At 59.3% G+C, this 113559-nt stretch carries 103 protein-coding genes, 2 rRNA genes and 3 pseudogenes (1 of these 108 only partly in view); 41 read left to right on the top strand and 67 right to left on the bottom strand.

Annotated features, from left to right (window positions below):
- Together ACQ4WR_RS19730 and ACQ4WR_RS19725 are read left to right on the top strand one after the other, a co-directional pair.
- On the top strand, window positions 1-890 hold the 3' portion of the coding sequence (locus tag ACQ4WR_RS19730; protein ID WP_102297334.1) for an ABC transporter ATP-binding protein. Its footprint begins 4 nt before the window's first position; the window shows 890 of its 894 coding nt (coding positions 5-894); the start codon falls outside the window, past its left edge; the stop codon is at window positions 888-890.
- A 10-nt stretch (window positions 891-900) separates the two neighbouring features.
- Window positions 901-4479, top strand: coding sequence for an ABC transporter permease/M1 family aminopeptidase (locus ACQ4WR_RS19725; RefSeq protein ID WP_436489392.1), 3579 nt, complete (start codon window positions 901-903; stop codon window positions 4477-4479).
- A gap of 63 nt (window positions 4480-4542) precedes the next feature.
- Here ACQ4WR_RS19725 and ACQ4WR_RS19720 read toward each other — a convergent pair whose 3' ends face one another.
- From ACQ4WR_RS19720 to ACQ4WR_RS19700, 5 genes are all read right to left on the bottom strand, one after another.
- Window positions 4543-4917, bottom strand: coding sequence for a hypothetical protein (locus tag ACQ4WR_RS19720; RefSeq protein WP_436489390.1), 375 nt, complete (start codon window positions 4915-4917; stop codon window positions 4543-4545).
- A 196-nt stretch (window positions 4918-5113) separates the two neighbouring features.
- Window positions 5114-6577, bottom strand: a complete 1464-nt coding sequence (locus ACQ4WR_RS19715) for a catalase (RefSeq protein WP_436489388.1) — start codon at window positions 6575-6577, stop codon at window positions 5114-5116.
- A 93-nt stretch (window positions 6578-6670) separates the two neighbouring features.
- On the bottom strand, window positions 6671-7327 hold the full coding sequence (locus ACQ4WR_RS19710) for a DsbA family protein (protein ID WP_436489386.1): 657 nt from the start codon (window positions 7325-7327) through the stop codon (window positions 6671-6673).
- A 17-nt stretch (window positions 7328-7344) separates the two neighbouring features.
- Window positions 7345-8214 carry an MBL fold metallo-hydrolase gene (locus ACQ4WR_RS19705; protein ID WP_436489384.1) on the bottom strand — a complete coding sequence of 290 codons (870 nt, stop codon included), beginning with the start codon at window positions 8212-8214 and terminating at the stop codon, window positions 7345-7347.
- An 88-nt stretch (window positions 8215-8302) separates the two neighbouring features.
- Window positions 8303-8440, bottom strand: a complete 138-nt coding sequence (locus ACQ4WR_RS19700; RefSeq protein WP_436489382.1) for a hypothetical protein — start codon at window positions 8438-8440, stop codon at window positions 8303-8305.
- Between the two features lie 995 nt (window positions 8441-9435).
- Between ACQ4WR_RS19700 and ACQ4WR_RS19695 the strand changes: the two genes are divergently transcribed.
- The 4 genes from ACQ4WR_RS19695 (at window position 9436) to pcaC (ending at window position 13633) form a co-directional block, all read left to right on the top strand.
- Window positions 9436-10887, top strand: a complete 1452-nt coding sequence (locus ACQ4WR_RS19695; protein ID WP_436489380.1) for an alkaline phosphatase — start codon at window positions 9436-9438, stop codon at window positions 10885-10887.
- A gap of 29 nt (window positions 10888-10916) precedes the next feature.
- Window positions 10917-12329: an alkaline phosphatase gene (locus tag ACQ4WR_RS19690; RefSeq protein ID WP_436489378.1), complete on the top strand. Its 1413-nt coding sequence runs from the start codon at window positions 10917-10919 to the stop codon at window positions 12327-12329.
- 78 nt (window positions 12330-12407) lie between these two features.
- On the top strand, window positions 12408-13136 hold the full coding sequence (locus ACQ4WR_RS19685) for a hypothetical protein (protein WP_102297583.1): 729 nt from the start codon (window positions 12408-12410) through the stop codon (window positions 13134-13136).
- 98 nt (window positions 13137-13234) lie between these two features.
- The gene (pcaC, locus tag ACQ4WR_RS19680) at window positions 13235-13633 is read left to right on the top strand and encodes a 4-carboxymuconolactone decarboxylase (protein WP_436489376.1); all 399 of its coding nucleotides are present in this window, start codon (window positions 13235-13237) and stop codon (window positions 13631-13633) included.
- 78 nt (window positions 13634-13711) lie between these two features.
- On the opposite strand, the gene ACQ4WR_RS19675 is transcribed toward pcaC, so the two are convergent.
- The 3 genes from ACQ4WR_RS19675 to dprA form a co-directional block, all read right to left on the bottom strand.
- Complete coding sequence (locus tag ACQ4WR_RS19675; RefSeq protein WP_436489374.1) at window positions 13712-16381, bottom strand: DNA topoisomerase III; 2670 nt, start codon at window positions 16379-16381, stop codon at window positions 13712-13714.
- Window positions 16382-16679: 298 nt separating this feature from the next.
- Complete coding sequence (locus ACQ4WR_RS19670) at window positions 16680-17144, bottom strand: Smg family protein (RefSeq protein WP_034749287.1); 465 nt, start codon at window positions 17142-17144, stop codon at window positions 16680-16682.
- A gap of 94 nt (window positions 17145-17238) precedes the next feature.
- Window positions 17239-18354 (bottom strand): DNA-processing protein DprA, encoded by a 1116-nt coding sequence (gene dprA, locus ACQ4WR_RS19665; RefSeq protein WP_436489372.1) that lies wholly within the window; start codon window positions 18352-18354, stop codon window positions 17239-17241.
- A gap of 313 nt (window positions 18355-18667) precedes the next feature.
- Here dprA and def point away from each other — a divergent pair, with 313 nt between their 5' ends.
- The 3 genes from def to ACQ4WR_RS19650 all read left to right on the top strand — a co-directional run bounded on the left by def (window position 18668) and on the right by ACQ4WR_RS19650 (window position 21206).
- Window positions 18668-19210, top strand: coding sequence for a peptide deformylase (gene def, locus ACQ4WR_RS19660; protein WP_436489370.1), 543 nt, complete (start codon window positions 18668-18670; stop codon window positions 19208-19210).
- A 94-nt stretch (window positions 19211-19304) separates the two neighbouring features.
- Window positions 19305-20261, top strand: coding sequence for a methionyl-tRNA formyltransferase (gene fmt / locus ACQ4WR_RS19655; RefSeq protein ID WP_102297572.1), 957 nt, complete (start codon window positions 19305-19307; stop codon window positions 20259-20261).
- A gap of 42 nt (window positions 20262-20303) precedes the next feature.
- Window positions 20304-21206, top strand: coding sequence for a LysR family transcriptional regulator (locus tag ACQ4WR_RS19650; RefSeq protein ID WP_436489367.1), 903 nt, complete (start codon window positions 20304-20306; stop codon window positions 21204-21206).
- Here the strand turns inward: ACQ4WR_RS19650 and ACQ4WR_RS19645 are convergent, their stop codons facing one another.
- Together ACQ4WR_RS19645 and ACQ4WR_RS19640 are read right to left on the bottom strand one after the other, a co-directional pair.
- On the bottom strand, window positions 21207-21614 hold the full coding sequence (locus tag ACQ4WR_RS19645) for a tautomerase family protein (protein ID WP_436489365.1): 408 nt from the start codon (window positions 21612-21614) through the stop codon (window positions 21207-21209). It lies immediately after the preceding gene.
- A 163-nt stretch (window positions 21615-21777) separates the two neighbouring features.
- Window positions 21778-24255 (bottom strand): IPT/TIG domain-containing protein, encoded by a 2478-nt coding sequence (locus tag ACQ4WR_RS19640; RefSeq protein WP_436489363.1) that lies wholly within the window; start codon window positions 24253-24255, stop codon window positions 21778-21780.
- 642 nt (window positions 24256-24897) lie between these two features.
- Between ACQ4WR_RS19640 and metH the strand changes: the two genes are divergently transcribed.
- Both metH and ACQ4WR_RS19630 read left to right on the top strand, forming a co-directional pair.
- Window positions 24898-28692, top strand: a complete 3795-nt coding sequence (gene metH / locus ACQ4WR_RS19635; protein ID WP_436489361.1) for a methionine synthase — start codon at window positions 24898-24900, stop codon at window positions 28690-28692.
- A gap of 118 nt (window positions 28693-28810) precedes the next feature.
- Window positions 28811-29182 carry an SPW repeat protein gene (locus ACQ4WR_RS19630; protein ID WP_436489359.1) on the top strand — a complete coding sequence of 124 codons (372 nt, stop codon included), beginning with the start codon at window positions 28811-28813 and terminating at the stop codon, window positions 29180-29182.
- Window positions 29183-29341: 159 nt separating this feature from the next.
- Here the strand turns inward: ACQ4WR_RS19630 and ACQ4WR_RS19625 are convergent, their stop codons facing one another.
- The 8 genes from ACQ4WR_RS19625 to rsmB form a co-directional block, all read right to left on the bottom strand.
- Window positions 29342-30622 carry an EAL and HDOD domain-containing protein gene (locus ACQ4WR_RS19625; RefSeq protein ID WP_102296605.1) on the bottom strand — a complete coding sequence of 427 codons (1281 nt, stop codon included), beginning with the start codon at window positions 30620-30622 and terminating at the stop codon, window positions 29342-29344.
- A gap of 137 nt (window positions 30623-30759) precedes the next feature.
- On the bottom strand, window positions 30760-31539 hold the full coding sequence (locus ACQ4WR_RS19620) for a class II glutamine amidotransferase (RefSeq protein ID WP_436489357.1): 780 nt from the start codon (window positions 31537-31539) through the stop codon (window positions 30760-30762).
- An 82-nt stretch (window positions 31540-31621) separates the two neighbouring features.
- Window positions 31622-31879 carry a BTH_I0359 family protein gene (locus ACQ4WR_RS19615; protein WP_010393222.1) on the bottom strand — a complete coding sequence of 86 codons (258 nt, stop codon included), beginning with the start codon at window positions 31877-31879 and terminating at the stop codon, window positions 31622-31624.
- A gap of 166 nt (window positions 31880-32045) precedes the next feature.
- Window positions 32046-32447 (bottom strand): GTPase, encoded by a 402-nt coding sequence (locus ACQ4WR_RS19610; RefSeq protein WP_436489355.1) that lies wholly within the window; start codon window positions 32445-32447, stop codon window positions 32046-32048.
- On the bottom strand, window positions 32444-33163 hold the full coding sequence (locus ACQ4WR_RS19605; protein ID WP_314634491.1) for a response regulator: 720 nt from the start codon (window positions 33161-33163) through the stop codon (window positions 32444-32446). Before ACQ4WR_RS19605 ends, ACQ4WR_RS19610 begins: the two co-directional genes overlap by 4 nt.
- A 97-nt stretch (window positions 33164-33260) precedes the next feature.
- A complete protein-coding gene (locus ACQ4WR_RS19600) occupies window positions 33261-35558 on the bottom strand; it encodes a sensor histidine kinase (protein ID WP_436489352.1) in 2298 nt (765 codons plus the stop codon).
- Window positions 35558-36067, bottom strand: coding sequence for a DUF4390 domain-containing protein (locus tag ACQ4WR_RS19595; protein WP_436489351.1), 510 nt, complete (start codon window positions 36065-36067; stop codon window positions 35558-35560). Before ACQ4WR_RS19595 ends, ACQ4WR_RS19600 begins: the two co-directional genes overlap by 1 nt.
- Window positions 36068-36164: 97 nt before the next feature.
- On the bottom strand, window positions 36165-37583 hold the full coding sequence (gene rsmB, locus ACQ4WR_RS19590) for a 16S rRNA (cytosine(967)-C(5))-methyltransferase RsmB (RefSeq protein WP_436489349.1): 1419 nt from the start codon (window positions 37581-37583) through the stop codon (window positions 36165-36167).
- 384 nt (window positions 37584-37967) lie between these two features.
- Between rsmB and argS the strand changes: the two genes are divergently transcribed.
- From argS to ACQ4WR_RS19555, 7 genes are read left to right on the top strand one after another with little or no spacing between them, the layout of a single operon-like run.
- Window positions 37968-39677, top strand: a complete 1710-nt coding sequence (gene argS / locus ACQ4WR_RS19585; RefSeq protein ID WP_102298981.1) for an arginine--tRNA ligase — start codon at window positions 37968-37970, stop codon at window positions 39675-39677.
- A 20-nt stretch (window positions 39678-39697) separates the two neighbouring features.
- The gene (locus tag ACQ4WR_RS19580; protein ID WP_436489347.1) at window positions 39698-40384 is read left to right on the top strand and encodes an SPOR domain-containing protein; all 687 of its coding nucleotides are present in this window, start codon (window positions 39698-39700) and stop codon (window positions 40382-40384) included.
- 9 nt (window positions 40385-40393) lie between these two features.
- On the top strand, window positions 40394-41065 hold the full coding sequence (locus tag ACQ4WR_RS19575; RefSeq protein WP_102298984.1) for a thiol:disulfide interchange protein DsbA/DsbL: 672 nt from the start codon (window positions 40394-40396) through the stop codon (window positions 41063-41065).
- A 37-nt stretch (window positions 41066-41102) separates the two neighbouring features.
- Window positions 41103-41885 carry an SDR family oxidoreductase gene (locus tag ACQ4WR_RS19570; RefSeq protein ID WP_436489345.1) on the top strand — a complete coding sequence of 261 codons (783 nt, stop codon included), beginning with the start codon at window positions 41103-41105 and terminating at the stop codon, window positions 41883-41885.
- A 15-nt stretch (window positions 41886-41900) separates the two neighbouring features.
- On the top strand, window positions 41901-42695 hold the full coding sequence (locus ACQ4WR_RS19565; RefSeq protein ID WP_436489344.1) for a biotin--[acetyl-CoA-carboxylase] ligase: 795 nt from the start codon (window positions 41901-41903) through the stop codon (window positions 42693-42695).
- Window positions 42696-42699: 4 nt separating this feature from the next.
- Complete coding sequence (locus tag ACQ4WR_RS19560) at window positions 42700-43476, top strand: type III pantothenate kinase (RefSeq protein WP_436489342.1); 777 nt, start codon at window positions 42700-42702, stop codon at window positions 43474-43476.
- On the top strand, window positions 43470-44168 hold the full coding sequence (locus tag ACQ4WR_RS19555; protein ID WP_102298990.1) for an SPOR domain-containing protein: 699 nt from the start codon (window positions 43470-43472) through the stop codon (window positions 44166-44168). The genes ACQ4WR_RS19560 and ACQ4WR_RS19555 overlap by 7 nt, the downstream gene beginning before the upstream one ends.
- Window positions 44169-44220: 52 nt before the next feature.
- Here the strand turns inward: ACQ4WR_RS19555 and ACQ4WR_RS19550 are convergent, their stop codons facing one another.
- From ACQ4WR_RS19550 to ACQ4WR_RS19520, 7 genes are all read right to left on the bottom strand, one after another.
- The gene (locus tag ACQ4WR_RS19550; RefSeq protein WP_102298992.1) at window positions 44221-45264 is read right to left on the bottom strand and encodes a septal ring lytic transglycosylase RlpA family protein; all 1044 of its coding nucleotides are present in this window, start codon (window positions 45262-45264) and stop codon (window positions 44221-44223) included.
- The gene (gene rodA / locus ACQ4WR_RS19545) at window positions 45264-46379 is read right to left on the bottom strand and encodes a rod shape-determining protein RodA (protein ID WP_102298993.1); all 1116 of its coding nucleotides are present in this window, start codon (window positions 46377-46379) and stop codon (window positions 45264-45266) included. Before rodA ends, ACQ4WR_RS19550 begins: the two co-directional genes overlap by 1 nt.
- An 8-nt stretch (window positions 46380-46387) precedes the next feature.
- Window positions 46388-48355 (bottom strand): penicillin-binding protein 2, encoded by a 1968-nt coding sequence (gene mrdA, locus ACQ4WR_RS19540; RefSeq protein ID WP_102298995.1) that lies wholly within the window; start codon window positions 48353-48355, stop codon window positions 46388-46390.
- Window positions 48356-48367: 12 nt separating this feature from the next.
- A complete protein-coding gene (gene mreD, locus ACQ4WR_RS19535) occupies window positions 48368-48880 on the bottom strand; it encodes a rod shape-determining protein MreD (RefSeq protein ID WP_034749354.1) in 513 nt (170 codons plus the stop codon).
- Entirely contained in the window at window positions 48877-49941 is a 1065-nt protein-coding gene (gene mreC / locus ACQ4WR_RS19530; RefSeq protein WP_436489339.1) for a rod shape-determining protein MreC, read from the bottom strand. Before mreC ends, mreD begins: the two co-directional genes overlap by 4 nt.
- Before the next feature lie 103 nt (window positions 49942-50044).
- A complete protein-coding gene (locus tag ACQ4WR_RS19525) occupies window positions 50045-51088 on the bottom strand; it encodes a rod shape-determining protein (protein WP_010393186.1) in 1044 nt (347 codons plus the stop codon).
- Window positions 51089-51152: 64 nt separating this feature from the next.
- Window positions 51153-51440 (bottom strand): hypothetical protein, encoded by a 288-nt coding sequence (locus ACQ4WR_RS19520; RefSeq protein ID WP_146012548.1) that lies wholly within the window; start codon window positions 51438-51440, stop codon window positions 51153-51155.
- Here ACQ4WR_RS19520 and gatC point away from each other — a divergent pair.
- From gatC to ACQ4WR_RS19490, 6 genes are all read left to right on the top strand, one after another.
- Window positions 51439-51741 (top strand): Asp-tRNA(Asn)/Glu-tRNA(Gln) amidotransferase subunit GatC, encoded by a 303-nt coding sequence (gene gatC, locus ACQ4WR_RS19515; RefSeq protein WP_102298999.1) that lies wholly within the window; start codon window positions 51439-51441, stop codon window positions 51739-51741. The two genes, ACQ4WR_RS19520 and gatC, sit on opposite strands and share 2 nt — an antisense overlap.
- A 177-nt stretch (window positions 51742-51918) precedes the next feature.
- Window positions 51919-53415 carry an Asp-tRNA(Asn)/Glu-tRNA(Gln) amidotransferase subunit GatA gene (gene gatA / locus ACQ4WR_RS19510; protein WP_436489337.1) on the top strand — a complete coding sequence of 499 codons (1497 nt, stop codon included), beginning with the start codon at window positions 51919-51921 and terminating at the stop codon, window positions 53413-53415.
- Window positions 53416-53449: 34 nt separating this feature from the next.
- Complete coding sequence (gatB, locus tag ACQ4WR_RS19505) at window positions 53450-54925, top strand: Asp-tRNA(Asn)/Glu-tRNA(Gln) amidotransferase subunit GatB (protein ID WP_436489599.1); 1476 nt, start codon at window positions 53450-53452, stop codon at window positions 54923-54925.
- 192 nt (window positions 54926-55117) lie between these two features.
- Complete coding sequence (locus ACQ4WR_RS19500) at window positions 55118-55501, top strand: BlaI/MecI/CopY family transcriptional regulator (protein ID WP_436489335.1); 384 nt, start codon at window positions 55118-55120, stop codon at window positions 55499-55501.
- Window positions 55498-56745: a M56 family metallopeptidase gene (locus tag ACQ4WR_RS19495; protein WP_436489333.1), complete on the top strand. Its 1248-nt coding sequence runs from the start codon at window positions 55498-55500 to the stop codon at window positions 56743-56745. Before ACQ4WR_RS19500 ends, ACQ4WR_RS19495 begins: the two co-directional genes overlap by 4 nt.
- Before the next feature lie 86 nt (window positions 56746-56831).
- Entirely contained in the window at window positions 56832-57869 is a 1038-nt protein-coding gene (locus ACQ4WR_RS19490; protein WP_436489331.1) for an oxidoreductase, read from the top strand.
- 21 nt (window positions 57870-57890) lie between these two features.
- Here ACQ4WR_RS19490 and ACQ4WR_RS19485 read toward each other — a convergent pair whose 3' ends face one another.
- The 5 genes from ACQ4WR_RS19485 to ACQ4WR_RS19465 form a co-directional block, all read right to left on the bottom strand.
- Window positions 57891-58220, bottom strand: a complete 330-nt coding sequence (locus tag ACQ4WR_RS19485; protein WP_436489329.1) for a hypothetical protein — start codon at window positions 58218-58220, stop codon at window positions 57891-57893.
- Window positions 58220-58684, bottom strand: a complete 465-nt coding sequence (locus tag ACQ4WR_RS19480; protein WP_436489327.1) for a carboxypeptidase-like regulatory domain-containing protein — start codon at window positions 58682-58684, stop codon at window positions 58220-58222. The genes ACQ4WR_RS19485 and ACQ4WR_RS19480 overlap by 1 nt, the downstream gene beginning before the upstream one ends.
- Window positions 58685-58749: 65 nt before the next feature.
- A complete protein-coding gene (locus tag ACQ4WR_RS19475) occupies window positions 58750-58941 on the bottom strand; it encodes a YqaE/Pmp3 family membrane protein (protein WP_010393172.1) in 192 nt (63 codons plus the stop codon).
- A gap of 96 nt (window positions 58942-59037) precedes the next feature.
- The gene (locus tag ACQ4WR_RS19470; protein WP_436489325.1) at window positions 59038-59913 is read right to left on the bottom strand and encodes an alpha/beta fold hydrolase; all 876 of its coding nucleotides are present in this window, start codon (window positions 59911-59913) and stop codon (window positions 59038-59040) included.
- A 21-nt stretch (window positions 59914-59934) separates the two neighbouring features.
- Window positions 59935-60828 (bottom strand): LysR family transcriptional regulator, encoded by an 894-nt coding sequence (locus tag ACQ4WR_RS19465; RefSeq protein WP_102296333.1) that lies wholly within the window; start codon window positions 60826-60828, stop codon window positions 59935-59937.
- A gap of 124 nt (window positions 60829-60952) precedes the next feature.
- Here ACQ4WR_RS19465 and ACQ4WR_RS19460 point away from each other — a divergent pair, with 124 nt between their 5' ends.
- Together ACQ4WR_RS19460 and ACQ4WR_RS19455 are read left to right on the top strand one after the other, a co-directional pair.
- A complete protein-coding gene (locus ACQ4WR_RS19460) occupies window positions 60953-61696 on the top strand; it encodes a sulfite exporter TauE/SafE family protein (protein WP_436489323.1) in 744 nt (247 codons plus the stop codon).
- A complete protein-coding gene (locus ACQ4WR_RS19455; protein WP_180979478.1) occupies window positions 61696-61941 on the top strand; it encodes a GNAT family N-acetyltransferase in 246 nt (81 codons plus the stop codon). The genes ACQ4WR_RS19460 and ACQ4WR_RS19455 overlap by 1 nt, the downstream gene beginning before the upstream one ends.
- Before the next feature lie 75 nt (window positions 61942-62016).
- Here the strand turns inward: ACQ4WR_RS19455 and pyrE are convergent, their stop codons facing one another.
- On the bottom strand, window positions 62017-62679 hold the full coding sequence (gene pyrE / locus ACQ4WR_RS19450) for an orotate phosphoribosyltransferase (RefSeq protein ID WP_436489321.1): 663 nt from the start codon (window positions 62677-62679) through the stop codon (window positions 62017-62019).
- A gap of 109 nt (window positions 62680-62788) precedes the next feature.
- Between pyrE and ACQ4WR_RS19445 the strand changes: the two genes are divergently transcribed.
- Window positions 62789-63565 (top strand): exodeoxyribonuclease III, encoded by a 777-nt coding sequence (locus ACQ4WR_RS19445; RefSeq protein WP_102296326.1) that lies wholly within the window; start codon window positions 62789-62791, stop codon window positions 63563-63565.
- Between the two features lie 152 nt (window positions 63566-63717).
- Here ACQ4WR_RS19445 and ACQ4WR_RS19440 read toward each other — a convergent pair whose 3' ends face one another.
- The 13 genes from ACQ4WR_RS19440 to ACQ4WR_RS19380 form a co-directional block, all read right to left on the bottom strand.
- The gene (locus tag ACQ4WR_RS19440; protein ID WP_102296324.1) at window positions 63718-64620 is read right to left on the bottom strand and encodes an RluA family pseudouridine synthase; all 903 of its coding nucleotides are present in this window, start codon (window positions 64618-64620) and stop codon (window positions 63718-63720) included.
- Window position 64621: 1 nt separating this feature from the next.
- Window positions 64622-65524 (bottom strand): M48 family metallopeptidase, encoded by a 903-nt coding sequence (locus ACQ4WR_RS19435; RefSeq protein WP_436489320.1) that lies wholly within the window; start codon window positions 65522-65524, stop codon window positions 64622-64624.
- Complete coding sequence (locus ACQ4WR_RS19430) at window positions 65505-66764, bottom strand: AmpG family muropeptide MFS transporter (RefSeq protein WP_102296320.1); 1260 nt, start codon at window positions 66762-66764, stop codon at window positions 65505-65507. Before ACQ4WR_RS19430 ends, ACQ4WR_RS19435 begins: the two co-directional genes overlap by 20 nt.
- The gene (gene metW, locus ACQ4WR_RS19425) at window positions 66764-67375 is read right to left on the bottom strand and encodes a methionine biosynthesis protein MetW (RefSeq protein ID WP_436489319.1); all 612 of its coding nucleotides are present in this window, start codon (window positions 67373-67375) and stop codon (window positions 66764-66766) included. The genes ACQ4WR_RS19430 and metW overlap by 1 nt, the downstream gene beginning before the upstream one ends.
- Window positions 67372-68571: a homoserine O-succinyltransferase MetX gene (gene metX / locus ACQ4WR_RS19420; RefSeq protein WP_436489317.1), complete on the bottom strand. Its 1200-nt coding sequence runs from the start codon at window positions 68569-68571 to the stop codon at window positions 67372-67374. Before metX ends, metW begins: the two co-directional genes overlap by 4 nt.
- A 133-nt stretch (window positions 68572-68704) precedes the next feature.
- On the bottom strand, window positions 68705-70447 hold the full coding sequence (ptsP, locus tag ACQ4WR_RS19415) for a phosphoenolpyruvate--protein phosphotransferase (protein WP_436489315.1): 1743 nt from the start codon (window positions 70445-70447) through the stop codon (window positions 68705-68707).
- Window positions 70448-70491: 44 nt separating this feature from the next.
- Complete coding sequence (locus ACQ4WR_RS19410) at window positions 70492-70761, bottom strand: HPr family phosphocarrier protein (protein ID WP_092803603.1); 270 nt, start codon at window positions 70759-70761, stop codon at window positions 70492-70494.
- Window positions 70762-70855: 94 nt separating this feature from the next.
- Complete coding sequence (locus tag ACQ4WR_RS19405; RefSeq protein ID WP_131376741.1) at window positions 70856-71260, bottom strand: PTS sugar transporter subunit IIA; 405 nt, start codon at window positions 71258-71260, stop codon at window positions 70856-70858.
- 35 nt (window positions 71261-71295) lie between these two features.
- Complete coding sequence (gene gshB / locus ACQ4WR_RS19400; protein WP_436489312.1) at window positions 71296-72252, bottom strand: glutathione synthase; 957 nt, start codon at window positions 72250-72252, stop codon at window positions 71296-71298.
- Between the two features lie 94 nt (window positions 72253-72346).
- A complete protein-coding gene (gene gshA, locus ACQ4WR_RS19395) occupies window positions 72347-73645 on the bottom strand; it encodes a glutamate--cysteine ligase (protein WP_070222828.1) in 1299 nt (432 codons plus the stop codon).
- A gap of 212 nt (window positions 73646-73857) precedes the next feature.
- The gene (locus tag ACQ4WR_RS19390) at window positions 73858-75414 is read right to left on the bottom strand and encodes an ammonium transporter (RefSeq protein ID WP_436489310.1); all 1557 of its coding nucleotides are present in this window, start codon (window positions 75412-75414) and stop codon (window positions 73858-73860) included.
- A gap of 11 nt (window positions 75415-75425) precedes the next feature.
- Window positions 75426-75764, bottom strand: a complete 339-nt coding sequence (locus tag ACQ4WR_RS19385; RefSeq protein ID WP_010393464.1) for a P-II family nitrogen regulator — start codon at window positions 75762-75764, stop codon at window positions 75426-75428.
- An 11-nt stretch (window positions 75765-75775) separates the two neighbouring features.
- Window positions 75776-76546, bottom strand: a complete 771-nt coding sequence (locus ACQ4WR_RS19380; protein ID WP_436489308.1) for a TorF family putative porin — start codon at window positions 76544-76546, stop codon at window positions 75776-75778.
- Window positions 76547-76816: 270 nt separating this feature from the next.
- Between ACQ4WR_RS19380 and ACQ4WR_RS19375 the strand changes: the two genes are divergently transcribed.
- The 3 genes and pseudogenes from ACQ4WR_RS19375 (at window position 76817) to ACQ4WR_RS19365 (ending at window position 79962) form a co-directional block, all read left to right on the top strand.
- Window positions 76817-77065 carry an accessory factor UbiK family protein gene (locus ACQ4WR_RS19375; RefSeq protein WP_102296310.1) on the top strand — a complete coding sequence of 83 codons (249 nt, stop codon included), beginning with the start codon at window positions 76817-76819 and terminating at the stop codon, window positions 77063-77065.
- A 112-nt stretch (window positions 77066-77177) separates the two neighbouring features.
- A pseudogene (locus ACQ4WR_RS19370) lies at window positions 77178-78041 on the top strand (YifB family Mg chelatase-like AAA ATPase); the annotation flags it as partial.
- A gap of 124 nt (window positions 78042-78165) precedes the next feature.
- A complete protein-coding gene (locus ACQ4WR_RS19365; protein WP_436489305.1) occupies window positions 78166-79962 on the top strand; it encodes a hypothetical protein in 1797 nt (598 codons plus the stop codon).
- A gap of 66 nt (window positions 79963-80028) precedes the next feature.
- Here the strand turns inward: ACQ4WR_RS19365 and ACQ4WR_RS19360 are convergent, their stop codons facing one another.
- From ACQ4WR_RS19360 to ACQ4WR_RS19310, 11 genes are all read right to left on the bottom strand, one after another.
- Window positions 80029-80529 (bottom strand): arsinothricin resistance N-acetyltransferase ArsN1 family B, encoded by a 501-nt coding sequence (locus tag ACQ4WR_RS19360; RefSeq protein ID WP_436489597.1) that lies wholly within the window; start codon window positions 80527-80529, stop codon window positions 80029-80031.
- A gap of 19 nt (window positions 80530-80548) precedes the next feature.
- Window positions 80549-81265, bottom strand: a complete 717-nt coding sequence (gene arsH, locus ACQ4WR_RS19355) for an arsenical resistance protein ArsH (RefSeq protein WP_436489303.1) — start codon at window positions 81263-81265, stop codon at window positions 80549-80551.
- The gene (arsC, locus tag ACQ4WR_RS19350; RefSeq protein ID WP_436489301.1) at window positions 81258-81686 is read right to left on the bottom strand and encodes an arsenate reductase (glutaredoxin); all 429 of its coding nucleotides are present in this window, start codon (window positions 81684-81686) and stop codon (window positions 81258-81260) included. The genes arsH and arsC overlap by 8 nt, the downstream gene beginning before the upstream one ends.
- A 14-nt stretch (window positions 81687-81700) precedes the next feature.
- Window positions 81701-82981, bottom strand: coding sequence for an arsenic transporter (locus ACQ4WR_RS19345; protein ID WP_436489299.1), 1281 nt, complete (start codon window positions 82979-82981; stop codon window positions 81701-81703).
- Window positions 82982-83008: 27 nt separating this feature from the next.
- Window positions 83009-83509, bottom strand: coding sequence for an arsenate reductase ArsC (locus ACQ4WR_RS19340; protein WP_436489298.1), 501 nt, complete (start codon window positions 83507-83509; stop codon window positions 83009-83011).
- Window positions 83510-83523: 14 nt separating this feature from the next.
- Window positions 83524-83853 (bottom strand): ArsR/SmtB family transcription factor, encoded by a 330-nt coding sequence (locus ACQ4WR_RS19335; protein WP_436489296.1) that lies wholly within the window; start codon window positions 83851-83853, stop codon window positions 83524-83526.
- Between the two features lie 183 nt (window positions 83854-84036).
- Window positions 84037-84960, bottom strand: coding sequence for a hypothetical protein (locus tag ACQ4WR_RS19330; protein WP_436489294.1), 924 nt, complete (start codon window positions 84958-84960; stop codon window positions 84037-84039).
- Window positions 84961-85451: 491 nt separating this feature from the next.
- A complete protein-coding gene (locus ACQ4WR_RS19325; protein WP_436489292.1) occupies window positions 85452-86576 on the bottom strand; it encodes a TniQ family protein in 1125 nt (374 codons plus the stop codon).
- A complete protein-coding gene (locus ACQ4WR_RS19320) occupies window positions 86534-87424 on the bottom strand; it encodes a TniB family NTP-binding protein (protein ID WP_436489290.1) in 891 nt (296 codons plus the stop codon). The genes ACQ4WR_RS19325 and ACQ4WR_RS19320 overlap by 43 nt, the downstream gene beginning before the upstream one ends.
- Entirely contained in the window at window positions 87421-89343 is a 1923-nt protein-coding gene (locus ACQ4WR_RS19315) for a TnsB C-terminal domain-containing protein (RefSeq protein ID WP_436489288.1), read from the bottom strand. The genes ACQ4WR_RS19320 and ACQ4WR_RS19315 overlap by 4 nt, the downstream gene beginning before the upstream one ends.
- Window positions 89333-90004: a TnsA endonuclease N-terminal domain-containing protein gene (locus tag ACQ4WR_RS19310; RefSeq protein WP_436489286.1), complete on the bottom strand. Its 672-nt coding sequence runs from the start codon at window positions 90002-90004 to the stop codon at window positions 89333-89335. Before ACQ4WR_RS19310 ends, ACQ4WR_RS19315 begins: the two co-directional genes overlap by 11 nt.
- 139 nt (window positions 90005-90143) lie before the next feature.
- Between ACQ4WR_RS19310 and ACQ4WR_RS19305 the strand changes: the two are divergent.
- Window positions 90144-90212: pseudogene (locus ACQ4WR_RS19305) on the top strand (ATP-binding protein); the annotation flags it as partial.
- A 459-nt stretch (window positions 90213-90671) separates the two neighbouring features.
- Here ACQ4WR_RS19305 and ACQ4WR_RS19300 read toward each other — a convergent pair.
- The 4 genes from ACQ4WR_RS19300 to ACQ4WR_RS19285 form a co-directional block, all read right to left on the bottom strand.
- Window positions 90672-91148: a hypothetical protein gene (locus tag ACQ4WR_RS19300; RefSeq protein ID WP_436489285.1), complete on the bottom strand. Its 477-nt coding sequence runs from the start codon at window positions 91146-91148 to the stop codon at window positions 90672-90674.
- Complete coding sequence (locus ACQ4WR_RS19295) at window positions 91145-91744, bottom strand: hypothetical protein (RefSeq protein ID WP_151092572.1); 600 nt, start codon at window positions 91742-91744, stop codon at window positions 91145-91147. The genes ACQ4WR_RS19300 and ACQ4WR_RS19295 overlap by 4 nt, the downstream gene beginning before the upstream one ends.
- Window positions 91745-91753: 9 nt before the next feature.
- Complete coding sequence (locus tag ACQ4WR_RS19290; protein WP_151092570.1) at window positions 91754-93355, bottom strand: hypothetical protein; 1602 nt, start codon at window positions 93353-93355, stop codon at window positions 91754-91756.
- 688 nt (window positions 93356-94043) lie between these two features.
- The gene (locus tag ACQ4WR_RS19285) at window positions 94044-98009 is read right to left on the bottom strand and encodes a DUF8371 domain-containing protein (RefSeq protein ID WP_436489283.1); all 3966 of its coding nucleotides are present in this window, start codon (window positions 98007-98009) and stop codon (window positions 94044-94046) included.
- Between the two features lie 807 nt (window positions 98010-98816).
- Here ACQ4WR_RS19285 and ACQ4WR_RS19280 point away from each other — a divergent pair.
- Window positions 98817-99626 (top strand): hypothetical protein, encoded by an 810-nt coding sequence (locus tag ACQ4WR_RS19280; protein ID WP_436489281.1) that lies wholly within the window; start codon window positions 98817-98819, stop codon window positions 99624-99626.
- 612 nt (window positions 99627-100238) lie between these two features.
- The gene (locus ACQ4WR_RS19275; protein WP_151092512.1) at window positions 100239-100868 is read left to right on the top strand and encodes a hypothetical protein; all 630 of its coding nucleotides are present in this window, start codon (window positions 100239-100241) and stop codon (window positions 100866-100868) included.
- Window positions 100869-100935: 67 nt separating this feature from the next.
- On the opposite strand, the gene ACQ4WR_RS19270 is transcribed toward ACQ4WR_RS19275, so the two are convergent.
- The gene (locus ACQ4WR_RS19270; RefSeq protein ID WP_151092510.1) at window positions 100936-101619 is read right to left on the bottom strand and encodes a site-specific integrase; all 684 of its coding nucleotides are present in this window, start codon (window positions 101617-101619) and stop codon (window positions 100936-100938) included.
- A gap of 553 nt (window positions 101620-102172) precedes the next feature.
- Between ACQ4WR_RS19270 and ACQ4WR_RS19265 the strand changes: the two genes are divergently transcribed.
- Together ACQ4WR_RS19265 and ACQ4WR_RS19260 are read left to right on the top strand one after the other, a co-directional pair.
- Complete coding sequence (locus ACQ4WR_RS19265; RefSeq protein ID WP_436489279.1) at window positions 102173-102826, top strand: hypothetical protein; 654 nt, start codon at window positions 102173-102175, stop codon at window positions 102824-102826.
- Window positions 102827-103002: 176 nt separating this feature from the next.
- Window positions 103003-104127, top strand: a complete 1125-nt coding sequence (locus ACQ4WR_RS19260) for a hypothetical protein (protein WP_436489277.1) — start codon at window positions 103003-103005, stop codon at window positions 104125-104127.
- 253 nt (window positions 104128-104380) lie between these two features.
- Here ACQ4WR_RS19260 and ACQ4WR_RS19255 read toward each other — a convergent pair whose 3' ends face one another.
- Window positions 104381-104872 (bottom strand): helix-turn-helix domain-containing protein, encoded by a 492-nt coding sequence (locus ACQ4WR_RS19255; RefSeq protein ID WP_151092505.1) that lies wholly within the window; start codon window positions 104870-104872, stop codon window positions 104381-104383.
- Window positions 104873-104966: 94 nt separating this feature from the next.
- Here ACQ4WR_RS19255 and ACQ4WR_RS19250 point away from each other — a divergent pair, with 94 nt between their 5' ends.
- The 3 genes from ACQ4WR_RS19250 (at window position 104967) to ACQ4WR_RS19240 (ending at window position 106087) form a co-directional block, all read left to right on the top strand.
- Entirely contained in the window at window positions 104967-105188 is a 222-nt protein-coding gene (locus tag ACQ4WR_RS19250) for a hypothetical protein (RefSeq protein WP_151092503.1), read from the top strand.
- 216 nt (window positions 105189-105404) lie between these two features.
- On the top strand, window positions 105405-105533 hold the full coding sequence (locus tag ACQ4WR_RS19245) for an IS66 family transposase (RefSeq protein ID WP_436489276.1): 129 nt from the start codon (window positions 105405-105407) through the stop codon (window positions 105531-105533).
- 311 nt (window positions 105534-105844) lie between these two features.
- A complete protein-coding gene (locus ACQ4WR_RS19240; protein WP_151092501.1) occupies window positions 105845-106087 on the top strand; it encodes a helix-turn-helix domain-containing protein in 243 nt (80 codons plus the stop codon).
- Between the two features lie 38 nt (window positions 106088-106125).
- Here ACQ4WR_RS19240 and ACQ4WR_RS19235 read toward each other — a convergent pair whose 3' ends face one another.
- From ACQ4WR_RS19235 to ACQ4WR_RS19220, 4 genes are all read right to left on the bottom strand, one after another.
- Complete coding sequence (locus tag ACQ4WR_RS19235; RefSeq protein ID WP_436489273.1) at window positions 106126-106527, bottom strand: hypothetical protein; 402 nt, start codon at window positions 106525-106527, stop codon at window positions 106126-106128.
- Entirely contained in the window at window positions 106484-108040 is a 1557-nt protein-coding gene (locus tag ACQ4WR_RS19230; protein ID WP_436489272.1) for a site-specific integrase, read from the bottom strand. Before ACQ4WR_RS19230 ends, ACQ4WR_RS19235 begins: the two co-directional genes overlap by 44 nt.
- Before the next feature lie 263 nt (window positions 108041-108303).
- Window positions 108304-110001 carry a hypothetical protein gene (locus ACQ4WR_RS19225; protein ID WP_436489270.1) on the bottom strand — a complete coding sequence of 566 codons (1698 nt, stop codon included), beginning with the start codon at window positions 109999-110001 and terminating at the stop codon, window positions 108304-108306.
- Window positions 109998-110696 carry a tyrosine-type recombinase/integrase gene (locus ACQ4WR_RS19220; RefSeq protein WP_225317259.1) on the bottom strand — a complete coding sequence of 233 codons (699 nt, stop codon included), beginning with the start codon at window positions 110694-110696 and terminating at the stop codon, window positions 109998-110000. The genes ACQ4WR_RS19225 and ACQ4WR_RS19220 overlap by 4 nt, the downstream gene beginning before the upstream one ends.
- A gap of 533 nt (window positions 110697-111229) precedes the next feature.
- Here ACQ4WR_RS19220 and ACQ4WR_RS19215 point away from each other — a divergent pair.
- The 3 genes and pseudogenes from ACQ4WR_RS19215 to ACQ4WR_RS19205 all read left to right on the top strand — a co-directional run.
- Window positions 111230-111826, top strand: a pseudogene (locus ACQ4WR_RS19215) (ATP-binding protein); the annotation flags it as partial.
- 65 nt (window positions 111827-111891) lie between these two features.
- Entirely contained in the window at window positions 111892-112437 is a 546-nt protein-coding gene (locus ACQ4WR_RS19210) for a hypothetical protein (protein WP_436489268.1), read from the top strand.
- 180 nt (window positions 112438-112617) lie between these two features.
- Window positions 112618-112962 (top strand): DUF1840 domain-containing protein, encoded by a 345-nt coding sequence (locus ACQ4WR_RS19205; RefSeq protein WP_102299773.1) that lies wholly within the window; start codon window positions 112618-112620, stop codon window positions 112960-112962.
- Between the two features lie 60 nt (window positions 112963-113022).
- Here ACQ4WR_RS19205 and rrf (ACQ4WR_RS19200) read toward each other — a convergent pair.
- Together rrf (ACQ4WR_RS19200) and rrf (ACQ4WR_RS19195) are read right to left on the bottom strand one after the other, a co-directional pair.
- A 5S ribosomal RNA gene (gene rrf, locus ACQ4WR_RS19200) occupies window positions 113023-113135 on the bottom strand.
- Between the two features lie 333 nt (window positions 113136-113468).
- Window positions 113469-113559 (bottom strand): 5S ribosomal RNA (gene rrf, locus ACQ4WR_RS19195); the annotation flags it as partial.

Raw genomic sequence — 113559 nt, 5'->3', positions numbered from 1 at the left:
AATTGCAGATCCGCAAATTGTCGAAGACCTACGCGAATGGCGTGGTGGCGCTGGACAACGTTTCACTGACGATCCCGCCAGGCATGTTCGGCCTGCTGGGGCCGAATGGCGCCGGCAAGTCGACCCTGATGCGCACCCTGGCGACCTTGCAGGAATGCGATTCCGGCTCCGTCTTCTTTGGCGACTATGACGTGCTCGACGACAAGGACGAGGTACGCCGCATGCTGGGCTACCTGCCGCAGGACTTCGGCCTGTACCCGAAAGTGACGGCCTACGAGCTGCTCGACCACTTCGCCATGCTCAAGGGCCTGTCGCAGCGCGCGCGCCGGCGCGAAGTGGTCGAAGGCCTGCTGCAGCAAACCAATCTGTTCGACGTGCGCCACCAGCGCCTGGGCGGCTTTTCCGGCGGCATGCGCCAGCGCTTCGGCATTGCCCAGGCCTTGCTGGGCGACCCGAAACTGATCATCGTCGACGAACCGACGGCCGGCCTCGACCCGCAGGAGCGCGTACGCTTCCACAATCTGCTGTCCGACATCGGCGAAGACAAGACAGTGATCCTGTCGACGCATATCGTCTCCGACGTGGCCGACCTGTGCGCCAACATGGCCATCATCAACAAGGGCCACTTGCTGCTGTGCGGCAAGACCCAGGAACTGATCGATGAAGTCAGCTACAAGATCTGGGCGCGTTTTGTCGACAAGAAAGAGCTGGCCAGCTTCCAGCAGCGCCACGCCGTCATTTCCACGCGATTGCTGTCGGGCCGCACCCTGATCCACGTCTACAGCGACGACGACCCGGGCGACGGCTTCGAGGAAGCCATCGGCGACCTGGAAGACCTGTACTTCGCCACCATTGCCGGGCGCCACCGCGTCGCCCCGCAGTGCGACTGAGGGGATCGCCATGTTTGCCATCGCCCGCTTTGAAGCGCGGCAGCGGCTCAAGCTGCTGTCGACCTGGGTATATTTCGCCATGTTCCTGGCGCTGGCCATGCTGTGGATGGCCGCCGCCGGCGGCGTCTTCAAGGAAGCGAGCATCAGTTTCGGCGGCAAATTCCTGATCAACGCACCCCGCTCGCTGGCATTTACCTGCAGCCTGCTGGGCTGCTTCGGCGCCGTGGTGGTGGCCGCCATGATGGGCCGCTCGGTGCAGCAGGATTTCGAATACGGCATGCAGCACTTCTTCTTCAGCGCGCCGATCAAAAAATACCAGTACGTCTTTGGCCGCTTCCTTGGCGCCTACCTGGTGCTGGCCGTGGTGTTTTCCAGCATCGTCATCGGCGCCTGGCTGGGCACCTGGCTGCCCGGCATCGATCCGGAGCGGCTGGGGCCGCAACGGGCGCTGGCCTATTTGCTGCCGTATGTGTTTACCCTGCTGCCGAACCTGTTCATCTTCGGCGCCATCTTCTTCGTCATCGCCGCCCTGACGCGGCGCATGCTGCCCGTGTACATCAGCTCGGTGGTAATGCTGATCGGCTACCTGGTGGCGCCCTCGCTGGCGCGCGACCTCGACTACAAGACGCTGGCCGCGCTGATCGACCCTTTCGGCACCACGGCGCTGATACGCCTGACGGAATACTGGCCGAATGCCGAGCGCAACACGCGCCTGCTGACGCTGGAAGGCGTGTATCTGCTGAACCGTGCGATCTGGTCCGGCTTCGCCCTGGTGGCCTTGCTGCTGGGCTACTGGCGCTTCCATTTCCACGCCGCCCAGGATGCGGGCGCCACCAAGCGCCGCAGTGACGGCGAAGCCCCGCTGCGCCTGTCGAACGCTTCGCTGGACACGCAGGAAACGCCGGACTTCGCGCAACGCAAGCTGGGCGCCCTGCTCTTCAAGCTGAGCTGGCTCAACCTGCGCGAAACCACCAAGAACATCTATTTTGTCGTCATCGTGCTGGCCGGCGTGCTGACCATGTATGCGGGCGCGCTGGACATGGGTTCCATGTACGGCACGAATACCTATCCGGTGACGGAAAAAGTGCTGGAGATGGTGAATGCCTCGTTCGCCCTCTTCATGCTGGTGATCACCACCTTCTATGCGGGCGAACTGGTGTGGCGCGAGCGGGAAACGGGCATCCACCTGATGCTCGATTCTTTGCCGGTGCCCAACTGGCTGCCCCTGCTGTCGAAACTGTTCGCGCTGGTCGGCCTGCAAGCAATGCTGAGCCTGGTCATCATGCTGTGCGGCATGTCGATCCAGATCTTCAAGGGCTATTACCGCCTCGATCCCGGCCTGTACCTGGAATCGCTGTTCCTGTCGCACCTGCCCTATTACGCGCTGATCGCCGTGCTGGCGCTGTTCCTGCAAGTGCTGATCAAACACAAGTACCTGGCGTACTTCGCCATGATCCTGTACTACATCGCCAGCGTCAGCGTGGCGTCGCTGGGCCTGGGCGACCCGCTGCTGCTGTACGCCAGCACGCCGGATTTCGTGTATTCGGCCATGAACGGCGCCGGCCACTATCTGCTGCGCGAACGCTGGTATTTGCTGTACTGGAGCGGCGCGGCCATCATGCTGGGCGTGCTGTCGCTGCTGTTCTGGCCCCGTGGCGCGCAGGACAGCTGGCGCATCCGCGTGCGCCTGGCCCGCCATGGCCTGACGCAAGGCGTGCTGGCCAGCTTCGGCATCGGCGCGCTGGTGTTCCTCGGCGCCGGCGGCGTGCTGTTCTACACATTCCACGTGGCCAACGATTACAAGTCCGACTACGCGCGCGATGCTGACCGCGCCAGCTTCGAGCGCCAGTACCGCAAGTTCGCCGCCACGCCGCAGCCAAGAGTCACCGACGTCAAGCTCGACGTGGCCATCTACCCGGCCCAGCGTACCCTGGCCGTGAAGGGCCGTTATGTGCTGCAAAACAAGACCAGCGTGCCCATCAGCCAGATCCTGGTGCAGCAAGACCCGACCGCCACCATGCGCCTGCGTTTCGATACGCGCGTGCATCCGGGCCTCGATGACGGCAAGCTGGGCTTTTACAGCTACCGCCTGGCCACGCCGCTGGCGCCGGGCGCCACCCTGGGCCTCGATTTTGACATTTCCTACGCGCCACGCGGCATCTTCGGCCTGGGCCAGGACACGCCCGTGGTGGCCAACGGCACCTTCTTCACGAATGCCGTGCTGCCGCATATCGGCTACCAGCCGCAGCTGGAGCTGACGGATGCGCGCGACCGCAAGAAACATGGCTTGCCGCCGCGCGCACAGGCACTGCCACGCGACGATGCGCGGGGACTCGCCGACAATTACGTCAGCAACGACGCCGACCGCATCAACTTCGACGCCACCGTCAGCACCGTCGACGGCCAGACGGCCATCGCGCCCGGCATGCTGGACAATGACTGGATCGCCAACGGCCGCCATTACTTCCATTACACGATGGAACAGCCGATCCTGAATTTCTATGCGTTCCAGTCGGCCCGCTATGCCGTCAGGCACGAGCGCTGGCAGGATGTGGCCATCGACGTGTTTTACCAGCCTGGCCATGAATACAATCTCGACCGTTTCGTGCGCGGCAGCAAGGAAGCGCTCGAGTACTACACGAAGAATTTCGGCCCCTACCAGCACAAGATCCTGCGCATCGTCGAATTTCCCCGCTACGCCAACTACGCGCAGTCGTTCCCGAACACCATTCCCTACTCGGAAGGCCTGGGTTTCATCGCCAAGGTCGACGACAAGAATCCCAAGGATATCGACTACCCGTTCTACATCACGGCGCATGAAGTGGCGCACCAGTGGTGGGCGCATCAATTGGTAGGAGGCAACACGCGGGGCGCTACAGTGCTCAGCGAAACCCTGGCCGAATACTCGGCCCTGATGGTGATGAAGAAAACCGTGGGGCCGGCCAAGATGCGCCGCTTCCTGCGCTATGACCTGAATCAGTACCTGCTGGGCCGCAGCGAAGAGCGCAACCAGGAATTGCCGCTGGCCGACAATGAAAACCAGGGCTACATCCATTACCGCAAGGGCAGCCTGGCCATGTACTTGCTGCAGGATATGCTCGGCGAAGACAAGGTCAACGGCGTGCTGCGCGAGCTGCTCAAGACCTATGGGCAGAAAGGGCCGCCCTATGCCAGCGTGACGGCGCTGATCGACGGCTTGCGCCAGGTCACGCCGCCCGCGCAGGCGTATCTGATCGATGACCTGTTCGAGAAAATCGTGCTGTTCGATAACCGCGCGCTGGCTGCCACGGCCACCAAACGCAGCGATGGCAAATATGCCGTCAGCATGAAAGTGCAAGCAGGCAAGCTCATTGCCAATGCCCAGGGAGAGGAACACGAAGCGCCGCTGGACGACTGGATCGAGATCGGCGTCGACGACGCCAACGGCCATCCGCTGCTGCGCGAACGCCTGCGCATGACAGCACGTGAAGCACGCCATACCATGATCGTCAATGGCCGGCCGGCCAGGGCGGGTATCGATCCGGACAACAAGCTGATCGACCGCAAGCCGGACGACAATATGCTGGCGGTGGATATCATCGAGCCGTAAAACACAATGGCCGCCTTGTCCGGGCGGCCATTTCTTTCTTCGTCAACGCATCCGGCCCCGGGATCAGGCGGCCGGCAGCGTGACAATACTCAGGCTGATGCCCATTTCCGTCAGGTGCTGCATGTCGGCCAGGGTCAGGTCGAACGGCGCGTCACGGGTATCGTCGCCGTGCAATTCCAGTTGCAGCTCGGCAACGATGCGCGGCATGGTGAACGTCACGCCGCGCGAGCGGCATTCAGCCAGATAGCTGCGGATGCGCGATGGCAGCACTTGCGACTTTGGCGCGTGCGCGATGATCACTTCAAAGCCGGAATCGAGGTGCACCCGCCCTCCCGCCTTGGCTTCGCCCTTGCGCCACTCGCGCTCGGGGTCGCTGGGCAAGACTTCGAGAATGGACTTGAGCGTGGGGTCATCCCCGTGCACCGACAACTTTGCCATATTCATAATGCAAGACTTTCTAGTCAGATGCCGCCAGGAAGGCGGCGCGATCATCAGACCGACAAGTCTACGCATGGACGGCAAATATGTCCACATGGCAATATTTAATATCACACCATGATTTGCGCTTTATCAATACCGCGCCACACCGCATACGGCATCCGGCGGAACCGTGTTGTTCCGCCAGAAACACGCTTTACAAGGCGACGCCCCGCGCCGCCAAGGCGGCCCGCACACCGGCGCCGTAGGCAGCATCGGCCTGGTCGAAGTGGCCGAGCTGGCGCTGCAAGGTTTCCGGCCGCACCTGGCTCAACGGTCCTGCCAGGTTGTCGAACAGGTTTTGCTTCGCCTGCTCCGACATCAGGCGGAACAGATTACCTGCTTGCGTAAAGTCGTCTTCCACGCCGCGCCCGTCGTAGCGTGCCGCGCCGCCGTCCAGCGCCAGCACCGGCTCGCCGTTGCCCAGCCCTTGCGGCGCGCTGCCTGCCGCCGCCACGTTCGCATAGTTGCGCGCCGCGCCGCCATTCTGGATGGCCATGCCGCCGTCGCGCTGCTGGTTATGGAAGGGACAGCGCGCCGCATTCACGGGCAAGTGCTGGTGATTGGTGCCGACCCGGTACAGCTGGGCGTCGTGGTAGGCGAACAGACGGCCCTGCAGCATCTTGTCCGGCGAGTAGCCCATGCCGGGCACGGCGTTGGCCGGCGAAAAGGCCGCCTGCTCCACTTCCGCGTGGTAATTGTCCGGATTGCGGTTCAGCTCGAAAATGCCCACGGGTAGCAGCGGGAAATCCGCGTGCGGCCACACTTTCGTCAGGTCGAACGGGTTCCAGCCCGTGCGCTGCTCCCACTGTGCCAGCTGCTCGTCCGTCGCCACCTGCAGCTTGATTTCCCACTGGGGGAAATCGCCGCGTTCGATGGCGCCGAACAGGTCGCGCTGGGCGTAGTCGGGGTCGGCACCGGCCAGGCGGCCCGCTTCCGCGGCCGGCAAATTCCTGATGCCCTGGCGCGTCTTGAAGTGCCATTTCACGTACACGCGCTGGCCATCCGCATTGATCAGGCTATACGTGTGGCTGCCGAAGCCATCCATGTGGCGGTAGCCGTCCGGCGTGCCGCGGTCCGAGAACAGCATGGTGACCTGGTGCAGGCTTTCCGGCGCATGGCTCCAGAAATCGAACATCATTTCAGCCGATTTCAAATTGCTTTGCGGATCGCGCTTTTGCGTGTGGACGAAGTCGGGGAACTTGATCGGGTCCTTGATGAAGAACATGGGCGTGTTGTTGCCCACCAAATCCCAGTTGCCCTCTTCCGTATAAAAGCGCACGGCGAAACCGCGCGGATCGCGTTCCGTGTCGGCACTGCCGCGTTCCCCGCCAACGGTGGAGAAACGCGCGAAGGTCGCCGTCTGCTTGCCCACTTCACTGAACAGTTTGGCCTTGGTGTAGCGCGAGATATCGTGCGTGACGGTAAAAGTGCCGTAGGCGCCCGAACCTTTGGCATGCACCACGCGCTCGGGAATGCGCTCGCGGTTGAAATGCTGGAGTTTTTCGATCAGGTGGAAGTCTTGCAGCAGCAAGGGACCGCGGGGGCCGGCGCTGATGGAATTCTGGTTGTCGGCGACGGGAATACCCGAGGCGGTGCTGAATGGCGGCTGTTGGCTCATGGCTGCTTTTCCTTCGTTGTTGACTGATGGAACCAGTGTAACTAGCTCAACAACAAAGGAAAAGATAATTGATTTTATCGAATCGATAGTTATTTACAATGCGCAAGCATTTGTACCGCACACGCCGCCCAGCTGTGCCTGCAACTTCGTCGGCTGGCCCAGGAAGCCACCGATATCGATGACCGACAGCTTGCCCGTGCCATCGTCGAGCACGAATGTGGGAAAGCCCTGCCCGCCCGCCTGCGCCAGCAAGGCGCGGCTGGCATCGATATGCCGCTGCGTGGCGGCACCCGCCTGCCGCGCATACTCGGCCTGGAAAGCGGCGCCATCCATGCCCAGCTGGCGCGCCAGTGCCGCCAGCACCGGCAGGTCGGCGATGCGCAAGCCATCCACGTAATGGGCGTGCTGCACGCACTGCAGCATGTCCAGGCCCTTGCCGGCCAGCGCCTCGGCGGCCAGGATGGCCGTGATCGGCGGTTCCGAATCCAGCATGGCCGTCGTATCGTTGAGCAAGCCGTTCAGGTAGGCGTCGCCAAACGGCTGGCCCGACAATTGCTCGATGCGCCGGTCGTGCGGCAGCACATAGCCGCGCCATGCGGGCGTGATCTGGCGGCGATTGCTGCCGCTCATCATGCCGCCGCCATGGAAGGCGACCTGCAGCCCGGGCACGGCGCGCGCCGCCTCGACCAGCGGCGCGGCGCCGTAGCACCAGCCGCACAGGGGATCGAAAATGTAGTGCAGTGTGGGCATGACGGCCGCCTTGCCGCTTACCATTGCATTTCACCCTTCGCCACTTTCGCGCTGGTTTCCAGGGCGCCGTCGAGGCCCAGCTTCGGATAGCGCATCTTCATGGCCTCGATCAGGGCGGCCGCATTGGCGGCCTTCGCCGTTTCCGCCTCGAACGTCACCAGGTAGTCGCGCGTAAAAGCGATGCTCTCCGGCGTCAGGGGCAAGCCGACCTTGAAGTGGCCGGGCACCACGGTCGCCGGTTTCAGGGCGGCGATGCCGTCGAGGGTCTTGAGCCAGTCCTGGCGCGATTGCAGACTTTGCGTATCGGCCGTCCACACGTGCAAGTTACCGAACAGCACCACGCCGCCCACCACGGCCTTGATCGACGGAATCCACACATAGGTGCGCGCTGGCGTGGGGCCGGCGATGTCCAGCGACTGGCCTTCCAGGCTGATGCGCTTGCCTTTCAACGCTTCCGGTATGACGATGCCATGCGGCGCATTGTCTTTCAGGATCGGCCCCCAGTAGGCGACCTTGGCGTCGGCCTTGCGGCGAATCTCGGCGACCGTTTCCGGCGTGGCGACGATCTTGGCCTGCGGGAAGGCCGCCTTGATCACGTCGAGGCCGAAATAGAAATCGGGATCGCTGTGGCTGATGTAGACCGTCGTCAGTTTCTTGCCGCTGGCGCGGATCTTTTCCACCAGCTTTTGCGCTTCGGCGCGCGAGAACTGCGCATCGATCAGCACGGCGTCATGCTTGCCCGCAACCAGTACGGAAGCGACGGGGAAGATGGCCGCCTCGCCCGGATTGAACACTTCCAGGGTCAGGGGCGCGCTGGCGGCGGCCGAGGCGGCGCCGGCGGCAAACACGGTGGAAACAAGAACGCTGGCAATGGATTTGGAGAACATGGTGCGCCTTCACAAGAGGATTGGGATGCACACATCTTACGTTTCTTAATCCGGTAGAAAAACCCGCAAAAGCGCAATAGTTTGTTGCTTAATTCGGATGAATTGCAAGCTGCCGCGCCACTGCATGCAGCCATTGCCCCGCCAGTTCGCCATCCCATACCAGCAGCACCTGCTCGCTGCACTCGGCGGCGGCAAGATTTTCGGGCGCGCGCAGCGCCTGATCCATTAATCAATGTGCATTTATAAGATTGCAACCACCTAATTCAATGCAAGTGCAAATTTATATATAAATATCATCAAAATAGAAAGAAACGCAGAGATAGCCAAGTTCATAAAAAATATCTTACTGAAAATTGCTGCATCATCGTCATCCACTTTGTTATTTTTTGGCCTTATACAATGTGGCAAGCTGCTAATAATCACTATAGCAAAAAATCAACATCGGAGACACCGTAACTGTCTTTCCAAATATAGCTGGAAGAGTGGTAGATGCCAATCCGACAACCAGAAAAAATATGACAATTCCTGAAATGCCATATTTTCTTGAATTGTTATCAATCATTTATTTCTCCTAACATGAGCATACCTTGCAGAGCATGCTCACCGCATAACTTGGTTAACATATTAATGTTCCATACAATAAGCGATGTAAGCAATTCCGCCGCCACATAAAGCCAATATAAATTTAAATCAGGAAAAACCATAAAAATAAAACAATACTTAAGGCGCCAACCAACCCGATTTAACATGGTCGACCAATAAAAAATAATTTAAGCACCTATTTTATACGGCACATGAAAAATCAGTGAATTTCATTCCACCCCCAAGCTAATAAAAAATTATTGCAGAAAAAGGCGGTTGCAAATATATCTTGCTTCACATCTCTCATCTTGAAAATAAGACTAATCCTAAATCTCTTAAAAATATAGTGTTATTACGGAATTTAGATATCGACCAAGTAGCCGACTGTATGTAGCCGGCGATGAATGCATCTGTAGAGAACGCAGAAAAGCCTGTTCACCACCTTGCGACCAATCCTCTGCTCACAGGTGGGCACCGGCCGCCTTGCGCGGCACAGTGTATTTTTCCACCGAGGATGTGCGCTAAAGCCACAGGCGCGGCGATGGCATAGCGGCGTCGCCAAACGTGACACATCGTCATGAGGGTGTCACATTGGATTGCTATCTTGCTAGCTCTTTCAAACCTAGCCGGATGAATCACATGACACGCAGAAAAATTTCCGTCGCTGGCTGCAGCGTCGCTATCACCCTGATGCTGGCTGCCTGTGGCAGCGACAGCAAAAAAGACGACGTGGTGGCGGAAGCGCCACCGAAAAACGTCATCTTCTTCCTCGGCGACGGCATGGGCCTGACCACCATGACGGCGGCACGCATCTATTCGGTGGGCGAAGACGGTTCGCTGACCATGGACACCCTGCCGGAAACGGCCTTCGTCAAGACCTTCTCGAACGATGCGCAAGTAACGGACAGCGCGCCATCGATGGCCGCCTACATGACGGGCGTGAAGATGAACAATGAAGTCATCTCGATGTCCGCCAACACGGTCGCCATCGATCCGGGCACGGATGCGAATGGCAACAAGCTGGTCAACAAATGCGGCACCGGCAACGGCACGCCCGCCACCACCTTGCTGGAACTGGCCAAGGCCAAGGGCTTTGCCGCCGGCGTCGTCAGCACGGCGCGCGTGACGCACGCCACGCCAGCGGCCACCTACTCGCACATCTGCCACCGCGACCTGGAAAACGATATCGCCGCGGCCCTCGTGCCAGGCGGCACGGGCTACAACAGCGCCCTGGGCACCACGGGCCTGGAAGTAGTGCTGGGCGGCGGCGCGCAATTCTTCAAGCCGTTCAAGGATGGCGGCAAGCGTTCCGACGGCCGCGACCTGGTCGCCGAGCTGAAAGCCAAGAGCTACACGGTGGCCAACACGGGCGCCGACTTCAAGGCCGTCGATGCGGCCAAGACGGACCGTTTGTTCGGCGTGTTCACCTCCAGCCACATGAGCTATGACCTGGACCGCGATGCGGCCAAGGAACCTAGCCTGGCGGAGATGACCACCAAGGCCATGGACGTGCTGGCCAAGAACAAGAAGGGCTACTTCCTGATGGTCGAAGGCGGCCGCATCGACCATGCGCTGCATGAAACCACGGCCAAGAAAGCGCTGCAAGACACCGTCGCCTTTGACAGCGCCATCAAGGCCGCCATCGACAAAGCCAAGGTCAGCGACCCGACCCTGGCCAATACCCTGATCGTCGTCACGGCCGACCATGACCACACGCTGGTGCTGAACGGCTACGCCAAGCGCACGGGCAAGACGGCGGCCGGCAACCCTGGCGTGCTGGGCGTGGTGAAGAACTACGTCACCGGCGCGGTCGAGAAAGACCTCGATGGCGCACCGTATTCGATCATCGGCTTCGGCAATGGCGAAAACCGCACCCAGTCGAGCCGCGCCGCCATGGCCAGCCTCGATGAAACCGTCACCAGCGCGAATGCCTACCACCAGGAAGCGGTGATACGCACCACGGCCGGCAATGAAACCCACGGCGGCACCGACGTCTTCCTGGGCGCCATCGGCAAGGGTTCGGAAACCTTCCTGGGCACCATCGACAACACCAAAGTATTCGGCCTGGTCAAGACCGCCGGCGGTCTGTAATCCCCAAGAGACAAGAATTGGACAAGCACATGAAACCAGCATTGAAATCCGCCTTGAAACTGTCGCTGCTGACCACGCTCGTGGCCGCCAGCGTTGCCAACGGCGCCTACGCCGCCGACGCCAAGAACGTCATCTTCTTCCTCGGCGACGGCATGGGCCCGTCCGTCGTGACGGCCGCGCGCATCTACCAGTACAAGGAAGACGGCAGCCTGACGATGGACACGCTGGAGCGCACGGCGCGCATCAAGACGTTCTCGAACGATGCGCAAACCACCGACAGCGCGCCGTCGATGGCCGCCTACATGACCGGCGTCAAGATGAACAATGAAGTCATCTCGATGGCGCAGGATACCATCGCCAAGGAACCCGGCCGCGATGCCAACGGCAACCTGGGCGTGGACAACTGCCCGGCCGGCGGCAGGAGCGCGCCGACCATTCTGGAACTGGCGAAAGCCAAGGGCAAGGCCGTGGGCGCCATCACCACCACGGAACTGACGCACGCCACGCCGGCGACGACCTTCTCGCACATCTGCAACCGCAATGCACAATACGCGATCGCCGCGCAAACGGCGCCCGGCGGCGCAGGCTACAACGCGGCCCTGGGCGACGGCGTCGACGTGCTGATGGGTGGCGGCCGCAACCACTTCACGCCATGGTCGGCCAGCAACAAGTACGGCCGCGCCGACGGCCGCAACCTGCTGACGGAATTTGCCGCCAAGGGCTACACCGTGGCCGCGACGAAAGCGGAAATGGCGGCGGCGCCAAGCGGCAAGAAGTTCATCGGCCTGTACAGCACCCGCAGCCACCTGGAATATGAGCTGGACCGCACCGCCACGCCGCCGCTGGGCGAAGGCGCGACCCAGCCTAGCCTGTCGGAAATGACCATCAAGGCCATCGACTTGCTGTCGAAAAACAGCAACGGCTACTTCCTGATGGTCGAAGGCGGCCGCATCGACCACGCCCTGCATGGCATCAACGCCAAGCGCGCGCTGACGGACACCATCGCCTTCGACGACGCCATCAAGGCCGCCATTGCCAAGATCAAGGAAACCGATCCGACCCTGGCCAACACCCTGATCGTCGTCACGGCCGACCATGACCACACCCTGGCCTTCAACGGTTATGGCAAGCGCGGCAATCCTATCCTCGACATCAACCGCGGCTACAAGGATAACCAGCCGAGCAAGGATGCGGATGGCAATACCTACACCACCCTGGTGTTCGGCAATGGTCCGAACCGTCCTGACCTGCGCAGCAACGTCGACAGCGCCACGGCACTGAAAGACAACTACCTGCAAGAAACAGGCGTGCGCCTGGCCAGCGAAACCCACGGCGGCGGCGATGTCAAGCTGCTGGCCACGGGCGCCGGCGCCAAGACTTTCAAGGGCACCCTGGACAACACCAAGGTATTTGACCTGCTGAAAGCGGCCCTCGGCTTTTGATGTAGCGGCACCTGCGTAACCCCAACCGGGGCGGATGGCGATAGCCTTCCGCCCCCTTTGCAAAATAAAGGCAACACCATGAAACCGACCCTCATCGCCGTCCTCCTGGCCGCCGGCTTCGCCGCCAGCGCCCAGGCCGCGCCCGCCACCCCTGCCGACCTGGACCTGGGCATCACCTACTACAGCCGCGTACTCACGCCGGAAGGCGTGACGCGCGAAAGCCGCTACGAGGAAAAGATGCTGCGCCGTCCCGGCCACGTGTGGGTCGAACGCGTGCTGGCACCGGCAACGGATGCGCATGCGGGACACGCGCATGGCGAGAACAAAAAGGTCGCGCTGAAAACCGCAACGGCGGCCACGCAGCATGAGCACAAGCACTTCAATCCCGTGCTGATTCCCCGTCATGTGATGCTGGAAAAGAACACCGTGCGCGTGGAATACATCGACGCCCACGACAAGATCGTCGTTTCCATCCCGAAAGCGGAATACGAGAACGTCAATTTCGACGGCTCGTGGGAAAACACCTTCTATTTGCTGGACCCGAAACTGGTGGCCGCCATGCCGCTGAGCAAGCAGGCATCGAACGTGCCGGGCGCGCGCTGGCGCGAAGTGGAAAAGAAGGGCGTGTTCCAGCGCATCCTGTGGGATGAGCAAAAGCAGATCCCGCTGGTCATCGAAAGCGGCGACCGCGCCAACACCTTCTATCGCCGGGTCGATGTCAAGCTGCAGCCCACCGTCAGCAAGGCGCAGCCCTGGGCCAACCTGCAAAATTATGCGCAGCGCGAGTATTCCGACTACCTGGACTGATCTCGCCGCTGGCGCCGCGCCGCGCCGCCTGAACTGCACTTGACCTGCCTGTGCCCGCTCGCTAGTATCAGACAAGAATCTTCCACAGGGAGCGCGGCATGGACGAACAATTCGAAAACGGTTTGCGCATGCGCAAACAGGTGATGGGCGACGCCTTTGTCGAGCGCGCGTTTGCGCAGGTCGACGCCTTCACGGCGCCCTTGCAGGAATTCGTCACGCGCAACGCCTGGGGCACGACCTGGTGCCGCGACGGCCTCGACCTGAAAACCCGCAGCCTGGCGACGATTGCCATGCTGACGGCCCTGGGCCGCGCCCAGGAACTGCGCGGCCACGTGCGCGGCGCCGTCAACAATGGCGCATCCATGCAGGAAATCCAGGAAGTGCTGCTGCACGCCGCCGTGTATTGCGGCATGCCGCTGGCCATCGACGCCTTCCGTTCGGCGCATGAAGTGCTGCGGGAAATGGGTTTGGTGGCGACGGCCGCGCCGCCAGCATGAGCATCGGCAAGTCACTCCGGACGTAAAAAAAGCCAGGGAAATCCCTGGCTTTTCTACGCTGGCGCATGCTGCTGCGGATTACTCCGCCGCTGCCGCCGCCTTTTTCGCCGGCGCCTTCTTGGCGGCCGGCTTTTTCACGGCCGCGGCTTTCTTCGCCGGCGCCTTTTTCACGGCTGCCGCTTTCTTGACTGCCGCTTTCTTCGCTGGCGCAGCGCCTTCTTCGCCTTCGACCTCGGCGGCCGCCGCCTTGCCCTTGGCAGGCGCCTTGGCCTTGCGCTCTTCAAACTCGAAGCTCACCTTGCCATCCTTGCCGCGCACGAGGAAGGCCTTGAACGGACGGCGGGTACGCTGCGATACGAAGCCCGGCAGCAAGTCGGTCTTGCCATCGTTGAGCAGTTTCGCCATTTGTTCCGGCAGGATTTCCTGCTGCAAGATGATACGGCCGCTGCGGAAGTCGCACGTCTTCGGCTTGGCCACGCTGTGTTCGCACACATAGGCCAGGCCCATTTCGTACACGCCGGCGTTGCACTTGGGGCACGGTCCCACGGGTGTCTGGCCCGTGAAATCGACGCCTTCGCCATCTTCGCTCTCGTCGTTCTGGCCGAAATCGAATTCCAGCTTGAAATTCTTGATCTCTTCATCGCGCACGATGCGCAGGATGGCGGCGAACGGACGGCCCATCTTCGAGCGGAAGCCTTGCAGCGGGCCGATGGTGCGGTCCTTCAGCAATTGCTCCACTTCAGCGATTTCAAACTGGCGCGAACCCGGCGTCTTGCTCATCGAGAATTCGCACTTGGTGCAGGCGAAGCGGCGATAATTTTCCTTCACCACGCCGGCGCAATTCGGGCATGGCGTTTCCAGGGTCGCGTAGTCGCCAGGGATCGTGTCGTTGTCGTATTCCTTGGCGCGCTTGACGATGATTTGCGTCATCTGCGCGATTTCGCGCATGAATTCTTCACGCGAAATTTTGCCTTTTTCCATCTGCGACAGCTTGTATTCCCACTCGCCCGTCAGCTCCGGCGCCGTCAATTCATTGACGCCCAGGCCTTTGAGCAAAGTCATCAGCTGCGAGGCCTTGGCCGTCGGGATCAGTTCGCGGCCTTCGCGGATCAGGTAGCGTTCCGTCAACAAGCCCTCGATGGTGGCCGCGCGCGTCGCCGGCGTGCCCAGACCCTTGCCAGCCATCGCATCGCGCAGCTCGTCGTCGTCGATCAGCTTGCCGGCGCCTTCCATGGCCGACAGCAAGGTCGCCTCTGTAAAGCGCGCGGGCGGCTTGGTCACCAGGCCGTTGGCGCTGACGCTTTCCGTCTGCACTTTTTCGCCCTTGGCGACTGGCACCAGGTTGCCGTTGCCATTGCTTTCCTTGTCCGCGTCCGTCGATGCTTCCTTGCCGTAGATGGCCAGCCAGCCCGGATTGGTCATGACCTTGCCTTCAGTCTTGAACTGATGGCCGGACACTTCCGTGTAGCGCGTGGTGACCTGGAATTCCGCAGGCGGGAAGAACACGGCCATGAAACGGCGCGTGACGAGGTCGTACAGCTTCTGTTCCGGCTCGGACAAATTCTTGGGCGCGATCGTCGTCGGGATGATCGCGAAGTGATCCGAGATCTTCGTGTTATCAAAGATGCGCTTGTTCGGCTTGACCCAGCCCTTGTCGATGATCTGCTTGGCGAACTGGTGGTAGTTGCTGTTTTCCTTGACCGTTTCCAGCGCCTGCAGCACGGTCGGCATGTAGTCTTCCGGCAGGTGGCGCGAATCGGTACGCGGGTAGGTCAGCACCTTGTGTTTTTCGTACAGCGCCTGGGCCAGGCCCAGCGTGTTCTTGGCGGAGAAGCCGAAACGCGAGTTCGCTTCGCGCTGCAGGCTGGTCAGGTCGAACAGGCCCGGCGCCATCGAGGTGGTCGGCTTCGATTCTTCCGTGACATTGCCTTGGCGGCCGCGGCAGGCGGTGGCGATCGAGTCGGCAGCCGTCTTGCTCCACAGGCGCTCGGCACGCTTCTCGGGATCGTTCTCGTCCTTCTTGAACTTGGTGTCGAGCCAGCGGCCTTCATAGATACCGGCGGCGCAGACGAATTCGGCGCGCACTTCCCAGAAGTCGCGCGGCACGAATTTCTTGATCTTGTCTTCGCGTTCAACCACGATGGACAAGGTCGGCGTCTGCACGCGGCCCACGGTGGTCAGATAGAAGCCGCCTTCTTTCGAATTGAACGCCGTCATGGCACGCGTGCCATTGATGCCGATCAACCAGTCCGCTTCCGAACGGCAGCGGGCCGCGTCGGCCAGCGGCAGCATTTCCTCGTCGCTGCGCAGGTGCGCGAAACCGTCGCGGATGGCGCCCGGCGTCATCGACTGCAGCCACAGGCGCTTGACCGGTTGCTTGGCTTTGGCGTTTTGCGCGATCAGGCGGAAAATCAGCTCGCCTTCGCGCCCCGCATCGCATGCGTTGATGAGGGTGGAAACGTCTTTACGTTTGATCAGCTTGTTTAATACTTTGAGGCGCGCTTCCGTCTTCGGGATGGGATTGAGCGCGAAATACGGTGGAATCATCGGCAAGTGCGCGAAACTCCATTTGCCGCGCTTCACGTCGAATTCTTCCGGTACGGCGATCTCCAGCAAGTGGCCAACCGCCGACGACAGGACGTATTCATCCGATTCAAAGTACTCATCGTGCTTGGTAAAGCCGCCAAGCGTCTTCGCGATATCGTTCGCGACAGAAGGCTTCTCGGCGATGATGAGGGTTTTTGTCATATTTTTTAGTCTCGAAAAATGCTCTAGGATAGTTTCAGCATGCGCATCATACAGTGCATTGCCAGGCGCCGACGCTTTTGTCTGCGCAATGGCTTGTGACTTGTGGTCTTGTCAAGCGGCCAATGATAAGCGCCTATTGAAGAATTCAGCAAGTTATCTGCAAGCAAGAATGCGCAGGCGCAAACGCAAACGCAGTGTCAAGCGTGCGCGCAGGAGCGGCCTATATTAAAGGGGATGGCGCGGCAGCGGCGCCAGGGTCGGGCTAGCGGCTGCAGCGGCAGCCAATGACGCTACTATATTAGTGCAACAGGCGCGGCGGCAAGTCTTCGTCGTCCACGAACAGGTCATCGAACATCAGGGCATCGGGTTCCTTGCCCTGGCTCCACAACAGCATCAGCACGATGACTTTCAGCTTGCCCAGAGAAACCGGCGCTTCGTCGAGCGCCAGCGCCCGTTCGATGACGATTTCGCGCTGCAATGGCGAGAGCACCTTGGCGCTTTCCAGGAACTGGATGAAGCCGATGGCGGCCGTGCCCAGCACGTCGCTTTCCTGCTGCACATAGAAACGCGTGCCCGTGGAACTGGCCGTCAGGGTTTGCTCGACACCGGCCATGGCATTCAAGTCCGTCAGCCAGACGAGCGCTTCGGAAATCTCCACGTCGTCGAAACCGACAGCCGACAGTTTGCGCGCCAGCACTGCCGGCTCGGGGCAGGCATCGGGGCGATAATAAGTCTCGTAGAGGTACACCAGGATATCGAACATGGCTCTACTCTAGCAGCTAAGTTCGCTGGGACACAAGGGTGTGCGCCGACAAAGGGCCGGCGTGCGGCGTGGCCGCCACACAAGTGACAAGCTGTCATTTGCAGCGTTGAAACAGTCCTCCCGGCAAGCGTTCCACCCGCCCTGCCAGTTCCAGCGCCAGCAATTCTCCCATCAATTCGCCCATGGCCAGGCCGCTGCGCGCGGCCAAAGTGTCGGCGTCGTGGGGATCGTGGCCCAGCGCGGCCAGCAGCGGCGCGTCCGCGTCTTGCACGGCCGCCACGCTGGCGCTGCCGCCCAGCCATTGCAGCTCCTGCAGCACGTCATCGGCCGACTCGACCAGCTTGGCGCCCTGCTTGATCAGCGCATGGCAGCCCTTGGCCAGGGTGGCGTGAATCGAGCCGGGCAACGCATACACGTCGCGCCCCTGCTCGCCGGCCAGACGCGCCGTGATCAGGGAACCCGATTGCGCTGCCGCCTCGATCACCAGCACGCCGCGCGCCAGGCCACTGATCAGGCGATTGCGGCGTGGAAAATTACCTGGCATGGCGGGCAGGCCCAGCGCATATTCGCTGACGATGCAGCCTTGCGCGGCAATCCTTTGCGCCAGATCAAGGTTTCGTCTTGGATACACGAGATCGGCGCCCGTGCCGATCACGGCCACCGTGCCGCCCTCGCCGCGCAAGCCGCCCTCGTGCGCATGCGTGTCGATGCCCAGCGCCAGGCCGGAAATGATGGTCAGCCCCGCCGCGCTCAGCGCTTGCGCAAAGGCGGCCGCGTTCTGCATGCCTTGCGCGCTGGCATTGCGACTGCCGATGATGGCGATGGCCGGGCGCGACAGCAGTTCGCTGCGGCCCCGCACGTACAGCAGCAGGGGCGGATCGGCAATTTCCAGCAGCAGGGGCGGATAGGCGGCATCGGCCAAGGTCAGCACGGCATTGCCCGGCTGGCGCAGCCACTGCAGGGTCAGCTCCAGCTGGCTGTTGGCCAGCGGCTTGGGCGGCTGCGCGATGGCGCGTGCCACGCCGGCAGGCACCACTTCGCGCAAGGCCTCGAATGCGGTGGCGAAGATGGCCGGCGGCAAGCCGAAACGGGCCAGCAAGGCGCGCGCCGCCACCGGCCCCACGCCGGGCAAGTGCTGCAGGCGCAGCCAGCTCGCCAGTTCCGTGGCGGTGTCCGTGTCCGTGTCCGCCGCCGTCGCAGTTGCATGCATGACAACCTCGCTCAGTACCGCACCACTCCATGCTAGCGGCACGGCGCGCACGCGATGCCGACGCGCGCAAGCTTGTGCCAGACAGGGTACAAAAAGATCCGTCATCCACAGCGCCATGGGCGTCTGTGATAAAATTTCCCTTTGCAGCAGACCATACGACGCACTGGCAAACACATCTGCCGCGCCGTTGCGCCATACGCGCCCAACCGTAGCGTACTCAAACATCCAATAACACTCTGCCGTGCCATCGTCTGCATGGCCCAGGCATGAATAATCCGGCGCACCGGCGCCCACCTTAACCAGTCGAATTCGTATGTCCATATTAAATATCCTGCGTTACCCCGATCCTCGCCTGCACACGGTCGCCAAACCCGTCACGACCTTTGACGAGCGCCTGCAAACCCTGATCGACGACATGGCCGAGACCATGTATGACGCCCCTGGCGTCGGCCTGGCTGCGTCGCAAGTCGATGAGCACATCCAGATGATGGTGATCGACATCACCGAAGAAAAAAACCAGCTGCAAGTGTTCGTCAACCCGGAAATCATCTGGGCCAGCGATGAAAAGCAGGTGTACGACGAAGGCTGCCTGTCCGTGCCCGGCGTCTACGATGGCGTCGAGCGCCCGGCCCGCATCAAGGTGCGCGCCCAGGACCGCCACGGCAAGCAGTTCGAGCTGGAAGCCGATGGCTTGCTGGCCGTGTGCATCCAGCATGAGATGGATCACTTGCTGGGCAAGGTATTCGTCGAATACCTGTCGCCGCTCAAGCGCAACCGCATCAAGACCAAGATGATCAAGGAAATCCGCGGCCTGGAGCGCGAAGCGAGCCTGCGTGCGCAGAACCGCCGCTTCTAGGCTACTGCTGATAGACTAAGCAACAGTTGTCGTTACACCACGCCAGCCTGGCGCCTTCGGGCGCGGGCCTGCACACCTCACGTCAAGGAACCATATGAAAGTGATCTTCGCAGGCACGCCTGAATTCGCCGCCACGGCCCTGAAAGACTTGCACGAAGCGGGATTCGAGATTCCGCTGGTGCTGACCCAGCCGGACCGCCCTGCCGGACGCGGCATGCAGCTGCACGCTTCGGCCGTCAAGCAGTATGCGCAGCAGCACGGCATCGACGTGCTGCAGCCGCTGTCCCTGCGCATGGACAGCAAGGATCCGCAGCGCGCCGCCGAGGCAAAGGCGGCCCACGAGCGCCTGCTGGCCACCGATTACGACGTGATGGTGGTGGCGGCTTACGGCTTGATCTTGCCGCGCAGCACGCTCGACATCAAACCCTGCATCAACATCCACGGTTCCCTGCTGCCGCGCTGGCGCGGCGCGGCGCCTATCCACCGCGCCATCGAGGCCGGCGACGACGAGACGGGCGTGACCATCATGCAGATGGAAGAAGGCCTGGACACGGGCCCCATGCTGGCCATCGAGCGCCTGCCCATCGAAGCGGGCGACTCGACCGCCACCCTGCATGACAAGCTGGCTAAACTCGGCGGCAAGATGATCGTCGAGACCCTGCGCAAGATGCAGCAGCAGCCGCTGGAAGCCGTGCCGCAGCCGGAAGCGGGCGTCACCTACGCGGCAAAAATCGCCAAGGAAGAAGCGGCGCTCGACTTCAGCCTGCCCGCCCTGGAGCTGGGCCTGAAAATCCGCGCCTTCAATCCTTTCCCCGGCGCCTGCGGCCAGGTCGATGGCACGACCATCAAGATCTGGGCCGCCGACGTGCTGGAAGCGGACAGCAAGGAAGCGCCGGGCCAGGTGCTGGCAGCCGACGCCCAGCACGGCATCATCGTTGCCTGCGGCAATGGTTCGCTGCGTCTGACGGAGCTGCAAAAGCCGGGCGGCAAGCGCCTGCCTGCAGCCGAATTCATCAAGGGCTTCCCCCTTGAAGGCAAGCGCTTCGTTTAATTGCGCCCCCTGACAAACCAATAAGCGCGGCGCCAGGCACCCATGGACCAGCTGGCAGCCCTGCGCGCCCTGCGCCGCGTCGTGGAACTCGGCAGTTTCACGGCCGCCGGTGCCGCGCTGGGCGTGTCGCACTCCATCGTCTCGCGCCAGATCCGCCAGCTGGAAAACCAGCTGGGCGCACAACTGCTGAACCGCACGACGCGCCGTTTCGCCCTGACGGCCGCCGGCCATGACTACTATCTGGCCAGCCGCGACATCCTCGACGCCCTTGACGCGGCCGACCGCGCCGTCGCCCTCCACCAGGCGCAACCGTCCGGCAGCCTGCGCATCAATGCACCGATGGCCTTTGGCACGCTGGAGCTGGCCACCTGGCTGCCCGACTTTGCCCGGCAATACCCGCACATCCACCTCGACCTGGTCTGCAATGACCGCATTGTCGACTTGCTCGACGATGGTTTCGACGTGGCGCTGCGCCTGGCGCGCGGCTTGCCCGACTCCACCCTGGTGGCGCGCCAGCTGGCCAGCAGCCGCACGGTGGCCGTCGCCGCGCCCGCCTACCTGGCGCGGCATGGCCATCCGGCCACGCCGCAGGATCTGGCGCAGCACAATTGCCTGATGTACAGCTCCGGCGACAAGCCGGCGGAGTGGCTGTTCACGGACGCCGCCGGTGCGTCCCATAAGGTGGCCATACAGGGCAGCTTGCAAGCCAATACCAGCGTGGCCTTGCGCGAAGCGGCCGTGGGCGGCATGGGCATCGTCGGCGAGGCCGCCTTCATCGTGCGCGACGCGCTGCGCAGCGGCCAGCTGGTGCAAGTGTTGCCCGGCTACACCTTGCTTCCACGCACCTTGTACGCGCTGTATCCGCACAGCCGCCTGCTGTCGCCCAAGGTCAGGGTCTTCATTGATTTTGCCGTCCAGTACTATCAGGAACGCCACTGGGATTGATCACGGCTGCCCCAGCACCTTGCGCACGGCGCGGAACTGCTGCGTCAAGCCGCCATAGCCCCAGGCCGCCTGGCGCGCGTCATGCACATGGATATAGCTCACTTCATGCAATGCGCCCAGGAACTCCTGCATGGCGGCGAACACGGCGGCGATGTACGCGGCCTTTTCCGCCGCCGTATTCGTTTCATCGCTGATCAGGATATCGAGGAAAAAGCTGGTCTTGCCTTGCGCCTGCAAGGATGGCCCGCCGACAAACCAGTGCGCCGCGTCAAGATGGCTGATGGCCACGGAGGTCAGCTCGGGCGCCTTGTGCAGCAGTTGCGCCGTCAGGCGGCTCAGGGTGGCGGCGATAGCGGCCGACTGGCGCGCATCAGGCGCGCTCGACAAACTCAGGTTCAGGATAGGCATGGGATACTTCCAGGAAAGGTGACAGGAAGCCCATTCTAGGCAGCCAGGCGCCAGAATGGCAGCCCCGGCCAGGCACAGGATCTGTGCAGTTGGCGCACAAATGCCGGCGCGCATGAAAAAGGGCTTGCCGCGGCAAGCCCTTTTGGCATTCCGGCGTGGCCGTCTAGCGGCGCATCACCTTCAAGCGCCCGCCAAGCGACGACGACAGGCTGACTTCGAAACGCCCGCCGGCCGGCAAGGCGCTCACGTCGATACTGGCGCTGCCGCCCGTCAAGCCGCTGGCGAGCAGCGTCCTGCGGCCATCGGCGGCCACGTGCAGCACGGCGGCAAACGGTTCCGCCTGCGCATCCCACACCAGCGCCAGCTTGCCGCCATTTTGCGCGAGATTAAAACTGGCGTCATTGGCGGCGGTCGCGCCACGGCGGGCAGAACGGTCCAGCTTGGCCAATGGCTTGCCATTTGACAACACTTCCACCTCGCTGATGGCGCCCGGATTGGCGAAGCTGACGCGGAAGTGGCTCATGGCGCTGCCGCCATGGTCGGCCAGGGTCGCGGCATCGAAGGGCAAGTCGATAGTCTGTCCTGACGCCGTCAGCAGGCGAAGGATGTAAGCCTGTCCGCTGCCGCTGCTGGCCGCGCCGACGCGCGAGGACGAAGCGATGGCCGGGCGCAGGCTCACGCCACCGGACGTGATGCGCCCGGAAATGGTCAGGTAGCCGTTTTCCGCCACGGAGGTGCTGGCGCCCACCACATTGCTGGCCGTGGTTTGCGTGCTGCGTTTTTCCAGGAATTGCTGCACCCGCGCATAGCTGTAGTCGGAGAACCAGGCGCCGCGGCAATAGCTCATCACATCCTTCATCGGCGTGCCTGCGCCATAGGTCGCCTGGCCCAACTGGCCGATGCTGCCGTCATAGCTGCTGTTGTACAGCGGCTGCGGGCCCAGCGCGCCATTTGCATACGGATAGTCGACCGCCGTGCCCGTCGGGCCGCCGCAGGCAACGTGCTGCAGCGAGTGGTTGTGGCCCAGTTCATGCACAAGCGTGGTCAGCCATTCTGGCCAGCTGTTGCCGAAGGCATCGCTTGAGCCGCTGCCGTTGTAGCTGGCGTCCAGGCCGATGGCCGAGGTGAAATCGCCGGCCGACGTGCGCGAATTGATGTAGGCCAGGCCGGCGGAACGGCCGACGGACATTTTCGGCACGAAACCATAATAATAGGCGCCGCTGTCTTCCTGGACACGGTTGCGCTCCAGCGTTTCCAGGGTGGTGCTCCACCAGCTGTCGACGGTGCTGCTGCCCGGGATGGACAGGGCGGCGCGCGTGGTGATGCTGATGTTTTCCGCCGCATACGGATATACGCGCGTCAGCGCGGCACGGATCACGTCGGCGCTCGGCAATTGCGCCACGCCATCATCGGTGAGCAGCGGCACGAGTACCAGGCGAATGCGCGCGGCGCTGGCCACCAGCGGTGCCGCTTCCTGGCTCACCTGCGTGCCATCGTTGCCCACGGCCGTCACGCGCACGCGCACGCCTGGCAGGATCCAGCTGGCCGGCAAGACGCCGCTGAAGTTGCCGTTGAAGCTGTAATCGCTCTTTACCGTCGGCAAGACGGCCGGGCCGGTCATGTTGATACTGCCCAGGGCATTGCCATTGGCGGAGGTGGCAACCAGGGTCACGGCAGGACTGGCACGGCCCGCCTGCGTGCCCAGCACGGAGACGCGCACGGCAGCGGACTTGCCGCGCGTCAGGCGCAAGGCCGCGTCGCTGGAATTCAGGTTGAACACTTGCGCGAAGTCGATGCTGCCCAGCGTAAAGGCCGACACGGTGCCCGCATTGACGGCGATGCGCGAGGCAGCCGACAGCAAGACATTGCCCGTCGCCGTGGCCGGCGCGCTCAAGACCAGCTGGCTGCTGCTGGCGCTGACGATGCTGGCCGGCGTGTTGCCCACCGACGCGGCGCTGACCTGGTCCAGGTTGTTGCCCAGCACTGTCACCGACATGGTCGAGGCGCCGACAACCGTACTGATCGACGTTACCGACACGCTCGCCAAGACGGTGTAGCTGTCGTTGCTGAGCACATCGTTATACGGACCGCGCAGCGTCAGCTGACCCGTCGCGGCGCCTGCCGGCACCAGCACTGTCACCTCGGTCGCGCTCTGGCTTTGCGGGATGGCGGACGCGCCATTGCCAAACTGCACTGCCGTGACGGCGCCCATGCCGCTACCGGCGATGGTCACGCTGGAACCCGTGCCGCCCGTCGCTGGCGCGACGCTGCTGACGCTCAGCGGCAGGTACACATTCAGGTTGTAGCTGGTAGCTGCCGTGCCGCTGGCACTGACCAGGCTCAAGGCGCCGGAGACGGGCACGCCTGGCATGGCCAGGGTCACGCTGCTGTCGCTGGCGGCGCTGCTGGCGACGGTCACGCCGCCCACCTGGAACGCCGTCACACGACTGAGATTGCTACCCGTGAGCACCACGCTGCCGCCGACGGCGACATTCGTGGCCGACACGGCCGTGACGGCCGGGATCAGGACCGGGTTATTCGACGTGGTCGCCACCACGGTGTCGCCACCGCCGCCACCGCCGCCACCACAGGCGGACAGGCCCAGCATGAGAAACAATGCGATAAGCAGATGGTTTTTCATGGCTGGCAACCATGTCCGGAAAGCGTGATGCCGTGAGCGGCGCAAGGGAAATGTGACATATTGGTGACTTTTGGTGAGAATTTGAATTCAGAGAACCAATATTATGGGTGATTTAGATTCCTAAAGACAACTATTAATGCTTTTGATTTAATTGGTTTTGATAATAGTTAAGGTAGCTGCTTGGCAATCTTTATTTCCAGCATGATTCACTTCACTCTGTCTTGTCCTGGATCAAGATTGTTTCTTCATGCGCCTATTGCTATTCCATTCATGAAAAAAAATGCCGCGAATTTTTTAATGTGTGGATATTTTTCCACACCATAGAGATACTGCCTTCTTGCCAACTTTGGCGGAAGAATTAACGTTTTCATTAAGATTTTCAGGAATGTAACTTCTGGATATCGCCACAAGCGGGCGAAAGTGTTGCGCGGGCAAGCACGGGCGCGGCAAGCCGGCCTTTTGCTCAAAACCAAAGCAGCCTGATGCCGTATAATTTTAGACCCGGCGATTCAGGCGATTGCCACCCTCTGCCCGCCCTACCCGGCCGGCACTCTCCGTCAGCCGACCCCGCTGACCCGCCATCGCCACGCCTGGAACTGTCTTGCACTGCGCCGCCGCCCGTTTGCCTATTGAAAGCATGAAATGAACGATACCGTGATCCCCGCCATGTCCCCGACCGAAGCCACCCTGCGCGCCATCCTGGCGCAGCGGATCATGATCCTCGACGGCGCGATGGGCACGATCATCCAGCAATACAAGCTCGACGAAGAAGCCTACCGTGGCGGTCCCGCCGGCCGCTTCATCGATTTCGCCGCGCCGGCCGACAGCGGCGCGCGTGAACTGTTCGTCAAGGGCAACAACGAGCTGCTGACCCTGACGCAGCCGCACATCATCCAGGAAATCCACGAGCGCTACCTGGCGGCCGGCGCCGACCTGATCGAAACGAATACCTTTGGCGCCACGACGATCGCGCAGGACGATTACCACATGGCCCACCTGGCCTATGAAATGAACGTGCAGGCCGCCAAACTGGCGCGCGCCGCCTGCGATAAATATTCCACGCCGGACAAGCCGCGCTTCGTCGCCGGCGCCCTCGGGCCCACGCCGAAGACGGCGTCGATCTCGCCCGACGTGAACGACCCGGCCGCGCGCAACGTCACCTTCGACCAGCTGGTGGCCGCCTACCTGCAGCAGACGCAGGGCCTGGTGGAAGGCGGCGCCGACGTGCTGCTGGTGGAAACCATTTTCGATACCCTCAACTGCAAGGCGGCGCTGTTCGCCATCGACCTGTACTACGAGCAAAACCCGACCGTCGTGCGCCTGCCGCTGATGATTTCCGGCACCGTCACGGACGCCTCCGGCCGCATCCTGTCGGGCCAGACCGTGCCCGCCTTCTGGCATTCCGTGCGCCATGCGAAACCGCTGACGATCGGCCTGAACTGCGCGCTGGGCGCCGCCCTGATGCGTCCGTACGCGGAAGAGCTGGCCAAGATCGCCGACACCTTCGTGTGCATCTACCCGAACGCGGGCTTGCCCAACCCCATGAGCGACACGGGCTTTGACGAGTTGCCAGCCGACACCTCCGCCCTGCTGCGCGAATTTGCCGACGCGGGCTTCCTGAACATGGCCGGCGGCTGCTGCGGCACCACGCCCGAGCACATCGCCGCCATCGGCCAATTGCTGTCGAAAAACACGCCGCGCACCGTGCCGGCCCCATCGCACGACTTGCGCCTGGCCGGCCTGGAACCGTTCGTCGTCAATGACGAATCGCTGTTCGTCAACGTGGGCGAGCGCACCAACGTCACGGGCTCGAAGGCATTCGCGCGCATGATTCTCAACGAGCAATACGACGAAGCCCTGTCCGTGGCCCGCCAGCAGGTGGAAAACGGCGCCCAGGTAATCGACATCAACATGGATGAAGCGATGCTCGATTCGCTGGCCGCCATGACGCGCTTCCTGAATCTGATCGCCTCGGAACCGGATATTTCGCGCGTGCCCATCATGGTCGACTCGTCGAAATGGTCGGTCATCGAGGCGGGCCTGAAATGCGTGCAGGGCAAGGCCATCGTCAACTCGATTTCCATGAAGGAAGGCGAAGAGGAATTCCTGCGCCAGGCCAAGCTGTGCCGCCGCTACGGCGCCGCCGTCATCGTCATGGCCTTCGATGAGAAGGGCCAGGCCGATACCTTCGAGCGCAAGATCGAAATCTGCGCCCGCGCGTACCACCTGCTGATCGACGCGCTGGACTTCCCGCCGGAAGACATCATTTTCGATCCGAACATCTTTGCCGTCGCCACCGGCATCGAGGAACACAATAACTACGCCGTCGACTTCATCAACGCCACGCGCTGGATCAAGGAAAACTTGCCGTACGCGAAGATCTCGGGCGGCGTGTCGAACGTGTCCTTCAGTTTCCGCGGCAACGATCCGGCACGCGAAGCCATCCATACCGTCTTCCTGTACCACGCCATCAAGGCCGGCATGACCATGGGCATCGTCAACGCCGGCATGGTGGGCGTGTACGACAACCTGGACCCGGAACTGCGCGAGCGCGTGGAAGACGTGGTGCTGAACCGCCGCGAAGACTCGACCGAACGCATGATCGAATTTGCCGGCACCCTGAAGGCAGGCGGCAAGGCCGAGGCGCAAACGCTGGCCTGGCGCGAAGGCACCGTGCAGCAGCGCCTGTCGCACGCGCTGGTGCACGGCATCACGCAATTCATCGTCGAGGACACGGAAGAAGCGCGCCAGGAGCTGCTGCACAATGGCGGGCGCCCCATCCACGTGATCGAAGGCCCCTTGATGGCCGGCATGGACGTGGTCGGCGACCTGTTTGGCCAGGGCAAGATGTTTTTGCCGCAGGTGGTGAAATCGGCGCGCGTCATGAAACAGGCCGTGGCCCATTTGATTCCGTTCATCGAGGAAGAAAAGCTGCTGGAAGAAAAGCGCACGGGCATCGTCGCCAAGCCGAAAGGCAAGATCATCATGGCCACCGTGAAAGGCGACGTGCATGACATCGGCAAGAACATCGTCACCGTCGTTCTGCAATGCAATAACTTCGAAGTGGTGAACATGGGCGTGATGGTGCCGTGCTCGGAAATCCTGGCCCGCGCCAAGGTGGAAAACGCGGACATCATTGGTCTCTCGGGCCTGATCACACCGTCGCTGGAAGAGATGGCGTATGTCGCCAAGGAAATGCAGCGCGATGAACACTTCCGCATGCTGAAGATTCCCCTGCTGATCGGCGGCGCCACCACCAGCCGTGCCCACACGGCCGTGAAAATCGCCCACAACTATGAAGGCCCCGTGATCTACGTGCCGGACGCCTCGCGTTCCGTGTCCGTGGCGCAATCCTTGCTGACGCCGGAGCAGCGCGACAAGTACGTGGAAGACATCGAACTCGACTACGCGCGCATCCGCGAGCAGCATGCCAACAAGAAGGCGCTGCCCATCCTGCCATTGGCGCAGGCGCGCGCCAACAAGATGATCGTGCCGTTCGACGGCGCCTGCACGCCCGTGAAACCGAAATTCATCGGCCGGCGCGTGTTCAGGAACGTCGACCTGGCCACCCTGGCCAACTACATCGACTGGGGCCCGTTCTTCCAGACCTGGGACCTGGCCGGTCCCTTCCCCGCCATCTTGACGGATGAGGTGGTGGGCGACGCGGCCACCAAGGTGTACGCGGAAGGCCAGGCCTTGCTGAAAAAACTCATCGACGGGCGCTGGCTGACGGCCAATGGCGTCGTGTCCCTGCTGCCGGCCAACAGCGTCAACGACGACGATATCGAGGTCTACACGGACGACACGCGCAGCACCGTCGCCTTCACCTATTACGGCATGCGCCAGCAAGGCGTCAAACCCGTGGTCGATGGCGTGCAGCGGCCGAACCAGTGCCTGGCGGACTTCATTGCGCCGAAGGCATCTGGCGTGAAGGATTACATCGGCATGTTCGCCGTGACGTCGGGCCTGGGCATTGAAAAGTACGAAAAACGCTTCGAGGATGCGCACGACGATTACTCGTCCATCATGCTCAAATCGCTGGCCGACCGCCTGGCCGAGGCCTTTGCCGAATACCTGCACGAGCGCGTGCGCAAGGACCTGTGGGGCTACGTGCCGGACGAGCAGCTGGGCAACGACGACATGATCGCCGAAAAATACGTCGGCATCCGCCCCGCGCCCGGCTACCCTGCCTGCCCCGAGCATACCGTCAAGAAAGAAATGTTCGAGGTCATGCAGGCCGAGGAAATCGGCATGCAACTGACGGAATCGTATGCCATGTTCCCCGGCGCGGCCGTCTCCGGCTTCTATTTTGCCCACCCGGAGTCGAAATACTTCGTCGTCGGCAAGATCGGCATGGACCAGGTGGAAGACATGGCCAAGCGCCGTGGCGCCAGCATCGAGGACGTGGAGCGCTGGCTGGCACCGAATCTCTCCTGATGCCTTGAAAGCTGGCGGCGCGCGGAAGGAACTTTCGCGCGCCGCGGCGCACTAACGCAGTATGCCGGACGGCATGCTGCATGCCCGCTCCGGCCGTTTCAACTGGCAAGGAGGAAATATGGCAAGCAATTTCAAACTCAAACGCTGGCAGGACCAGGTCATCCTGTTGCTGGGCCTGTGGCTCGTCGTCTCGCCCTGGGTATTTTCCTATCCGCAAGGCTCACCGCAGATGGTCAACGCCTTTGTCTCCGGGCTGGTGATCGCCATCCTGGCCGCCTTCGACCTGTACAAGACCTATTTCTGGGCCGTCGTCGTCAACCTGCTGGTGGGCGTATGGGTGGCTGCCTCGCCGTGGATACTGCGGCTGGCCGAGCAGCGCGTGGTCATGTGGAACGAGCTGGTCGTCGGCATCGCCGTCGTCGTGCTGGCCCTGTGGGAACTGCGCACCGATCCCGAGCTGCACAAGCACTGGCCCGGCGCCGCCGCGTAGCGACGCAAAAAAGCCCTGCCACGGCAACGCCGTGCAGGGCTTTTTGGGCGGGTCGCGTAGGTCGGATTAGCGCCTGCGCGTAATCCGCCCCCCCCCCCCACAGTCACCGCCAACAATGTCGTCGGATTACGCGTGGTCTGACGGCCGCGCTAATCCGACCTACAGCGCATACCTGACAACGTTATCGCTCCATTCGTAGGCGGCCATTTCCAGCTCCACCAGGTCGTCCGGCGACATGGCCAGGTCGCGCAGGGTTGGCACGATCTCGCCTTCCATGTCTTCGATGCGCTCGATGCATTCGGCCAGGCGCAGCAAGTCGCCATAGAAACCTTCGCGCGACAGCAGCGCTTCGGCCACTTCATCGATCACTTCGATCTGCTTGAGGATTTCCGACATCGGCACGCCAAACAGCGTGTCCATCAGGGACATGATGCCGACCGTAAAGGCGATATCGGCCGAGTGCGCATGGTTGGGACGCAGTTTATGTGCGAGCAGTTCCAGCAGGCGGCCGCGCGTGGTGGCCAGCATCAGCAGCGGCGTCATGCTATGGCCGCGCTTGCTTGGCTCCGCGTACAGCATGATTTGCAGCCAGCGCTGCAGCTGGCGGCGGCCCAGCACGGTGACGGCCTGGCTCAGCGAATCGATGCGCTGGCGCGCACCTACGGCCGGCGTGTTAACCAGGCGCAGCAAGTTCAGGGCCAGCGATACGTCGCGCTTGATGGCGCGCTCGATCTCCATATTGTCCGCGTCGGACGTGACCAGTGTCATCAGTTCCATGACGGCCAGTTGCGACGGCGACAGCTTCTTGCCCGTCATGATGGCCGGCTTGGCGAAATAATAACCCTGGAAGTAGTCGAAGCCCAGGTCCAGGCCGGACTTGAATTCTTCGCGCGTCTCGACCTTTTCCGCCACCAGTTTCTTGTTTTCCTGCTTGAAACGGGGCGCCAGTGCCGCCAGCACCTTCGGATCGACGGTACGCATGTCCATCTTCACATATTGCACCAAAGGCAACAGTTCCTGCACTTGCGCCGTGTCGGAGACCACGTTTTCCAGCGCAAAAGTGAAGCCATGGCCCACCAGTTCGCTGATGCGCGCGCGCAATTCCGGCGTCACCTGCATCGATTCGACGATTTCCAGCACGACTTTCTCGCGCGGCAGGAACACAAAGATGTCACTCATGATGACATCGGCGTCGACATTGACGAAACCGAGCGCATCGCCGATGACCTTTTCCATGCCCAGCTGCGAAGCGTGGGCGATGACGGAAGCCGTGGCGGACAGGTCGCTGGTAATGTTGGCGGGCCCGACCGGAGCGTTGCGGAAAAGCAACTCATAGCCGAACAGGGCCTGGTTGCGGTCGAGGATAGGTTGTCGCCCCAGATAAAACTCGCGCACGCGCAAGGGTTTCGGGGTGATGTCGTTGCTGGAAATATCGATCATTAAATCTTCATCAATCACGTCGAGTGATACCGGCCGCGCCGCGCCCGCATCAAGGTTCACTATTGACAATACTTTAGCTGAATTTCGCCCGCGCTGTGGGTATTTTGGCAGTAATAGCGTTTATTGTCGTCAACAAATTAGCTTGCTGGCGATTCTTGCACCATCCCGTCGACAAACAGCTTCAATTCTCCGGGAGAAAACGCCGTCCATTCTTCGTTGGTCGTCAGGGGCTGGGTGACGATCACGGCCACCCGGTCCTGCGGCGTGGTGACCTGGGAAAAGTCCACGCTCAAGTCTTCATCGGACAGTTTAGCAGTCGGGAACGGATGTTGTCGCACCAGATAATGCAAGCTGGTGGAGCAATGGGCAAACAGCGCTTCGCCGCTCGACAGCATCATGTTGAAGGTGCCATGGGCGGCGATGCCTGGCAACAACTCGGCCAGCGCCGCGTGCAGGGCCGGCAAGGCCGGCGGCGCGTCGCCGAAGCGCGCGTGCAATTCCTGCAGCAGGTAGCAGAAGGCCAGCTCGCTGTCGGTGCAGCCGACGGGACGGTAGCTGCCCGTCAGCACGGGATGGAATTGTTTCAGGTCGCCATTGTGGGCAAACACCCAGTAGCGGCCCCACAGTTCGCGCACGAAAGGATGGCAGTTTTCCAGCGCCACCTTGCCTTGCGTTGCCTTACGGATATGCGCGATCACATTGCGCGACTTGATGGGATAGCGTTTGATCAGTTCGGCCACGGGCGAGGCGACGGCTGCCTGGTGGTCGACGAAATGGCGCACGCCGGCGCCCTCGAAAAAGGCGATGCCCCAGCCGTCATGGTGGGTATCGGTATGGCCGCCGCGCATGGCGAAGCCGGTAAAACTAAAGACAATGTCCGTGGGGACATTGCAATTCATTCCGAGAAGTTGGCACATGGTCTGTTTGCAGCAGGGTAACTCGCCTACCATACCATGCCAGCCAGGCAATTGGTATGGTGGCGATCGCCATCAAACGGGACTAGTGCAGCAGGACAGGCTGGCTCATGAGGGAATCGTAGCTGCCCAGGAATTCATCGATCTCTTCCATGCTGGGTTCGCTGGCGATGAGTTCGGTGACGTCGCGGCGAAAATGTTGCGCCAGCACGCCGGCAATGAAGGTTTCCCGCTTGCCGCCCTTGTCGACGATTTCATAGCCGCCAAAGCGCAGCGCTTCCAGGTCGACGTCGGCGCCGAATTCCACGACGCTATATTGCTCGCTGTTATAGATCAGGTTCATTTTGCATCCTTCGCTCAAGCAGGAGGAACTCCTGCGGTGTCAGAACAGAGGTGGGGCTGGCACGGCGCGATTTCAAGCGCCCTGCCGCCCCGCAGGCTACGGAGTTGTAACGAGATGCAAATTGCGACTGCGGTCATTGCGTCAGGACATCGTCAGGAAACCACGTTCAAGCAAGCAGCACGTCCGCTTGCAGCGCCAGCAGGCTATCGTAGGGGCTGGCGCCCAGCCAGCTGCGCAATTGTTCGATGTGCGTGGCGTCGGCCAGGCTGATGAACAAGCGCGCAGGGGGATGGCGCAGCAGACGATTCAATGTTACACGCAATACGAGATTGCCGCTGCAGCACAGGCAACCGGGTGCGATACGCAATAGTTGCAAGGGAAACGAGGGAGAGGGAGAGGCTTGTTCGGCCAGGCCGGCCAGGATGGAGTTGCCGTCAGCTAAGCCTTCCAGGATCACGGCAACGGCTTCGTGCGGCCGCAAGGCGGCGGCAATGGCCGCCTCGCGGTCAGCGGCACGGGCGCCGCTGACCAGGGTCAGCGGCGTTGGCTGCCGCCCGCTTGGCGTCACAGGCTTTTCTTGGCCAGCTTGCCCGGTTCGACGCCCAGCTGCTTGAGCTTGCGGTACAGATGCGTGCGTTCCAGGCCGGTTTTCTCCGCCACGCGCGTCATGCTGCCGCCTTCGCGGCCCAGGTGGTGTTCGAAATACATGCGTTCAAACGCATCGCGCGCCTCGCGCAGTGGCAGGTCGAACGACAGATTGTAGCCATGGCCCTCGGCCACCGCCGGCACGGCGATGCCCGGGCGCACCATCAACTGCTGCGGCGCGCTGCCGCCAAAGCTGGGCACGGGATGGCTGCTTTCCTCGGCCACGACGGGCGCCACCGGACGCGGCGCCACGCTCGGCGCCCGCACGGTTTCCTGGGCTCGCGTCAAGCCTTGCTGCACTGCCTTGAGCAGCTTTTGCAGGGCAATCGGTTTTTCCAGGAAGTTCAATGCACCGATACGTGTCGCTTCGACGGCCGTATCGATGGTGGCATGGCCGGACATCATGATCACCGGCATGGTCAGCAAGCCATCGCGCTGCCACTCCTTGAGCAGGGTCACGCCATCGGTGTCGGGCATCCAGATATCCAGCAATACCAGATCCGGTGCACCGGCGGCACGCGCTTCGCGCGCCTGCTGCGCATTTTCGGCCAGCTGGATAGCATGTCCTTCGTCGCCCAATATTTCCGAGAGCAACTCACGGATACCCATTTCATCATCCACTACGAGTATGTTTGCCATTCGTGTCTTGCCTTCCTCATTTCGCCGGCCGTCGCGCACGAGATGCACGCGCGGACAACTATGATTTTATTAGTGTTTTAAATACTAAACCAGACGTTCATGCCAGGAATTCCTGGGCAGGAGCGTCGGGAGCTAACTTTAACAGCAAAATGACCACCGAAGCGCCATTGCCGTCGACCCGATTCTCGATATCGATGCGTCCACCATGTTCATCGATGATTTTCTTCACCATCGCCAGCCCCAGGCCCGTGCCACGCGCCTTCGACGTGACGTAGGGTTCGAAAGCCCGCGCCAGGATCTTCGGCGCGAAACCGGGGCCATTGTCGCTGATGGCCAGCCGCACGGCGATATTCACGCCGCCGTCCGCACTGCGATAATGAATTGCTTCCGTCCTCACGTCAATCCGCGGATGCGGCGAGTCCGGCGGCAGGTCCGCCATGGCATCCTGCGCATTCTGCAGCAAGTTGTGTATGACCTGGCGCAACTGCGTCGGATCGCCCATCACCATGGGCAGATTCGGCGCCAGCTGCGGGTGGATGATGTCGCCATCGTCGCCGCGCAGATACAGGTTCAGGATCTCTTCGATCAGTTCGTTCAGGCGCAGCGGCACCAGCACGGCCGGCGGCGTGCGCGCATAGTCGCGGAAGTCATCGACCATGCGCTTCATGGCGTCGACCTGCTTGACGATGGTGGTGGTGGCGCGGCTCAGCAGGTCGGCGTCCGGCTGCTCCAGCTTGCCTTCCAGCTTCATCTGCAAGCGCTCGGCCGACAGCTGGATCGGCGTCAGCGGATTCTTGATTTCATGCGCCAGGCGGCGCGCCACCTCGCCCCAGGCGATCGAGCGCTGCGCGGAAATCACGTCGGAAATATCATCGAAGACGACGATATAGCCGCTGCCGGACTCCAGCGGCAAGCGCGAGCCGCGCGCCAGCAGGGTGATGTCGTGCTCGTCGGCGCTGCTGCCCAGGCGGCGCGGGATCTCGATCTGCCGCTGCCAGTGCAGGCGCTGCTGGTTGCGCCCCGAGGCCGACTGCGCGCTTTGCGCCGTAAAGGCGCTGACGATGGCGGCGCCAAATTCTTCCATCCCGGCAATATCCGCCAGCGGCTGGCCCACCATGCTGGCGCCCGGATGCTGCAGGATGCGCTCGACCGATTCATTGCAGGTGACTAACTTAAAATCGCCATCGAGCACCATCACGCCTGCCGACATGTTCGCCAGCACCGATTCCAGGTGGGCCTTGGCATTTTGCAGGGCGGCGCGGTTGCTTTCGACGGCAGTACGGGCATCGAGCAGCTGGCGCGTCATGATATTGAACGATTGCGTCAGGGTTCCCAGTTCATCCTTGGTGGCGACGATGGGGCGCGGCGACAGGTCGCCCTCGGCCACGGCGCGCGTGCCTTCGGCCAGCAGCAGCAGGGGCTGGGCCAGGTTTCCCGCGATCAGGAAGGCGCTGCCGATGGCGCCAAAAATGGCCAGCAGCAAGGTCAGCGTGAGGATTTCCATGTACATCTTGCGCAGACCCACGCGCGCGACAAAACGTTCCTTGTATTCGCTGTAAGCGGCGCGCAGCATCTCGCCATTCGTCGCCAGCTTGGGCGGCACGGCTTGCAGCAATTGCAGGTAGCGGGGCGACACGGACGGCCCCGGCACGGCGACAAGCACGCGCAGGCGCAGGCTGGCGGCCGCGTCCAGCGCCGCCGGCGGGCCGGCACGGCTGCCGCCACCGCCCGATTCCATGCTGTCGTCATGCAATTCCAGCCCCCCTTCCGCGGAAGCATAGCCGGCCGGCAAGGCCGCCTGCGCCAGCATGGCGGGGGTCGGCAAGTCGGCCGCGCTGTGCGGGCCGGCGCTGGCCAGCAGCACGCCATCGCCGCTGACGATCATGACATTTTGCATGCCCTCTTCGCGCAGCAGGCTGGTCAGCACGGCGGGACCGGCCACGGGGTCGGCGCGCAGCTCGTCGACGGCCTTGTGGCCCCGCTTGTCAAGCTCGACGAGGGCCGTATCGAGGCCGGCGCGTCCCAGTTCCAGGCCCGATTCCAGCGCCGCCTCGATCTTGACGTTGAACCACGATTCGATCGAGTGGGAAACGAAACGCACCGAGACGACGAAAATCACCAGGCCGGGCAGGATGCCGACGATGGCAAACAGCATCACCAGGCGCGTCATCAGCTTGGAGCCGAACTTGCCGCTTTTATAGCGCGCGTACAAGCGCCCGAGGGAAATGCCGACTAGCGCCAGCAACGAGACGGCCACGGCCGCATTCAGGCCCAGCAGCCAGGAATAGTAGCGGTCGAAGAAACCGGAATTGTCGGAAGCCGACGCCAGCAGGAACAGCAGGATACTGACAATGCCGCCGCCCACCACCAGCAGATAGCGCAATGCTTGACTCACTACTCCGCCGTATACAAGAAGGTTTTTTTATTCGAAGCCAGGCGCCAGTCGCTGTTATTGAAGGCATTGACCTGTATCGGCTTGGGCAGATAGTCGCGGTCCATGCCCATGCGCAAGGTCACGTTATACGTCTGTCCCACTTTCAGCGCGCCGCGCGGCGCCACCAGCCAGCGGCTGGGCCGGCGGATCAGGAACAGCGCGTCGTCGAGGTTGGCAAAGCTCTGCTGCACCCCGCCTCCTGTCGAGACATGGTATTGCCGCGTCAGCACGTTATAGGACAGCCGGCTGGTCTGGCGCGCCACGATGGCCTTTTCATCGAACCAGTACCAGCGGGGCCGGGTCAGTTCGATTTCCGTCGTGAAAAACAGGGGCACGCCGTGCTGTACCGCGTCATCGAGGTCGTGATTGAGCTCGAAGGAATACGTGGCGGCCAGCTTGTAGCCTTCTTCGCTCGACTCGATGTAGGCGCGGGTGATCTCGACCATATCGGCGGCATGCGCGCGCGGCATGCTACATGCCAGCATCAGCAGCAGGGCCAGGAGTCGGAAGAGTCGTGTTGTCACAAGTGTGCCGGTCGTGTCCGTAAGAAAAGGTTCGACGAATCGCTCAAGCCGCATTTTTTTGGAATAGCGCATAGAACAAACCGTCATGGTCCTGCTCCGCGCTGCCAGTTGGCAACAGCTGACCAGGGGCGGCCAAGCGGGTCGCATTATTACGCACCGCAAATGCTGCCGCCTGCGCCTCGGACTCTTGCGGCCACAATGAACAAGTCACGAACAGCAATTTACCATCGGGGCGCAGCATCTGCCACAGGTTGTCCAGAATTTTGGATGAAAGTGTTGCAAGTTGGAACGCGTCACCCTTGCGGCGCAGCCAGCGGATATCCGGATGGCGGCGCACGATGCCCGACGCCGTGCACGGCACGTCGGCCAGGATGCGGTCGAACTGCTGGCCATCCCACCAGGCGCTCGATTGCGCGTCCTGCGCCTTCAAGGTGGCGTCCAGTCCCAGGCGCTCGAGGTTTTCCGCGATGCGCGGCAGGCGCTTGGCGTCCGCGTCGATGGCCGTCACCTGCACGTCGGCCAGTTCCAGGATATGGCACGTCTTGCCACCCGGCGCGGCGCAGGCATCGAGCACGCGCATGCCGTCCTGCAAGTCGAGCAGCGGCGCGGCCAGTTGCGCGCCGGCATCTTGCACGGACACGACGCCCTGCTCGAAACCGGGAATCAGCGCCACGCCGCTCGGCTTGTCGAGGCGCACGGCGAACGGTCCCACCTGGCGCGCGGCGATGCCCGCTTCCGCCAGCACGGCCAGGTACGCTTCCACCGTGCTCTTGCGGCGGTTCACGCGCAAGGTCAAGGGCGGCACGGCGTTGCCCGCCGTCAAAATGGCTTGCCAGTCGCGCGGATAGGCCAGACGCAGCGAGTCGATCCACCACTGCGGATAGTTCCATTGCGCCAGCGGCTGCTGCAGGGCCGCTTCCAGCAGGGATTTGCGTTCGCGCAGGAAACGCCGCAAGACAGCGTTAACCATGCCCTTGGCATGCGCCAGGTCAGGGTGCGACGTGGCCACCGTGACAGCCTGGTCGACGACCGTGAATTCTTCATACGGCTGTTCGTCCGCCTCGGCCGACATCAGCGACAGCGCGCAGCACAGCAGCGCGGCCAGCATCGGCGGCTCGGGTGCTTTCGAGGTCATCAGGCCAACCAGGGTTTCGCTGCGGCCCAGCTGGCGCATGGTGCGGTAGGAAATGTCCTGGATGGCGCCACGCGCCTGCGGGCTGGCATTCGACTGCGCAAATACCTTGGCCAGCGCTTGTGGCAGAGCCGTGCCGGTGCGCACTTGCGCCACGGCATTGGCCGCGCCCAGCAGGCAAAACGCCAGCGAATCGGCGCGCAAATCCGGCTGGAAGCCTGGCTGCAAGACTGGTTTCAGATCGGGATGGTAGCTGGGACGCAATTTTGGCGGAGTGGCCGGGCCTGGCGCCGGCTTGGTTTTCAATTTCAGCGTTGGGCGCTTGTTCATAAATTATCCGGTGTGGCTGCGCGCGGCTGGCGGCAATTGCACTCACGGCCGCGCGTCATCAATAAAGGGTCGATTGTAGCGTTTGTGGCGCCCTCTGAACCAGGCGATTGCAGCGATCAATGTAAATTGCGGCAAAAAACTGCATATATACAAGCAGAATGCCGCATGCTGATGTTTTCATGCACCAACAAGAGCATGCCGTCCTGATAATATCGTGAAATACCTGCGCACGGGTGCTCGCCCGCCGACGGGTGCGCAAGCGTATTGTTCCCGCCGGCAAACCAGTATAATTAACGCAGTCCGGGCGGCTGTTGCCAACGCCGTCCGTTTTGCTTTTGGATTCATTCTATTCATTCTTAACGCGGTTCCACCGCCATCCTGCTCATGCTCGCCCAACAGAAACAAGAAATCATCGCCCTGTTCCAGGCCGCCCTCGCTCCCGTCCTGGCCGGCACTTCGCTTGCGCCTAGCGTGGTGCTCGAGCGACCACGCGATGCATCGCATGGCGACGTCGCCTGCAACATCGCCATGCAACTGGCCAAGCAGCTGAAACAGAATCCGCGCGAACTGGCGCAAACCATCGTCACGGCCGTGCTGGCCAATCCGGCCGGCAAGGGCCTGGTCGAAGCGGTGGAAATCGCCGGCCCCGGCTTCATCAACGTGCGCGTGTCGAACGCCGCGAAACAGGCCGTCGTGAAAACCATCCTGGGCGAAGGCGACAGCTTTGGCCGCAGCACGGCAGGCGCCGGCAAGCAAGTCATCCTGGAATTCGTCTCGGCCAACCCGACCGGTCCGCTGCACGTGGGCCACGGCCGCCAGGCAGCGCTGGGCGACGCCCTGTCGTCGCTGTTCGACGCGCAAGGCTATCAGGTGACGCGCGAGTTCTACTATAACGACGCGGGCGTGCAGATCCAGACCCTGGCCAATTCCGTGCAGGCGCGCGCGCGCGGCTTCAAGCCGGGCGACGCCGAATGGCCGGAGTCCGCCTACAACGGCGACTACATCGCCGACATCGCCAACGACTTCAAGGCCGGCAAGACCGTCTCGGCCAGCGATGGCTTGCCTGCCACGGCCAATGGCAACGTCGAGGACATCGATTCGATCCGCCCGTTCGCCGTCACTTACCTGCGCAACGAGCAGGACATCGACCTGCAGGCGTTCGGCGTGAAGTTCGACAATTACTATCTGGAATCGTCGCTGTATGCGGACGGCAAGGTCAACAGCGCAGTGGAAACCCTGATCAAGGCCGGCCACACGTATGAGCAGGATGGCGCACTGTGGCTGCGCACCACCGACTTCGGCGACGACAAGGACCGCGTCATGCGCAAGACGGACGGCACCTACACGTATTTCGTGCCGGATGTCGCGTATCACCTGGTGAAATGGCAGCGCGGCTTCGTGCAGGCCATCAATATCCAGGGCAGCGACCACCACGGCACCATCGCCCGCGTGCGCGCCGGCCTGCAAGCGGTCGACATGGGCATCCCGCAAGGCTACCCCGACTACGTGCTGCACAAGATGGTCACCGTCATGAAGGACGGCGAGGAAGTGAAAATCTCGAAGCGCGCCGGTTCCTACGTGACCGTGCGCGACCTGATCGAATGGTCGGGCGGCGGCGACATCGCCAAGGGCCGCGACGCCGTGCGCTTCTTCCTGATCTCGCGCAAGGCCGATACGGAGTTCGTCTTCGACGTCGATGTGGCGCTGAAAACCACGGATGAAAACCCTGTGTATTACGTGCAGTACGCGCATGCGCGCATATGCCGCATCCTGGAAAACTGGGGCGGCGATGAAAGCACGATCGCCGGCGTTGATTTATCTCCACTCACCGCGCCGACCGAAGCGACCCTGCTGGCAACCCTGGCCGCCTATCCGGAAACCCTGGCGCGCGCGCAAGCGGAACTGGGACCGCACCAGGTCGCCTTCTACCTGCGCGACCTGGCAGCCAACCTGCACAGCTTCTACTTCGCTGAAAAAGTGCTGGTCGAGGACGAAGCCGTCAAGCTGGCCCGCCTGGCCCTGGTGGTCGCCGCGCGCCAGGTGCTGCGCAATGGCCTGGCCCTGATTGGCGTATCCGCGCCAAGCAAAATGTAATCGCGAAGGTCAAACCGTACATGAGTCACGCTTCCCGCTTTTCTTCCGCCCGCCGCCAGCAGGGCAATACCCTGGTCGGCATCATCATCGGCCTGGTCATCGGCCTGGGCATCGCCGTGGTGGTCGCCCTGGTGATCACCAAGGGCTCCTCGCCATTTACCGACAAGTCGGGCCGCGCCGGCAAATCGGCCGAACCGACGGCCGGCCAGATCGCCGACCCGAACAAGCCGATGTACGGCAACAAGGAAGCGGCCAAGGAAGCGGCGCGCGACTTCTCCAAGGAGCCGCGCGAAGTCGCCTCGCCAACGCAGCCGGCATCCCCTGCACCGGCGCCCGCGCCAGCGCAGCAGCCAAAGGCGCCGCCACCGGATGCGCTGCAGGAACTCATCGGCACATTGAAGGACAAGCCGGCGCCGAAAACACCGGCCGCCGCGCCAGCGCCGCAAGCGAAGGCCGATGCGGCCGGCGACAAATGGATTTATTATCTGCAGGCTGGCGCCTTCCATGACATGGCGGACGCCGAAAGCACGCGTGGCAAACTGGCGCTGCTGGGATTTGAAGCGGCCATCAGCGACCGCAGCACCGACGCCGGCGTGCTGCACCGCGTCAGGGTCGGGCCATTCAACCAGCTCGAAGCGATGAACCGCGCACGTACCAAACTGTCCGAAAACGGCATCGATGTCGCCGTCGTCCGCAACCAAAAATAAGGAACCAGCATGCGTTTTCTGAAAAAAGTCCTGTTTGCCGCCGCCCTGTGCGGCGCCGCCATGGGCGCATCCGCCTCCCCGGCCGAGCCAAAGAACGGCGTCGAATACGAAACCCTGGCCACGCCGCAGGCGACGGAGTCGGGCAAGAAGGTCGAAGTAACGGAGTTTTTCGCCTACTACTGCCCCCATTGCAATGTGCTCGAACCGCAGCTGGCGGCCTGGGTCAAGAAACAGGGCGACAACATCGTCTTCAAGCGCGTGCACGTGTCACGCGATGACAGCGTGGCGCCGCAGCAGCGCTTGTTCTTCACCATGCAAGCCATGGGCCTGACCGACAAGCTGCATGCCAAGGTATTCAATGCCATGCACGTGGAGCGCAACCGCCTGGCCACCGATGATGCCGTGTTCGACTTCGTCGCCAAGCAGGGCGTGGACCGCCAGAAATTCATCGACACCTACCGTTCGATGGGCATCTCGGCCCGCGTGCGCCATGCCGACTCGATGATGCAGGCATATAACGTGACGTTCTGGCCCATGATCGCCATCGATGGCCGCTACATCACCTCGCCGTCGCAGGCGAACCAGGGCAGCAAGTCGGCACAGAACGAAGAGCAGCTGAACGCCCAGGCGTTGACCGTGATGGACGTGCTGGTGGCAAAAGCCAAAGCGGAAAAGAAATAAGCATGCGCCCTTCCCTGGCGCGCCCGGGCATCGCCTGATGCAGCGCGTTTTCATCACGGGCGCGTCGAGCGGCCTGGGCGCCGCCCTGGCGCAGCACTACGCACGCCAGGGTGCCCGGCTTGGCCTGCTGGCCCGCCGCGGCGAGACCCTGCAGCAACTGATCGCCACCCTGCACCACCCTGAACGCCACCGCGCCTACGCCGTCGATGTGTGCGACCACGCCGCCCTGAAAAACGCGGCCGCTGACTTCATCGGCCAGGCCGGCGGCATCGACGTCGTCATCGCCAGCGCCGGCGTCTCGTACGGCACCTTGAGCGAACACGCGGAAGACCTCGACGCCTTCGCCCGCCTGATGGCCATCAATGTCACGGCCACCGTCGCCACCTTCGCCCCCTTCATCGCCAGCATGCAGGCGCAGGGCAGCGGACGCCTGGTGGGCATCGGCAGCGTGGCCGGCATCCGCGGCCTGCCCGGCGCCGAAGCGTACAGCGCCTCGAAGGCGGCCGTGATCAGCTACTGCGAATCGCTGCGCCTGGAACTCAAGCCGGCCGGCGTCAAGGTCGTCACCATCACGCCCGGCTACATCGACACGCCTATGACGCGGCACAATGCCTACCGCATGCCGTTCCTGATGCCAGCTGGCAAATTCGCCGAACGCGCCGCGCGCGCCATCGCCGACGGCGACAGCTACCGCGTGATCCCGTGGCAGATGGGCGTCGTCGCCAAAGTGCTGCGCGCACTGCCCAATGCCGTCTACGACATGGCCTTCGCCAACGCGCCGCACAAGGCGCGCAGCACGCCATCCGGCGACAGCCAGTAACAAACTGATATCCCTATGACGAAGCACGCAGACCTGAACAGCACGGCGATTTCCGCCCATTGCGCCACGGGCGCCGCCCATGTGGCCATCGAAGTGGTTGACGAAACGGGATCGACCAACGCCGACCTGCTGGCCCGTTGCGCCACCCTGGCCGGAGCGACCCTGCGCATCGCCGGCCAGCAGACGGCCGGCCGCGGGCGCGCCGGACGCCCCTGGGTGTCGCAGGCCGATGCCAGCCTGATGTTCTCGCTGGCCTGGCCCTTCAAGGGACCGTTGCACCGGCTGGTCGGCTTGCCGCTGGCCGTCGGCGTGGCACTGGCCGAAAGCATGACGTCGCTGGGCGTGCCGGTGCAGCTGAAATGGCCGAACGACATGCTCAAGGATGGCCACAAACTGGCCGGCATCCTCGTCGAGACGCAGCAGGCAGCGGATGGCGGCGTGTGGGCCGTGATCGGCTGCGGCATCAATCTGTTGATGCCCGATGCGCTGGAACAGCAGATCGGGCGCAGCGTCTCGGCCGTGCCCTGGCTGGCGCAGATGGAGCGCAATACCCTGGTGGCGGCCTTGCTCAGCCGCCTGGCTGGCGTGCTTGCCGAATTCGACGACACGGGCTTTGCACCGTTCACGGAGCGCTGGAATCTGCTGCACGCCTGGCAGGGCCAGCACGTGAAAATCCTCGACAATGGCCAGCTGCTGCAGCAAGGCGTGGCGGTCGGCGTGGATGAACTGGGCCGGCTGCTGCTGCACGGCGCGGACGGCGTGCAGCACATCATGTCAGGCGACGTTTCCCTGCGCCTGGCCGGGGAGTAAGCGCATGCTCCTGCTGATCGACGCCGGCAACACGCGTATCAAATGGGCCCTGGCCGCCCCCACCGGCGCGGCTGGCGCCTGGCTGGCCAGCGGCACCGTGGCGCATGCGCAGCTCGATACCTTGCAGGCTGCCTGGGGCGGCCTGGCCATTTCCGGCGTGCTGCTGTCGAACGTGGCCGGCGCGGCCATCGGCGCGCGCCTGCGCGCACAGCTGCCGGCCAATCTGCCGCCGCAGTCCATCGCCACGTTTGCCTCGCTGCCGCATCTGGCCGGCGTGAGCAACGCCTACCGCGAGCCGTCCCAGCTGGGCTGCGACCGTTTTGCCGCCGCCATCGGCGCGCACGCGCTGGCGCCGGGCCAGGCCGTCATCGTCGCCAATTGCGGCACCGCCACCACCATCGACGCCCTCACGGCCGATGGCGTTTTCCTCGGCGGGATGATCTTGCCGGGACTCGGGCTGATGGCCAGTTCGCTGGCGCGCAATACGGCGCAATTGCCGCAGATCGCCAGCGGCAGCCCCCTGCCGGCCGGCTTTGCCGACAACACGGACGACGCCATCCTCTCGGGTTGCCTGGCGGCGCAGGCGGGCGCCATCGAACGGGCCGTGCGCATGCATGGCGCCAGCGCCTGCCTGCTGTCCGGCGGCGCCGCGCCGCGTATCGCGCAAGCCCTGGCCCTGTCCGTGCCGCTGCATCTGGTGGACAATATCGTCATGCTTGGTTTACAGGCGGCCGCGCGCGCAGGCGGCGCAGCGGCAATTCAAGGAGAACACGCATGCTGAAATTCGTCTTCTGGCTGCTGGCCGGCGTGAACCTGCTGGTGTTTGCCATCGGCCAGGGTTATCTGGGCAGTTTTCGCAGCGAGACGCGCGAACCGGCGCGCCTGAAAAACCAGCTGCAGGCGACCAAGCTCACCTTGCTGACGCAGGAACAGGCCACGGCGCCCGCCACGCCGCCCGCCGCCGAAGAAAGCCCGGCGCCAGCGGCGGTCGCAGCGGCAGCTCCGCTATCGTATGCCTGCACGGAGGTGGGCAATTTCCTACTGGCCGATGGCCGCCGTTTCGAAGCGCAAGTAGCGTCGCTGGACCTGGGCGACCGTCAGTCGCGCCGCAACGTGGCCGGCCAGGAGATTTCCAGCTACATGGTGTACATCCCGCCGCAGGGCAGCAAGGAAGGCGCCGACCGCAAGGCCGGCGAATTGAAGCAGCTGGGCGTGACGAACTACTTCATCATGAATGAAAGCAGTCCGCAGCGCTGGGGCATTTCGCTGGGCGTGTTCAAGTCGGAAAGCGGCGCGCAAACCCAGCTGGCATCGCTGAACAAGCAAGGCGTGCACAGCGCCCGCATCGCTCCCCGCTACAGCGCCAGCAAGCAGCTGGCCTACCAGTTCCGCGACCTCGACGCCGCCACGCGCGCGCGCCTGGAAAAGATCAAGGCGCAGTTTCCGGAACAGGAACTGCGCGCCTGTAAATGACTGCTGACAATCGCGTCGGATTACGACGCTTTGCGCCGAATCCGACCTACGCTTATCTTTCGATGACGATGGGCTTGATGCCTGTCGATTCCGGTAAATTCGCCGCCGCACGGGCCGCCTCGGCGCGGCTGGAAAACGGTCCGCCGTACAGGCGGAACAGGTTACCGGCCTGCACCACGCCCAGGGACCCCAGGGCTGCCGCATACGGCGCCAGGCGCGAACGTCCCGATTCCGCATTGTCGGCGCGCGAGTAGGCGCCCAGCTGCAAATAGAAGCCGCTGGCCAGCGCCACCGGTGCAGGCATGGCCACCGTCGCATCGACGGGCAGCATCTGCGACGACACTTCCGGCTGCACCACGGCGCCCGTTTCCACCGGCGTATCGATGGAGATGGCGACCACGGAAGGCACCGGCTTCGGCGCCGCGCGGGCAGCCAGGATGGCGTCGATATCGGCCGGCAGCAGGCGCTCGACCACCACCTGGTGGCTGCCCTTGCCCAGGAAGCCCAGTTTCAGTGCCGCCGTGTAGGACACGTCGATCACGCGCGTGGCGTGGAATGGTCCGCGGTCATTGATGCGCACGATCACCTGCTCGCCGCTGTCGATGCTCGTCACGCGCGCATACGATGGAATCGGCAAGGTCGGATGGGCCGCCGTCATCTTGTACATATCGTAGATTTCGCCCGACGAGGTGCGCTGGCCATGGAATTTCTTGCCATACCAGGTACCCGTGCCGCGCTGCGTAAACGGTTCGTTGTTGGTAATCGGCGTGTAGGTCTTGCCGAAGACGACGTAGGGGCGGTTCGAGCGCGTGGAATACGGCTCGTTGCGCACTTCCGCGTCGGGCACGTCGCGCAGGTTGGGCGGCGGATTGTCGCCCGGGCCGTCATCCTTGTAGTAGCCGCCGCGTCCGGAACCGGCCGCCGGCAAGGCGGGCAAGGTAGGATCCTGGCGCACGGGGGACTTGACCTTGCCGCCGGACGGCATGGGCACATTGCCCGACGCGGGCTTTTGCGGCGTGGTGCCGCAGGCGGCCAGGGTCAGCAAGACAGCCAGGCCCATTGCGCGCATGGCGAAGGTATCGACAGGCGCGCGCATCAGGTCTGCACCAGCTTGCGGTGGCGCTGAATGCTCATCAGGATGCCGGAGGCGACGCCCAGGGTCAGCAGCGCGGTGCCGCCGTAGCTGAGGAATGGCAAGGGCACGCCGACCACCGGCACGATGCCGCTGACCATGCCCATGTTGACGAAGGCGTAAGTAAAGAAAATCATGGTAATCGCTCCTGCCAGCAGGCGAGTGAAAAAACTGGGGGCGTTGGCGGCGATCATCAGCCCCCGTCCCACCAGCAGTAAATACATCAGCATCAGGATCAAGTTGCCGACCAGGCCAAACTCTTCCGAATACACGGCGAAGATGAAGTCGGTCGTGCGCTCCGGCACGAACTCCAGGTGGGCTTGCGTGCCGTGCGTCCAGCCCTTGCCCGTCATGCCGCCCGAACCGATGGCGATGATGGACTGGATGATGTGGAAGCCCTTGCCCAGCGGGTCCTTGGTCGGGTCGATCAGCATCATCACGCGGTCGCGCTGGTAGTCATGCAGGTGCGACCAGGCGATCGGCAGGTAGCAGGCGACGGCGAGGAACAAGCCCACCATCACTTTCCACGACAGGCCGGCCAGGAAGATGACGGTAAAACCGGCCGCCACGACCAGCAGCGCCGTGCCCAGGTCAGGCTGGCGCGCGATCAGGTAGACGGGTACCAGCAGCAGCGCGGCAGCCACGGCGAACGCTTTCCAGCGCAGCGCGCCCGCATTGTGCTGGAAGAACCAGGCCAGCATCAGCGGCGTGGCGATCTTCAGGAATTCGGACGGCTGGATGTCGATCACGCCGATATGCAGCCAGCGCCGCGCACCGAGCTTGATGGTGCCGAACAGCGCCACGGCCACCAGCAGCAGCACCGATACCGTGTAGGCCGGCACGGCGATGCGCATCATCATCTGCGGCGTGACATTCGCGGCCAGCCACATGACGAAAAAGCACAGCAGCATATTGCGCAGATGGTCTTCGATCTTGCCGGGGATGCCGATGCTGGCCGAGTACAGGGTCAGCAGGCTGGTACTGAGCAGCATCAGGATGATCACCATCAGCGGCGGATCGAATACCGCCAGATAGGGTTTGGCGCGCCGCCACAGCGAGCGCCTCTCGTTAATGGGCATGTGCTTCCTTATTGCCTGGCAGGTGCCGGGGCGGCCTGCTCGTCAGTGATCTCTTCCAGGGTGCGCACTTCGTCGACATCTTCCTTCGGCACCTTGGTGGTTTCTTTTTCCTTGTCGCTCGGACGCTTGCCCAGCAGGTAGTAGTCGAGTGCCTTGCGCGCGATCGGCGCGGCCACGCCGGCACCGAAGCCGGCGTTTTCCACCACGATGGCAATCGCGATGCGCGGCTTGTCGGCCGGCGCGAAGGCCGTAAACAAGGCGTTGTCGCGCAGGCGCTCGGCCAGCAGCTTGGCATTGTACTTCTCGTTTTTCTTGATGCCCACCACCTGCGCAGTCCCCGTCTTGCCGCCCACCGTGTACTGCACGCCGGTGAAGATGCGCGCGGCCGTGCCGCCCTGCTCGCTGGTCACGCCGACCATGGCGCGCTTGATGGTGTCGATGTTTTCCTGCTTGAGCGGAATGCGGTAGCTTTCCTTCGGCACCGTCAGGGTGCGCGCACGCGTGTTGGCGTCTTCGATGATTTTCACCAGATGCGGCTTCATCACCACGCCATTATTCGCCAGGTTGGCCGTCGCGTGGGCGATCTGCAGCGGCGTGTAGGAGTTGTAGCCGGAGCCGTTACTCACCGAAATCGTGTCGCCGCCCACCCATTTTTTCTGCTGCGGCGTCTTGAAGCGGTTGCGCTTCCATTCCGTCGACGGCAGCACGCCCGTCTTTTCGTTATTCAGGTCGATGCCCGTCAGCTGGCCGAAGCCGAACGGCTTCATGAAGTCGTGGATGGCGTCGATGCCCATGTCGCGGCCCAGCTGGTAGTAATAGGTATTGCACGAGACGACGATGGACTTGTGCATGTCGACCGTGCCGTGGCCACCCACTTTATCGTCGCGGAACATATGCCCGCCCAGCATGAAGAAACCGGGATCGGAAATCGACTGGCTTGGCGTGCGCTTGCCCAGTTCCAGCGCGGCCAGCGCCATGAAGGGCTTGAAGGTCGAGCCGGGCGCGTAAGTGCCGGACAGGGGACGGTTGACCATCGGCCGGTCCAGCGAGGTATTGAGTTCGTTCCAGCTTTGCTGGTCGATGCCGTCGACGAACAGGTTCGGATCGTAGCCTGGCTTGGAAACATAGGCCAGGATGTCGCCCGTGGCCGGGTCGATCGCCACGGCCGCGCCGCGCCATTCGCCGAACGCTTCCTCGACCACTTTCTGCAGTTCGATGTCGATCGACAGGATCAGATTATTGCCGGGCGTGGCCGCCGTGCGCGACAGGGTGCGCATGGCGCGCCCGCCGGCCGACACTTCCACCTCTTCGTAGCCGGTGGTGCCGTGCAGCTGCTTCTCGTAGCTTTTCTCCAGGCCTTCCTTGCCGATATGGTCGGTGCCGTTGTAGTTGGCGGCGTCCTCGCCCTCTTCCAGCGCCTTGGCTTCATTGCGGTTGATGCGGCCGATGAAGCCCACCACGTGCGACGCCACTTCGCCCATCGGATACTGGCGGAACAGGCGCGCCTGCACTTCCACGCCGGGGAAGCGGAAACGGTGCGCCGTGAAACGCGCCACTTCCTCGTCCGTCAGGCGCGTGCGCAGCGGCACGCTGACAAAATTCTTCGACTCTTCCAGCAGCTTCTTGAAGCGGCGGCGGTCCTTGATATCGATCTGCACCAGGGTCGACAGCTCGTCGATCACGGAATCGAGGCTGGCACTGAGTTTCGATGGCGTGATTTCCAGCGTGTAGGCCGAATAATTGCGCGCCAGGACCACGCCATTGCGGTCGAGGATCAAGCCGCGCGTAGGCACGATGGGCACCACGGCGATGCGGTTATCCTCGGCCTTGGTGGCATAGTCCTCGTGCTTGATCACCTGCAGCCAGATGAAGCGCGCCAGCAGCAGTGAAAAGCAGACGAAGACGAGCGCGCCCAGCACGGTGAGGCGCATGCGGAAAAAATGCAGTTCGCGCTCGGTATTTTTCAGTTCGGTCATTGCGGGCGCTCGTCAGATCGGGCGGTTGTGGTCGCGGTCCACGGCGCGGCGCTGCGGCGCCAGCAGGATCCACGTGACGATGGGCCACAGGGCGACGGCGACAAAACTCTCGATGAAATTGAGCCAGCCGGGGAAGCGGCCCGAGACGATCAGGCGCGTCAGCAATTGCAGCGCCTGCGTCAGCAGCAGCAGCGGCAGCACGTGCAGCGCCTGCGTCATGATGGGGAACCACAGCACGCGGCGGTGCATCATGATGGCGAAATACGAGAGCAAGGTGTAGGCCAGCGCATTTTCGCCCAGCAGGGTCGAATCGTGCACGTCCATCATCAGGCCCATGAAAAACGCCACGCCGATGCCGACCTTGCGCGGCTGGTGGATGCCCCAGAAGACCAGCACCAGCGCGACGAAATCGGGCACGCCGACGAACTGCCCCCAGGGCAGCAGGTTCAGCAGAAAAGCGCACAGCAGGGAAAAACCGATGAACAGGGGGCTGACCGGCAGCAGGATGTAATGCGGGCGGTTCATCGGGTCGCCTCCTTCGGCGGCACGGCGGCCGGTGCGGGCGTTGGCGTCGCAGGTTTTGCCGGCGCGGGCGCGGCCGCGTTGGCGGCAGGCGGCTTGGCGGCAGGCGTGGTGGCCGGCGCTGCCGCGGCAGCCGCTGCAGGTTCCTTGGCAGGGTCCTTGATCGGCGCCATCTTGCCGGCGATCTTGCGGCCCGTCTTGATATCTTCGGCGGGCGGGCGCGGTGGAATGTCGGGCGACGTCATCAGAATAAGGAGTTGGGTATTGCGTTCGATGCCGGCCAGCGGCTGACAGACGACACGGCCGAACGGGCCGTGCGCATTGCGTTCGACCAGGGTCACGCGCGCCACGGCCAGGCCGGCCGGGTACAGGCCGTCCAGGCCCGAGGTAATGACAATGTCGCCGATCTGGATATCGGCGCTGGGCGCCGTGAAGCGCAATTCCATGGTGCCGGACTTGCCGCGGCCAATGGCCACGCTGCGCACGCCATTGCGCAGCAGCTGCACGGGAATGGCCTGCTCTTCATCCGTCAGCAAGGTGACTTCGGACGTAAACGGGAACACGCGCGTGACCTGCCCCACCACGCCCAGGTTGTCAATCACGGGGCGCCCCAGTTCGACGCCATTCTGGATACCGCGGTCAAGCACGATCTTGCGCGTGGCCGAATCGCGCGTGTCGTACAGCACTTCGGCCATCATGGTCTTGACGGGCACGCGCTCGCGCGCTTCCATCAGCTTGCGCAAATGGTTGTTTTCGACGATGTTGAGCTGCGCCTGCTGCAGTATCTGCGCCGAGGCGATCTGTTCGTGCTTCAGGTCGCGCACCTGTTTTTCCAGGGCCGACAGCGAAGAAAAGTAATTGCCGACGCCGAGCGCCACATCGCGCGGCATCAGGGCCGCCATCTGCACCGGATACAGCACGGTGCCGACGGCCTGGCGCACGGCCGTCAGCGCGTGCATGCGCGAATCGACCAGCAGCAAGGCGATAGAAATGCCGGCGAACACCATCATCTTGACGCGGGCAGAGGCGCCTTGTTTGAAAAGTGGCGGAGGACTGTATTCCATGACATCCAATAATCAGGCGCAGTGCGCCAACGTGCAAACCCCGGGCAAACGCCGGAGTCAAAACCAAAAAAAGGCCGGAAATGGTTCCGGCCCTTCTGTCAGATTATTCGTAGGAGAAGATCGAGCCGAGCTTGTCCATACGTTCCAGTGCCATCCCGGAACCGCGCACCACGCAGGTGAGCGGGTCCTCGGCCACCAGCACCGGCAGACCGGTTTCCTCCATCAGCAGGCGATCGAGGTCGCGCAGCAGTGCGCCGCCGCCCGTCAGCATCATGCCTTTTTCGGCGATGTCGGCGCCCAGTTCCGGCGGCGTCTGTTCCAGCGCGTTTTTCACGGCCGAGACGATGTTGTTCAGCGGGTCGGTCAGCGCTTCGAGGATCTCGTTGCTGGAAATGGTGAACGAGCGCGGGATGCCTTCGGACAGGTTACGGCCCTTGACTTCCATTTCCTTCACTTCCGAACCAGGGAAGGCCGAACCGATGGCCTTCTTGATGGCTTCGGCCGTCTGTTCGCCGATCAGCATGCCGTAGTTGCGGCGGATGTAGTTGACGATAGCTTCATCGAACTTGTCGCCGCCGACGCGCACGGAACCCTTGTAGACCATGCCGCCCAGCGAAATGATGCCCACTTCCGTCGTGCCGCCGCCGATGTCGACCACCATCGAGCCGGTCGCTTCGGACACGGGCAGGCCCGCTCCGATGGCCGCTGCCATCGGTTCTTCGATCAGGTACACCTGCGAGGCGCCGGCGCCGAGTGCCGATTCGCGGATCGCGCGGCGTTCCACCTGGGTCGAGCCGCACGGCACGCAAATGATGATGCGCGGCGATGGACGGAAGAATTTCGAGTCGTGCACCATGCGGATGAATTGCTTGAGCATCTGCTCGGTGACGGTGAAGTCGGCGATCACGCCATCTTTCATCGGACGAATCGCTTCGATATTGCCCGGCACCTTGCCCAGCATCTGCTTGGCTTCCTTGCCGACTGCCTGAATGGTCTTCTTGCCATTCGGACCGCCTTCCTGGCGGATGGCGACGACGGACGGCTCGTCCAGGACGATACCGAGGCCGCGTACATAAATAAGAGTGTTAGCCGTGCCCAAGTCAATGGCCAGATCGGTGGAGATGTACCTGCGTAAAAAACCAAACATGAGTGTCCTGTAGCGCATCGAGCTGCGCAAAAGCTGTTTATGGGGAGTTTCAAAGCGGGCGCTTTCAGGCACCCTGAAAATCCAAAAGGCGATTTTTCCGGGTTTCGCTTAGCGCTTGCGCAATCTTTTCTATGCTGCGGCAGCAGTCCATCAGCGCCGGCAACGCATTAACCCGCCATTCTACCTTATAATTTGAATGCGATTTGCTCAAAAACCATGGAAAAGTGCGACTCTTGCAGCCGCGAGTTACGCGGCATTCTTCGATTTTTGTGAGCAAAATAGCAGTAAATACCCGCGTTTTATCAAAACGCCAACTTAATACTAATGCGCGGCACTCCGCGCCATTCGCCATGTCCCTGACTCTATCCGACGTAAAACGCATCGCCCACCTGGCGCAACTTGAAATGGCCGACGAGCAGGCTGTCAATTCGCTGGAGCAATTGAACAAGATTTTCGCATTGGCCGAGCAAATGCAAGCCGTCAATACCGATGGCGTGGCCCCCCTGAGCCATCCGCTGGCCGCCCACATGGACAATATCGCCCTGCGCCTGCGCGAAGACGTCGCCACCGAGACGAATCGCCGCGACGACTACCAGGCTGTGGCGCCGAAGGTACAGGATGGCCTGTATCTGGTCCCGAAGGTCATCGAGTAACTGGCACCTGGCATAAGCTGCTGCGCGTCGCGATTTGCGGCCTCCGATGCTCACTGTGCAAAAGCACAGCACCGCTTCCCGGCCACAACCCACTTCCGCTCGCTACGCTTCTGTCAGGCGCTAGAACGGCGCAGTGCACGAATATCAACCTTGCCGAATAGAAAAAATAGAAACGCCATGCATACAAAATCCATCAAACAGCTGTCCACGCTTTTGCAGAACAAGGAAATTTCCGCCGTTGCACTGGCGACGCATTTCCTCGACCGCATCGAAGCGGACACCTCGAACGCCTTCTTGCACGTCGACCGTGCCCTGACCCTGGCGCAAGCGGCCGAAGCGGATGCCCGCATCGCCAACGGCACGGCCACGCCATTGACGGGCGTGCCGATCGCGCACAAGGATTTGTTCGTCACCAAGGGCTGGCGCACGACGGCCGGCTCGAACATGCTGGCCAACTACGCCAGCCCGTTTGACGCCACCGTGGTGGAAAAATTCCAGGCCGCCGGCATGGTCACCCTGGGCAAGGTCAACTGCGACGAGTTCGCCATGGGTTCCGGCAACGAGAACTCGGCCTTCGGCGCCGTGCAGAACCCGTGGGACAAGACGGCCGTGCCGGGCGGTTCCTCGGGCGGCTCGGCTGCCGCCGTGGCGGCCGGCCTGGCGCCAGCGGCCACCGGCACCGACACGGGCGGCTCGATCCGCCAGCCTGCCGCTTTTTGCGGCATCACCGGCATCAAGCCGACCTATGGCCGCGTCTCGCGCTTCGGCATGATCGCCTTTGCCTCGTCTCTGGATCAGGGCGGCCCGATGGCCCGCTCGGCCGAAGACTGCGCCCTGCTCCTGAGTGCCATGGCCGGCTTCGACGAGCGCGACTCGACCAGCCTGTCGCCGGAACAGGGCGGCGTGGCGGAAGATTTTTCGCGCAGTCTTGATGAACCCCTCACGGGATTGCGCATCGGCGTGCCGCGCGAGTATTTCGGCGAAGGCCTGGCCAAGGACGTGGAAGCGGCCGTGCGCGGCGCGCTGGCGCAGTATGAAAAGCTGGGCGCCACCCTGGTCGACATCTCGCTGCCGAACACCGCCCTGTCGATTCCCGCCTACTACATGATCGCCCCGGCAGAAGCATCGTCGAACCTGTCGCGCTACGACGGCGTGCGCTACGGCCACCGCGCTAGCGAGTACAAGGACTTGCAGGATATGTACAAGAAGTCGCGCGCCGAAGGCTTCGGTCCCGAAGTGCAGCGCCGCATCATGGTCGGCACCTACGTGCTGTGCCACGGCTACTACGACGCCTACTACCTGAAGGCGCAAAAGATCCGCCGCCTGATCGCGCAGGATTTTGACGCTGTGCTGAATGGCCCGAACGCCGTCTGCGACGTCATCATGGGACCGGTTGCGCCAACAGTCGCCTGGGACCTGGGCGACAAGACGGATGACCCGGTAGCGAACTACCTGGCCGACATCTACACCCTGTCGACCAGCCTGGCCGGCCTGCCCGGCATGTCGATCCCGTGCGGCTTTGGCGAAGGTGAAAAGAACGGCAAGCGCCCCGTCGGCCTGCAAATCATCGGCAATTATTTTGGCGAAGCCAGGCTGCTGAACGTGGCCCACCAGTACCAGCTGGTGACGGACTGGCATACGCGCGCTCCAGGCAACGCAACTGCCGGCATCTAAGAACACACGCGCCGCCCAGGCGGCGCCAACAAAAATAAGCGAGAACACTATGCAATGGGAAGTCGTCATCGGTCTTGAGAACCACGTGCAGCTCACGACCGAATCCAAAATTTTCAGCGGTTCGCCGATCAAGTACGGCGCCGAAGCCAACACGCAGGCGAGCCCCGTCGACCTGGCCCTGCCAGGCGTGCTGCCCGTGATGAACAAGCAGGCCGTCGACCGCGCGATCCGTTTTGGTTTGGCCGTGGGCGCCACCGTGGCGCCGCACTCGGTCTTCGCGCGCAAGAACTATTTTTATCCGGATTCGCCGAAAGGCTACCAGATCAGCCAGTTCGAGGACCCCGTCGTCATCGGCGGCGCCCTGACCTTCGGCTACGAAAAGGATGGCGAGTTCGTCACCAAGACGGTCAACCTGACGCGCGCCCACCTGGAAGAAGACGCCGGCAAATCCCTGCACGAAGACTACGCGGGCATGAGCGGCATCGACTTGAACCGCGCCGGCACGCCGCTGCTGGAAATCGTCTCGGAACCGGAAATCCGCAGCGCCGCCGAAGCCGTGGCTTACGCCAAGGCGCTGCACTCGCTGGTCATGTGGCTGGGCGTTTGCGACGGCAACATGCAGGAAGGCTCGTTCCGCTGCGACGTCAACGTGTCCGTGCGCCCCGTCGGCCAGAAGGAATTCGGCACCCGCTGCGAGATCAAGAACCTGAACTCCTTCCGCTTCATCGAAGAAGCCGTGCACGTCGAAGTGCGCCGCCAGATCGAGCTGATCGAAGACGGCGGCAAGGTCGTGCAGGCGACGCGTTTGTACGATCCGGACCGCAAGGAAACACGCGAAATGCGCAGCAAGGAAGACGCGCAGGATTACCGCTACTTCCCGGACCCTGACCTGCCGCCGCTGGTCATCTCGCAAGCGTGGATCGACACGGTCAAGGCCTCGATGCCGGAACTGCCTGCCGCCATGCGCGCCCGTTTCATCAGCGAATACGCGTTGCCGGACTACGATGCGCTGGTGCTGACGCAATCGAAAGCCATGGCCACCTACTTCGTTGCCGTGGTCGACAAGGCCGGCAAGGAAAACGCCAAGGTCGCCGCCAACTGGCTGATGGGCGACGTGGCGTCGACCCTGAACCGCGAAGGCGTGGACCTGGACGACGCTCCCGTCTCCGCCGCGCAGCTGGCCGCCATGCTCAAGCGCATCGCCGACGGCACCATCTCGAACAAGGCGGCAAAGGAAGTCTTCGCCGGCATGTGGGAAGCAAAATCGAACGACGAGAACCTGGTCGATACCATCATCGACGCCAAGGGCCTGAAGCAGATCTCGGACTCGGGCGCGCTGGAAGCCATCGTCGATGAAGTGCTGGCGGCCAACGCCAAGTCGGTGGAGCAGTACCGCGCCGGCAAGGAAGCGGCCATCAACGCGCTGATCGGCCAGGCCATGAAAGCGTCCAAGGGCAAGGCCAACCCGGCCCAGCTGACGGAACTGCTGAAGGCCAAGCTGGCGGGCTAATTTTTCACCGCCCCCAAAAAAAAGACGCTGCGGCGTCTTTTTTTTCGCCTGCCGGCTTTACTCATAAACAAGCTTGTCTAGGTTTTACAGCATGGCTGACAGGCATTTATACAACATTGAAAATTAAAGTATACATTTTTGTCTACAAGGTTTACGCTAGCCATATTGAACTTCAGGCAAGAGGAAAACCGCATGGCCAAGACATCCGACATCCCGAAACCGACGGCGGCCGAACTCGATCTGCTGCAGACGCTGTGGCCGCTGGGCGCCGCCACGGCCAAGCAGGTGCACGAGGCGATGGCGCTGGCCAAGCCGGCCATCACCTACGGCACCGTGCTGCGCCTGATGCAGATCATGCATACCAAGGGCTTGCTGATCCGCGACGAAAGCCAGCGCTCGCACGTGTATGCGCCAGCGCAGGCGCAGGACAGCCTGCAGACCAATCTGCTCAAGGAACTGATGCAGAAAGCCTTCGCCGGTTCCGCCAAGGCGCTGGTGCTGGCGGCGCTGCGCACGGGCGTGTCGCGCGCCGAACGCGAAGAAATTGAAAAGATGCTCAAGGACGATCAGTCATGAACGGCTTCGTGCAGGCCCTTGGCTGGACCCTGCTGCACTTCCTGTGGCAGGGCATCCTGATCGGCTGCGCCACGGCGCTGGCCTGGGCCGCCCTGCGCAATGCCCGTCCGGAGGCGCGTTATGCGCTCGGCTGCGGCGCCCTGCTGGCCTGCCTGTGCTGGCCCCTGGTGGGACTGTCTCTGCGCCTGGCCAGCGGCGACGCGGCCAGCCCCGCATTTGCCGGCCCCCGGCTCTCCACAACGCTGCTGCCCCCCGACGGCTTGCCCGGCCTGCACACGGCGCTGAGCGTCATCGTCAGCGTCTGGGCGCTGTGTGCCGCCGTACTGGCCTTGCGCATGGCGCTGGGCATGCTGTGGATAGCACGCAGCGCCAGCCAGTCCGGCGCCACGCATACGGCATGGCAAACACGCCTGGCGCAGATGACGCAAGCGGCGGGCGTGACGCGGGCCGTGCGGCTGCGCGTGCTCGATGGTATCGCCAGCCCTGTCACGGCCGGCATCTGGCGCCCCGTGGTGCTGGTACCCGCCGCGCTGATCACGGGCATGCCGCCCGACTTGCTCGCTGCGCTGCTGGCACACGAGCTGGCGCACATCCGCCGCCACGATTACTTGGTCAACCTGCTGCAAAACGCCATCGAGGCGCTGCTGTTCTTCCACCCTGCCGTCTGGTGGATTTCACGCGGCGTGCGCCTGGAACGCGAACATATTGCAGATGATTTCGCAGCAAGACAACTGGGCGAACCGCGGCGTCTGGCTCTTGCACTCTCGGAACTGGAACGTCTCCAGTTCTCAACCCACCACCTGGCCCAGGCGGCCAACGGAGGAGATCTTATGTCACGTATCAAACGATTGCTGCGCCCCGCACCACCGACCCTGAACTGGAAGGCGGCCGTGCCGCTGCTGGCACTGGCGGGCGCTTGCCTCGGCATCTATGGCCAGGCTGTCGCTTCTGCCAGCGCACCGGTACTGGAGCGCCGCCCCATCATCGACTTTAGCGTCTGCGGCAAACCCGTCTACCCGGCCGCATCGCTGCAGGCGAAGGAAGTGGGCACGGTCAACATGTCCTTTGATGTCGATGCCACCGGCAAGGTGCAAGGATCGAGCGTGGTCAAAAGCAGCGGCCATCCGGCCCTCGACGAGGCGGCGCGCACCGGCATTGCCAAGTGCACGTTCAAGCCGGCCCTGGCTGGCGGCAAGCCGGTCAGCGCCAGCGTCAAGGTGCAATACGTCTGGCGCCTGAACTAATGTCTGTGCGGCGGCAGCGCGGCAGCGCTGCCGCCGCCCACTTGCGGGTATGATCATGGATTCTTCCACGCACCCGTGAACACGCCATGAACAAGATCAAAACCGGCCTGGTCGGCTACGGCTTTGCCGGCTCCACCTTCCACGCTCCCGTCCTGTCGGCCATCGACGCCCTGGAACTGACGGCCGTCGCCTCCAGCAAGCCGGAACTCGTGCACAAGGATTGGCCGCAGGCCACCGTGTATGCGCAACCGGCGCAGCTGTTTGCCGATCCATCGATCGAACTGGTGGTCATCGCCGCGCCCAATGAAGCCCATTACAGCCTGGCGCTGGCTGCCCTGCAGGCGGGAAAACACGTGGTGGTGGACAAGCCCTTCACCATTTCCAGCCTGGAGGCGCAGAGCCTGATCGCGCTGGCGCAAGAACGCAAGCTGGTGCTCAGCGTGTACCACAACCGCCGCTGGGATGGCGATTTCCTGACCCTCAAAACGCTGCTGGCGCAGGGCACCTTGGGCCGCATCGCCAGCGTCGAATCGCATTTTGACCGCTTCCGCCCCGAGATCCGCCAGCGCTGGCGCGAGTCCGCCGCACCGGGCGGCGGCTTGCTGTACGACCTGGGACCGCACATGCTGGACCAGGCCACGCAGCTGTTCGGCATGCCGGAAAAACTGTACGCCGACATCGCCCTGCAGCGCGATGGCGCGCAAGCTGTCGACTACATGCACATCGTTTTGTACTATGACCGGCTGCGCGTGGTGCTGCAGGCCGGCTGCCTGGTGAAGGCGCCGACGGCGCGCTTCGCCGTGCATGGCGACAAGGGCAGTTTCGTGAAATTCGGTCTCGATCCGCAGGAAGATGCATTGAAGGCGGGCGGCAGGCCGGGCCAGGCCGGCTGGGGCGTCGATCCCGTGCGCGGTGCGCTGCACCTGGGTACGCAGCCGGATGGCCAGTTCTCGCACCTGGACATGCAGGCCGGCCGCTACCAGGATTTTTACCAGGGCATGGCCGATGCCATCCGTCATGGCGCAGCGGCGCCCGTGGCAGCCGAAGATGCGGCGGCGACGATACGCCTGATCGAACTGGCCCTGCAAAGCGCCGCCGAGGGCCGCGTGCTCGCGGTGCGCTGACGGTATGACAGCTGGCCGGACTCAGTTGATGACGAAGGCCAGCACCACGGCGCCCAGCGCCAGCATGGCCAGGCCGCAAATGAACACCAGCTCGCCCCACCATTCGTAGCGCAGGCACGACTGGCCGGGGCGCAGCGACAAAAAGGACAGCACGGCGCTGACAAGAAACACGATGGCGTCGACGGCCAGCAGCTTGTCGATCACCACCCGCACGTCGCCACGCGGCGCCAGGTGGCCGATCGACAGCACGGTCATGCATACGCCGATCATCGTCGCCGAAGTGGGCAGGATATGTGCCGACAAGCCGCGCGCCGGCAGGCCCCGTTCGGGCACCTTGCCGTCGCCTGGCATCAGGATTGGCCCTGGTTCGTTCCCGCCGGCCAGACCAGCTCCACGCGCGCGGAACTGCCCGCCTTGATTTGCACCTTGCGTTCCAGGGTCTTGCCCACCAGGGTAGCGCGCAGGCTGTAGCTACCCGGCGGCAATTTCGCCAGCAGGAAGGGGCCGCTGGCTGTCGTTTCCAGCACCGGTACGCCCTTGGCATCGCGGATCTCCAGCTTCACGTCGGAGGCAAATTCCGCCTTGCCCGCCGCCTGCACGGAAAACACCAGGCTCAATGGCCAATGCCGGCTGGCGCCCTTGATGGCCGTCGATTCCTCGAGGCCGATGCCGCCGCTCAGGTATTCCACCGCCCCGCTCTTCTGCACGGGCGGCAGGGCGCTGTCGGTCTGCGCGTGGGCGCTGCTCGCCAGCAGGAATCCCGCCGTGAACATCGCCGCCATCAAGCCCGGGATACCGCGTCTGTTTGGTGCCATCTCACTCTCCTTGCGTTGATTGAATCAAGATAGGAAGCGCAGCTTAAACAGGACTTAGACCCACATCAGCGCCGGCGCATGGCCTCGGCGATCTTCTGGTCCGTCTTGTACTGGCTCAGTGCATACACGGCCCAGATCGTGGCTGGCAGCCAGCCGATCACGGTAATTTGCAGGATCAGGCAAATGATGCCGGCGATCGGACGACCGATCGTGAAAAAGGTCAGCCAGGGGAGTATCAGGGCAATCAGCAAGCGCATCGTTCGTTCCTTCAGTATGCCCCAGTGCCGCGGGGTCCGGGCCGGCATGCGCCGGCGGTCAATTCAGTCAGGTCGATTATAGCGATACCCGGCACCTCAAGCTGCCGCTGGCGCCAGCAGTTTCTCCATCCAGGCCAGGATGGCGGCAAAAATCGTGTCGCGGTTCACTTCATTGAAATTCTCGTGGTAGTTGGCCGGATAAAAATGGTAGTCGAGCAGGCCGTCGGGCACGCTGCGCAGCATGCTTTCCGTGGCGCGGCTGTTGGCCAGCTTGTCGTCGCCCGCCACCACGGCGAACAGGGGGAAGCGCCAGCCGGACAAGCCGCCGGCCAGCTCCTTTTGCGCCGATGTCAGGGCGTGGGCAAAGCGCACCGACGCTTCGCTGGCGCGGATGCCATCGCGCTCGTCCTGGAAATGGCGCGCCGTGATGGTCTGGTCGTGCGTCAGCAGCATGGTCAGATTTCCCAGCGGGACCTTCATCGTGGGAAAGCGCCTGGCCAGCCAGCCCGACAGCATTTGCAGCACCTTCGGCACGGGGATCGCATTCACGTAATACGGCGACGACAGAATAAAACCCTTGATGGCCGGGTCGCCCGCGAAACGCCGCAGCCCCAGGTGCGTGGCGATCAGGCCGCCCATGGAGTGGCCCATGACGAAAATTGGCAGGCCCGGATACGCGGCCTTGACCCAGGCGAGGAACAGTTCCGCGTCGTCAAGGAAGGCCTCGAACGAGGGAATGTCGACCTTGCGCTTGCCATCGTGGCCCACCATGTCGAAGCTGACCGTGGCGATGCCGTGCTGGCGGAAGTACAGCGCCGGCGTGACGTAGTCGCCCGCATGCGCCATGCCGCCGTGGATCGCCAGAATCACCGCGCGTGGCTGCCGGGGTGCTGGCGGCTGCCAGATGTGGATGGGCCGCTCGACCTGGTCGCTGCACAGCAGGCTGGCCATCTTGTCTTCAGAAAAACGCATCGCTGCTCCTGTCATGCCCTGTCACGCCTTCAGATGTTCGATCAACTGGCGCGCGTACAGGGGTAGTTCACTGAACTGGCGTACGCAGATGGTGAGATTGCGTACCGACCAGGGATCGGATAATTCCATGCAGCGCAGCGCCATCGTCTGCTGGCAGCGGTTTGCCGCCGCCAGCGGCACCACGCTCACGCCCACGCCGCTGGCCACCATGCGGCAGACGGCATCGAAGCTGCGCAGGCGCACGCGCACCTTCAAGGGGCGGCCCAGGCGCGCCGCGTGCATGCCCAGGTACTGCTGCATCGCGCTGTCGTCGGCCAGGCCGATGAAATCGTGATCGAGCACGCTGGCAAAATCGACGACGCCATCCTGGCCCAGGGCGCGGTGATGCACGCCATCGGCCGCCGCGATCGCCACCAGCCGGTCGGGGCGGAACAAAAAAGTCTGCAAGCCGCGCATGTCGACCGAATCGGAAACGATGCCCATGTCGGCCAGTCCTTCCGAGACGGCCTTGACGATATCGTAACTGAGACGCTCTTCCAGGTCGATGGTCAGGTTCGGATGGCGGTCGAGAAAAGCACCGAGCGCCTCGGGCAAAAATTCGCTGAGCGCCGCCGTATTGCACAGCAAACGCAGCTGCCCCTTCAGGCCGCGCGCAAATTCGCCCAGCTCGCCGCGCATTTTCTCCATTTGTATGAGCACCAGGCGCGCGTGATGCAGCAGGGTCTGGCCCACCGGCGTCGGTTCCACGCCGCGCCGTCCGCGCAGCAGCAGCGGCATGCCCAGCATCTCTTCCATGCCGCGCACGCGCGCGCTGCTCGACGCCAGCGCCAGATGGCTGCGCGCGGCGCCCGCCGTCAGGCTGCCCGCTTCCACCACATTCACAAACAGCTGCAAGTCGACCAGATCAAAGCGCATGGCGCCCTCCTTTTCCGCATCTTTCCAGCCTTCGCTTTTTACATAGGCTGACTCAGGATAATCCATCTTGGCGAAATCGCGCGCGGCGCGCAAAATCCATGCAAATTTACTCTGACATAAAAAGATGGACACTTCATTTTTGCTGGCCGTCGGTGCCAGCTTCATCGTAGCTGGCTTCGTCAAGGGCGTAGTTGGACTGGGGCTGCCGACCGTGGCCATGGGCACGCTCAGCCTCGTCATGGCGCCCGTGCAGGCGGCGGCACTGCTGATCGTGCCATCGATGGTGACGAATCTCTGGCAACTGGCGGCCGGCCCCGGCCTGCGTGCCTTGCTGCGGCGCCTGTGGCCCATGCTGGCCGCCGTCATGGCCGGCACCCTGGCGGGCGGCGCCCTGCTGCCGAAGGATGGCGGCGCCTGGCCCGTCGTCGCCCTGGGCGTGGCGCTGATGCTGTATGCGCTGGCCGGCCTGTTTTCGCTGCAGCTGCGCGTGCCGGCACGCCACGAAGCGTGGCTGGGTCCCGTGATGGGCGCCGCGACAGGCCTGGTAACGGCCGCCACCGGCGTGTTCGTGATCCCCGCCGTACCGTATCTGCAGGGACTGGGCCTGGCGCGCGACGCGCTGATACAGGCGCTGGGCCTGGCGTTTACCGTCTCGACCGTGGCACTGGCGGCCAGCCTGGCCCTGCACGGCGACTTCAGCCTCGGCGCGGCCGGTGCGTCCGCGTATGCGCTGCTGCCGGCCCTGGCCGGCATGCTGGCCGGTCAATGGCTGCGCGGGCGCATCTCGCAGCAGGTGTTCAAACGGTGCTTTTTTGTCGGGCTGTTCGCCCTGGGCCTGCATTCGGCGTTGAAACCATGGCTGGCTTGATGCAGATTGATTGGCACGGCGATCACGCCTTGTGCGCATGGATCGATGGCCAGCAGGTGGCCATGCTCGACATCACCAGGCATGCGCATGGCGTGGGAGTAAATATGCTGTTCGTGAAACCGCCTTTCCGGCGGCGCGGCATCGGCGGGGCGCTGCTGCGGCGCTTGTTGCACGATCATCCGTCGGCCAGCGCCGCCTGCAGCGACCCGCGGCTGCGGGCACTGCTGGAAAATACGACGGTTTAAAGTGCTCAGGGCAAGGCGCAGCGCGGCAGACAGCACGCTAGTGCGGCAACGCGCTGCAACGCCGCCATGGCTACTTTAAATACCGTAGCGCGCGCGGTAGGCGGAAACGGCTTCCTTGTGCTGCAGCAGGTCCGGATCGGTGCCAGCGCCGTTCAGGTAGCCGAACAGATCGTCCAGGTTGCCGATCGAAATGACGGGAATGCCGTACTGTTTCGACACTTCCTGCACCGCCGAACTTGGCGACAGCTGGCCATCCGGGCCGGAACGCTCCATGCGGTCCAGGGCGATCAGCACGGCGCAAGGCTCGGCGCCGGCGGCGCGGATCATGTCCACCGATTCGCGCACCGAGGTGCCGGCCGAGATCACATCGTCAATGATGACGACTTTGCCATGCAGCTTGGCGCCGACGATGGTGCCGCCTTCGCCATGGTCCTTGGCTTCCTTGCGGTTGAAGGCGAACGAGGTATTGCGGCCCTTGCCAGCCAGCGCCACGGCGGTGGCCGACGCCAGGGTGATGCCCTTGTAGGCGGGACCGAACAGCATGTCGAACTCCACGCCCGAGTCGAGCAGGGTCTGCGCGTAGAACTGCGCCAGCTCGGCCAGGGTGGCGCCGTCATGGAACAGGCCCGCATTGAAGAAGTACGGCGATTGACGCCCGGCCTTGGTGGTGAACTCGCCGAACCGCAAGACTCCCTTGGATACTGAAAACGCGATAAACTGCTGGCGTAAATTATTCACATTAGCCTCATTTTTTAAAAGTGCCTGTATTTTAATCCGCGCGCACCGGCGAGACAATCGCCATGCCGCGCCCGCCGGCCCCGTCCAGCGCCCTTTTCACTTTCTATCTATGCCAAAAATTATCTCCGCCAATCTGAACGGCATCCGTTCCGCCGCCAAAAAAGGCTTTTTCAACTGGATGGGCACGCAAACGGCCGATTTCATCTGCGTGCAGGAATTGAAGGCGCAGCTGCCCGACATGACGCCGGAATTCCTCAATCCGCACGGCTACCACGGCCATTTCCACTACGCCGAGAAAAAAGGCTATTCGGGCACGGGCGTGTACAGCAAGGTGGAACCGGACGCCGTGCACATCGGCTTCGGCAGCCCGGAATTCGATGCCGAAGGCCGCTATGTGCGCTGTGATTTTGGCAAGCTGTCCGTCATTTCCGTGTACTGCCCGTCCGGTTCTTCCGGCCCGGAACGCCAGGAAGCCAAGTTCCGCTTCATGGAACTGTTCCTGCCGCACCTGCTGGAACTCAAGGCGCTGGGCCGTGAAGTGGTCATCTGCGGCGACTGGAATATCGCCCACCACGAAATCGACCTGAAGAACTGGAAAGGCAACAAGAAAAATTCCGGCTTCCTGCCCGAGGAACGGGCCTGGCTGACGCGCGTCTTTGACGAAGTGGGCTTTGTCGACGTGCACCGCGGCCTGGACAAGCGCGAAGACCAGTACACGTGGTGGAGCAACCGCGGACAAGCCTACGCGAAGAACGTCGGCTGGCGCATCGACTACCACGTCGCCACGCCCGGCATCGCCGCCCAGGCGCATACGGTCAGCGTTTACAAGGACGAGCGTTTTTCCGACCATGCACCGTTGATCATCGATTACACGATCAAGGGCTGATCTTTGACACGTCGCGGGTGGTGTCGGCTTACGCGCTTCGCGCTATAAGCCGACCTACGCCTGCTCTACCGTAGGTCGGATCAGGTGGGGCCGCCGAGGCCGCAGGGCCGTAATCCGACAACATTGTTGGCCGCGCCAGTGGTGGCGTCGGATTACCCGAGCGTGCGCCGGCTTTCGAAATGCCGCGCCTCGCCCGTCAAAGGGTCGATGAAATCGATGGCCCGCGCCAGCAGCTGCAAGGGCTGCGACATGTCGTCGTCCTTGCACGGCCGCGCCACGGGATAAAACGCATCGTTGACGATGGGGATGCCCAGCGACGCCAGGTGCACGCGCAGCTGGTGCTTGCGGCCCGTGTGCGGATGCAAGCGGTACAAATTCACGTCGCCGCGCCGCTCGATCACGTCGATGACGGTTTCCGAATTGGCGTCGCCCTCTTCCTCGCGCATGAGGAAAAACTTGTCGCCGTCCACCATGCGGCTGCGATATGTAAACGGGAAATCACGGCCCGCCAGCGCGGGTGCCAGCGCCTCGTACGTCTTGTGCACTTCACGGCGCTGGAACAGTGACTGGTAGGCGCCCCGGCTGGCCACCTGGCGCGAAAAAATCACCACGCCGGCCGTTTCGCGGTCGAGGCGGTGGATCGGCGTCAGGTCAGTGCTGTCGAATTTTTTCTTCAGGCGCGTCAGCAGGGTCTCCTGCACGAAGCGCCCGCCCGGCGTCATCGGTAAAAAATGCGGCTTGTCGACCACCAGCAGGTGCTCGTCCTGGAACAGGATGGCTTCCTGGAAGGGAATCGGCGTTTCCCGCTCCAGCTCGCGGTAATAAAAAATGCGCATGCCGCGCCGGTACGCGCTGTCCGGGCCCAGCACGGTGCCGTCGCCACTGACCACTTCACCGCGCGCCATGCGGTCCTGCCATTGCGCGGCGCTGATCTGCGGATAGCGTTCGACAAGGAAGGCCAGCATGCCGGACCATTGCCCTTCCGGCAGCCACAGGTAGCTGGGGGCGACGCCATCGCGCATGGGCAACGGTGCGGCGGTGTGGCGGCTGGACATCCTAGCGCTGCGCGATCGCGGTGCTGCGGTACGGCGGCAAGGCGTTCACGCTGACGCCCTTGCTGCGCGCGTACAGCGGCAGCACTTGCGCCATGTGGCTGTTCATCTGCGAGATGCGGTACTTGCCCGACGGGTGCGTCGAGAGGAATTCCGGCGGCGCGCCCTTGCTCACTGCCGCCATTTTCTGCCACAGCACCACGCCGGCGCGCGGGTCGAAGCCGGCACGCGCTGCCAGATCCATGCCGATCAGGTCCGCTTCGCGTTCGTCGTCGCGCGAGAATTTCAGCATCACGCCCTGCGCCGCCATATTGGTGGCGGTGCTGGTGATGCTTGGGTCGACGCCGAGCCAGGCCGACAGGCCGGCGCCGGCCAGCTTGGCGCCCACGGCGGCCAGGTTGCCCTTGCCCGCCTGCGCCTGCGAGTGTTCGCGCAGCGCGTGCGAGATTTCATGGCCCATGACGATGGCCACCTCGTCGTCGGTCAGATTCAGCTTGGTGATGATGCCGCTGTAAAAAGCGATCTGCCCGCCCGGCATGCAAAAGGCGTTGACCTGGTCGGAATTGAGCAGGTTGACTTGCCAGTTCCAGCTGGCCGCCGCCTCGTTCCAGCGCGTGGCGAACGGGATGATGCGCTGGGCGATGGCGCGCAAGCGTTTGACTTGCGGGTCGCTGTCGGGCACCAGCGCATTTTTTTCTTTCGCCTCGTTGACCAGCTGCGTGTATTGCTGCTTCGACTGTTCATTGAAATCGGCGCCGCCGGCAAAGATGCGCGAAGTCGACAAAGGACGCACCTTGATGCCATCCTGGACCGTCGCCTGCTGGGCGTGGACGGACAGGGGCGCCAGCGCGGTAGCCGCGCACAGGCTGGCCAGGGCGGCGTAACGTTTAAGGGATATTGGTGCCATTGGCAGACCTCCATGGAGCGATTTTAGGCAGCATCATCATGGCCGGGAAGGCCAGGAAGAAGCAGACGATGAAAAAGGAAAACCAGCCCAGCTCGGCGACGAGAAAACCCACCGAGGCGTTGATCAGGGTGCGCGGCACGGCGCTCAGGCTGGAAAACAGCGCGTATTGCGTGGCCGTGTAGCGCGGGTCCGTGGTGCGCGACAGGAAGGCGACAAAGGCGGCCGCGCCCAGGCCCAGGCTGGCAAAGGACTCGAAACCGATCACGGCGCTGAGCAGCATGGTATTTGCCCCCACCTGCGCCAGCCAGGCGAATCCCAGAATGGCGATCGCCTGCAGCGCGCCGAAGACCCACAGGCCGCGGTTGATGCCCAGCTTGAGCATCCACACGCCGCCCACCACGCCGCCGGCCAGGCTGGCCCAGAACCCCGTGGTGTTGGCGGCCAGGCCGATCTGCGTCATGCTAAAACCCAGGTCGAGATAAAACTTCGTCGCCAGCGCCGTGGCCATGCTGTCGCCGATCTTGTAGAGTAATACGAAGGCGAGGATCCACATTGCGTTACGCCAACCATCGCGCGCGATGAATTCCTGGAACGGCAGGATGATCGCTTCGCGCATGGTCTTCGGCGGCGAGCCGTAGACGGTGGGTTCCCGGATCAGCAAGGTGCACACAAGACCCGGCAGCATGAAGGCGGCCGTGATCCAGAACACGGGCTGCCACGGCATGCGGTCGGCCAGGATCAGCGACAGCGCGCCCGGTACCATGCCCGCCACTTTATACGCGTTGACGATGACGGCCGCGCCCAGTCCCTGCTCGTTGTCGCTGAGGATTTCGCGCCGGTAGGCGTCGATGACGATGTCCTGGCTGGCCGACAGAAAGGCCACGCCGCCGGCGGCAGCGGCGATCAGGCCGATCTGCGTGAGCGGATCCAGCATGCCCATGGCGCCGATGGAAAAGAACAGCGCCACTTGCGTGAGCGCCATCCAGCCGCGCCGGCGTCCCAGGCCCAGGATGCTGTAGCGGTCCATCAGGGGTGCCCACAGGAATTTCCAGATATACGGGAACTGCACCAGGGCGAACAGCCCCAGCGCTTTCACATTCAGGCCCGACTTGGCCAGCCATGCCTGCAGCAGATACAGCAGGATGAACAGGGGCAAACCGGAACTGAAGCCCAGCACCAGCACGGCCAGCATGCGGCCGTTGGCATACGAGCGCCAGCCTGGCGCCGGGCTTGCGTTCATCAATGCACCGCTTTTTTACGCAGGCGGAAGACGGCCAGGTCGCCGCGCAGGTTCGGCAGCACGGAGACCATTTTGCCTTCGGCCAGGGCCACGCATTCGATCACTTCCAGGCCGCATTCCTCGGCCAGTTCGCGGAAGTCGTTGATGGTGGCGCAGCGCACGTTGGGCGTGTCGTACCACTGGTAGGGCAGCGATTTGGACACGGGCATGCGCCCTTTCAGCAGCGCCACGCGGTGCGGCCAGTAGGCGAAGTTCGGGAACGAGACGATGGCCTCGGCGCCCACGCGCACGATGTCGCGCAACAGCGGCTCGACTTGCTTCATCATCTGCAGCGAGGACAGGCACAGCACCGTGTCGAAGCTGTTGTCGCCAAAGATGGCCAGGCCCTTTTCCATGTCCTGCTGGACCACGTTGACGCCGCGCTGCGTGCTGGCCAGTACCTTGTCGTCGGCGATCTCGATACCATAGCCGCTGCACTCCTTGTCGCTTTGCAGGTACTGCAGCATCACGCCGTCGCCGCAGCCCACGTCCAGCACATGCGCATTGTCCGGCACCCAGTGGGCGATGAAGGCCAGGTCGGGGCGCAGGGCGCTCAATTCGTCAAAAGTCATGCGATCTCCTTCGCGCCCTGGCGGACGGCGGTGTTCTGTACGGCGGCGGACGTGCCCGCAGCGATGTCGTTCCATACCTGGCCATAGTAGGCGCGCACCATGTTCATATAGCGCGGGTCTTCCAGCAGGAAGGCATCATGGCCGTGCGGCGCGTCGATCTCGGCATACGTCACCTGGCGGCGGTTGCAGACGAGCGCTTCGACGATCTCGCGGCTGCGCTCGGGCGAAAAGCGCCAGTCGGTGGAGAACGAGGCGAGGAAGAACTTCGCTTTCGTGCCCGACAGGGCCTTGGCCAGGTCGCCGCCATGCGCGCGCGCCGGATCGAAATAGTCGAGCGCCTTGGTGATCAATAAATACGTGTTGGCGTCGAAGTATTCGGAGAACTTGTCGCCCTGATAGCGCAGATACGATTCGATCTCGAAGTCGATGCCGAAGCCGAACTTGTAGTCACCCGTCTGCGCCGCGTCGCGCAGCTTGCGGCCGAATTTCTCGGCCATGTCGTCATTCGACAGATACGTGATGTGGCCCACCATGCGCGCCACGCGCAAGCCGTTCTTCGGCACCACGCCATGTGCATAAAAGTCGCCGCCACGGTAGTCGGGGTCGGACAGGATGGCCTGGCGCGCCACGTCGTTGAAGGCGATGTTTTGCGCCGACAGCTTGGCCGTCGAGGCGATCACCACGCAGTGGCGCAGGCGCTCGGGGAACATGATGCTCCACGCCAGCGCCTGCATGCCACCCAGCGAACCGCCCATCACGGCGGCGAACTGGGTGATGCCCAGCTCGTTGGCCAGGCGCGCCTGCGCGCTGACCCAGTCTTCCACCGTGACGACGGGGAAGCTGGCGCCATATGGCTTGCCGGTGGCGGGATTGGTGTGCATGGGGCCCGTCGAGCCGAAGCAGGAGCCCAGGTTATTGACGCCGATGACAAAGAATTTATTGGTGTCGAGCGGCTTGCCGGGACCGACCATATTGTCCCACCAGCCCGTGCTTTTCGGCTCGTCCGCATACACGCCGGCCACGTGGTGCGAGGCGTTCAGGGCGTGGCAGACCAGCACCGCGTTCGATTTGTCGGCGTTCAGGGTGCCGTAGGTTTCATACATCAACATATAGTCCTGCAGCGATGCGCCGCTTTGCAGCTGCAGGGGTTCCGCAAAGTACATGGTTTGCGGTGAAACGATTCCAATGGATGACATGTGTGTCGGTTTATAAAGGGGGTGGCCCCACGGGCCATGGTCGATGCAGCACCGCGATGATAGGTGCTGCAACTTTAACACCAGGACACATCATGCCGCGCGCGATGTGTCCTGATGCTGTTGAAGTGACAGTTTACATGAGCTGCAGTTGCTGGACAGCTTCCGCGATCACATTTGGCTCCATCGAACGCATAATTTTGCGCATTTGTGGTGCGATCAGCCCCAGGTCGCTGTTGAGGATCTCTTGCTTGACCGCCAACAGTTGCGCCGGGTGCATGGAAAACTCGCGCAAGCCCATGCCCAGCAGCAAGCGCGTGAGCTTCACGTCGCCTGCCATCTCGCCGCAGACGGCCACGTCGATGCCCGCCTTGTGGCCGGCGGCGATCGTCATGGAGATCAATTGCAGCACGGCCGGATGCAGCGGATTGTACAAATGCGCCACTTCGTAATCGACCCTGTCGATGGCCAAGGTGTACTGGATCAGGTCATTCGTGCCGATCGACAGGAAATCCATGCGCTTGACGAACATGGGCAGCGCCAGCGCGGCGGCGGGAATCTCGATCATGGCGCCCACTTCGACGTCGTCGTCGAACTTGACGCCCTCCTCGCGCAGGCTGGCCTTGGCTTGCGCGATCATGGCCAGCGACTGGTCGATTTCGAAAGCATGCGCCAGCATGGGGATCAGGATGCGCACCTTGCCAAAGGCGGAGGCGCGCAGGATGGCCCGCAGCTGTGTCAGGAACAATTGCGGCTCGGCCAGGCAATAGCGGATGGCGCGCAGGCCCAGGGCGGGATTCAAGGCCGTATGGTCGGCCTGGTCGAGCGGCTTGTCGGCGCCGATGTCGAGCGTGCGGATGGTGACCACCCGGCCCTTCATCGACTGCACCGTGTTGCGGTAGGCCTCGAACTGCTCGTCCTCGGTGGGAATCTTGTGGGCACGCCCCATGAACAGGAATTCCGAGCGGAACAGGCCCACGCCGCTGGCGCCGGACTCCAGGGCGAACGGGCAATCCTCGGGCAATTCGATATTCGCCAGCAGAGTGATGGGCGTGCCGCACTTGGTGACGGCCGGCGTCTTTTTCAGCTTGCCCAGCTTTTTGCGCGCGCGCTGCATGGCCGTCTGGCGCTCGCGGTACTGCTCCAGCACCAGGGCGCTGGGGTTGGCGATGACCACGCCGGCGTCGCCATCGATGATCAGCCAGTCGTCCTGGTCGATCAGCATCGAGGCCTGCGACATGCCGACGGCGGCGGGAATATCCAGGCTGCGCGCGACGATGGCCGTGTGCGAGTTCTGTCCGCCCACGTCGGTGATGAAGCCGATGAAGGAGCGGTCGCGGAACTGCAGCATGTCGGCCGGCGAGATGTCGTGCGCGACAACGATCATCTGCGCCATCAATTCATCTTCGGCGGCCGCCTTGGGCAGCAGCTGTTCCGTGCCCAGCAAGACTTTCAACACGCGTTCGGCCACTTGCTGGATGTCGGCCTTGCGCTCGCGCAGATACGGGTCTTCGATTTCATCGAACTGCGCCGACAATTCATCGATCTGCGTCAGCAGCGCCCACTCGGCGTTGTAATGGCGCTTGCGGATGATGTCGAGCGGCGCTTCGGAAATCATCGGGTCGGACAGGATCAGCGCGTGCACGTCAATGAAGGCGCCCAGCTCCGTGGGCGCATCCTTGGGCAGTTCGTTCCACAGGGTTTGCAGTTCCTTGTGGACGGTGGCGATGGCGCTTTGCAGGCGCTGGACTTCGGCTTCGATCTGTTCCTGGGCGACCAGGTAATGTTTGACGTCAAGGGCGGCCGGCGCCAGCAGATGCGCGCGGCCAATGGCGATGCCGCGGGAAACCGGGATGCCGTGGAGCGTGAAAGATGCCATGGGTTGACCTGTCGGAATGCGGCTGCGGCTGCGTTCGGCGGGCATTACTCGCCTTCGCCAAACCTGTCATTAATCAGGGCGGTCAATGCATCGACACATGCCTGTTCATCATCGCCGTCCGCTTCCAGGGTCACTTTCGCGCCCTTTCCGGCGGCCAGCATCATCACGCCCATGATGGATTTGGCGTTGATGCGGCGCGCGTTGCGGGTCAGCCAGACATCGCTCTTGAACTTGGCGGCCAACTGGGTGAATTTGGCGGAAGCGCGTGCGTGCAGTCCCAGCTTGTTGATGATTTCGAGTTCTTTTTGAATCATTTTTGTATAGTCTCTATCCCTGAATGCACTGCGTTGATGACCGCCCTGGCCGATAAAATCCGCCGCCTTCAGGGCGGCGGCCATGATTGTTTCCCTACTCGCCCACGCGAATGCGGTTGTCGACGCGCACGGCGCCGCTCTGCGCGCCGGCCAGCGCCATCTCCACCACCACGTCAAGCGAGTCGCGGCGATAGGTGATGGCGCGCAGCAGCATCGGCAGGCTGATGCCGGCGATGACTTCCACGCGCCCCGCATCGGCCAGCTTGTTGCAGCAGTTCGATGGCGTGCCGCCCTTCACATCGGTAATCACCAGCACGCCGGAACCATCGTCAAGGCGGCAGATGGCTTCCGATGCCAGCTTTTGCACTTCGGCCAGGTCCTGGTCGGCGACGACGTCGATGGCTTCAAAGCGTTCCGTTGGCCCGCGAAACACATGCGCGCAGGCGGCGATGAAAGCCTGCCCCAGCGGTGCGTGTGTCATGAGCAAAATCCCTACCATATGCATTTCACCTTGTTATTGTTGCCGGTCGCCGCTTAACGCTGCTGCGTCTGCGCAACGCCATGCTCGACGGCGTCGATAAACATGGCGGCCACGTCAAAACCGGTCTGCTGCATGATTTCCTGGAAACAGGTCGGACTGGTGACGTTGACCTCCGTCAGGTAGTCGCCGATCACGTCCAATCCTACCAGCATCAGGCCGCGCGCGGCCAGGATTGGGCCCAGCTTTTCAGCGATTTCCAGGTCGCGCGCCGTCAATGGCTGCGCCACGCCCGTGCCGCCGGCGGCCAGGTTGCCGCGCACTTCGCCCGCTTGCGGGATGCGCGCCAGCGAAAACGGCACCGGTTTGCCGCCGATGACGAGGATGCGCTTGTCGCCCTTGACGATGTCGGCGATGAAGCGCTGCGCCATGATGGTCTGCGCGCCGTTCTCGCTCAAGGTCTCGATGATGGCGCCCAGGTTCAGGCCGTCGGCCTTGACGCGGAAGATGCCCGTGCCGCCCATGCCGTCGAGCGGCTTGAAGATGACGTCCTGGTGCTTGGCGTGGAAGGCGCGCAGGCGCGCTTCGTTCGACGTCACCAGGGTGGGTGAAGTGAATTCGGAAAACTGCGCGATGGCCAGCTTTTCATTGTTGTCGCGGATGGCGGACGGCTTGTTGAAGACGCAGGCGCCCTGCTTTTCCGCCAGTTCCAGCAGATACGTGCCGTACACATATTCCATGTCGAACGGCGGGTCCTTGCGCTCGATGATGGCGTCCAGCGCCGACAGCCGCACTTCTTCCGTGGAAACGACCTTGTACCAGTCGTGCTCGTCACCGGTCAGCTCGATGTGCTTGACCAGTGCCGTGACGATGCCCTCTTCCAGCGCCATATCCTTCTGTTCGAAGGCGTACACGGCGTGGCCGCGTCTGGCCGCCTCGCGCATCATGGCGAAGGTGGAATCTTTGTAAGTCTTGAAGCCTGCCAGCGGGTCGGCGAGGAATGCAATTTTCATGAGTCGGTCCAATCGGGGTGCCTGGGTAATGCCTGATTCTAGCCGAGATCGCCAGGCGGGGTTTTCAGCCCGCCCGGCAAGTCTCATTGGTGGCTCAATACACCTCGGGATTCGGGTCCGTGCGTTCCATTTCGAGCGACGCGGCCAGCAAGGCCAGGCGCGCCACCACGCCATACACGTAGAAGCGGTTCGGCGCGGCCGTGCCCGGCTTGGCCTTCAAGTCCGGCACGGCATGCTGCTGGGCAAAGGCCAGCGGCACGTACTGCGAGCCGGGCGCGTTCAGGTTCTGGTCCACGCCTTTTTCCGCGTGCACGCGGTAGAAGCCGCCCACCACGTAGCGGTCGATCATGTAGACGACAGGTTCGGCCACCGCATCCTTGATGCTTTCAAAGGTCGGCACGCCTTCCTGGATGATGACGTCGGTGACGACCTTGCCGTCCTTGACGATGGACATCTTATCGCGCTGCTTGCGCGACAGATCGCGCACTTCGCTGGCGTCGCGCACGGTCATGATGCCGGTGCCATACGTGCCCGCATCGGGCTTGACGATGACGAACGGCTTTTCCTTGATGCCGTATTCCTTGTATTTCTTGCGGATCTTGGCCAGCAGCACGTCGACGCTGGCGGCAAGCGCGTCTTCGCCCTCGCCTTCCTGGAAATTGACGTCGCTGCACTTGGCGTGGAAGGGGTTGAGCATCCACGGATCGACATCGATCATCTTGCCGAACTTTTTCACCACTTCATCGTAGGCCGTGTAGTGGTTGCTCTTGCGGCGCAAGGCCCAGCCCGCGTGCAAGGGCGGCAGCAGGCTTTGCTCATGGATATTTTGCAAGATATCGGGAATGCCATCCGACAAGTCGTTATTCAGCAGGATGGTGCACGGATCGAAATCCTTCAAACCCAGGCGACGGCCATTGTTCAGGCGCACGAGGGGTTCGATGACGAGCATGTTGCCGTCGGGCAGCGCCAACGGTGTCGGCTGGGTAATTTCCGGCGACCAGGAACCGAAGCGCACGTGCAAGCCCGTCTGGCGGAAGATCTGCATCAATCGCGCCACGTTCTGCAGATATTGCGGCGTGGTGTTGTGCAATTCCGGCACGATCAGCAAGTTGCGGGCGTCCGGGCAATACTTGTCGATGGCGGCCATGGCCGCTTGCACGGACAGGGGCAGCATTTCCGTGGCCAGGTTATGGAAACCGCCGGGGAACAGATTGGTATCGACGGGCGCCAGCTTGTAGCCGGCGTTGCGCAAATCGACTGAGCAATAGAAGGGCGGCGTGTGCTCTTGCCACTCCATGCGGAACCAGCGCTCAATGGCCGGCGTCGCGGCCAGAATCTTTTTTTCGAGGTCGAGCAGCGGTCCGGTCAGGGCCGTGACGAGATGGGGAACCATAGTTACATCCTTAAATTATGTGCAGTAATCGAAAAGCACACAGACTGCCGACTATATTACCGTGTAAGTACCCCAAATCGGGGCAAAAGCCTTGTTTTAAAGACCTTTTCCATTCGCATAACGAAAAAAAGGCGCCTCGATGAGGCGCCTTTTCAAGCAAAACAACGCTGGCACGCTACGCCGGGGGCGTCGGCGTGCCAGAAAATCAACACTTAACCATGATATGCCTGCTCGCCGTGGCTGGTGATATCGAGGCCTTCGCGCTCTTCTTCTTCCGGTACGCGCAGGCCGATGACGACGTCAACCAGTTTATAGGCGATGACGGAAACCACGGCCGACCAGATGATGGTGGTGCCGACAGCCTGCGCCTGCACCCACACCTGATGGCCGATCGAGTACGGGTCAGCCGACATCTTGTTGGTCACATAATCGAAGATGCCCTGGCCGCCCAGTTGTGGCGCGGCAAACACGCCCGTCAGCAAGGCACCGAGGATACCTCCCACGCCATGCACGCCGAACACGTCGAGCGAATCGTCGGCGCCGATCAGGCGTTTCAGGCCATTCACGCCCCACAGGCAGACGATACCGGCCAGCAAGCCGATGACCAGGCCGCCCATCGGGCCGACGAAACCGGCGGCCGGGGTGATCGCCACCAGGCCGGCAACGGCACCGGAAGCGCCGCCGAGCATGGAAGGCTTGCCCTTGGTGATCCACTCGCCGAAGACCCACGACAGGGTAGCGGCGGCCGTGGCCAGCAGGGTGTTGACGAATGCCAGGGCGGCAACGTCGCCCGCTTCCAGCGAGGAGCCGGCATTGAAACCGAACCAGCCCACCCACAGCAGGGAAGCGCCGATCATGGTCATCGTCAGCGAATGCGGCGCCATCGATTCACGGCCATAGCCGACGCGCTTGCCGATCATCACGGCGCCCACCAGGCCGGCGATAGCGGCATTGATGTGCACCACGGTGCCGCCGGCGAAGTCCAGCGCGCCTTTTTGCCAGATCCAGCCAGCCTTGGCCGCTTCCGTCGCGGCGGTTGCCGCATCGGTAATCAGGTCAGGACCGGTCCAGAACCAGACCATGTGGGCCGCTGGCAGGTAGGCAAAGGTGAACCACAGCACGATGAAGGCCAGCACGGCGGAAAACTTGGCGCGTTCGGCAAAGGCGCCGACGATCAGCGAGCAGGTAATCGCGGCAAACGTGCCCTGGAAGGCGACAAAGACGAACTCGGGAATGACGACGCCCTTGCTGAAGGTGGCGGCGGCGGCAAACGTGCCTTTCACCGGATCCCAGATGCCATTCAGGAACAGGCGGTCGAAGCCACCGAAGAACGCGGTTTTTTCCGTGAAGGCGACCGAATAGCCATAGATGCACCACAGCACCACCACCAGGGCAAACACCATGAACACTTGCATCAGCACGGACAGCATGTTCTTCGAGCGCACCAGGCCGCCGTAAAACAGGGCCAGGCCGGGGATCGTCATCAGGATCACCAGCAAGGTGGAAATCATCATGAAACTGGTGTCGCCCTTGTTGGCGACGGGCGCGGCCGCTGGGGCCGGTGCCGCGGCAGCAGGAGCAGGCGCTGCCGCTGCCGGTGCGGCGGCAGGCGCGGCTGCGTCAGGCGCAGGTGTCACGGCAGGGGTGGCGACGGCCGCCGTCGCTGCCGCGTCCGGTTTGGCCGGCGCATCGGCAAAACTCGGGGCGGCGACGCCAAACGCACACAGACAGGCAAACCCAGCTAGCAATTTTGTTATATTTTTACGCATCAATATTCCCCTTAGAGCGCTTCGTTGCCGGTTTCACCGGTACGGATGCGGATGACTTGTTCCAGGTTGTAGACGAAAATCTTGCCATCGCCGATTTTACCGGTACGCGCGGCGCCTTCGATCGCCTCGATGGCCTGGTCGACGATGGCGTCATCGACAGCCGCTTCAATTTTGGTTTTCGGCAGGAAATCGACGACATACTCGGCGCCACGGTACAGTTCCGTGTGGCCTTTCTGGCGGCCAAAACCCTTGACTTCCGTGACGGTAATGCCTTGTACATTGATAGCCGACAAGGCTTCGCGCACTTCATCGAGTTTGAACGGTTTAATGATTGCAGTAATCATTTTCATGGCAGTCTCGCTTAAAAGGTTTTAGAAACAGTCAATACGAGGCCGAGCTTCGCCAGATTTTTGCCGTTAGGCGCCAGCGACGTGATGTCGGCACGGACGGCAGCGAGCGACACGGTGGCGATACCCGGGAAATCCTTGGTCACGCCCAGTTTGTAGTCGTAATAGCTGAGCGAGCTGTTGTGCTTGACACTTTGATGGCCCACGTGCAGGTTGAAGGTGTAGTCGTCATACAGTGGCACGTTCAGGCCGGCATCGATATAGCCGCTGTTTTTGCTGTCGGCCACGCCGAACAGATTGGTCGTCGAGTGCGAATACTTGATGTAGGCGGGACCGAAACCCACCTGGCCATACAGTTCAAAGGTATTGGCATTCGTGCTCAGGCCATTCGATGGGTAGAAGTAATACAGGCCGCCCACATCGTAAGTGATCCCCGGCGCAAACTCGCCACGCTTGCCGCCATACACATCCCATTCCACGTTCGTATCGCCGCCGCCATCCTTGATCCATTTGATGCTCGACAGCCAGGTGCCCGCATACAGGCCGGTCGGGTTATGGGTATAGTCGGCGCCGCCGCTGATGGCTGGCTTGAGACGGGTTTGCGACAGGCCACGGTAGCGGTAGTCGCTGGTCAGCGCCACGTTATAGCTCACCACGTTATAGGGTACCGCTTCGGCAGCAGCGGGGGCCGCCACCACTTCCTCGGCCATGGCGCTGCCGCACAAGGCGGTCATGGCCAATGTCAACGCTGCTGCTAAAGTCATGTTCTTGGACAGATTCTTCATGGCGATTCCCTTTTATTGAACTTTTAAAGCGGTTGAGGTTTAAAATCTTGGCTGGAGATCACAAAGCGTTCATAACCTTCTTTAGCAGAATACGTGCCAGCTCTTTGTCACCTTGACAGCGGCATTTCCGCCCACACATACCCTGCAAGCCTCTGGGCATGCGGATCGGCACTGCTAAAACGTTGTGGATTTGCCCAGTTTCGCACCAAATTAACGCCGCTGTGCACCGCAATGGTGCGATGCACAGGCCGCACCATAAAAGGACTGACCATGGACATGAATACCTTCTTTAACGACCTGCAAGGCAAGATTCACCAAGCCATCGAAAACTCGCCTGCCAAGGATATCGAGAAGAACGTGAAATCGATGATGACCCAGGGCTTCGCCCGCCTGGATCTGGTCACGCGCGAGGAATTCGATATCCAGGCGCAAGTCCTGGCCAAGACACGCGCCAAGCTCGATGCACTGGAATTGCGCGTGATCGAACTGGAAACGCGTTTGAACGAGACCAAAGCGTAAAAGATGGTGCGGCAGGGCGCCGTTATCGGCCGCCTTGCTGGCGCACCTCAAGCCGCGAGCCTGTTCAAGGGCTAGACTGATCCTGCCCGCGCCTGCGGTGCAGGGGAATCTGATGAGCCTGGCAGTCCTGAAAAGCCGCGCCCTGGCCGGCATGGAGGCGCCCGAGGTGAACGTCGAAGTCCACCTTGCCAATGGCTTGCCGTCCTTTACGATTGTCGGCCTGCCGGATACGGAAGTGAAGGAATCGCGCGACCGCGTGCGGGCCGCACTGCAAAACTGCGGCTTTGAAATGCCGGCGCGGCGCATCACGGCCAACCTGGCGCCGGCGGATCTGCCCAAGGAATCCGGGCGTTTCGACTTGCCCATCGCCTTGGGCATCCTGGCCGCCTCCGGCCAAATGCCGGGCGACCAATTCCACCTGTATGAATTCGCGGGCGAACTGTCGCTGTCAGGCCAGTTGCGTCCCATTCGCGGCGCGCTGGCCATGACGTTCGCCATGCAGCGCGACAAGACTGGCGCAGCACGCGCCTTCATCCTGCCGCAGGCGAATGCCGACGAAGCCGCCCTGGTCAGCGCGGCCTGCATCTATCCCGCGCACAGCTTGCTCGAGGTATGCGCCCACTTCGCCGTGCACGACCGCCAGGCGGCCCTGCAGCGTCACCAGCCCACGCTGGCTCCGCCTGCTTTTTCATATCCCGACTTTGCCGATGTACAAGGCCAACATCAGGCGCGGCGGGCACTGGAAGTGGCGGCCGCCGGCGGCCACAATGTCCTGATGATCGGTCCGCCCGGTGCCGGCAAGACCATGCTGGCCAGCCGTTTTCCCGGCGTTCTGCCGCCGATGAGCGACGAAGAAGCGCTGGAATCGGCGGCCGTGCACTCGCTGGGCGGCCATTTCAAGGTGGAGCACTGGAAACGCCGCCCCTACCGCGCACCGCATCAGACAGCATCCGGCGTGGCCCTGGTCGGTGGCGGCTGTGAGTTTTTGAAATAACTGCGACATTGTTGAAATAAGTGCGATAATAATTCCACACATCAACATTTCTTCGTCGTCTACGGTGATCTGCTGTTAAGCAAGCCAGCCGAACGGCGTGCCTAGCATGCAGATTACGTTCAATCAAAAGTTCAAGAAGGTCAAGTCAACGATCCGGATCAAAAACTCTCTGGAGTTCGGGGATGACGCAATGGTTGTATGGTGGTACTCCGGCTTTTACAAGAACATAAATGCTGAGTCACAACCGCTGGTGCTAGTTCATTTTAGAAAGTACATCTCTCCGGGTGTTTTCGGACCGATCGTGCACAGAACGATACCGCTTACCTCTCTTGGGCAGGCCCGTATCGGCACCATGTGGAAGCATGACCGCTGCAGGGCGGAGATCGATGCAACTCCAGAAAAATTCATCGTGAACTTCGATGAAGGAAGGTGGCGCTTTGTATCTTTAGATCAAGCAAGGAAGGAGCGACGTGCACCACCATTTTCACAAGCTGACTATCCCCTGCAGCGCGAGAACGATGCAAATTGGATGATAGAACTTGACTTGCAGGACGGTCGCAAACTGCTGGTGCCATGTATTGAGTTCTTTGCCCGTTGCTATGGCCGCTCTGGAGAACTCAAGCGTATTGTCGCAACCTATCCTTGGAGTGGCGTTGCTGACTCAGCGATACGAAGGCTGTACGCTCCGCTTGCTGAACCTGAAGACCCACCAAACTGGAAAGTCCGTTTACGTCGCAGGATGTTGAATGGCGATGTTGTGTTCCTCGCTCATGCTAAATACGATCCGTACACCACAAAGGTAACGAAAAGAATTAACGCTGAACTACAAGAAAAGTTTGATCCAAAGCGATGGATACCCGCGTTTGTTAAAATTGCACCTTGGTTCGAGGGGCCGGCGGAGCTTTCTGTCATCGGCCACAGCGTTGATGGCGGCAAGTCGTTTTTAGCCCAAAATATCGTTGGCATGAGCGATCCGTCAGGTGAACAAATTTACCGTGGCCGAGAAAATAGTAATAAAGCCGATGCGCCGGCACCGGACGGAAGCCCAGAGGCTTGGGCAGGCGCTCCAGAGAAACTTCTCAACAACGGTAAAATTATTGATCTAACCGGTGATGGTGAGCCTGATGGTGACTCCCCACCAGTCGAGGTACAAGACCCTGATTTTGTCATATTAGGGCCACAGAGGCCGGTAATTGACATCAGAGCAGCACAAGCAACAACAACGGCAGGGAAACATGGAACAGGTAACGATTCCTCGATGTTCTCGGCAGGTGAGGAATACGGTAGCGATAAAGGTATCGGTTACGCCTCGATACATGCGCCCCAGACGTATGAATCAAACGGCATTTTGCATGATATGTGGGAAGCCATGGGGAGCTTGCAACGCAAACGCCCAGATATGATCCATTCACTTTCCTGGTTCAGTTTTGAGGGGCGGTTCAGCTCATCTCCAGACTATAAATTGATTCCGTTCATACCTTTTGACAGTGACGAGAATGTTCCGACCAGAGCGAGGCGGTTTGCATACGTAGATCCGCCAAAACCCGATCCACGAGGCTTCCTTGTTGCCAGACTCGTTTTATCTGACGGCCCCATATACATCATCGAACTGCAGCGCCGGCCAAAGCTAGTCAAAGCTAAAGACGGCGAGATCAAAGAGGGAGAAGATCAGTTCCAAGGTCTGGTTTTCCGACTGGATGACGATAGGATGCTAGAGGTTTGGATACGGTACTTTAGGACGCATGTTCGCTATGTGTATGGCGTAGTCCGGCGCCTCATCGAAAAATGTCCCGGGGAAGCCGACTCGTTCTCCCATATGACACCTACCAAGCTTGTTGAAGATTGTTTTCCATGTGAGGGAACCGTCCTCAAGGCGATTAGCAAGGTCAAAAGGAAAGGTTAGCAAGGTGCGGCCGCAGCCCGCGCCTTCGCACATTACCCATGCATCAAGGCTTCAACGATGTGCACTTTAAGATACCGTGGTTAGCCGCTTCTCCCAGTAGCCAACGTCTAGCCATTGATCAAATTTAAAACCGACTTCACCAAATTGGGCAACTTTCTCGAACCCCAATTTCTCGTGCAATGCGATACTGGCGGTATTCGGTAATGCGATGCCTGCGACGACCAGGTGATAGCGAGCGCCTGTTAGGTGTTTGAGCAATGTAGCGTACAGCGCAGTACCAAATCCGCGACCTAACTGCTCAGGCGCCAGATAAACCGTGCTCTCGACAGAGAATCGATAAGCATGGCGCGCGCGCCACTTGGTGGCGTAAGCGTATCCAACAACGGTGCCATCGTGCTCTGCCACGAGCCAGGGCAGATCACCGCTTTGCACATCAGCAATGCGCTTTGCCATGTCGAGATCGGTGACGATCTGCTCCTCGAAAGTGACTGTCGTGTTGACGATGAAGTGGTTATAAATGGCTGCGATTGCTTTTGCATCGTCCATTTCGGCATTGCGAATATTCATCAAGGCTACTCGCCTATATTCAAATTTTTCTGATAACTTGGTCGATGGCTTTCATAGATCGCTCATTTCGCTCGCTGTAGCGGTCGGTCAGATAATCGGCCCGGCCACGCATCAGCAACGTTATCTTGAACAGCTCCTCCATCACGTCGACCACGCGGTCATAGTAGCCGGACTGGCGCATGCGGCCGGCATCGTCAAACTCCTTGTATGCCATCGGCACCGACGACTGGTTGGGGATGGTAAACATGCGCATCCAGCGGCCAAGCAGGCGCAGCGTATTGACCACGTTGAACGACTGCGAACCACCACAGACCTGCATCACCGCCAGCGTGCGGCCCTGGCTGGGACGAATCGCGCCCATTTCCAGCGGTATCCAGTCGATCTGGTTTTTCATCACGGCCGTGACGGTGCCGTGGCGCTCAGGACTGCACCAGACCTGGCCTTCCGACCACAGGCACAGCGCGCGCAGCTCGGCTACCTTGGGATGATCTTCCGGCACGCTGCCGGCCATCGGCAGGTCCATCGGATCGAAAATTTTCACCTCGGCGCCGAAGTGTGCCAGTATGCGCGCCGCCTCTTCAGTCAGGAAGCGGCTGAAAGAGCGTTCGCGCAGCGAGCCATACAGCATCAGAATGCGCGGCGCATGCGACAGCTCACCGACAGGGGAAAGCTTGTCTAGGGTAGGCAGATCAAGCTGCTCTGGATTGATATTCGGCAGGTTGACTATCTTATCCATGCTTGATGCGTTCTCCATGTTCATTAATAACACGCTCACCATCTTCCTTAGCGAATGCACCACGCTGCGGCTGAGGCAGGATATCAAGCACCAGTTCTGACGGACGGCACAAGCGCACGCCCAGCGACGTCACAACGAAGGGCCGGTTGATCAGGATGGGATGAGCGACCATGGCCTCGATTAAGGCTTGGTTCGTGATAGTCGGCGAATCGAGCCCCAGTTCTACAAACGGCGTGCCCTTCTGGCGCACGACCGAATAGATGGTACGTTCTGCCTTGACAATCAAGTCGATCAGCCTTGCAGCGTCTGGTGGGTGTTTCAAGTACTCGATAATATATGGCTCGATGCCGGCATTGCGGATCAGCCCGAGCGTGTTGCGCGACGTGGCGCAATCCGGGTTGTGGTAGATAGTAACGCTCATAACAAGTTCCTCCATTAAGCCAGACGCACGGCAAGTGCGGCCAAGGTGATCAACAGCACCGGCAAGGTAAGTACTACGCCGACGCGGAAATAGTAGCCCCACGAAATGTGAATGTCCTTACTCGAAAGGACATGTAGCCACAGTAGCGTGGCCAGGCTGCCGATCGGCGTGATCTTCGGACCAAGATCGCTACCGATGATGTTCGCGTAAATCATCGCCTCACGCACCACACCTTGTGACGTCGTTGCGTCGATCGACAACGCGCCGATCAATACTGTGGGCATATTGTTCATGATTGAAGACAAGATCGCGGTGATGAAGCCAGTGCCCAATGCGGCGCCCCATACACCGTATGTCGCGCAGGTATTCAGCACACTGGTCAGGTAATCGGTCAGACCGGCATTGCGTAATCCGTAGACAACCAGGTACATGCCAAGCGAGAAAACCACGACCTGCCAAGGAGCATTGCCCAGCACCTCACGTGTCGAAATTTGGTGGCCGCGTGCGGCCACCACCAACAGCAGCACTGCACCCACTGCCGCGACGGCACTGATCGGCACACCTAGCGACTCCAGCCAGAAGAAGCCTACCAGCAACAAACCCAATACCCACCAGCCCGTGACAAAGGTGGCATGGTCGTGAATCGACTCGTGAGGTGCTTTCAGCTGAGCCAGATCATAATTAGCTGGTATGTCCTTGCGGAAGAACCACATCAAGGCCCCGAGCGTCGCGATAACGGATACCATATTCACCGGTACCATGACGGCGGCATACCGCGCAAAGCCGATATTGAAATAGTCAGCCGAGACGATATTGACCAGGTTCGACACTACCAGCGGTAGGCTGGCCGTGTCGGCGATAAAGCCGGCGGCCATCACGAAAGCAAGTGTTGCCCGGGCTGAAAAACGCAGCGCCCGCAGCATTGCGATCACGATCGGTGTCAGGATCAGCGCCGCGCCATCGTTGGCGAACAGGGCTGCCACGGCAGCACCAAGCAAGACCAGCAGCACAAACAGCCGCTTGCCACTGCCTCGCCCCCAGCGAGCGACATGCAACGCAGCCCACTCGAAGAAGCCCGCCTTATCCAGCAAAAGGCTGATGATGATCACCGCCACGAAGGTGCCGGTCGCGTTCCAGACAATGTGCCAGACCACGGGGATATCGGCGGCATGGATCACGCCGGCCAGCAGCGCGACGATGGCGCCGGCTGTAGCACTCCAGCCAATACCCAGTCCGCGTGGTTGCCAAATAACAAGAGTCAAGGTGGCGAGGAAAATCAGAAAAGCGATGAGCACGGCTATTCCTTGCAGTAAGGTAAAAACTTAGATGGTCGTATTGCCAATCGCCTGGATCTCGCGCTCGATGGCGTTTTTTTCCAGCATCTGTAATGGGAGGCTTACGAAAATATTCATGCGCGTCATGATCTGGCGGAAGATGCGATGGAAAGCAGCGCGCTTTTCTTCGTCGGTACCAGTGACGGCCGCTGGATCTTCAAAGCCCCAATGTGCCGACATTGGGTGTCCTGGCCAGTACGGGCAAGTCTCGCCAGCGGCGTTGTCGCAGACGGTGAAAATGAAATCCATATGAGGCGCGTCTGGAGTGCCGAACTCGTCCCAGCTTTTGCTGCGTAATGTGTCGACTGGATAGCCAGTGTTGGCTACCTGTTCGATGGCAAATGGATTGACGGTACCGCCAGGTTGGCTACCTGCCGAGAAGCCCTTGAATCGGCCCTTTCCCATCGTCGTCACCAAGGCCTCGGCCATGATGCTGCGCGCCGAGTTGCCGGTGCAGAGGAACAGTACGTTATAAACTTTGTCTTGCATGTCAATTCTCCAGTTTAGGTGCGCGGTTGATTGATGTCGCAGCTGCTGGGACCACAAGGAACACCCCCGCAGCAATTTTCAGTCAGGTAGCCGATCAACCCGTTCATGACCGTTATATCGGCCGAATAGATGACGTAACGGCCTTCGCTGCGAGAAGTGATTAGCTTGGCATGGGTCAGTTCCTTTAGATGAAACGACAGCGATGACGGCGCGATATCGAGCTGCTCGGCAATCTTCGTTGCTGCCATTCCTTCTGGACCGATCTGTACCAACAGCCGGAAAATACCAAGCCGACTTTCTTGCGCAATGGCTGCCAACGCGGCCAATACTTCCTTGGTTTCCATAGTATTTACTTTCACAATTCAACAAGTATGGAATTATGATACCCCATAAGCTACGACAATTCAAAGAATATCGAATTAATTTGACAGCTTGATGACAAGACCGAGAAATCGTAGGCACATGGGAACTGTTGATAGCGACTGTTCGCGCCGCGTCAGCGTACTGCGTGCGCTGATCACTTGAACTCACGGAAGAAGCGCTTGTGCATCCCAGTGCGGCACCCAGTATTGCGTCTGATCAACCGTAACATTGAAGCTACCATCGACAAGCGCAAGAACCTGTTCATCTTTTAGACTCATGCCAGCTTTGCGCGGCAGCCCATGGAAGTAAGCAAGTGATATGGACAACCATCGACGCAAAAAAATGGCATCATGGTTATCCTCACCGAGTAAGGCGACAAGGTCTATCTCTAGTTTTTTCGTTCGACGTGCTGCTGCGTGCTTGCTGCCATGATCTACACGAATGCATAGGTCGTACTTACTATTGAGAAAAGATACAAATCCAGAAATATTATTACGCTGGCCTGGCACCTTCGCAAGATAGCGATCCAGTGTAGGCTGCCCTGGAATCCGCACTCCGTCCGTGAGGCATTGGGCCAAGAGAGCAGCTGCAGACTGAAGCAATAGGCGAACCGTACGCAGGGTAGTTTTTCCAGTACCCATGCGGGCGAACAGTGTCTCTTTGTAAGCCAGAAAAATGGCAGTTGAATCCTTATCTGCTTCAAGCAATGAGCCAATGGCTTTAAGACGCCGATGTTCAGATGCACTTTCACGCGTATCGGCATCGACGATCACCAGCGCTGATTCACTCAGCCATCGCATAGGCAAACGAACCCGTCGAAGACCTTCTGCAGTGAAATGCATCAGCAAATTCTCGTAAGTAGGTATTGCTCCCCATTGCTCCTCCATTTCGTAAAAAAATGGAAAATACCGGTGAATTGACTGCGCAGCTTTTTGCGCGGGTACCTGCACTATTAGCCAATTTCCAAAATCGCGAAAAGACGACACCATTCTGGGCGTTGAAAGTCCTGCCTCATCAAGAGCGAGACGTTTGAAGAATGTCGCAGTCCAATAACAAGCTTCGCATCGTTTGCCACGTCCAGCGGGCATTTCACTACCGCACGAAGGGCAAGGAATAGGGCCGCTTTCAGTGCAAGCTTTACACAATGCAAGCCCACCGACATTGCTGGCAATGCGTCGATGGCGCCGGCAAGATTTGCAAGTAGCATGGCTTGGATTACTGGCGTCCGTCGCCATCGAACTTTGGTTCGTCGTAGTTCTGTTGATCGTATTAGGCCGAGCACGAAAATAGATTGAACAACCATTACAAACGGGACCATAAGAAGTCATTTTGCCAATCGCATAATGAGTCTTACCACACCTGGTGCATGGCAAGTTCTTTTCGCATGCAGTGCAGACTGCGGCTAGGTCCGTCAGTGGCAATCGCGCCGTCTGATCGCAACCTGGACATTTCCGAGCTTTAAATACCTTGGCATAGCAACCAGAGCAATAACGATTATCGCGATACCGCCGATGGGCCTTGAGCATGTCAAGCCCGCAATGATGGCAACTTTGGAGGGGCAACATGGATGATGCAGACGTCATATCATACGGCCCATCTTTCGCTGAAGCCGCGCCCATTTCCGCATCACAGATGCCCGTGACAATGGCATATTTTTTGAGTCATTCGCTTTGGCCCTAGCACTACGTTTGCGTTGAGGTAGCCAATCGATGACATCGCACATTGAAATGGGTAAGTCACGGCGCCCTTGCCGTAATGTTGTTGCGGCAAGGCCCGATGCTTCCGCAACCTCAAGCAAACGTTTGGGGGTAGTTGATAGCAGCCTGTTCACCGCTGATAAAATTAGAGCACGCTCGTTCACTGGCAGTAGCTCAAATCCTAACCCGGTGGCCGCACATTGCATGTTAGCGACTTCGATACCCAGCTTGGTTAACCAATTGGCGAGCTTACTGGACTGATAGCGTGTAGCAGTACGCACTAACATGAGGAAATAGCGGCTGAGTGCAAACCAGTCAGGTGCAGACAGCAAGATGTTTGTAAATTCCCCATAACCATATTTTACGACATCATCGGCTCGTTGCTGGAATGCTATGGCCGTTGAGCTTGCGCATGCTGCAGGAGAAGTGCGTAAATCGTTGCCACATGATGAGCAGGTGCTCAAAATGCTTTGAGGCAATAGCAGACGATGTGGTTCAGGAACAGCGCCACAACGGTGGCATCGATCCAATAGCAGAACGCCATGTTTACTGCAGCAAATATGCCAGGCCAAGCGCCAATGACGGCGATAGTATGGAAGTCTATCTGCATGAAAGCACATTGGGCAGTATTGAAGGCCTCCACAACGGCGTCGATTGCGTGAGCCAAGGGCGAGAACCCACGGTAAGATTGCAGCTTCACTTGGAATTGTTCCTATCGCTTTGGCGATTGGTCGGAGCGTTGCCGCCTCCAGCGCGGCAACCTCAATGCCTGACATACGAGCTAGCATTGCCATTTGATCGATACCAATTCTTCTGTCGAGATCGATTGTCCACGCTCGCCATTTGGGCCAGATCTGACCAGCTAGAATCAATGGATCACACCCTTGGGCGAAGGAGACACGGATTAACCAGGTTGAAAACAACTCATCTGGTTCCAGCCTGACAGGAACCGGCCAACGTGCCGCTAACCCACCAACTCCCTTATGCCTCGTGTTGGACGTAGCCATGCCTTATTTTCTATAATCGTTTTATCAATTTGCTCCTTACCGGACTTGATCGCTTCTACCGCACACTCAATTAGAAGACGATGCAAGTTACCTGTGTTGCCCTCAGATATAGTGTGCAGTAATTTAGCTGACTCGGGCACGTGGAGATTTGATCGACTTTTAAGAGGCAATATCTTTTCAAAGCCTGCCAGCAGCCGCTGAAAATCGACATTCAACTCCCACAATGGCAACGTCATGACGTCGAATCGGCTCGCGTGCTGTGGGTCCGTGTGCAATACGCGCACTGCCTCACGCGTGCCTACCCCAACAATCGGGATAGCCAGCTCATTGCACATCAATTTTATGGCATTCATCACTTCTCGCTGCTTGATGGCCGAACCGGTTAACAGCGAGTGAAACTCATCAATGACAAGCATGCGTACATGGCACGCACGGAACAAGTGAATCGCTTGGTATCTGAGTTTTGAAGTTGGATCTGTCGCACGATAGGGAGAGAAAAACTGCTCAAGAATGGAGATGTACAGCCCTTTTTCGTCAGCGCTAGGGGGCGCCTCAGCGATGATTACCGGCTTTACAGGTTCAGAATCATCATTGACGTATGGCGTGCCGCAGAGATGACGGAAGCGCTCGATGATAGTAGTCTTGCCATTGTTGGAATCACCAACGATGAGTAAATTTGGCATGCGCGGCCGCATGGGCTTATGAATCAGCCCTTGCAGCGTATCTAAGATATTCTGGGCGACTTGGTGACCGATCCATCTGGGCTGATCCAAAAACTCGATTCGTTCCTGTGCACTAAGCCCCATAACATGCCGAAAGTCAGCGTGGATGTGTTCATAGCTACTCATGCAATATCCCCAAAATCACTAATCTCAGTATCAAGCAGTTCACTCGCACCAGGTATTGAAAGCATGAGAGGTACAGATGCTGTTACCAATGGCTGCGCAGGTGACACTTTCTTGTCATGTTCCTTTCTGCGCTGAGCCTGGCGACGTGCCGTTTTCGTCTTCTGCGAAGCTTCATCGACGCGGCTTCGCAACTCCGTGATAGCGTTGAGAATTTGGTGCTCATTGACACTTTCAATGCCGGCACGCTTCAGTTGTTCCTTGGCCTGGCGATACTCCCAAATACTCATCGATGGCAAAGACAGATCTGCCAAAGGTATCTTGAAATAGTGCTCAAGCTTGGGATCGAAAAACCAAATGGTGCTAACGTCACGCGGATCTCGCCGAAAGATCAGATCCTTTTTCTTTTTCGTCTCTTCATCCTGGGCGTTGATCCACGGCCGCAATGCTTCGGCATAGTATGTAAGGCCGTCGATCGTCACGCCAAAGGTTTGAACAGTGCGTCGGAAGAAAGGAAGAAAGTCGAGCAAAATCGTGAGCCGATCAGCTGGTCGTGGCGGTACTCCAATGCCTGCCACTTCGGCATTACCAAATATGCCGATTTCCCATTGACGCATCGGCGTTATGCCGATCGCTGAGTGCAGACGGCGATGATAGACCTTGGTGATGAGCGTCACAAGCCACTCCTCAAACTCTGATTTCGTCAGCGTCGCGTGCTTCTCCGAGTCATACCCATCACGTTCTTTTACCGAAGAAAATGTAGTACCAGGCAAGTCATGTATCTCGCGCAGCAACGTGCCAAGCATGCGTTCGATATGGCCGCCATATCGCGGTTGCTTGACCGGTCGAAACTCTAACCTGATGCCGTACATCAAACAGGACTGTTTAAAATTGTTAGAGCGAAAATCTGCCCCATTATCAACGTAAATTGTTCTTGGCACGCCCCATACAGGCCAATCAGCATCTACCTTGTGTAAGAGCATCCATTCCTCTTTGGGGAGCATTGAATGTGCAACACACATGGCAACAGAAGTCTCTGACGGAGGATCGAATGAGAGGTAATACCCAGTCACCATGCGTGTGTGCACGTCCATGGCCAACGTAATCCAGGGTCGTCCTATGGGCTTGCGGTAAACATCATCGACCAAGATGATATCTGCCGGCGTGTGATCAATCTGCATAACCGCCAGCGGGAAAGTGGCGTTCGGAAAGCTGCCCGCAGCTGGAAGGAATTTGTTCTTCGCTTTTTCCTTCTGACCACGACCGCGAAGTTGGGTCTTCTCAGCAATGCGAGCAATCCTAGCCCTGATTGCTGTCGAGCTGGGAGGCGCGATACCCTTCGCCTGACAAGCCCGGAACACTTCCGTAATCGCTTTCTGTGCAGTGGGCCGTTGGGGAGTCAAGTAAAAATCACGGATGACTTGCTCGATGACAGCCTCAGCATCATCGTCTATACGACCGTTACCTTGCTTCCAACCACGTTTTTGAGGGATCAGTGCAGACACAACACCATAAGCCTTGTAGCGCTGAATCCAGCGATACAACGTCGCAGCATTGATCTTCAATTCGGTCGCCCTAGCTTCTACACTGTCGCGGCCTAGACGACCAGCATCAAGTAGCGGTTTGATGGCTGCGAGACGTTCTTGCGCAACCCGCCAGTCCTCGTCGGCAATGTCAGCTAAATCTTGAACAACTGTAGCGGCGGCTTCTACAGGCCGACTCAAAACCCGCAAATCTCCAATGCGTAAAGCGCTACTTTGGCCGGTGTCAACATCGATGCCAATCAGCGTTTCAAAATCAAGAACCTGAGCAATGCGGAAGGTCGTCGTGCCACGCTGAACAAGCGCACCCACGGCAACATTGATCCGTTCACGCACCGGCTCGAAAGCATCATTAGGGGGAGCGTAGTCTTCAGTAGACATAAGAGGGAATCCAGACTTCAGAAAATTCGTTAAGGCCCGTACTGATATCGCAATCAAGGCGGCGGGTTGCTATCAAGTGCCAGATATGGGCGATGCCTTGCGCACGGTACAACCCCATAAAGTGGCGTGCGAGAAGGTAGTGAATAGGGGCAGAACCCATTTCTCGTACGCTCTCCACCACGGATTGACCTTCCTCAGCCGGAAAGTGCATTCGTTTGTATTGCTCAAGAAAGCTAACGTTCTGAAATACTTTGTCCCGCACGCGTGACTCGTCATGGATATGGAACTGCCATCCTTGCTCATGCGCATAGCGTCGCGCAGCTTTCCACTTGGGAAGCCATGCCCGCCAGTTTTCACGCCAGGCCTCTTCAGGCTTCACCTCCACAAGCATTGGTCTTGGATACTCATCGTAACTCTGCGTGCCTAATCTGTAGTAGACCAAATAGTCAGGAGTGTAGGTATAGGTATGGCCGTTCGAGCCAACGAATGGAATCTGCGCTGGCTGAGCGATGACATCAAGCACATCCAAAAAAAATTCAGTACGAATCAAAAAGTCCCGCTCAAGAGTGGACTCATAGGGCACAGAAACATCGTTACGAAAGGGATATATCCCGGATACGCTGCGTCTTGTGGGGTTAATCTTACGAGTTTGCTGCCGCATATTCTGTCGCACCTATTATCAATTATTTCGGGTCTCGTCGCAGCTATTCTATGAAAATCCGTCGCATTAATTTCAAAGAATCGCTCTCAAGTCTTTGATTTTCGCTGTATCCGTCGCACTTATTTAAGCATATCACAGCGGCAATGTGCCGCGGCCCGGTGAAATCTCGCTGGCGCATTGCGGCGTGCTGTTTCTCGATGAAATGCCTGTTAGGTCTTATTTCACCTGCCTGTCCTGCGCAAAAAATTTCAGAACGACCACGAAGTTGCCCACTCAAAAATCGATACGAGCACCTTGTTTTTCTATGTGGAAACATCATATAAAAAATAGCACTGTTTAGGAGAGTGCTTTCTTCAACCACTTCGAGGCTCGTCAAATAGTAATTCAAGAACAGGTACCAGCAGTGCACCGTCATGACCATGGCACCGAAGGAGCGCGACGACACGATCTCCTTGCGTGAAGGCGCCACCTCTTCCAGCTCCAGGCAAGAAATTCCGCGCAGCTCGTTGCACGTGCACTCCAGCACGACGCCGAAGTGCGCCCGCATGGTGCTGGGCGGAGCGTCCTTCAAGTCCTGCACGGTGTTAACACCCATGGCGCGCACCTTGGCGCTAATGCGCCGTCCGACACCCCACACCTAGCCAACGTCCATCCGTTCGTGCACTCACTATGCGCACGGTTTGGCAGCTGGTGTTCCCGCTCCACCTAGCACCGCAGCTGGTGCCGCAGGCTTACCGTCCCATTCGTTAAGCAGCTTGGTCACCAACTTGATAATATCTTGCGCGGTTTCCTTTTTGGCGACCACGGCCTGCAATTGCTCAATGATCTTGCGGATCGCAGCGAGTCCGTCCGGCGTAATGGTTTTATACCGCGTGCTCTTGGCCACGTAAGCGTTAATCCACGCACTGAGCTTTAGGTAATCTGATTGGATCTGCCCCAGTTGGATTTTTATGTAAGCAGTCTCACTGGCGCCAGCCTCGCCCGCCCGCGCAATAAGAGCATCCCGTGCCACGTTTAGTCCATTCTGCTTGCTGAGCAACCCAACTAAGTACAGGCTGCCTTCGCTCGTTGGCATCGGTGGAGTACCATCGGGTAAGTCTGGAGTCGTGAGAAAGTCTCCGCCCACCTTGTCTTTATCGCTCATTTTTTATCCTTCACAGTCTCGTTGAGGGTTTTGGCCGAATCGGCCTGCTTCTGTGCTGCCGCTTCGCTATCTTTCTCGATCAATTTACGAACCTCTGTCATGTAAGCAAAGTAAAACCCAGCCTTGTCCTTTGCACTTCGAGCCTCGCCCAGTTCAACAAGTGCTATGGCCGTTTCGTTGAGCTTGGCGCTTTGGAATGAGACGGCACTCTTAGTTGCACGAACTTCTGCTTCCTGCGCGACCTCACGCGCGCGCTTCGCTTCGATCCGGGACAGCAGGTTGCTCGATTCCTCCCTCAATGCATCGAACGAATGCTTGCGGTCGGCCTGGCCAGCAACATTCCAGGTCGCTGCTGCCCGGTACGCATCGCTTTCCTGTTGCATGGCTACTGACTCCAAATTGTCCCGTTGAACCTTGGTGGCCACAGCAAGAGCGTCACGTTGCTTCTGGAATGTAGCCGTGCTTTTCTGAACGGATTGCATGAGCAGGCCGATCTCTTTAGTGTTCTTACGGGCTTCATCCATGTCCCTTTCAAGCGATCCGCAGCCTCCCAGAAGGAAGGATGAGAGCAACCCCACAGAAGTCAGATTTTTCATGGCATTTCCTCACTTCACGCGCGCAGCGATGATGGGAAGGCTGAGAGCCTGGGACAATGCGGCCAGATCTTCTAGCTTTATTCCGCTGGCGTTCAGTGCGACGATCTGCGTGATCGCAGCTTTGATGACCCCTTCCGTTTGCAATAGCGCTGCTTCAGATTCATCCAGCGCGGCCAATTCAACCTGGTCAATGATAAGGTACTCGCTTTGTTCAGCTGGGATCCTGCCTGCTGTGATTGCAGCGGCAAAGGAAAGCGCTGCACTTGAGGCATGCGTACTGCAACGATTTTTCACGCCGCTGGAAATGCTGGCAAAAAGGGGGGCTTCGGTGCAATCGGGAGTTGCAGCTTTGACAGAGGCCTGGCTGTCGAGCAGGAACTCCAACTCATCGAGGTAGTGGTTCCGCTGGTTCCTGAGAATGGCTTCAGTCTGTGCCGCGCGTTCGATGCGTTTCTCAGCTGCTGCGAGCTGCTGCCTGGTGAACTCTGCCTCCATGAGAATCCCTGCGGTAGGAGGATTTGGCTGCCCGGTCGCGCGATTGACGAGATTCGCGACAAGCGCCACCCTGTGCTCACCGATTGAGGGAGTACTTGATGTCTGGCCCTTCAGCGCCTCAATATATGCCTCCAGCAGCTCCTGCTTCTCCTGCAGCGCGGTCAGACGACCGGTCTCAGCAATTCGCTCAAGGACCGGGTTGTTGTTAACCGTTTCGTTGGAAGATGAGAACGGTATCTTATCCAGATCCTTCAGCGCGGCCTCCAACTTATTGGCCCACTTCTCTGCGGCGCCCGGCAGAGGTTCAGGCACCGAAGCGAGCAAATTTTTGTACTGCCTACGCTTGTTGTTTACGTCAGCAGCAACCACCAGCTTCGCGTTGTCAATCGCATCGAGTTGGGCATTGACGTCAAATAGCAAACCGCTAGAGCCTGTACTCCAGTTCGCAACGCATTCAGCGGCACGCACAGCAGCCGCACACTCCGTATTGAACCGTTCGATCAGTGGCCCCGTGACACCGTCGTTCTTCAGAAATTCCGGTACTTCAACGGGTTTACCCTTAATGCAGGTAAGGGCAGGCGCATCGGTCATCTCCGCAAACTTTACGGCAATCGTACTGCGCGCCCCATTCGTATTGGCAGAAGTCGTTTCCAGCACCCTCCGGGCCAACCCAAGCTGAACGACCATCTCAGATTTGTTCAGTTGTTTCTTGTCGGCCTTTTTAGGTTTTTTCACTTTGGACTCCCCCTCTTTTACTTCGGGCGAACACTCGGCAGGCTTTTTAAAGTCGATTTTCCCGGAAATCAAAGCGATCCGCTCTAACGTCTCCGACGCCAAGTAACCCCAAGAATCGTCCGCAGTTGTCGCGTCGATCATCTGAGCAAGTCTGGCGTCACGTAAGGCAATCTGGGCTCGACTTACAATCCCTTGCCTCACCGCTTGGTTCTTTACCAGGGCCACCCGTTCCGCGACGAGCGCCTTGCCAATTTCCGCATCATTGAACGCTTTGCTAGCGCCCTGTGCTGTTTTATCGTCCTTTACGTTATAAAAGGCTGCGCATCCGGTAAGACTAGTGAGCAAAACTATCGAACCTATTCCTCGAATAGCGAGACGCATTCATTCCTCCAATAGTTTTGTGGTTAGGAGAAGGAAATACCTGGCACGACTGGAGTGGCACCATCCGCACCGCTGCACTTATGAGTGCATTTGTTCAATATACCCTTGATGACAAACTGACATTCTCTCAAATTACCACTTCGACAATTACGCAACAGACGAGTTAAAAGAACAAAAAATGCCAGAGTCAGTGGCTCAGGCATATTGAAAGGTACTACAGTAAAAGGTTTGAAGGTTCGGTAGCGAGACGGATCGAGCGCAGGAGCGGCAGCCGGCCATTACATTGGACGGACTTATGGCGCGAGAGCGTAAATTCGATCGGCAGCCAACATGATCGCCGATCCCGCGATCGTGAATTGATCCTTACAGATCATGTGTATGAACTCGACGCCAGCCAGCACGCAGCTGCCACCACGAAAGGATTTACAAATAAGTATAGGTCACCGGCACCACCAGCGAGCCATTGAAGTGTTCATGGCCGGACTCGCGCAACAGGCCGATGGCTTGCAGCCACACCGCTCGCGGCAAGCGTGGTCCCATGTCGCAGTTGGAGCGCATCAGCGAGCTGCCCAAGCAGAAACAGCGCTTTGTGATGGAAATGCTGAAAACGGTGCTGGCCCAAGCCAACGCCTAGCGTCTTTCCTTAGCCGCTAAAAATTGAAGACGTACCTGCCCTTCGGTCCTACGCTCAAGTCCTGCGCACTGGTGTTACGTCTAGCACATAAATCTGCGTCTTTTTGCGCAGCGCTTCCGGCAGGTCTTCAACGAGGAAATCTCGGAGCTGCTGTGGGGATGTAGGCTTCGTACGCTTTCCAGGCCGAGCCGGTAGCTTACCTTGGTCCAGGCCGAACCACAGCACGACGTAGACACCCATACCATCAGCCTGCATATGCTGAGAGTAGTGCTGCAGCTGCGTTTCAGCCGCTATCCACACATCCGTGTGCATATGTCGTTTGACTTCCACCGGGATCCGCGCGTTCGCTCCACTGATAACAAGCATATCGGCACGGGTACTGCCCGCATGCTGAGCCTCTGGCATCACTGCGGTAATTCGATAGGGCTCTAGTCTGTCTCGAAGTCGCGCGAGAATGTAATCGCGGCATAAGTTCTCGATCCTGGGGCGGACCAACTTGTCACCCTCATAGTTCCAAAACTGACTCCACGGACTCAGTTCGTCGATCCGCAGTTCTTGGGCGATCCTATCAATCTCGGTAACCAGAACTGCAAAAAGATCAACCGCATTCAATGGCGGCCCATTTTTCAACAGATTGGATAACTGCGAAGGTGTGGTGTGCGAAAACCGCTCGTCTCGGTGCACTGATGCCTGCGCAGCCAAAGCAGTCAGCATCTCGGCCTGCCATAAAGCCAACGCCGGATCGTCGGCGAACGCTCTCAGCGCGACGCCGGCCTCGGCTGTTGGGTTTGCAGCCAACTGTCGAATAGCGCTTCTGACCGCGCTACTTCCTGAGCTCATTCTATAATTCCCGTCATGCGTGTTCGCAAGCGGCGCCGACTTAGATCCCAATTTGCAAACGACGAAGGCAAAGTAATAGCAAGCGGCTTTAGAATCGCTGATTAACAACCGTTCGCAAAACGCGGTAACGTTGCCGACACTCGGGAACTCCGGCAAATCGGTATCTTGATAATCCTGTAGCATAGCCTCCGCGTACTTCACGGGATTGAGGCACATCTGCGCTAAGCGCCATACCATCCGAGCGTTCGCATCCGACACTTTACGTAGGGCAGCGTCAACGAGTTCAATGAAATCTTCCGTTGGCAAACATAGAGCCAGCGATTTCAACGCCACTGCCAAACCGTCCGGCGACATATCAGGGCTTGCACGCATTACTGTTGCCAACGCCTTGCCAAGCGCTGCCGCAGTGGAGGCGTCTGACGCCTCAAACGGTAAGCCTGGCAGTGAAGTGCCGCCAGCGGCCATATGCAGAGACCAGTATTCTTCCAGATAGCGCGTTGTGACGCTTAGCTCCTTAAACATCTCACGCACCGACCAATGGCGTAGTCGAAGGCGATTTCGATAGTTGTAAATATTCTCCGCTCTAGTCAAGAACACCGCTAGAGCTAGCGAAATATCCGGTACCAGTGGATCCTCCTCCTCATTCAGCTGAGCCAGGACGCCAGCGTATACTGGAAGTATGTATGGAGAACTGGCAAGATGGCGTTGCAGGCCGTCAGGTTTGTGCGCGAATGCCGCCGCTAGCGATCGGAATCCAGCGATCATAGCGGTCGCCACCTGTGAACTGGTTTTCTTTACCAGGTACGGTTCGTCAGGGGTGTCCGATGACCCATTGATATAGAGGCCTGCTCCCCAATTGAGTTTCGCAATCGCGCGCCCAGCCTCAAAATCGCTACACATCGAATTCATCTCTTGCAGCCAGTGGGCGTGATCGTGGGACGCCGGCCCATCGATAATGTTGCGGGACCGATCGACTTTTCCAAGTGGGCATGTATTGAACTCATATTCGAAATCCGGATCCCCGAGTTGCTGCACCAACTCGTGGCAAGCCCAGAAGAGTTCAGGCCACTCAAAGCCTCGCACACCATACCCAAAGGCCGCAAGCAGCGATCGATTATCAGGGCTATCGATCAACTGATCCCGTACCTCCCGCATGAGTAGTTCATCGATGCCACCGGCCAACGCTCGGTGTTCGTGATGTACCCAGTGCCACCGATCTGGGTCAGTGCTATACGCTGCTTCAAGCATCGAAGCTCGCCATTTGTTGTCATCGCCGTATCTGCGCGAGATTGCCGCCACTGTCTCTGGCCCAAACGGTCCGTAAGGATGTTGGCGCAGATTCTGCGTCCATTGCCAGACCTGTGCACCGGTAGTGACGCCACCGTGTTCTACCAAATTTGCCAAGGCCTCATCCAACACGCGATCAACCGCATCGGTGCGTATTTGGTCAGCGTGCTCTTCGCGCCATGTGTTTGCTGGCACATCAAACAGGTCGACCGGCACATTCGCAGCAAGGGCCCGACCGAATGTAATGAGCTGACCTACAACATTACTTGGAGGAAGCATCTCAAAATCAGCCAACAAGCTCTTGATTTCATCAGTGCTCAGCGCATCCATCATCTGTTCAGCGAGGTGAACCTGAAGCATCACTCGATCACTGCTGGTGGATTCTTGTTTTAGCTTGTTATAGTAATAACGGCGATCAGCAACAGGATCGCCACCCAACCCGACGCATAAGTCAAGCGCACGAGTGCGGAGCCAAATTGGCTTGTTTTGACTGAGTATGACCTGGCTGTATGCGGCGGCCATACCCGGTAGCGGCGCACCACGCTCTAGGACTTCGATAACGGTGAGTACAACGTCCTTCTCAGGATCGTCCTGCAATAGGATCGCACCGAAATCAGCAATAAGCTCCTCCGACGCCAAGCCACCTAGACTAATTCCCTCCGGCCAACCATGGTGTGGGATGTGTGCCGGCAGCAGCCTTAAAAGGGTACGTTTCTCGCCTTGGGAATAAACTGCGGGGTCGCCGTAATGCAATATCGTGATCGGGTCGGCTGCCACCAGTGCCTGCACGTCATGCGAGCGTCCATTACGCGACAAATGCGCTACAAACCACCCGTAAAGCCCTCGAAGTTCTGTCGGTGGAGCGCAGTCAGCCCCAGTTATGACTGCAAGCAGCCGCGGCAGAGGCAACGCAGCTGCGCCGTCGCCTCCAGAAAGCACCTGGAACAAGTACTGCGCTGCGCTAAATTCAGCGATCGTCCGGTGCATCGGAATGAAGCTTTCGCCATCGCCGCGGAACAGCGCCGTATCCAGCGTATCAGCAACCAACGAATGTGCCAATCCAGTTTCCTCGACGTCCAAAAAGCGCCCGCGATCCTGATTCGGCGGCGCTAAGGTTGAGACCCAAATTGCCTGCGCGCCTGTGACCAGCAGGAACAGGTTCAGCCTTCCGGTCGCCTTGATTATCTCCTCGCGGGAGTGACGGCGCAACCGATGTCGCAGACGATCGCGCTCGCGGGCGAGCAGTTCTAGGGATGCGTTGAACAGTTCAAAGCGGGTAGTCGGCCAGGTATCTCCGCCGTGCGTGGATTTAAATAGCAGGCTCAGGCTGAATGGATTCTCCACAAGGCCATGCGCGCCCATCTGTTCGGCTTGCTCCAGGAAATCATCCGGTGCTTCGCATCCGAAGTGTTCGAGAAGCAGTCCTGACTCGGTCGCGCTCAGTGGAAGAAGCTCGACAACAGTAATGCTCTCGGTGGAGGCCAGCAGCCTCAGGGCACTCAGATCCGCAGCTAAACGCCAATCTTCGGCGCGACAGCTTAGACGCCAGCGCGCGATCTTTGCGCTGACCATAGCTGCTGCCAAAGTGTAAACACGATCAGTGCTGCTGCCGTCCGAGCGATATTCGTCCAATGCATCCAGGTAGACCGCAGTGTCGGGAAATGTCGGCGGAGTAACAAGAAAATCACGCACCGTCATGCATACTCCAGCGGTCGCGTACGCTTCCTGCATCAACACGGTTGACTTTCCACTGCCTGGTTCGCCAAGCAAGACGTAGCACTGGCGCTCTCGCAAACTGCCGATCAGCACTTCGCTACCCCGGCCGTGGCCTTCAATGATTCGAACACGTCGGTCTATCTGCGCGGGATTCTCTGGTGAGTAGGTGAAAGGCATAGGAGGCTTGCTCAGCATTTGCATCGGAATTGAGAGGTTGCAATAATAGCAGCCTGTCGGGAGGTACAAATAGCCCCAAGCTCATCACTGCTAATTTCCAATGACTTGGCGTTCATCTAACGTTTCGTCACTCGACAGAAGATGAAATCTACGCTCTCCCATAGAGGGCGGCCGAATTGGACGTGCCCATACGCATACGCAAGTCACGCAGCTCGATAGTGTATCTACGCACATCTTGCAGAAAATCAATGCCGCATTGGCCCACAAGAATGCCGTAGCCTGCTCATGTCAGCGTTCGTGGCGACCGCACAATAAGGCCGCAAGTATTTATCGAATTGGGTTACACCGGGGTTAATAGGAGGCTTGAGTCTTATAGAAAAGAAAAAAGTTGCAAGCCGAAGCACCTAACCCTTTGATTTTTCTGCTTATTCTGTGGGGGGGGGGCTGATGGGGCTCGAACCCATGACAACAGGAATCACAAACCTAGCGTTTAACATTGATTTTTCCTTTAAAATCAGATGCTTAACAATTAATTCTTCCAATGGATTGTAAATCTAACTCACCAGCCTATGCGGGCTGCAGCCGGGCCGTTGGAAATTTTCTTGGTTTTTTGAGGTAGGTGGACGTGTGCAAGCCGCTACAGCTCCTGACGGATTGGACTAAGAGCAGAGTAGCCACCAGTCCACGGATTACTTCTTGTCGGGTAGCGATCTCCAGTATTATGGTATTCCGGACTTAGCTCCATTTTTTCTTACAGTACTTACCGATACAAACTAGGCAGTCACACCTCTACCAAAGCAGGATTTCATGAGTATTTACAGATCTATGGCGAGGATTTCGTTGAAATCAGCTCTCGCCGAGCTATCGAGTAATGATGATCAGCGCCTTAAGTATGCGGCACTTGAATTACGTATGACCATTGAATCTGTAACTTACGACAGAGCATTAGCATACAAAGATGAATTCCCCCCACAGGAGTATGCAACATGGCAGCCGAAGAAGATTATGCTAGTACTCTTGGAGCTTGATCCAACGGCAGACATAGATAGCACACTAAGTTTTGGTTCGGAGCCGGAGCTTGGAGAACGACCGGTGACCATGACAAGCATGGGTTCGGAGAGCGTTTTCAACCTCAGAACGATTAAAATTCACTATGACGCGTTAGGCAGCTTTCTACATGTTTCGTCGATGAAGCATATGGGTTCCCCAATCGATTACGTTAAGATGCGCAAACGTTGTGAAGTGATCGCAACCGCTCTGGGCGAAGTTCTGGCATCACCTGTTTTTAATATCACTCTTGGTAATTTTGCTAGGTTTGATTGCGGGGTGTGCAAAAAACCAATCCGCAAGAGGATTCCTGGAAAGATAGACACTTTGGACTGTAATTGTTTCGACTGTAAAGCAAGCTATACGTTAACTCGCCTCTCAGACGGTCGAGTCCAGATAGAGCCTCACGAGGAAGAGATACATTGTGCAAATAAACAATGTGGCCACATCGCGTTTGTTCAGCGACGAGAGATTGAAAAGGATAGCCATTGGAAGTGTCAGAAGTGCAATGGTCTGAACGTGTTTAGACTAAGCCTTTTTCACATTCCATGCACCAGCGGAACCCCATGAAAGTACCCACGATGAATGCAGTTGATTTAGCTCAAGCCAAGATTCTACTAACTGCCAGAACCCTATACGGATGCCTAAAACATGGGCACATCTGATTCTCTACATGCGGAGCACAGCAAACGACTGAAGAAGATTCGGGCAGATGCCTTTGGATCAATTGTCGGGATCTGTACCAGCTTACTTAGTATTTACTGGACAGCAACGCATGGACTGCCGTTTAAAACATACTCTTTTGATGGCGTTGCGAGGACACTTGTGATTCTAACAGCTGGGATGTACATTTTGGCCCAATGCATAGCTATCGGTACGTGCATACTGCAGTCAAAACTCAGTACTGCGACGTTGAGGCGTGATCTGAAACAACAAATGCAGACAAGGCCAAATGATGAGTCGATGCAAGATTAAGGAAACGGCAAGCGGCTTGATGTGAATCGCTGCCAGTCTATTGAAATGCGACGTATCTCAAAGACATGAAATTTTGCATACATCCAACATTGGTAAGATGCTATCCTGATGGCCACGCCGGAGTCTGTTCATTGGAGAGCGGTGCCGAACCAAGTCCTAGAAACACTTCAACTCGCGAGATTGCTGTGAGTTTACACTTCTTCCAATATGAATTTTTTAAGTAATATTCTTGCTGGCTTTCCCAGCTTCGATAATTTTTTGCCGGCTACTGCTTTAGTCGCGATCCTAATATTTTTAGTGAGGGAGTATGTTGAAGGGAGGCGCCGTAAGTCAACCGATGCACGGAAGGTTCTTGCGCTGAAGAAAGTTTTGGCACGGGATTGTCAGCTTAATTACCATGCGATAGACATGTTGCGCGATGCCATGATAGAAATGAAGGAGGTTGGTGTTGCCGTGGACGCTGCTCGTCTTTCACTATCAAAAAGGGAAGCTGGCGGTTACTCGTTTACTCTTACAGATTTCAAAGGTTCTTACCAGGGGGGAGTGTTACTTGGTATCCAGAGGGAAACCTTATTGAAGTACTTAGTAGAGATTGCAGGGCTAGATGAGAGTCTTTATTCGAAATGCGTGATTGCGCTTGATGGCTTATCCGAGGCAGACAATGTGTATCAGTCTCTTGTTCACGGCCCTGAAAAACACTTCCCGTCGACGGATGAGGATTACTACGATAGTCTAGCCGATTACGGTATAGGCGAACTTAACGACTCTATTTCTGGGTTAAAGGGGCTGTACTTTGTTTGTACCAGCTCCGAACTGAAACAAGGAAAACTAAGATAAAAACCGAGTTGGGATCATTAGGTGTGCGGCTGGAGAGGGAGGCGATTCTCGAGCTTGATGAGAACGTTCACTCGGTAGCGCCAGCCTTCTTTATTTTCCTCCGATCGTAGTGCTTGTGTGTTGTGCTTGGATTTGCATGGGCCGCAAAATCGTATGCATCGGCATTGCGATTGCTGAGTTTGGTCGTTATCGCAGCTGGCCGGATGTCCTGCAGTGAAAAATACTGCGCGTGGTCTGCCAGCCGGTAGTCCGCCTCGTACTTCGCTACTTTCAGTCCCTTCTTATACGCCAGGATGTATTCCAGTTCGGCAGCCCGTTTGCGAGCGAGGGCGGCTGCTGCCTCGGCGTCGAACGAAGCGATCCACTCGAACATGGCATCCTGCCACACCGATCCCATTCCTGACCGCGTGTACGCCTGGCCTTTGGAATTTGCGAATAGGTACTGGCGCGGAACCGAGTGTGTTTGCTCGGCGCGCGCTACTACTACGCGCAACCTAGTTGACCATTCCCGCAACTTCATCACCTCGGCCTGGCCTTTCTTGCGCTTGGCGCTGGTGACAAGCACGCCTTCCTTTGTCTTGCCGGAGATATGGAACGGCCGAACTTCTGCAGCTCGAAACCCGGTCAAGTAGGTAAACATGGCAGCGCAGCCCAGGTTGCGGTAGGTGGCGGTCTGACGCAGCGACCACAGGTAAAAACGCACCACCTGCGGGTCCGTGGATTTGAAATCAACCCCATGACCAAGGCTCATGTGGCGATGGCTTGGGGCGCGGAGATTGTGGCAGATCAGCGTCCTGGACGAGTACTTGTGCCACTTGACGGAGAAACAGAGGTTTCAGTGATCACCTCTCAAGCGGACCTGGAAAAAGCGGCCGCCGACCGAACTGGCCCTGCGCAGTGGGAGCGCTGAAATTTGATCGTGTTGGAAAATAAGAAAAACCGTTGGAAAATGCAAAAAAAGGGTTACAAGCCGAAGCATGTAACCCTTTGATTTTCCTACTCATTCTGTGGGGTGGCTGATGGGGCTCGAACCCACGACAACAGGAATCACAAACCTAATGCCCAATACTGAATTCATCTTTAAAATCAATTACTTAAAAAAATAATTTCCAATATTGAATAATTTTAACCTACCAGCCTATGCAGCCTGCCAACTAGACGTTGAAAGATTCTGACGATATTCAGAATAGCTGAGTTAATAATTTCCATATGACCGTTGGCAGTCTCTGGCGTACACTAGATCCTTGGAGTGGCAAAGATATACCGTCTGGCCAACCGTACGCTAGAGTGATGGGGAGAAACTGATGGAATGGGTTACACTAAATATATCGTCTGTTGTACCTTATTTTACAATTGGTAAGGATTTAGCAATGGCGGGGATAGCTTTCTATGCCGCGAGAATTGCGAGCAAAGGTCTTACTACTTGGAACCGTCAGCTTAAAGGTGGTGCGGAATACGACCTTGCACGTCGAATTTTAAAGTGCACGTATAGATTGCGTGAGGCGTTTGATGGCGTGCGAAATCCCGCGATGTTCAGCACTGAGATGCCCTTTCCGCCAGAGGAGGACGCTGGTAAAATGAATGATTCGCAAATACGTCACTACGGACGATCTAGAGCATATCAAAATCGCTGGCAGAAAGTTTTTGACGTCCGTAACGATCTCCGCACGGAGCTCCTAGAAGCGGAAGCTCTTTGGGGAGAGGAGATACTTACAAAGTTCAAGCGATTGTTTGAACTGCAGCATGATCTTTTTTCTACGGTATATGCTTACCTTGCTGCTTGCGATCCGGATGCGACCCAGGAGGCGAGGAAAATTAACAATGAGTTGTATGATAAGAAGTCGGATATTCTTTATCGCAACTATTCTGAAGGTAATCCCGATAAGTTCAATGCTGCAGTGAAAGTAGAAATATCGGTAATTGAAAATTTCCTAAAGCCTCATCTGCTCAAAAACTAAATAAGCATCAATTACTTGTGCTAGTTCAAACTTAACCTGTCATGTGCTGTCAGATGAGCTAGAGTTTTGAGAGGCCGCAACCATGAGGCACCATCCACGAACCGCGGCTATCTGGTAGCCCGGCAAGCCCGACGCGCCGCGTTAAGACGCGGCCTGCCACCCACAATAGAGGACATATGACACACAGATCCAATTACGCCGCGTTTGTCGATGCAATTTTCGGAGCGGAATCCGCGACGTTCGATGTCACGAAGACCGAATCGAACAACGTAATCGGCGCGCTTGCAAATCCGAATCAGTTTGCCGCATTCATAGCCAACTACGAAGACCGACTGCGGCGTATCGAAGCGGCCACTAAAGCTGATCCGACCCTTCGCAAAGACGTGCTCCATACCGTGAATCTAGTCGCCGGGAACGAGTGGGATGGCGCGTATGCAGAGCTGTGCGCGCTAGACTACTTTCTGGCCGTCCCACAGACTGGACCCAGCAACATTGAGCTGAATCGAACATTGCCGGCATCGGACACGCTCGCCTCGGAAATGGGCAAGCAGAACACGAACCACGATATGCGTTTGAAGGCTCTGGGCGTGTCGATGGATACGAAAAATCTCTCGGATAAGACCGGCCAAATTCTCGACGGCATCTTTCGCGAGTTCCTGCAAGCCAAGGGCATCGCGCGCATGGCAATCGTGCCGACTTACGATCACGACGACGACTTCACGCTATATCGTGAGAATCGTCCCAAGCTGTTGGCAGAGCTCGTGAGCGGCGTAGACGCTAAGGCAAGGACGCCGCAGCTAAGGAGCCAAGTTATCCCGGGGCTGTCTTACGAGTTCGCCTGGGACGCAGGGGCCTACGTCAGCGCGAGCTCGTATTCGCCCTTAGAACACGCGACGAAGCACCACACGCTTCTTTTCGGCCACATCAAGAAATTCTCGCGCGTCGAGCCGACGGTGATCACCTATGTGATGTTTCCATGGTCGGGAGAAGGCGTCTTTTTTGGGTTTGGCAAGGAGACGTTCCAGACTGAACTCGGAAGGCAATTCTTCAACAACTACATCGGCTCCGTCGATCTCGCTCGCAAATTCAATCAGGAGGTCAAATCGAACATCTCCGCCGGAGACGTTACGAAGCATCTCTCGGGCGTGATCTTCTTGGATGACAAGTCCATCACCGCCAAGGATCCGGCACAGATCAACGTGGATGCGAGTTTTGTGTGGAACAAGAACGCGATTCACTCGTTGATCGGCCATCCGCTCGACGTCGAACTCCGACGTCGAGGAGCTGTTGACCGATCATAAGCTGTTGATTCGACTCAAAGAGGCGGATGGAGTTTCCCCCGGGGGGGAACAATGCAGCACGATTTGCCTTCATGCTGCCTCTTACCTTTAGCGGAACAACTATTCGTCAGTATTTTGAATGGGTAGGGAGATGCTTACCTTGATTCTGACGTTGCATCGCTTTCTTGTAAATTTTTATGGACCGCGCGATGACAACTCGCACATACCAGGTACGAGCAGGCCCGTTTTAGAATACGAGCCGCCGCAGCTACGGCTATAGCCAAAGATCGCTGCGCGCACTTCCGAGGTGACTGGCCAATTGGGCGACGTATGCCCAAATGCGCGCAGGTGAGACGGCTTCTAGATGGGCGGTTTCCTCAACCGCCATCACGACCACCTGTAGGGGCGTTTCGTCTAGGAAGTGTAGTAAATAGGATTTATGGTTAGCCGGTACTCGGCCGGTAGCCAAAGCATGCTGTAACTGGTCACTATGGAACTCGCCCCTATAACTGACGCTAGCGTTCTTTGCAGCCATCCACAAGCCTCGCTTTGTATCTCTGGCCTCGATCGATGGCGGAGAAAAATTGAGTCCAAGCACCCTCAGCAGATTAACCAAACGCCCGAAACTCAAGTCACTAATGGTTCCAGCCTCCAGCTGCTGTACGGTCTGGCGCGACAGACCGGCCAACTTCGCTAAACGTTGCTGCGTCAAACCGACTGCCAGACGGCGGACGCGAACTACTTTGCCGACTTCGTAGATGTTCATGAGCTACCGTTCTATGAATGTACATAATATTTTACATTTATTTATTAAATGGCATAAATGGCCTGCCGTCTTGAGCTCGGGGCCGGATCGCTAAATGATGGTATTAGCCCGCTGGGAAGTAGTGTATTTCCTAGGTTGGAGCGAGCTGCGCTGCGCATTTTCAGGAACCGAGACAGTCGACTCGGTTGAAGGAGCTGACGCGCGCAAAGCTGCCGACGGCACGATCGTGCTTGAGCTGGGCCACGTCCGTGGGCGAATCGAAGGCCAGCCCAACACAGCCGCACTGGTGCAGGTGCTCGATCGGGTTCTAAGATGATCGGTCTGCTAGCCGGCCCCGTGTCTGGCTCGCTGCCGGCAACACTGGCATGTGCTCCGGCTTCAACGGCCTGGCTGCCAAAATGCAAACGGCGCTAGATGAAGATCCGTTCAACGGCCAGCTTCCATGTGATCCGCCATCTATGCACCGAGCTGGCGTGCTACTGCGACGCAATCGTCCATCCATCCGCAGACCCACCTTGCTGACTTTGAGAGCGTGCTACAAACGGATGCCTATGCTGGCTTCGATTCCTTGTTCGAGGACGGTACGATCTGTGAAGCTGCCTGTTGGACGCATGAGCGGCTCAAATTCACGATCTGCACGCCGCGCGCGAGACTCCACTGACAACCTTACATTTTTTCGACGAGGGGAATACCAACTGATTTACTCTTAGTCGTTTCTTCAAGCAGCGTAAGAATTATCGCAGGAACGCTGATACTTCGTCGATTGAGTAGCGTAGCAGCAGCAGAAAGATTCAAGAGATGTTCGTACATTGGTTGAGGTATACGGATGAGGACAGGCTTTTTTTCGTGCGTCGAATTTTGATTACTCATTAGACTAGACTCAATTTTTTTGCGTATCTCAGCAGGTGAATGAAGTGAAAATGGGCCGTAAATGCCGTGGCCTATTTTGCACGAAGATTACACGATGGCGCAATGAGAAATGCGTCGTCAGAGGTGGATACCGAAAGCTTAAGTGCCATAGGACAGGCAATACGAGCTATGAGGCTTGAGAAACACATATCCCAAGAAGAACTTGCACATATCTCGATGTTGGACCGCAGTCACTTAGGGCGGATTGAGCGTGGCGAACGCAATCTCTCCATTCTCAACCTTATTCGAGTCGCACGCGGCTTAGGTTGCACTCCTTCCGCAGTCTTGCATCGAGCTGGTCTATAGAGTTTTTTGTCTGTTCTGGAATTGCAAAACGCCCGAGATCAAATCGATTTGCGTCGTGCCTTCACCTTGGAGTCATTAGCTGCTCTAAGTTTCCGGATTTCCGCTTGCAGCTCCAGGCAAACCATGACGAGAGAATCATATTTTGACTGTAGAACCTTCCTGGCGGCAATCGAATCGGAGAGTCTTGCTTGCAAATTTCCTTCCGCTCGTTCACCTGGTAAATCCGTCGCTTTCGTTTGACGAATTTCAGCAACAAGCCCAGGATAGTTCGCGTAAAGGTTTGCCCTGCTCACATCGGCTGAGCGACAAACTGCACTCACGCTTACAGGAACCGAAGGGCTACTCGCTCTTAACAAATGCAATGCCGCCTTTACGCGCAGCGCAATACTTAATCGGTCACTCGCTTCGTTCGTCACTTTGACCTCCATCAAGAGCTGCATGTGAAGTTGCACCAGTTTGCAAACCTCGAAGCACTTTCATCGTGACGCTCAATCTTTTGGTCACAAGGCTCACTGTTTGCTCAGGTAACGACGAATTTTTCAAAAATGCATGGTCACGCTTTGCCCTCTCATCCCACCACCTTCGATACTCAGTGGTTACAGCAAAGTTGGAACACCGGGCGCAAACATCTGGGGCTCGTAACAATGGATTGGGACCACTATCTGTTCCATCACAGGCCGAATGCGACTTCGAATAAACGCAATAACCCCAATCACACGGTGCTATGACGACTCCTTGGGCGATCAGTTTTCCGACCAGCGCTTTAATCGCATTCTTGCCTTTAAACTTTGATGCCCCGATCAACTCTGCACGTCGCTCAATCAAAGCGACACCGGCCTTTCCAGCTAGGTGATCGCTTGACAAAAGGCATTCGAGGGCGCGGACCAATTCTTCCTGATCAGCCTCGGCCAGCATTTCCGTCAATTCGATATCAGATCCAACATACACTCCATCAGTAAACTCTGAATAGGCGTGCCCAAACTGCCAAGCGAGCGGTTCTAGCGCACTCTTATCACGCTTCGTTACGAATACCGCGAATGTCTTCCGACACGCATGAGGGTGCAGCCTTTGTATCTTCGGCTGCCATTGGCGATACGGAGCGTTAGCAAACTGTCGAATGCGGTTAGGTAGGTTGGTGGGAACGAATCGCAAAGTTCCGCGTTTAAGTCGAAGGGGCGCCCCATTTACGAAGAGCGGTCTGGAATTTTCACTTTGCCGGATAGAAGAAAACATTTTCTCGATAAAGCGAACCCCCTCAGATAGAGGTTCGGAAATAGCCCACTCGCGCAAAGCCCCTCCTTTCTTCGCTGCAATGCCGCTCAAATATTGTACTATTGAACCATCTTCAGAAATCTTCGTCCTAACACAATTCACATCTAGGCGGCATAGCTCACGGTTCCGCATGCCAACAGTAAAAAGCAGCAATATCATTACGGCTGCCATGGTATGGGAGACCGCTCTCGATAGCGCTTCATGCGCTCTTAGATTTTTTCCTAGTTTTTTCCAAATTTTTGTGAATTCTTGATCACCTCGTAATTCATCAAAAAGAGGCCTAACACGCTTACCGCGTTGCCTCCTTGATAGCCCTACTTCATGAGAAATTTTCCAGTATCGAGATATAGTTCGATAGATAAATTCGGCTTCGTTCTCTAACCAATTCAATGCGTCATGAATTAATGCTAGTGCAGCTTTCTCTGGAATTGCCTTGAACCGCTTAAACGCCAAAGGTTTACACTTAACAACGACTTCAGAATGAAAAGGAGCAGGATCAAAATTAAGACTAGCAATGTATTCACCTCGATTTCTCCACATTTGTTCAAAGAGGCATAACCAGTGCCGCAAGGTACTTTCCGCTGGCGGCTCGCCTGGCAGCCGGCCTTTTCGACTTTTTAAAAATTCCAGTAAATCGTCAGGAGTCAGCGACGAAATCCGCCAAATTTTATTTATCGTCATCCACTTCACTAACGTTGAGAGCATAGTGAATCTGAACGAATATGTCGACGCGTCGTATCGACCATGGATCGAGTCATCGATTGTACAAAGCATAAATTGTTTAACACTCTTTGTTAGGTACGCTCGCTGATGCTTACTACCTAAACCAACAGGCAAAAGCTTTGCCCATCGAATCACAAAGGGCTTTCCTTCATACAACTGCGATGACTGTAGCGTCCAAACCTTATCCGACGCGTTGGAAACCAGTAACGGATGAGACATTGTCACTCCAATACGGGTATGGCAAAGAGACTTATCCTTTTCTCTGCCAAAATATAAATATCGGGATGTATAGCTGGAAGTATTTCTTTTTCCAATATTTCAAGGGTCGGAGCATATAACGAAACAAATCGATTCAGCCAACCAGATCGAACCGATTGGGCTTTTGTTTCTAAAAGTGCTTTTCTAGCGGCAAGCAGATGCGCCACATTATCAATGTCATCGAGTACGATTATCGCCCCGGGACAAGTGGAACAACCAGTAAAGTTCAAACACATCTTCCCTTTAGCACTTGCAGGAGCTATTCCAGCGAATGGATCTTTGCACTTAAAACCAAATACCGAACTCGAACTATCGCACGAAGAAGGGGTTTTTTTAAGTTGCGTACGCACCGATAACGCAGTTCCAAAAGCTCGACTTTCCGCAATAAGCATCCCCTGAAACTTTCGAATAACTTCAGCATGTTCAGATGCTCTATCCTCTAGTGAGGTGTAACTTCCTTGGGTTGTCATCAACCGCTTATGGTTTAAAAGAATTCGGGCAGCCTCCATTTTCCGAGCCATCAGGTGATGTGACTTTGCACCAGTAATTCGGTTATCCTTGAAATCAAAATCACGAAGCTCATGTTTATCTATGAATTCCTTCAAAAAATTGTGAAAAGACTGCACACTTGGTACACGAACCTTACGAGTCTTAGGCGAACTACAGATAAATAGATCGTTTTTGTAGCTTGATGTAGCTCTGTTCCTTATGCCCGCCGAAAGTTCTGCATATCGACGCACAAGATTTGGTGCCGAATTTTCAAATCTTTTAGGAAAATCAACCTTTTGCTCAGCGTGAGACCTTGGCTTATACCACACCAAACGTTCCAAGTCTTCTCTGATCGGGTGATCACGAATGCAGTCTACGGAGAGCTCGGCTATTGACATTGGGTTTCCACTAGTTTGAATCTGAATTGCAAGATAAAATGGAAATACGCTTTTTGGAGTTGGCCAGATCATGCTCCAAAGATCGGCAATACTACCAACTTGAGCCAATGCTCTACCGATATGTGCGCGTTGTCCACGCCAATCTCTTTGGCGAATAAAAAACCCATCTTCCGAACACAACAGCTGGTGCAACACTTTCTTCTGCATTTTCTCGCTCTCATCCAGCGCCTCACCATTTAATATTCGCTGCCCTTTCATTAAAAGCTCTTCGATCTTTTTTATCTCACTATAACAAATGCTTAACACTTTCTTTTGCTCTTCACCTGTGAGTACAGATCGAATTTTCGGCATCTCACGCTTAAACCGTGCGCTTTTCAAACACAGCCCCATCGGAAATTCTTCAGGTATATTTCTAAAACACCATTTGATAGCTCTTTCGATAAAATTGTAGTGCGATTGAGACGTGCTACCTGCCAAATTAGAGTCTTCGAGCCAGGAAGCGAAATCTTGCAATGCGGCTTTATCAAAATAGGCGTCATTCGCCTTACCAACCTCTATGCGATGTTTTACGAACTTTTTAAGTGACCGCCAGGACTGGCGTTGTGATTCAAGCGATGTGTGCCCAGCAACAGGAATAAAACATCTTGCAAGAGATTCTGATATTGAAGGATGCAACCCGAGGTTCAAAAAATCAAAACTTGAGAGCGTAGTCTCAGTTTCGCTAACCAGGATCAATCGTAGGCCGGCCCATGTGTGAACAATTGGCGATCTCATTGCGATGCACCATAAAGATAAGAAAGTGCCTCAACGACGTCTGAATTTTGAGTTTGAGCTAGGTGCACGTAGAGCTCAGTGGTCTCCAGACGTGCATGCCCCATCAGAACCTGCAAAATTTTAGGAGCGTTATGGGCGATAATTGGATCAGCGGAGCTTTGTAATACAGCGAGAACGTTGGTGGCGTATGTGTGCCTGAGCGAATGCAAAGCGAAGTGCCGCAATCCCACCAAGTCCGCACAACGTCGAAATTCCGTTGAGAGACTAGATTGCCCTACCTTGTCACCATTTCGATTTAGAAATACGTACCGTTCCGATCCCGGTCGCGCGCTCTCTCTATCAGTTAAACAGTACCAGTGCGTCTTTTCTACTAGGTGGGTGGGAACTACGATAGGTAATTCTTTCCCCCCTTTGCGTTGCGCTCTAATTGTTACCAGACCTTCGCTAGACAGGGAAAGCTGCTCTATGGTCGGAAGGCTCGATAGCTTAAGCTCACAGACTTCGACTCGACGCGCCCCACTGCATAGCCCCCATTGGAACATTAGTTTATAGGGTTCTCGGGCTAAAGAAAACACGGAACCAATTTGCTCTGTAGTTAAGACCTGAGGGATTCTCCGAATGACTCGGACTAGCGGAGAGCAGCGATGGTCACCTGATACCAGGTATTCTCCGAGTGGGGTTGGTAGAACTTGCATACGCCATGCCCATTCATGATAAAGTGCGGCGACGGTCACCCGTAAATTCACAGTCGCTGTCGCGTAGCATTCACCGCTTCCGCGTAATTCACAATGCACCAAGTGCGCTCGATATAGCATGAGGTCTTCTTCACTGGCCTGTTCCATGGGCACATTTCGCGTCGAGAGAAATCGCAGCCAGTCAAGGAGGCTTTCTGCGTAAGTTCTAGCCGTTGAGATAGTTATTCCCCTGCTTTTGACAGCATGTTCAAGGAGAAACATTGTCGGCACGTAGACTGGATGCCCAAACTCGTCGACGATTGTGACCACCGCCTTTAGATCTGCGAAGCGACGAGATAGGTCTACGTTGACTACGTTTGCAATCCCCGCAGATTTGCACAGTGACTCAAACGAATGAGCATCAGGATTGGTTGCTACTAGTTTATAGCTGAGTTGAACCGTAGCTACCATGTTGGCCTCTACAATTTCATTATTAGGAATACAGTACCTCAACTCTTATGGCGATTCAACAGACAGACAATTCGCGACACCTAATCGACGAGTTCAACCGCAGGGTACTCGATGTGCTGCGCCAGCCACTGGAATCCGGGCTCATCACCATTTCCCGGGCGGCCCGCCAGGCCGAGTTTCCAGCCCGCTTTCAACTCATCGCCGCCATGAATCCCTGTCCTTGCGGCTATCTGGGCCACGTTTCGGGCCGCTGCCGCTGCACGCCCGATGCCATCCTGCGCTACCACAGCCGGCTGTCGGGACCGCTGCTCGACCGCATCGACTTGCAGATCGAAGTGGCCGCCCTGCCCGTCAGCACCTTGGGGCGCCGTGCAGTTGCGGGCGAAGGCACGCCGCAGATTGCCGCACGGGTAGCTGCAGCGTTCGCCTTGCAACTGGCGCGTCAGGGAAAAGCCAATCAGCGCCTGAGCAATATGGAGATCGAACAGCATTGCCAGCTGGAAGTACATGGCGAGCGTCTGCTGCATGGCGCCACGCAGCGCCTGCACTGGTCGGCACGCACTTATCACCGGGTCTTGCGCGTGGCCCGCAGCATTGCCGACCTGGCCGATAGCCGCGCGATTACCCATCCGCATATTGCCGAAGCGATTCAATACCGGCGCGTACTGCAAGAAAGTTAGGCACAGCTGTTGCGCATTACATGCGCACGATTGCACGTGGCGGGCGGCACTGCTACCATCTGCTGATGAAAAAAACATCACTTGGCACCTTCTTTGTCACCTTGGCCGCTGCCGGCGTCCTGTCCGCTTGCAGCCCCAAGTTTGACTGGCGCGACTATCGCAGCCCTGATGCGCAGTTCACGGCACTGTTTCCAGGCAAGCCATCCGTTCTGACACGTGAAATCGACCTCGATGGCAAGAAAGTCAGCCTGACCATGACAGCCAGCGAAGTGGACGGCAGCACCTTTGCCATCGGCAGCGCCATCCTCGACAGCACGGAGCAGGCGCAAGCGGCCCTGCCCGCCATGAAGACGGCATTGCTGAAGAATATCAATGGCACGGTGCGCAGCGAAAAAATGGCGACGGCGGCCAGCAGCACGCCGGCCGGCACACGCGAACGCAGCGCGCTGAGCATGGAGGCGACAGGCACGCAGCAAGGCAAGCCGGTCTTGCTGGTCGGCCGTTTCGTGGCACAGGACAAGCACATCGTCCAGATCGTCATCCTTGGCGAAGAAAGCAAGTTGTCGCGTGAAACCATCGATACCTTCATGGACTCGGTCAAACTGGACTGAGACTTAACGATCACTTAAAAAGAGAGCCGCCCGCAAGCCGGGCTCTTGTAAATTGGTGCGCTGTCCAACAGATGGCTATATCCCGCTTGCAAATGGGCAAGCTGGGCAATCGGACGGCCTGTGTGACAATTCAAGTCGTGATATTGTTTCGACACCAACAACAAGTTTCAGAAAGTTCCTATGCTGATCTCTTTCAAATCCAAATCCTCCCCTCCCGTCATGATGTACCAGGAACATGCCCAGCGCATCCTCGACATCTTGCACAAGAGCCCGGCGCGCGGCGTCATCACTCCGGCGGAAGCGGGCGAAGCACTGGCTTTGCTGGAAAAGGAAGTCGCGGAAAGCAAGTTGCACCCGGAAACAGACATCGAACACGATGCCCATACGCCGGAAACGCTGGAAGACGGTGAGACGGGCGAGCATGCGCGCGCACAGAAAGTGCATTTTTCACAGCGCGCCTTCCCCTTGATGGAAATGCTGCGTTCGGCCAAGGCCGAAGGCGACAGCATCACCTGGGGCGTGTAAGCCGACAATCACGACAGACGAAAAAAAACCCCGCACACGCGGGGTTTTTTTATATAACAAGCCTGACGATAACCTACTTTCACACTGGTTGCAGCACTATCATCGGCGCAAAGTTGTTTCACGGTCCTGTTCGGGATGGGAAGGGGTGGTACCAACTTGCTATGGTCATCAGGCATAACTTTTTCAACAGCTTGCTCCCAACGGGGCAGCAAACCATCTGATCTGAGGAGGCGAATTATATAGCAATTTGCCGGAAGATGGGACGAAAAGCGGCATTTTATCGCGATAAACCGCGAATTGGCCTGGCCGGCTGGCGTGGTTGTCGGATTACGCGCGGCCTTGCCGCGCTAATCCGACCTACCCGGCCTGGCCAGCCGCAAACGAATGTAGGTCGGCTTAGCGCGCAGCGCGTAAGCCGACAAACACCACAGACATAACCCACAAACCACCAGACGAAAAAAAACCCGCCAATTGCTTGACGGGTTTTTCTCTACTGCGAATAACAAGCCTGACGATAACCTACTTTCACACTGGTTGCAGCACTATCATCGGCGCAAAGTTGTTTCACGGTCCTGTTCGGGATGGGAAGGGGTGGGA

Source organism: Janthinobacterium amylolyticum (genome assembly GCF_051380655.1).
Classification (GTDB): Bacteria; Pseudomonadota; Gammaproteobacteria; order Burkholderiales; family Burkholderiaceae_D; genus Janthinobacterium.
This window is presented reverse-complemented; position numbering and strand designations above follow the sequence as displayed.

What these genes read in the sequence shown, in the direction of transcription:
- ACQ4WR_RS19525 (WP_010393186.1), bottom strand. Translation starts at nt 51,088, where the DNA reads ATGTTTGGTTTTTTACGCAGGTACATCTCCACCGATCTGGCCATTGAC.
- ACQ4WR_RS19235 (WP_436489273.1), bottom strand. Translation starts at nt 106,527, where the DNA reads ATGCAGCTCTTGATGGAGGTCAAAGTGACGAACGAAGCGAGTGACCGA.
- ACQ4WR_RS19605 (WP_314634491.1), bottom strand. Translation starts at nt 33,163, where the DNA reads ATGGCAAACATACTCGTAGTGGATGATGAAATGGGTATCCGTGAGTTG.
- ACQ4WR_RS19685 (WP_102297583.1), top strand. Translation starts at nt 12,408, where the DNA reads ATGAAACCGACCCTCATCGCCGTCCTCCTGGCCGCCGGCTTCGCCGCC.
- gatA (WP_436489337.1), top strand. Translation starts at nt 51,919, where the DNA reads ATGCATACAAAATCCATCAAACAGCTGTCCACGCTTTTGCAGAACAAG.
- ACQ4WR_RS19310 (WP_436489286.1), bottom strand. Translation starts at nt 90,004, where the DNA reads ATGCGGCAGCAAACTCGTAAGATTAACCCCACAAGACGCAGCGTATCC.
- ACQ4WR_RS19565 (WP_436489344.1), top strand. Translation starts at nt 41,901, where the DNA reads ATGACGAAGCACGCAGACCTGAACAGCACGGCGATTTCCGCCCATTGC.
- ACQ4WR_RS19320 (WP_436489290.1), bottom strand. Translation starts at nt 87,424, where the DNA reads ATGAGTAGCTATGAACACATCCACGCTGACTTTCGGCATGTTATGGGG.
- ACQ4WR_RS19290 (WP_151092570.1), bottom strand. Translation starts at nt 93,355, where the DNA reads ATGCGTCTCGCTATTCGAGGAATAGGTTCGATAGTTTTGCTCACTAGT.
- ACQ4WR_RS19455 (WP_180979478.1), top strand. Translation starts at nt 61,696, where the DNA reads ATGCAGATTGATTGGCACGGCGATCACGCCTTGTGCGCATGGATCGAT.
- ACQ4WR_RS19375 (WP_102296310.1), top strand. Translation starts at nt 76,817, where the DNA reads ATGGACATGAATACCTTCTTTAACGACCTGCAAGGCAAGATTCACCAA.
- ACQ4WR_RS19295 (WP_151092572.1), bottom strand. Translation starts at nt 91,744, where the DNA reads ATGAAAAATCTGACTTCTGTGGGGTTGCTCTCATCCTTCCTTCTGGGA.
- ACQ4WR_RS19710 (WP_436489386.1), bottom strand. Translation starts at nt 7,327, where the DNA reads ATGCCCACACTGCACTACATTTTCGATCCCCTGTGCGGCTGGTGCTAC.
- ACQ4WR_RS19725 (WP_436489392.1), top strand. Translation starts at nt 901, where the DNA reads ATGTTTGCCATCGCCCGCTTTGAAGCGCGGCAGCGGCTCAAGCTGCTG.
- ACQ4WR_RS19500 (WP_436489335.1), top strand. Translation starts at nt 55,118, where the DNA reads ATGGCCAAGACATCCGACATCCCGAAACCGACGGCGGCCGAACTCGAT.
- ACQ4WR_RS19560 (WP_436489342.1), top strand. Translation starts at nt 42,700, where the DNA reads ATGCTCCTGCTGATCGACGCCGGCAACACGCGTATCAAATGGGCCCTG.
- ptsP (WP_436489315.1), bottom strand. Translation starts at nt 70,447, where the DNA reads ATGGCATCTTTCACGCTCCACGGCATCCCGGTTTCCCGCGGCATCGCC.
- ACQ4WR_RS19275 (WP_151092512.1), top strand. Translation starts at nt 100,239, where the DNA reads ATGAATTTTTTAAGTAATATTCTTGCTGGCTTTCCCAGCTTCGATAAT.
- ACQ4WR_RS19595 (WP_436489351.1), bottom strand. Translation starts at nt 36,067, where the DNA reads ATGCCGCGCGCGCATGCCGCCGATATGGTCGAGATCACCCGCGCCTAC.
- ACQ4WR_RS19365 (WP_436489305.1), top strand. Translation starts at nt 78,166, where the DNA reads ATGCAGATTACGTTCAATCAAAAGTTCAAGAAGGTCAAGTCAACGATC.
- ACQ4WR_RS19435 (WP_436489320.1), bottom strand. Translation starts at nt 65,524, where the DNA reads ATGGCACCAATATCCCTTAAACGTTACGCCGCCCTGGCCAGCCTGTGC.
- gshA (WP_070222828.1), bottom strand. Translation starts at nt 73,645, where the DNA reads ATGGTTCCCCATCTCGTCACGGCCCTGACCGGACCGCTGCTCGACCTC.
- mreC (WP_436489339.1), bottom strand. Translation starts at nt 49,941, where the DNA reads ATGGAATACAGTCCTCCGCCACTTTTCAAACAAGGCGCCTCTGCCCGC.
- ACQ4WR_RS19570 (WP_436489345.1), top strand. Translation starts at nt 41,103, where the DNA reads ATGCAGCGCGTTTTCATCACGGGCGCGTCGAGCGGCCTGGGCGCCGCC.
- ACQ4WR_RS19260 (WP_436489277.1), top strand. Translation starts at nt 103,003, where the DNA reads ATGACACACAGATCCAATTACGCCGCGTTTGTCGATGCAATTTTCGGA.
- ACQ4WR_RS19240 (WP_151092501.1), top strand. Translation starts at nt 105,845, where the DNA reads ATGAGAAATGCGTCGTCAGAGGTGGATACCGAAAGCTTAAGTGCCATA.
- ACQ4WR_RS19575 (WP_102298984.1), top strand. Translation starts at nt 40,394, where the DNA reads ATGCGTTTTCTGAAAAAAGTCCTGTTTGCCGCCGCCCTGTGCGGCGCC.
- ACQ4WR_RS19580 (WP_436489347.1), top strand. Translation starts at nt 39,698, where the DNA reads ATGAGTCACGCTTCCCGCTTTTCTTCCGCCCGCCGCCAGCAGGGCAAT.
- def (WP_436489370.1), top strand. Translation starts at nt 18,668, where the DNA reads ATGTCCATATTAAATATCCTGCGTTACCCCGATCCTCGCCTGCACACG.
- ACQ4WR_RS19470 (WP_436489325.1), bottom strand. Translation starts at nt 59,913, where the DNA reads ATGCGTTTTTCTGAAGACAAGATGGCCAGCCTGCTGTGCAGCGACCAG.
- ACQ4WR_RS19690 (WP_436489378.1), top strand. Translation starts at nt 10,917, where the DNA reads ATGAAACCAGCATTGAAATCCGCCTTGAAACTGTCGCTGCTGACCACG.
- fmt (WP_102297572.1), top strand. Translation starts at nt 19,305, where the DNA reads ATGAAAGTGATCTTCGCAGGCACGCCTGAATTCGCCGCCACGGCCCTG.
- arsC (WP_436489301.1), bottom strand. Translation starts at nt 81,686, where the DNA reads ATGAGCGTTACTATCTACCACAACCCGGATTGCGCCACGTCGCGCAAC.
- ACQ4WR_RS19405 (WP_131376741.1), bottom strand. Translation starts at nt 71,260, where the DNA reads ATGGTAGGGATTTTGCTCATGACACACGCACCGCTGGGGCAGGCTTTC.
- ACQ4WR_RS19495 (WP_436489333.1), top strand. Translation starts at nt 55,498, where the DNA reads ATGAACGGCTTCGTGCAGGCCCTTGGCTGGACCCTGCTGCACTTCCTG.
- gatC (WP_102298999.1), top strand. Translation starts at nt 51,439, where the DNA reads ATGTCCCTGACTCTATCCGACGTAAAACGCATCGCCCACCTGGCGCAA.
- ACQ4WR_RS19380 (WP_436489308.1), bottom strand. Translation starts at nt 76,546, where the DNA reads ATGAAGAATCTGTCCAAGAACATGACTTTAGCAGCAGCGTTGACATTG.
- ACQ4WR_RS19250 (WP_151092503.1), top strand. Translation starts at nt 104,967, where the DNA reads ATGATGGTATTAGCCCGCTGGGAAGTAGTGTATTTCCTAGGTTGGAGC.
- ACQ4WR_RS19210 (WP_436489268.1), top strand. Translation starts at nt 111,892, where the DNA reads ATGAAAAAAACATCACTTGGCACCTTCTTTGTCACCTTGGCCGCTGCC.
- rodA (WP_102298993.1), bottom strand. Translation starts at nt 46,379, where the DNA reads ATGCCCATTAACGAGAGGCGCTCGCTGTGGCGGCGCGCCAAACCCTAT.
- ACQ4WR_RS19675 (WP_436489374.1), bottom strand. Translation starts at nt 16,381, where the DNA reads ATGACAAAAACCCTCATCATCGCCGAGAAGCCTTCTGTCGCGAACGAT.
- ACQ4WR_RS19230 (WP_436489272.1), bottom strand. Translation starts at nt 108,040, where the DNA reads ATGACGATAAATAAAATTTGGCGGATTTCGTCGCTGACTCCTGACGAT.
- ACQ4WR_RS19325 (WP_436489292.1), bottom strand. Translation starts at nt 86,576, where the DNA reads ATGGCTACGTCCAACACGAGGCATAAGGGAGTTGGTGGGTTAGCGGCA.
- metW (WP_436489319.1), bottom strand. Translation starts at nt 67,375, where the DNA reads ATGACTTTTGACGAATTGAGCGCCCTGCGCCCCGACCTGGCCTTCATC.
- ACQ4WR_RS19255 (WP_151092505.1), bottom strand. Translation starts at nt 104,872, where the DNA reads ATGAACATCTACGAAGTCGGCAAAGTAGTTCGCGTCCGCCGTCTGGCA.
- ACQ4WR_RS19475 (WP_010393172.1), bottom strand. Translation starts at nt 58,941, where the DNA reads ATGCGCTTGCTGATTGCCCTGATACTCCCCTGGCTGACCTTTTTCACG.
- ACQ4WR_RS19285 (WP_436489283.1), bottom strand. Translation starts at nt 98,009, where the DNA reads ATGCCTTTCACCTACTCACCAGAGAATCCCGCGCAGATAGACCGACGT.
- ACQ4WR_RS19330 (WP_436489294.1), bottom strand. Translation starts at nt 84,960, where the DNA reads ATGCCCGCTGGACGTGGCAAACGATGCGAAGCTTGTTATTGGACTGCG.
- pcaC (WP_436489376.1), top strand. Translation starts at nt 13,235, where the DNA reads ATGGACGAACAATTCGAAAACGGTTTGCGCATGCGCAAACAGGTGATG.
- ACQ4WR_RS19480 (WP_436489327.1), bottom strand. Translation starts at nt 58,684, where the DNA reads ATGGCACCAAACAGACGCGGTATCCCGGGCTTGATGGCGGCGATGTTC.
- metH (WP_436489361.1), top strand. Translation starts at nt 24,898, where the DNA reads ATGAACGATACCGTGATCCCCGCCATGTCCCCGACCGAAGCCACCCTG.
- ACQ4WR_RS19300 (WP_436489285.1), bottom strand. Translation starts at nt 91,148, where the DNA reads ATGAGCGATAAAGACAAGGTGGGCGGAGACTTTCTCACGACTCCAGAC.
- ACQ4WR_RS19265 (WP_436489279.1), top strand. Translation starts at nt 102,173, where the DNA reads ATGGAATGGGTTACACTAAATATATCGTCTGTTGTACCTTATTTTACA.
- ACQ4WR_RS19270 (WP_151092510.1), bottom strand. Translation starts at nt 101,619, where the DNA reads ATGAGCCTTGGTCATGGGGTTGATTTCAAATCCACGGACCCGCAGGTG.
- ACQ4WR_RS19225 (WP_436489270.1), bottom strand. Translation starts at nt 110,001, where the DNA reads ATGAGATCGCCAATTGTTCACACATGGGCCGGCCTACGATTGATCCTG.
- ACQ4WR_RS19335 (WP_436489296.1), bottom strand. Translation starts at nt 83,853, where the DNA reads ATGGAAACCAAGGAAGTATTGGCCGCGTTGGCAGCCATTGCGCAAGAA.
- ACQ4WR_RS19485 (WP_436489329.1), bottom strand. Translation starts at nt 58,220, where the DNA reads ATGCCAGGCGACGGCAAGGTGCCCGAACGGGGCCTGCCGGCGCGCGGC.
- ACQ4WR_RS19490 (WP_436489331.1), top strand. Translation starts at nt 56,832, where the DNA reads ATGAACAAGATCAAAACCGGCCTGGTCGGCTACGGCTTTGCCGGCTCC.
- ACQ4WR_RS19430 (WP_102296320.1), bottom strand. Translation starts at nt 66,764, where the DNA reads ATGAACGCAAGCCCGGCGCCAGGCTGGCGCTCGTATGCCAACGGCCGC.
- ACQ4WR_RS19385 (WP_010393464.1), bottom strand. Translation starts at nt 75,764, where the DNA reads ATGAAAATGATTACTGCAATCATTAAACCGTTCAAACTCGATGAAGTG.
- mrdA (WP_102298995.1), bottom strand. Translation starts at nt 48,355, where the DNA reads ATGACCGAACTGAAAAATACCGAGCGCGAACTGCATTTTTTCCGCATG.
- ACQ4WR_RS19620 (WP_436489357.1), bottom strand. Translation starts at nt 31,539, where the DNA reads ATGTGCCAACTTCTCGGAATGAATTGCAATGTCCCCACGGACATTGTC.
- ACQ4WR_RS19465 (WP_102296333.1), bottom strand. Translation starts at nt 60,828, where the DNA reads ATGCGCTTTGATCTGGTCGACTTGCAGCTGTTTGTGAATGTGGTGGAA.
- ACQ4WR_RS19520 (WP_146012548.1), bottom strand. Translation starts at nt 51,440, where the DNA reads ATGGCGAATGGCGCGGAGTGCCGCGCATTAGTATTAAGTTGGCGTTTT.
- ACQ4WR_RS19460 (WP_436489323.1), top strand. Translation starts at nt 60,953, where the DNA reads ATGGACACTTCATTTTTGCTGGCCGTCGGTGCCAGCTTCATCGTAGCT.
- gshB (WP_436489312.1), bottom strand. Translation starts at nt 72,252, where the DNA reads ATGAAAATTGCATTCCTCGCCGACCCGCTGGCAGGCTTCAAGACTTAC.
- ACQ4WR_RS19670 (WP_034749287.1), bottom strand. Translation starts at nt 17,144, where the DNA reads ATGTTCGATATCCTGGTGTACCTCTACGAGACTTATTATCGCCCCGAT.
- ACQ4WR_RS19615 (WP_010393222.1), bottom strand. Translation starts at nt 31,879, where the DNA reads ATGAACCTGATCTATAACAGCGAGCAATATAGCGTCGTGGAATTCGGC.
- dprA (WP_436489372.1), bottom strand. Translation starts at nt 18,354, where the DNA reads ATGCATGCAACTGCGACGGCGGCGGACACGGACACGGACACCGCCACG.
- arsH (WP_436489303.1), bottom strand. Translation starts at nt 81,265, where the DNA reads ATGGATAAGATAGTCAACCTGCCGAATATCAATCCAGAGCAGCTTGAT.
- ACQ4WR_RS19440 (WP_102296324.1), bottom strand. Translation starts at nt 64,620, where the DNA reads ATGTCCAGCCGCCACACCGCCGCACCGTTGCCCATGCGCGATGGCGTC.
- ACQ4WR_RS19640 (WP_436489363.1), bottom strand. Translation starts at nt 24,255, where the DNA reads ATGAAAAACCATCTGCTTATCGCATTGTTTCTCATGCTGGGCCTGTCC.
- ACQ4WR_RS19650 (WP_436489367.1), top strand. Translation starts at nt 20,304, where the DNA reads ATGGACCAGCTGGCAGCCCTGCGCGCCCTGCGCCGCGTCGTGGAACTC.
- ACQ4WR_RS19445 (WP_102296326.1), top strand. Translation starts at nt 62,789, where the DNA reads ATGCCAAAAATTATCTCCGCCAATCTGAACGGCATCCGTTCCGCCGCC.
- ACQ4WR_RS19410 (WP_092803603.1), bottom strand. Translation starts at nt 70,761, where the DNA reads ATGATTCAAAAAGAACTCGAAATCATCAACAAGCTGGGACTGCACGCA.
- ACQ4WR_RS19625 (WP_102296605.1), bottom strand. Translation starts at nt 30,622, where the DNA reads ATGATCGATATTTCCAGCAACGACATCACCCCGAAACCCTTGCGCGTG.
- ACQ4WR_RS19280 (WP_436489281.1), top strand. Translation starts at nt 98,817, where the DNA reads ATGAGTATTTACAGATCTATGGCGAGGATTTCGTTGAAATCAGCTCTC.
- ACQ4WR_RS19315 (WP_436489288.1), bottom strand. Translation starts at nt 89,343, where the DNA reads ATGTCTACTGAAGACTACGCTCCCCCTAATGATGCTTTCGAGCCGGTG.
- argS (WP_102298981.1), top strand. Translation starts at nt 37,968, where the DNA reads ATGCTCGCCCAACAGAAACAAGAAATCATCGCCCTGTTCCAGGCCGCC.
- ACQ4WR_RS19700 (WP_436489382.1), bottom strand. Translation starts at nt 8,440, where the DNA reads ATGGATCAGGCGCTGCGCGCGCCCGAAAATCTTGCCGCCGCCGAGTGC.
- ACQ4WR_RS19550 (WP_102298992.1), bottom strand. Translation starts at nt 45,264, where the DNA reads ATGCGCGCGCCTGTCGATACCTTCGCCATGCGCGCAATGGGCCTGGCT.
- ACQ4WR_RS19340 (WP_436489298.1), bottom strand. Translation starts at nt 83,509, where the DNA reads ATGCAAGACAAAGTTTATAACGTACTGTTCCTCTGCACCGGCAACTCG.
- mreD (WP_034749354.1), bottom strand. Translation starts at nt 48,880, where the DNA reads ATGAACCGCCCGCATTACATCCTGCTGCCGGTCAGCCCCCTGTTCATC.
- ACQ4WR_RS19555 (WP_102298990.1), top strand. Translation starts at nt 43,470, where the DNA reads ATGCTGAAATTCGTCTTCTGGCTGCTGGCCGGCGTGAACCTGCTGGTG.
- ACQ4WR_RS19390 (WP_436489310.1), bottom strand. Translation starts at nt 75,414, where the DNA reads ATGCGTAAAAATATAACAAAATTGCTAGCTGGGTTTGCCTGTCTGTGT.
- ACQ4WR_RS19705 (WP_436489384.1), bottom strand. Translation starts at nt 8,214, where the DNA reads ATGTTCTCCAAATCCATTGCCAGCGTTCTTGTTTCCACCGTGTTTGCC.
- ACQ4WR_RS19360 (WP_436489597.1), bottom strand. Translation starts at nt 80,529, where the DNA reads ATGAATATTCGCAATGCCGAAATGGACGATGCAAAAGCAATCGCAGCC.
- ACQ4WR_RS19715 (WP_436489388.1), bottom strand. Translation starts at nt 6,577, where the DNA reads ATGAGCCAACAGCCGCCATTCAGCACCGCCTCGGGTATTCCCGTCGCC.
- metX (WP_436489317.1), bottom strand. Translation starts at nt 68,571, where the DNA reads ATGTCATCCATTGGAATCGTTTCACCGCAAACCATGTACTTTGCGGAA.
- ACQ4WR_RS19630 (WP_436489359.1), top strand. Translation starts at nt 28,811, where the DNA reads ATGGCAAGCAATTTCAAACTCAAACGCTGGCAGGACCAGGTCATCCTG.
- rsmB (WP_436489349.1), bottom strand. Translation starts at nt 37,583, where the DNA reads ATGAACAAGCGCCCAACGCTGAAATTGAAAACCAAGCCGGCGCCAGGC.
- ACQ4WR_RS19220 (WP_225317259.1), bottom strand. Translation starts at nt 110,696, where the DNA reads ATGCAAGTTCTACCAACCCCACTCGGAGAATACCTGGTATCAGGTGAC.
- ACQ4WR_RS19695 (WP_436489380.1), top strand. Translation starts at nt 9,436, where the DNA reads ATGACACGCAGAAAAATTTCCGTCGCTGGCTGCAGCGTCGCTATCACC.
- ACQ4WR_RS19645 (WP_436489365.1), bottom strand. Translation starts at nt 21,614, where the DNA reads ATGCCTATCCTGAACCTGAGTTTGTCGAGCGCGCCTGATGCGCGCCAG.
- ACQ4WR_RS19720 (WP_436489390.1), bottom strand. Translation starts at nt 4,917, where the DNA reads ATGGCAAAGTTGTCGGTGCACGGGGATGACCCCACGCTCAAGTCCATT.
- ACQ4WR_RS19205 (WP_102299773.1), top strand. Translation starts at nt 112,618, where the DNA reads ATGCTGATCTCTTTCAAATCCAAATCCTCCCCTCCCGTCATGATGTAC.